Below are 115,343 nucleotides of genomic sequence, written 5' to 3' on the forward strand. Positions count from 1 at the left end.
GGCATGTTGTTTATGGTGAAAATGGTTTTGCTGGAGAAATAGGTCATGTGTCTGTGTCTTTAGATGGTCCTATTTGTAGGTGTGGAAGACGCGGATGTTTGGAAGCATTTGCTGGCAGGAGAGCATTGGTTGAAACTGCTCGCATTGCTAGTGGGTGTGATGCAACAAAAATTGAAGCTGTAAATGTTTTACTTGAACGTTGGAAATCTGGTGATGAGATAGTCGTTAGCGCTGTCGATAAAGCAGTAGAAGCTTTAGTATCTGTAATTGGGTCTGCTGTTAATCTACTGGATATTAATACGGTTATTTTAGGTGGCATTTGGCAGCGATTTGGTGTTGGTCTTACGCAAAGAATTAGTAAAGAACTTACTTCTGAAGTATTATGCAGCGAAGCTGTGAATGTTAGAGTATTAATGTCAGAAGTTGGTGGAAGGTCTGCATTGCTTGGAGCAGCACAAGTCGCGCTTCGAAGGTTTATTGATAAACCATTGGACTACATTGAGCAATCAAACATTGATGAATAAAGTGAGAATTCATAATTTTATACCTTTTATCGTAGTCATCTTGCTTTTATCATAATTTTCTCGTTTTTATTATAAGCGTTGTGTTATTTGTAGTTGCGTAGTTGTGTAGTTGTGTAGTTGCGTCTGAATAGATATTGTTGTGTAACTTTAATAGCAATAACTATTGCTGTGTGGTATATGACACGCCGATTAAATGCAAACCTTAAAAAAACCTGAAAGAATCTTAAAAAAAGTCTATATACGGCGTGTCTTGGATATTTTTCTGTTTTCAAATATGATTAGTCGTAATTTTTACGTTTTATTGGGTATATTATTGTGATTTTTCAGAAAAACTTCAAAACAAACCTGAATGTAAGCTGAATGTTTTGGTTGATTTTTGTTAAAGCATGTTGTATCTTTTGAATCAGCAACCAGTGAATCCCTAGTTCAACTGGTGCTACGCGGGAAACCGCATAAGGCAAATTCTTTTTCGTGTTCCTAGCACGGAGGAGAAGAAGAAAGGAAATTAAAATGATGAATAAGAAGGCTATCGCCGCTTTCGCTGCTGGCGCTACTTTGCTTGCCGGCTTCGCAATGGCCACCCCAGCATTCGCTGCTGAGCCACAAGCTCCTAAGAAGGAAGAGTGCAAGCCAGCTGATGCTGCTAAGCTCGCTGAGCTTAAGAAGGCTGTTCATGATGCTGAGCGTAAGGCAACCAAGGCTGGCTATGATGCTGAAGATGCTCAGGATGCTTATGATAAGGCTGTTGCTCAGTCTAAAGCTGAAGAGACTGTAGTAAAGAATTATAATGAAACTCTTAAGCAGGTAAAGACTGCTCTTAAGAATAAGACTACTGCTGATGGTGGTACTGATCAGGAAGCTAAAGATAAAGCAGCTCTAGCTCTTACTCAGGCTAAGAAGGCTCATGATGCTAGCAAGAAAGCTATCGAAGATTACAATGCTACTGTAACTGATCCTAAGCTTGCAACTTACAAGGTGGCTGATGCTCTTGTTGCAGGTGATGCTGTAGCCGATGGCACTGCAGAGTTGACTTTCGCTACTGCAAAGCGTGGTGCTCTTCTTGAGGCTAAGGCTAAGAAGACTGATGCTGATAATGAGTTGAAGGAAGCTCAGGCTGCTCTTGCTAAGGCTCAGTGCACCCCAGCTCCAGCTCCACAGCCAGGCCCACAGAATCCACCTGTTACCCCAGCTCAGCCAGGTTCTAAGACTGAGGCTATTAAGAATGTTCTTGCTAAGAAGGTAGATGTTGATGCTGCTGAGCACAACTTCGCTGAGAAGAAGGAAGCTTACGCTAAGGCTGCTGCTACTTTGACTGCTGCTAAGGCTGAGCTTGATGCTGCTGAGCATGATAAGGCTGTTGCTGCTCAGAATTTGTCTGATTTTGAGGCTTCTGGCGTGAATGATTCTGCTAAGTTGAAGAGCTTGAAAGAGGCTGTTGCTCGTGCTGATGCTCATGTAGTTCGTACTACTACTGCTTTCAACAAGGCTTTAGCTGATTTCAATGATGCTAAGACTGCTGATTTGGCTGCTCAGGCTGCTTACAATGCTGCTAAGGATGCTTATGATGAGGCTTACAATGCTGCTATCAAGCTTGGTGTGAATCCTGCTTTGCTTCCTTCTGTGACTGCTATTGACCCATTGTCTCCTGCTTTCCCACAGCTTGCTCAGGCTCAGAAGATTTATGCTGATGCTTTGGCTGGTAAGTTCGGTGCTGCTGCTCAGAAGGCTGTTCAGAAGGCTGAGGCTAAGGCTCAGGCTGCTGCTCCAGCCGCTGCTGGTGCTGCTGCTGGTAAGGCTGGTGCTGCTAAGGGTGAGCTTGCTAAGGGCGGTAATGGTCATGGTAAGGCTGGCGAGAAGCTTGGTAATGCTGGTGTTGGTGTTGCTTTGACTGCTTTGGCTGCTTCTATGCTTGCTGGTATGGGTGCTGCTGTTCGCAAGATGCGTCACTAAGCACTACCTACTTGGCTTTATTAAACTAAGAGCGTATGCTTCTGTAGTAGAGCTGAGTAAGTTGCAACTTTCAGTGGTTTAGTTTTACTAAGCCACTCGGGGGCTGGGTTCTCTCAGCCCCCATTTTTATATCTAAAATAAATTACTTATTGAATCGAGGCGACGTTGCCTATGTGTAGTAAAACTGTAAACGATACTTCATATTCGTCTAATAAGAATGATTTGTATAAGAATATTATTAAGAAAATTACTGCTTATTTTAAAAATCATATAATAACAATAATATGTGTTCTAGGTATTATAGTTACTGTACTTTTATCTACTTTTATCATATTAATAATATTTACACATAATTTTGAACTTTCTAAGTGTGCGGCTTTTTCATTAATTTTATTGCTGGTATCTGCTTTTATTATAAATTTATTATTCAAGGATTGTTATATACGTGGCTTTACAATTAGTCTTAGTGCGTATATATGTTCTATTGCGTATATGAGTATGTTGAATGATACTATCCAACATACTCCTATCATTGGGGATTTTATTGCTATATTAGTTGCTGCCATTTATTTTGCAATAACATGTTCTCTTATATACAGATTTTTCCAAATTTTTTTGAAAGAAAATACAAAATTAATATTCCCCGTAATTGCTTTATTTGTATTTTTTGCAATATTAGATAATAGCAACTGGGAGATTGCGGTTCTAGCAGTAGCTGTTGTGACATTTGTACTTGAACCTAAGAATTTAAATATTCTATTTAAAAAAGTCTTTCATAAAAAAATAAAATGTGGTAAAAAAACGCTTGTTGTATTAAGGATTTGTGTTCTGTTGCTGCAAGTATTAGTTTATTTATCAATGGAGTTATCTAAACTTTTAGGAAAATTTGTAGAAAATTGTTCTTATACCTGTATATCTGATGGATGGCTTGCATTTTTTAGAATTCTTATCTTTGTAGTTCTTTCTACTGTAATGATGCATTTATTGAAAACTAAAAAAGATAAGATCTGCTATTTATTAGAAAAAATAATTGACCGTGTAGATAAATACTGCAAATAGATGCAGAAGAACAATTGGATCAAAGTGTATCAAATTGTTCGCAGAATGAAAATATATCAAAAGAGGTTCAGGTGAGTGATATGAATAATGATTTAAAAGTAATATAATGAAAATTAAAATTTTCATTATATTACTTTTATAGTAAAGGCTATTAGTAAAGTGTAATACAGTAGAATTATTGGAAATTTAGTGATTTTCTTTATCATATAGAAAAACTATTATATTCTACGTATTACACCTTTTAATTTATAGCTTAAATTTACGTTGTTGATTCTGATAGCCCGCGTTTGTTTATTTTTGCCCGCGTTTGTTCCCATTTTTGGTGGTTTGGTAAACAAACGCGGGGAAGTGTTCTTGGTTTTGTAGTTGGATTGTAGTTCTTTAATATGCAACAATTTTATATGTCCATTTTTCTTTAATTGAGTAATGTGTAAGCAAATTAATACGTTATATTTTGTTTATTATAAATTCAGATTATTCTGTAAATCTTAGGTATGATTTACACTTACTTCTAAAACCATTCAGAACTTTAATTTCATATTGTATAAAACGATTATTTAAGGAAATATATTATGTCTGCTGAATCACGCAGATCAACTTTACGCGATGTTGCTAAACTTGCTAATGTTTCGATGGCCACAGTTTCTAATTATCTTAATGACTATCCGTTTATGAAGTCTACAACGAAACAAAAGATTCAGAATGCAATTGAAGAATTGAACTATTCTGCTAATCAGCAAGCTCGTAATTTACGTCGTGGTCATACAGGATTGATTTCATTATCAATACCAGATCTTACGCAGATATATTTTGCTGAATTGGCTGAGGAAATAATTAAAGCTGCTCGAGAATATGGTTATCGAATAATAGTCGAATCTACTGGAAATGATCGTGAGCATGAAATTAATTCCATCAAGGCTATGTCGCGTAATATGACAGATGGATTAATACTGAGCCCAACATGTATGACATCGATTGATGTTGATGAGCTTAAAGGTAACTATCCTTTGGTGATATTGGGTGAGCGTATTTTTAATGCCCCAGCTCCGCATGTGGTAATAGCCAATGATGCTGGTGCTATGGAGGCTACTAATCATCTTATAAATTCAGGATGTCGTACTATAGCCGTAGTGGGTGGAACGCTAGATGAAGTTATACCATCTTCGCGTTCAATGCGCACTAAGGGATATATGATGGCCTTGGCTGATCATGGAATAGCATTTGATCCGTTAATGATTCGTGAATGTGGTGATTGGACTAGTGAAGAAGGTGCAAAAGCTGTGCGTGATATGTATTCACAAGGAATAAGGCCAGATGGTATTTTTGCTTTGAATGATTTATTAGCATTGGGTGTAGTGAGTCAGTTGCGTGAGATGAGAGTGAGTATTCCTGAAAGTGTTCGTGTGGTTGGTTTTGATGATATAGATGAGGCAAAGTACACAATCCCATCTTTGACAAGTGTAAACCCATGTCGTAAACAGATTGCTAAATTGTCAGTTAAATCCATTGTAGATCAAGTTGTATCAGGCGGACGTTTTTCTCGACAGCGTATTGATGTTGATTGTTGTCTTGTGTGTCGTAAATCTTCTCCAAGTATTTAACGCGCGTATCCGTAGTAGAGAGTTATATTATATATTTCAATAATTCATTTTTAATATTATTTATTATGTATTGACAAAATTTTGAATTATCCTATACTTAAGATAAGTAAATAAAAACTGAATCGTTTCAGAAACAAGATATGAAAACAGCGATATGGGTAAGATATTTGCAGCAGTAACTTTGTTACTGTAGATGTTTTGCGCTTATTGATTGCTTTTTCATTAATTATTGCAAGTTTTTGTTCAATAAATCTGAAACGATACAGAAATTTACTGAACACCAACGGAGGTTTCTCATGATGTCAGCAATGGAAAACTGCACGACTAAAGGCTCTATAGATGATACTGCTGTTCATCGTAACGACTTGTCTAAAATGATGATGAAAAATAGTGGGAATAATATTGGCTCTTGGAAAACTAAGATTCGTCCATACTTATTCATAGCTCCATTGGTTATCCTTTCAGGTTTCTTTATCTATTATTGCATAGGTTTTACAATTGCAACTTCATTCACTGACTGGGATGGTATTTCAAAGGAGATGGATTTTATTGGTTTAAAAAACTATATTAAGTTGCTTGTTCCAAATTCTATTTTCTGGATAGCGTTAAAAAACAATATAATATTTATGGTAGTTACTGTGTTCATCCAGGCTGCACTAGGTTTGCTTCTTGCTGTTATTCTCAAGGAACGTTTACGAGGATCTAGTTTATTTAAAGCAGTTTTCTTTATGCCAATTGCGATGGCTCCTGTTATTATTGCTGCTATTTTTCGAATAATTATGGATACTAATGTAGGTGCTATTAATGAAGCATTGCGTTTTCTACATCTTGGTTTCTTGTCGCAAAGTTGGTTGGGTAATCCACGTATAGCACTTTATTCTATATGCGCTATCAATATATTTGAGTGGATGGGCTTTTCAATGATTATTTATTACGCAGGTCTTATGTCAATTCCTGATGATATTTACGAGGCAGCTAAAATCGATGGATGTGGTTTTTGGAATACTCTTTTTAGAATAACTATTCCAAATCTTTCTGGAACTACTAACACTTTGATTCTTTTAGGCATTGTAGGTTCTCTTAAAACTTTTGATATTGTTATTCAAACCACTGGTGGAGGTCCTAGCCGTTCTACTGAATTCCTAAACACTTACCTATATAAGACAGGTGTTCAACAGTTTAATGGGGGTCTCTCTGCATCTATTGGAGTAATGATTTTGATTATTTCTGTTGTTCTATCAATAATTCAAGTTGTTGTTAATGATCGATCTAACAGATGATTAAGGAAAGGATATTACAATGAAACGTAAAGTAAGCACGACCGCTATTATGTATGTTGTACTTGTATTCTTTCTTTTGATTTGGCTTTTTCCAATTGCTACTGCAATATCTAAATCTCTTAACTTCAACGGTTTTAAAAGTTACGAGTCAGTAATAACTAATGAAAATGTACATTATTTCAAAGTAGTATTTAATTCATTCCTCATATCTATATCTACTGTCGTAATAGTTGTATTTATAACATCGCTTGCGGGTTTTGCTTTTTCAAAAATGAAATTCACTGGAAGAAAAGTTATTTATATATTAATGCTCGCTTGCATGGCTGTTCCAATTGCTTCGGTAACAATGCCATTATTCTTCACAATAAAAACTTTTGGACTGATCAATACGTATATTGGTATGATTATTCCACTTGTTGCATTTAATGCTTTGCAAATGCTTTTGCTATGGAAAAATTATTTTGATTGTATACCTAACGAAATCATTGAAGCCGCGAGAGTAGATGGTTGTTCTACTTGGAGTATTTATTCACGCATACTTATACCAATTTCCACGCCTATGGTCGCTACTACTGGAGTTCTAACATTTGTATATAGCTGGAATGAGTATTTAATTCCTCTGTTACTTATACGAGATGAAAGTAAGTACACTGTCACTCTGGCATCAACATATTTTATGGAAACAAGAAGTCAAACTCCAGAGATGATTTCACAAGAATATGCTGCATTGATTCTTATGACAATACCGTCAGTAATTGTTTACATGATTAGTCAAAAATGGCTTCAGTCTGGTATTACTGCTGGAGCAGTAAAGAACTAAGCAAAAATGTATAGGAGTAATACGATGAGTTCATTAAATGTAGGATACGTTGATATTAGCAATAATGTGAATTCAAGTGCATTACATAATGAGTGCAATTCCGATTTTTGCTTAAACATGTTGTTGACTGAAAAACACTATAGTAATCCAGTTCAGTATTCTGATGGTGAGAAACATACTGCTCCTGATCCATTTGTAATTCGATATCGTAATTTGTACTATTGCTATGCTACTGACAAAAATGGTGTTTTAGTTTCAACATCTACAAACATGGTTCGGTGGGTATCACATGGTTATTGTTACACAGAAAATAATAGAAAGAATTTTTGGGCACCTTCTGTAATTTTGATTAATGGTATTTTTTATATGTATTTTTCAAATATGCCACAGTGTGAAAATGATACTCATACAGAAATTATGCGGGTTGCTGTAAGTAAAAATCCTCTTGGTCCATTTGAAAAGAAAGCTGAACTATTTGATACATTCGCTATTGATTCACAGGTTGTTGTTGGAGATGATAATCAGTTATATATGCTGTATGCGGATAATCAGGCATGTGGTTTATCTAATTTACGACCTGGTACTTCTGTGATGATTGACAGAATGGTAAGTCCATACAAGCGAGAAGGATCTCCGAAGCCATTGATTTTACCTACAATGGATGAAGAAATTTTTGCTCGTAATCGTTTTGGAGATGGGAGAGATTGGCATACGGTAGAAGGTGCTACATACTTTACTTTCCGAGACAAAGGTTTTATCACCTATTCTGCCAATGCTTATGAACATGAAGATTATTTTGTTGGGTATTCAGTTGCTACATTACCTAAGGTTCCTTCTGATAGGCGCATAGACAAGCTTTCATGGGTAAAGCAATGTAATAATGGTCATTTTGATCCACTTATTATACGTTCTGATAAAGTTGAAGGTACTGGTCATAACTCTATAGTAAAAGCACCAAATGGGGTTGATGATTGGCTGGTTTATCATGGCCGTGATGCTTCAGATGAATTGCATGATGGTACTGAGAAACGTGTTATGCGTATAGATCCTCTATACTATTCAGAGGGATTGCTCGATACTACTGGACCTTCAAATTGCGTATGTGATGCTCCTTTATCTGCTGATGTATGCACTGATTTTACTAATGGAATTCCATCGGATTGGAATATCATATCTGGTTCTGCACATGTTTTGGAAATTGATGGACAACCTTCTATATCTTCTTGTGATCGTGATGGTTTTTTGGCGATTTCTCCTCTTATTTCTTCAACGTTAACTATTAGTTTGTGGGTGAAGGGTGGTAATGGTCCGTTAGGATCTAGATTTGGCTTAATCCCTCGTTATTTTGATAACAATAATTACACTTACGTTCTGGTTGATGTTGGATTGCATTGTTTGCAAGTGATAGATAGTGTATCTGGAATAGTCAGACAGATAAATACTATGTTGCCTTCTGACATAAATTTATCTTATTGGCATGAGCTAGTTATATCACGTGAATATGGAATTTTGGAAGCTCGCTTTGATGGTCGTTATGTAGCGAAGATAAGTGATATTAGCTCAGAACAAGGATTTTGTGGTGTAATTGTAAAAGATAATGATTCTACAATTTCGTCTTTCTCTGCTGTAAATCATGTTAATTTATGGGGAAAGTCTTTATGCAATATTGTGAATGAGATTAATGTTGTCGATCGTTTTCGTCTTACAAGCAACGAGGTGGAACCGTTTAATGTTACTTCATCGCGAATGAGATTACGCAATTTGCTTAATGGTAACCGTTGTGTAATAGACTTTGCGCTTACTAATGATCGCTCGGAGTCAATAATTAATATAGGCGAATACAGCTTAGTGGTATGTGTGAATTGTATTGATTTGTTGCGTGATGGAAAATCTATTATAGCCTGTGAAGAACCGTTGAGATTGCACCTGCAAGATGATGCAAGAAGAGATATTAGAGGACGAGTATTGAGGACTGTGCGCCTTGCTGCTTCTGATAGGATGCTTTTTGTTCATGTGCGTAATCATAGTTGGCGATTGCCATTTATTGGAAACAAAGTAGTAGATATTACCCTTAGCGAAGCTTCCATCACTGGATATACTCGTACCTCATTAGGTATTTCATTTGATAAATCCATAGAACGCGTAGAGAAAGGAGTGTGAAAAACTGAATAAATTGCACTATAATCTTGGCAATTTGTCAGGGTTGAGTAGAAATCACAAAGAAGTGAAAACTATTGCGTTGATGAAAGACGCTAATAAAACAAGGAGAATACTATGTTTAAAAAGAATAAGATTATTGCAGCTTTAGGAGCAGTTGCCATGTCAATTGGACTCTTTGCTGGATGCGGTTCAAGTTCTGCTAGTAAATCTGATGAGGGGTTAGGAACAATTGATAAGCCTATCACTTTGACATTTTGGACATGGCAGCCTACTGATGCTCAATGGAAGAGAATTTATTCTGTTTTTAATAAGAAATATCCGAATATTAAAATCAAGTGGTGGCGTACCTCTGAAATGTCTGATTATCAGAAAAAACTACAAACAGCTATGGCAGGAGGAGATGGTCCAGATATATTCGGAGTACAGGCTGGGTCTACTGTTGAACAATATGGTCGTTTTGCTGCGGATATGAAAAAGCTCGCTAACAAGTACATGCCAGAATGGGATTCTAAAGTTTCTAAAGGAGCTGTTGAACAAACAACCAATATGAGCGGAAAAATGGTTGCAATGCCTACAATCACGTCTGGATCTGAGTATATTTTATACAATAAAACTCTTCTTGACGAGAATGGTGTTAAGGTTCCTCATTCATACAATGAACTGTTGGAAGCAAATAAAATTCTTACATCCAAAGGATTAATGCCTCTTGCTCTTGGTGCTAAAGATGGGTGGCATCTTGATGACATTTTTGTATGGCTGTCAAATCAGTATGGAGAGGGTGACGTATATTCTGCAGCAGCTGGAAAGAAATCTTTCACTGACAAAACTTTTGTTAAAACCATGAAGGCTTGGAAAAAGATGATCGCTGATGGATTGTTCCAAGATGGTGCTGTAGGAACATCCACATATCCAGATGCTCGTGATAATTATTTCTATGCTCGTAAAACCGCATTTTTCCCTACGGGTTCTTGGCATGTTTCTGCTGTTTTACCAAATGAAGAGACTAAGGGAACTGCAATTGAGAAAGATGAATTAGGTATGATTGAATTTCCTGCAATAGGAAATAAAAATTCTGGTTCTACTACTGGTGTTGACTTCGGTTTGTGTGTTAACAAAGACTCCAAAAAGAAGGAAGCTGCAATGAAATTCATTGAGTTTATGACTATTGGTGATGGACAACAGGAGTGGATTAACACTTTGCAAGGCGCTCCAGTAGATAAAGACATGAAAGTCAAAATTCCAGATGATGCGACACAATCAGCTAAGATTTCCATTGATCTTGTTACCGAAGGTCAGGCTCGTTCAAAACTTGCTCGCAAGTTAGCTTATCAGGAGATTAATGACGAAATTGCAGTGCAAATGCAGAAAATCTATACAGGAGACGCTACTGTAGAATCTGCGTTGAAAGCAATTCAGACAGTAAGTGAGAGTGTTAGTCGGTAAATTCTGATTTCATTTTATATATTTTCAAATTGTAAGGCGCTTTCATCAATATGTAATGTGGCGCCTTACATGTTTTAAAATAAATGTGAAATAGTTGGTAATATACATATTGAAAGATATGTTGTTCATTGCATAATCTTTATTTTGTCATTTGTGCGTATAGCCGTACCTGAGATAAAATAGTTCAAGAAAGCATAATAGGTGTTATTTTCTATTTCCTACAAAATCGATGAATTTTCCTATAGCATATGAATAGTTAGGATATGCGTCGTACAGTTGTTCATTGTTTTTTGCATACACAAGAACCCTATTGATATCTCTGACTTTTGTATTTACTGTAATTCTGTTATTGATCGATGAATCTTTTTGATTCTTATCTTTTTTCTGTGAATCATCATTATTCACGCCATATTTTTTCTTATATCTAATATTATTTTCACTATTGTTGTAGTCTTCTATCGCTTCATCTGTTAGATCAATTGTGTATGAGTATACACTCAGTTCCTGTGTTTCGCGAGAAAATTCTAGCAAATATAGTCTTTTTTCACTTATGTCAAAGCTTCCATGGATTTTAATAGAAATACTTTCTTGTACTAATGTAAGATCTTCAATGATTTCCCTAAAATCAGGTTTTTCTAATTCTGCATTTATTGATTCAATAGTCTTATTTGACGTGCTGTTTTTATATTCTCTTGCAATAACTAATTCAGATATTAATTTGAAGAATTTTAAGCAGGATTTTATACGACGCGTATTGTCACATGCAGACAAAGTAGGATTCTTATATTCTACGCCATCAATTTCTCCCATTGCTTCTACAGCAGTAGACCAATAATGTTGTAGCCTAGTTCGTATTTGTAGTTCAATCCTATACGTTCTGCTTTCTTCTCCATAAGAGCAGAGTTGATTTATTATTACGTGCAAGGATCTATAGCCAGATGATTCAGGCTCTTTTATATAGTCCTTTATGGTTTTAATACCTATGTATCCTGATTGTTTAAGACCAATAATTTCATTGTAGATTTTATATACTTCGTCTACAGAATCAACTATCACTCTGCACCCTACTATATCGTCTATTTCTCCTAATTTAAAATGATTATTATTGCGATTCAATTTATTAAGTATTGACTCTTTACGTTTAAGACGATAGGTTGCAATTGAGTTTGGGTATTTATTTGTAATCTCAAGAAGTTTTTTGAAAAAGATTTTAGCAGGATTTTCATGCTGTTTACGCCATGCGTCAAGAATTGATATTGCATCATAATACTCATCTGAAATTTTGCCAGTTTTGAGTATTTTTCCTGCTCTATTTGCTTGGCTTCTGCTAATTGTCATTACAATAGTATACTATAAAATATTCGCTGTTTAAAGAGGAGGTGCGTATGACGACAATTTTTAATGTAGCTGCGTATATCCTTGAGCTTACTGGAACTGTTACTACTATGAAGTTGCAGAAGTTGGCTTATTATTCGCAGGCTTATTGTTTAGCCACTACTGGAAATCCGTTGTTTTGTGAGAATTTTCAGGCTTGGAGAAATGGTCCTGTGGCCCCGACTCTGTTTAGTCGCCATCGCGGTAAGTTTTTGATTCGTAAAGGCGAGATCAATCTTTCGGATATTGAGCAGTCTGATTCCAATATTTTAACTGACAATCAAAAGCGTATTATTGAGAAGGTATGCGATAAATTTGGTGCGTATACTGGCAGTCAGTTGAGTGAAAGAACGCACAAAGAAGCTCCATGGAGTGATTTGCGTGAAGGTGTTGATGACTCGGCTGTTTGCTCTAAAGTGATTACCAAAGATTCTTTGAAAGAGTACTACACTCGTAATCCTTTGTTTTAAAGTTGTGTTGTCGATTACGCTAGCCTGCGTTTGTTTATTTTTGCCCGCGTTTGTTTTCGGATGTGGCGATTTGGTAAACAAATGCGGGGAAGTGTTCTTGGTTTTGTGGTTGGATTTGGTGGTTTTGGGAACAAATGCGGGGAAGTGTTCTTGGTTTTGTGGTTGGATTTGGTGGTTTTGGGAACAAACGCGGGGAAGTGTTCTTGGTTTTGTAGTCGGATTTACGTTGATGGGGAACAAACGCGGGGAGGTGGTGCGTGTTTTGTAGTCTAATAAGCCGTTGTATATGAGGGTATTTCCCGTATTTTCGTGGGCGTCAATATGAATTACTGTCTTTACGAGAGCTTGTAACAAACGCATATTTCAGATGATCTAAATTTTTATTCTACAAGTAGAATTTCTAATAGTTAACGTTAATGGTAATTGAATATGTTTTGTTTCTCCATTAAAACTTATTAATTCTAAAGTAGATTTAGCAATAGCTTCAAATGGTTGCTGCAATGTTGTTAAGCTAGGATGCGCCCATTTGCCAATATGAATGCCATCGCAGCCTATTACAGATAAATCATCTGGTATCTTTAATCCATATCTTTCAGCTGCTCCAAGTAATCCTAGTGCTGAAATATCTGAGCTACAGAAGATAGCGGTTGGTGGATCTGGGTTACTTACTATGTATGGGAATATACTTTCTCCAAATTCCTCAGTATATGGACCAGAAAATATTAAAGAATCATCGTATAATATTTTGCTATTTGATAAAGCGGATAAATAGCCATGTTTTCTGTCTGAGGTTGTACTTAACCCTTCTGGTCCTGACACGTAGGCTATTCTCTTATGTCCTAGGGAAAGTAGATAACAGACGGCTTGGTACGCTCCAGAGTAATTGTCAACAGTAACTGTTGATATATTAGATAATTTTTCATCATTCATTTGCTCATCTATTAGAACGGCATTCATTCCAGAAGGTATTACTTTACGCAAAGCTATATTATTGTTATTTAATCCGGCGTATATAAGCCCAATATACTTTTGCTCTTTAATTATGGATTCAACAATATTTCTTTCTTTTATTGGATTTCCTTGCGATATTTTAATATTTAATGCATATCCTAAACCATCTGCTGCCATGGATAGTTGTTGACATAGTTCACTATAGAATGGGTTATTTAATCCAGGAATAACAAGCGCCAGTGCTTTGTAAGTTGTCTTTGAGTTTATTTTAGTTGTGTATTTATAGAAATGTGCAGCCTCGTCAATTCTTTGTGCTGTAGAGTCTTCTACGTTTAACGTACCATGCAAATATCTCGATACGGTAGATGTAGATACATTTGCTCTTCTAGCCACTTGAACAATTGACATATAGACTCCATAAGTTTTATTGAAAAAGCAATAGTTTAATAAGTAATTTAATACTGTTAATGCTACTATTGCGCAAAAACTTTTACAATAGAAAAATTTGCGCAAAAATATCATGATATTCTAGCAATGAAGCCCTTTTAACCCATATTTTTAGCGTTTTTTGTGTTTGTTTTATTTGCGCAAAAGATTTATTATTTTTTATAAGAACATTCTTAATATGTGAGATTTACAAAGTAGAGATGTTTTTATTTGTTCAAAGCAAAGGAGCTGTTTATATGACAAAAGTTTTATTAGCTGGAGAATCTTGGATTTCATCCACTACAGAATATAAAGGTTTTGATGAATTCACATCTACTAAATTAGAAATTGGTTGCGTGGAATTTCTTGATGCTCTTAGAAAGTTCGGTCACGATGTTACACATCTAAAAGCTCATGATGTTCCAGAAAACTTTCCATGGACAATGGATGAATTAAACAAATACGATGTTGTGATACTTTCAGATATAGGAAGTAATTCATTTTTACTACCTAATAGGGTATTTGGTGAAGGAAAAAGATGCGTAAATCGTTTAGATTTATTAGCTAAATGGGTTCGTGAAGGTCATGGACTGATGATGGCAGGTGGATATCTTTCCTTTGCTGGATTTGAAGGTAAAGCTCATTATCATGGTACATCTATTGAAGATGTGCTTCCTGTTGAAATAAGTCCATTTGATGATAGAGTTGAAAAACCTCAAGGTGTAATTCCTAAAATAGTATCCAATCATCCAATTGTGAGTGATTTGAGTCCTATTCCAATTCTTCTTGGATATCAAAAGCTTTTAGCTAAAGAAAGTTCCAATATTCTCATGAAAGTTGATGATGATCCATTGCTCATTGCTAATGAGGTAGATAAAGGCAGAAGTATTGCTTTTGCATCAGATATAGCTCCTCATTGGGCTCCAGAAGCGTTTATGCAATGGAGTGGATATGGTCAACTATTTTCTAATTGCGTTAAGTGGCTTTCTAAAGAAATTTAATAATTGCAAATTAAAATTATTATTCACTATAAGAGTGAAGAAATATATGAAAGGAGATAATCATCATGAATAGTAAACAACGTTATATGGTTCCTTTATTGTTCATTGGAACAGTATTGGCTGGTATGCTTTCTCCAATGCAATCTGCTGTGAATGGGCAATTGGGAAAAGAATTAGCTGATGGGAATGCCTGTGCAGTAGTATCATTCGGTTCGGGACTTGTCGTTATGTTTATCATAATTCTCTCTCGAGCGTCTACAAGACAACAATTTGCTTCAATTCCTTCGAAAATTCGCTCTAACAATATACCTTGGTGGAGTTGGTTAGCTGGATTATGTGGAGCTATGGTTGTTTTTTCCGAAGGAGCATCTGCATCCGTACTTGGTGTTGCAACATTCCAGACAACTTTAATCTGCGGAATGGTTTTGTCTGGATTATTATGCGATAGATTTGGAATAGGTGTAGATACAAAGCAACCGTTTAATTTACCTCGTATATCTGGTGCAATTCTTGCAATTGTTGCAACTATTATGGTTGTTTCACCAAGCTGGCATGCTCCGTCAGTTGTATTTCTAGCTGTTCTACCATTTGCTGCTGGTCTTTTAGCGGGATGGCAACCTGCTGGTAATTCGGCAGTGGCTAATGAAACTTGTTCAATGTTAGTTTCTATAACTTGGAACTTTATAGTAGGTTTTTCCGTACTAGCAATTGCTCTTATTGTTAGAATCGCTACAGGTCAGACTTCTTTCCATCTTCCATTGACTTGGTGGATGTACTTAGGTGGTCCGCTTGGATTGTTGTCTATAGCTTTAATGGCTTTATTGGTGAGAGGATTAGGTCTACTTCTTTTAGGACTAGCTTCGACTGCTGGACAATTACTTGGGTCTGTGTTGATCGACTGGCTTGTTCCAGCGTTAGGCGCAAAAGTGTACGTTATTACACTTATTGGAACAGTTGTAGCACTAGTAGGTGCTGTTATAGCTGCAATACCTTCTGCTCGTAATAATCAGGATGAATTAGTCTCACAAGTTAATTGATAAAAAGTTTTTATTTTCAGTTAGTTATTATAAAGGAGTAATAACAATGTGTACTGGAATTGGAATAAGAAGCAAGCAAGGAAATTCATATTGGGGAAGAACCCAAGATTTTGAACAAGAGTTTGAATATGCTGGTATGAAGATACCGTCTGGTACTTCTATAGAATCAACCTATACACCATTTATTACTAAATGTGCAGTAATGGGTGTTGCTTGGGCTAAAGATGTGCATAAGAACCCTGTTATTTTAGATGGAATAAATGAATACGGAATATGCGGTGGGTCTTTCTATTTCGATCACTTCTTCCGATATGTGAGTAAGAAAGAAATTGATGATTCTAATAAAATTGCGCTTCGTGGAGAAGAATTAGTTACATGGATATTAACTCAGTACAGTTCTCTCGATGAGATCATTAATTCACTCAATTCGGATTTAGGAATAGTTAATGAACCTGGTCCAATGATGGGTATGTCTGTTCCGCAACATGCTGTCTTTTCCGATGAAACAGGTAGATCTATAGTTGTAGAACCGTCTATTCCTAATGGTTTTAAAATATTTGAAAATACCGTTGGTGTATTTACAAATGCCCCGACCTTTGACTGGCATCTTAATAATTTGAAAGCTCATCTTGAACGTTCTACCAATCGCAAATATCTTTATGACAACAATGAAGCTGTGAATAATGTGGGATTGGATGAGAGCATAAGTGGATTACTTGATATACCTAGCGACTATAAACCAGAAAGTCGATTTTTGAGAGCAGCTTATGCAAAATTAATGTCTATGCCAGTTGATGACGAGAATGCGATTAATGAAGTATTTCAATTGTTGTCAATGGAGAACACCCCTAAGGGAGTTCTACGAATATCGGTAGATGATGAGATGTTGGTCCCATGGACTCAATATACGTCTGCATACGACATAAGTAATAAAGATTTATACGCATTTTCGTATGATAATCACAATTTGAAATTATTACATTTTGGTAATCCTGACGAATGGGATCATGTAAGATATTTTGATTTTGTTTTGAAACAAACATATGAACCATTTGAAGAAGAATTGTAATTAGAAATAAGTTGGGTGTGCGTGCTTTTGCGTAACAAATATGCGTAGCATGTGCACCCTTGTATTGTCGTATTAATTTAAGTTTTTAATATAATTGTGTTTTTTGTTGATTCTAATAGCCCGCGTTTGTTTATTTTTGCCCGCGTTTGTTTTCGGATGTGGTGGTTTGGTAAACAAACGCGGGGAAGTGTTCTTGGTTTTGTGGTCGGATTTACGTTGATGGGGAACAAATGTGGGGAGGTGGTCTTGGTTTTGTAGTCGGATGTGGCGATTTGGTAAACAAATGTGGGGAAGTGTTCTTGGTTTTGTTTTCGGATGTGGTGGTTTGGTAAACAAACGCGGGGAGGTGTTCTTGGTTTTGTTTTCGGATTTGGCGATTTGGTAAACAAACGCGGGAGGAGGGATTGCGCGATTAGTATTTAGAACGAAAAAGACCGCAGCGACGAGACTGCGGTCTTAGAATAGTTAGCGCATCACGCATCACGAATAGCACACTACGTATCGCGTATTACGTATTACGCGTTACGAATCACGAATCACGAATCACGCATCATGCGATTCGTCGCGAAGAATCACGCATTGCGATTGCGCTTAAACGCGCCATACAATCCTGCGCAAGCAGCGCTAGCGATTGCAGCTTTAATAATATCGCCCACAATAAAGCCAGTAGAAGCCACAGCGATTGTCCAAACAGGCAAATGCATCATAAGCGATTGGCCTACAAAACCAAAAGCGTAAATCACAAGAGAACCAACAACAGACGCTGCAAAATACGCGCCAAATCGTGCAAATTTCTTAGCAACAGAATCCTCTGGCATAGCAGCATTAACAACGCCTTCGAGAGCAGACTTTACAAGCGCAATCGCAGCCACACCAAATACGAATCCAACAAGGAATCCAACGCTAGGACCTGCAAAAGCCACAACGCCACTCTTTCCGCCTGCAAACACTGGCATTCCAGCAGCACCAATCGCAAGGTACATAAGCACAGAGCTAACAGCCTGACGCCAAGTCAAAGTAAGACCAGCCAAAGCCAAAACCAAAGTTTGCAAAGTCACAGGAACAGGAGTTCCAGGAATTGGCAATGCGCCAGCCATAGTTGCAGCGCTAATAAGAACAGTAAACAAAAACGCCTTAGCAAACGGAATAGCCAAACGATTAACGTCAAAAGCCTTAGATGCAACTGCACTAGAGCCAGCACCAGAGTTTGCACTAGAGTTTACGCCAGAGTTAGATTCAAAATTAGCCACGATATCCTTCTTTCGTATTGTTTTTCGTTGCTGAATCAAAGATTAGACAAGAATCGAGCGCTGCGCGTTGGAGAAGTTTACAAAAAATCACATAATGTTTTGTTCAAATTCACGGATACTATAAGCCAAATTTCCTATAACTTGTAACGTATGGTTACGAATATCAAAAAAATACTTGTGGCAAATCGCGGCGAAATCGCGCTTAGAGTGATTCGCACTGCTCAAGAAATGGGAATCCCAACTGTGGCTATTTATGCGGCATCCGACCGTCAAGCACAGTATGTTGAAATGGCAGACGAAGCGTATGCGCTTTCTGGAGACACGTACAGAGACACTTATTTAAACGAAGACGCGATTATAGACATTTTGCATAAAAGCGGCGCGGATGCTGTACACCCAGGCTACGGATTCTTATCGGAAGTAGCGAGTTTTGCGCAAAAGGTGATTGATGCTGGCGCTGTGTGGATTGGTCCGAAGCCAGAAGCGCTTATTGATTTAGGCGATAAAATAACCGCTCGACGCGTGGCAACTCGCGCTAAAGTGCCTCCCGTACCAGGCATCTCGGAGCCTGTAAAAGACATTAGAGAATTGTTGACTTTTGCGCAAACACACGGCTACCCAGTGATGATGAAGCGCACAGATGGCGGCGGCGGTCGTGGAATAACCGTTGTACACAACGATGACGAGCTTCGCGGATTCTACATGAACCACGACGCTTTGCAAGGCGGCGATCTTGACGAGTACTTTATTGAGCGTTTTATAGACAAGGCCAGGCATGTGGAAACGCAGGTTGGCCGCGATTCGCATGGAAACTTCACCATATATTCCACGCGCGATTGCTCGGTGCAACGCCGAAACCAAAAGTTGGTTGAGGAAGCACCAGCGCCATTCCTTACCGATGACGAGAACGCGCAGCTTCACCGATATTCTCGTAACCTATTTGAAGCTGTTGACTACGTTGGTTTGGGCACGTGCGAATATATGGTGACATCTCAACACAAAGTTTACTTCTTGGAAGTGAACCCACGATTGCAAGTTGAGCACACAGTTAGTGAGGAAGTTAGCGGACTAGATCTTGTGCGCGAACAGCTTACGATTGCCGACGGCGGTGAGCTTACGCAAAATCACCCTTCGCGCGGACACAGTTTTGAGCTTAGAATCACGTCGGAAGACCCAGCAACGAATCTTACGCCTAGCGCAGGCACGCTAACAAAAATAGAGTGGCCATCGGGTCCTGGAATTCGCGTGGATTCTGGCGTAGAAGTTGGAGATAGCGTGTCTCCAAAATTCGACTCCATGATGGGTAAGCTTATTGTTACGGCGCAAAATCGCGACGCGGCAATTGCTCGCGTAAGACGCGCGCTTAAGGAGCTTTGCATTGAGGGCGTGCCAACTCCTGCTAAGCTTTTTGAGCAAATTTTTAACGACCCTGATTTTACGGCTCAAGATCACGATTTTGATATTTCTACAAAATGGCTTGAACGCAAGTATTTGAACCGTACTGCTGCAGCGGCAAATGGTGGACAGCCTGCTTCTTTGGATTCCAATAAGTCTGGTGAAGACGCGCAAAATAAGCCAACTAAAATGGAGTCTTTTGTAATAGAAGTAGACAATAAGCGCGTAAAACTTACGATTCCGCAAGATATTGTAGACAATCTTACTGGCTCAGCACGAGTTAGAAACACAGTTCGTGCATCGCAGCCGCTTAGAGGTCGAGGCTTAAGAGGAGATACTCACAAGTCGGAAACGCCGAAGGACGCTCCTGGCGTGATTTCTGCTCCAATGCAAGCTGTGATTACGCGTGTAAACGTTGCGGAAGGTCAGAACGTAGCCAAAGGCGATTTACTTGCTGTTCTTGAATCCATGAAAATGGAAAACTACGTTTACGCACCTGCAGCTGGCGTAGTTACTGGCATTTTTGTGGGGCCTGGAGATGGTGTAGAAGCAGGCGAAAAGCTTGTAACAATTGACGTGACTAAAGGCGGTAGTGCAAAATGAGTGCGCTTACTAAAGATGCTACACAAGTTGTAAAAGACACTAATAAAAGCGCTACACAACTTAACAAAGACGCGCAAAATACGCAAAATACGCAAGACGCTCAGCCTACGCAGACTATGCAGCCTCAGCGTGGAAAAGCAGCCGTAGAACACGCGGCTCGCCTTGCTAGAGACGCCGAGCAAAAGGCTTTAGAACGCCAGCATGCAAAGGGAAAATCCACTGCAAGAGAGCGTTTGGATTTGCTTTTTGACACGGGCACGTTTGAAGAAATCGGACGCTTTAATGGCGGAGACATAAATAACGATGTTGCAGGATGCGCTGTAATCACTGGCTTTGGCGAAGTGTACGGCAAAAAAGTGGCAGTTTATGCTCAAGATTTTTCCGTTCGAGGCGGCACACTTGGACGCGCTGAAGGACAGAAAATATGCCATCTTCTAGACATGGCATTGCAGCTTGGAGTTCCAGTTGTTGCCCTAATCGACTCGGGTGGCGCTCGCATTCAAGAAGGCGTTAACGCGCTTACGCAATATGGTAGAATCTTCAAAAAAACTTGTGAAGCAAGCGGTTTAATTCCACAAATCTCACTAATTCTTGGTCCTTGCGCTGGTGGCGCAGTTTATTGCCCTGCTCTTACGGATTTTATAATCATGACTCGTGAACATTCCAACATGTTCGTAACTGGCCCAGATGTTGTTAAGGCAGCTACTGGCGAGTCGATTAGCATGGACGATTTAGGCGGTGGATATGTGCATAACTCCACTTCGGGCGTTGCTCACTATTTGGGTGAAGACGAGGCGGATGCCATTGACTATGCGCGCACAATCTTGGCTTATTTGCCGCAAAATTGCAATCAAAATCCGCCAACATTCGCATACGCTGCCACTCGCGCAGACAGAGAAACCGCTAAGCAGCTTGCGACTATTGTCCCGAGCAATGATCGCCAGCCGTACGACGTTTTAGATGTTATTCGCGCAATCGTAGATTATGGCGAATTTGTGCAAATTCAAGAGCTTTACGCGGCATCCGCAGTAGTTGGTTTTGCTTGCATAGACGGGCATCCTGTTGGAATAGTGGCAAATCAGCCTAAAGTCAATGCTGGAATTTTAGACGTTAATTCTTCCGAAAAAGTAGCGCGATTTGTGCGATTGTGCGACGCGTTTAATCTTCCTGTTGTAACTCTTGTAGACACTCCTGGATACAAGCCGGGATCAGATCAGGAGCACGCTGGAATTATTCGCAGAGGCGCAAAAGTGATTTACGCATACGCAAACGCGCAAGTTCCTCTCGTCACTGTGATTTTACGCAAGGCTTTTGGTGGAGCATACATTGTAATGGGATCAAAGTCGATGGGAGCAGACTTTAACTACGCTTGGCCTACAAGTCAGATAGCGGTTTTGGGCGCTCAAGGAGCTGTGAACATTATTCACCGCAAAGATTTGCAAAAAGCAAAAGAGCGCGGACAAGATGTTGACGCTTTAAGAAAAAAGCTTGTTGAAGATTACGAAAATACCACTGTAAACGCGAATCTTTCGTTGGAAACTGGTCAGATTGACGCAATGATAGACCCAGAGCAAACAAGAGACGTTATTGCTAATTCTTTAAAGATTTTAAGAAGTAAAAAACGCGTTTCTAAAACGGGGAAGCATCATGGAAACCAGCCAATGTGATTTGCAGATGATTTGAGACGCACTCAAAAGTCGCAAGCAACCGCGCATAAAGCGACCAGAGATAAATAAATCCAAAAACACAAATAATCCAAAAAACACAAATAAATTTTAAAAATAAAACGTAAACCTACGAACAAAGGAAAATAAAATGACAACATACTTATTTGACCAGCTCGCACAAACACCACACATTCTTACCTTCGCAGGACAATCCACACCATGGGTGCAAGCCTTAAAAGAAACACAAAACGATGCGGAATTAAATAAAGAATTGCGCGAATATAACAAATTAGCAAAAACTTTACTGTCAAACATATATCCACAATTATTAGCAAATGCTGGAAGTGACATAAACGTATTCGATGCTTTAGAAAATTCTAAAATCAACACAGCCAGCGCACAATTAAGCGTACCAGGAATCACCATTGCTCAGCTGGCAAGCGTAAGAGACCTAACAAACCTAGGCTACAACTTTGAAGTAAATAAGCCAATTGCAAGCCTTGGACACTCTCAAGGCATAATAGCCGCAAAAATAGTAGAAGCTCGTATAAAAGCAGGGTCATGGCAAAACGCACAAAACCAAATAGCTGAACTTATAGCAATCGCATACATAATCGGAGCAGCCGCAGACCGCGAAGCGCGAATGTTAGAAATCAGTGGGAACGGCGAAAAAACACCAATGCTATCGCTAAAAGGCGTGACGTTTGATCAGGCAAAAGCCTTGATCGAGCGAGTAGAAAGAACCAGAGGCGTTATATCAATCGCAGTTAAAAACTCGCGAAATCACATTGTGCTATCAGGATATCCAGAAGACATGGAAGCTGTGCAAAATCAGGCACAGAAAGAGTCGCAGCGCTCCAAAAAAATGCGCGAAATGAAGGAACGAGGTGGATCAGTTTTTGCGCCAATCGCAGAGTATTTAGACGTTACAGTGCCATTCCATTCTCCAATCATGAAACCTGCTGTAGAACAAGTCGAAACCTGGGCAAAAGACGCAGGATTAGATGCTGAACTTGCACTAAATCTTGCAAACGCTGTGCTAGTAGAGACAGTAGATTGGGCGAAGCAAATAGCAGAAGTTTTAAACAACGTAAATGCGCGAGAGCTATACGTGCTAGACATGGGTCCAGGAGAGGTGCTTGGCAAGCTAACAAACGTGCTACTACAAGGAAGCGGAGCTGGCGTAGTAGAAGTCGGAACAATGAACGCGCGCGCAAAAGCAAGCACAACTAGCGCTGCAGAAGCTGAATTATTGCGTACCGGATGCTGGGCGGATTTTGCGCCGCGAGTAATCGACACTCCAGCTGGAAAAAAAGTTGTAACAAAATTCAGCAAGCTAACAGGCAAAGCTCCAGTACTGCTTGCTGGAATGACTCCAACCACAGTAGACCCAGAAATTGTAGCCGCCGCAGCCAACGCAGGATATTGGGCGGAACTTGCAGGTGGTGGACAAGTAACAGAAGAAGTATTTGACAGGCACATGGATTCTTTGAGCAAGCAATTGCAAGAAGGAGCAACCGTAGAATTCAACGCCATGTTTATGGACCGCTATTTGTGGAATTTGCAATTTGGCAGCAAACGTATAGTTCCAAAAAAGCGCGCTTCGGGGGCGCCAATCGACGGCGTAGTGATATCCGCAGGAATCCCAGAGTTAGACGAGGCAAAAGAACTTGTTGAAACTCTTCAAGCTGACGGATTCCCATATGTGGCTTTTAAGCCGGGAACAGTAGATCAGATTCGCCAAGTAGTTCGTATAGCAAAAGCTGTTAAACCAGCAACAATTATTGCGCAAGTAGAAGGCGGATCTGCAGGCGGCCACCATTCATGGGAGTCGCTAGATGATTTGCTACTTAGCACTTATGCTCAAGTGCGCGAATGCGATAATTTGGTTCTTGTAGCAGGTGGCGGAATCGGCACCCCAGCGCGCGCAGCAGACTATATTAGTGGCGATTGGGCTTGCGAATACGGTTTGCCAAATATGCCTGTAGATGCTGTGATGATCGGTACGGCAGCAATGACAGCAAAAGAAGCGCACACAAGCGCACAAGTTAAGCGCATGCTGGTTGAAACTCCTGGAATAACAGAAGAAAATACTTCAAGCGCAGAAGGATCTGCCGCAAGCTGCGATCCATTTGCTCCTATTGGCGAGCGCTGGGTGCCGTCTGGGAAAGTTGTTGGCGGAGTAACAAGCGGTTTAAGCCATTTGCACGCGGATATTTACGAGATTGAAAACGCGTCTGCACGCTGTGGTCGTCTTCTTGTTCATATGATGAAGAATCCACAGGAGCTTTCTAGCCGCAGAGATGAAGTGATTCGCGCGCTTAACTCTACTGCAAAACCATATTTTGGCGATGTTGAAAATATGACATATACCCAGTTTGCGCAGCGATTCCTTGATTTAAGCTATCCTTGGGCAGATCCTACTTACGCGGATCGCTACCTGCATTTGTTGCAGAGAATTGAAGCGCGTTTAATAAGTCAAGATTCTGGCGAATTTACTTCGATTTTGCCAGATATTAAGCAGGTTGCTGAAGATCCTCAGTCTGCTCTCGATTCTCTTGTGCAAGTTTTTCCTAATGCGAGCGCGATGAATGTTGTTCCAATGGATGCTGCATGGTTCCCAACCTTGGTGCGTGAATACCCTAAGCCAATGCCGTTTGTGCCAGTAATTGACAATGATCTTCTTCGCTGGTGGGGTCAGGATCAGCTTTGGCAGTCGGAAGATCCGCGATATTCTGCGGATGCTGTGCGAGTGATTCCAGGACCTATTTCTGTTGCAGGTATAACCACAATGGATGAGCCAATCGCGGATATTTTAGGAAGATTTGAGGCTGCGGTTATAAATCGTTCGGTTGCTTGCGACTTGCCTTTGGGCTTTAATCAAAACGCATTTAGTCAAATAGATTGTGCGCAAAATATTGAAGAATATGTGCGCTCATGCCCGAATATTTCTTGGATTGGTCACGTAACCAATAATCCTGCTTATAAAACGCAAAATAATAGTGAAAACTATGTTATAACCGTAATAAGTGAAGAAAATAGCGTAATTAAGCTTGATTTAGACATTAAACTAGACACGTTCTGGGATGAGCATGAATCCGACAATGAAAATAGCGGCAAAAATAGCGTAAAGAACAGCGGCAAAAATCATGCTGTTAGAGATATTGTAATTCCGCTTATTGTAGATGCAAAGCGTGCTGGAAGCATACCAGTAGTAGACCGCGAGAGACTACCAAAACACGTTTATAACATGTTGGCAGCAACTGCAGGCATTGGAAATACTGCGATTGCTGGAGATGTTTTAAGCGAAATGCCAAAAGTAGACGCAAGCCAAGAAGCGTGCGAGCAAGTTAAAAAAGAAATAGCTTGTGAAACAACATGTGAAACAGCCTGCGAAGAAACCTGCGAAATGCCATTTGGCGTGGTTAAATCAGCATACACGCTTTCTAGAAACCTAGGAATCGACCACGAATCTGCTACAGCTGGACGCCTGCCAGAAGGTTTACAAGCATCAAGAATCGTACCAGACGCGCTAGTAGGTCCAGCATGGCCAACAATATACTCAGCACTAGGATCCGTAATGGTAGACGGATACCCAGTAATTGAAGGACTACTCAACGCAGTACATTTAGACCATCTAATAGAACTAGATGTATCTACAGACGACCTGCAAAAATATGTTGGAACACGCATAAACCTCACTGGTTGGGCAGAAGATTACGCCGAATCAGCTTCCGGGCGAGTAGTGACAATACACATAATTCACAATGCACAAGACGGAACAAAAATCGCGCACGAAACAGAGCGATTCGCAATCCGTGGGCGAAGCTACAGTGCAGCACTACCAAAGCCTGCTCCAGAATACGGAGATGCGGCAGAATTACACGGATTTAGCGTAGACAACACGCCTAGACGAGCGCTTAGACGCGTCGTAATTCGCGCGCCTAAAGACATGACGGCTTTTGCACGCACATCAGGTGACTTTAACCCAATACACACATCCAAAAGAGGAGCTGCAATCTCTGGGCTTTCCGCACCTCTAGTACACGGAATGTGGCTTTCGGCCGCGGCTCAGCACGTTGCTCAAGCATTGGACGAAAAAGGCGCGCACTATGATCTTGTTGGCTGGACGTACAACATGTACGGCATGGTGCAGCTTAACGACGAGGTAGAAATTACCGTAGAACGCGTAGGAAAAGTACGCCGCGGAGGACTAGCGCTAGAAGTCACATGCCGAGTAAACGGGCAAATCGTTTCTAAAGCGAGCGCACTTACACGCGCGCCGCGAGCAGCATTCGTATACCCAGGACAAGGTATTCAAAAACAAGGAATGTCGTTGGATGAGCGCGCAAAATCGCCAGCTGTGCGCGAAACTTGGGAGCGTGCAGACAAGCTTACTCGCGAAAAACTAGGATTCTCAATACTTGCTGTAGTGCGAGATAATCCTAAGGAACTAACAGCAAATGGCGTAACATATCGTCATCCAGAAGGATTGCTCAACTTAACGCAATTTACTCAAGTTGCGCTCGCTACTGTTGCTTTTGCACAAACCGCGCGTTTAAGAGAAGCAGGATGCGATATTTGGCCTGCGTATTTTGCTGGTCACTCGCTTGGCGAATACAATGCGCTAAGCTCCTTCGCTCAAATTATTCCGCTAGAAACCGTGTTGGAACTCGTGTTCCACCGCGGATCTACAATGCATCACTTGATTGAGCGAGATGAGCAAGGACGATCCAACTATCGAATGGGTGCTTTGCGTCCAAACCAGTTCGGTGTAGACGATGATGGTGTAAACGCGTATGTTGAAGGAATCTCTAAGCAAACTGGCGAATTCTTGCAGATTGTAAACTACAATTTGGCAGGTCAACAATATGCAATAGCAGGCACAATAAAAGGTTTGAAAGCTTTGGCTCAAGATTCTGCCAAGCGAGCTAAAGAGTATGGCGGTAAGCCTCCATTCATGCTTGTTCCAGGAATCGACGTGCCTTTCCATTCCAAGCTGCTTAGAAAAGGTGTGCCAGAGTTTCGCGATAAGCTGGATTCTCTGCTTCCAGCACATATTGACTACTCTGTGCTGGTTGATCGTTATATACCAAACTTGGTTGCATGCCCGTTTGAGTTTACGCGCGAATTTGCGCAAAAGATTCTAGACGTTGTGCCTTCAGAACGTATTAAAGCTGCGCTAGAAAATGACGAAATTTGGGATTCTTATGCAGCTGATGAGCAAAAACTCGGCAGGTTGCTGCTTACGGAGCTTCTTTCCTGGCAGTTTGCATCCCCTGTTCGTTGGATTGAAACGCAGGCGCTTATGTTTGAAAGCGCTGCATGCGGTGGATTAGGCGTAGAAGAATATGTTGAGGTTGGTTTAGGAAACGCACCAACTTTGGCAAATCTTGGAGCAAAAACGCTTTCTATGCCACAGTTTAGCGGACAGAAAGTTACCGTTTATAACGTTGGCAGAGACGAGGGTCGTGTTTATATGACAGACACGGATTCGCTTGTGCCAGAAGTTTTTGAAGACGAAGAACCTGTGGTTGCAGAAGCAACGGCTGCTGGCGACTTATCCCAAACTAACGCGGAAAAATCGCAAGCAGCCGCCACAGCAAGTGCAGCATCTACTCAAATAAATGCAGATAATTCTGTGCAAAATGTGCAACAAAATGTGCAAAATGTGCAATCTGGGTCTGTGGCAGATATTGAGTTTAAGGCGTCTGATGCTATAAAAACACTTATAGCTTACAGTGCAAAAATTCGCGCCGACCAAATCGGAGACGCAGACACCACAGACACGCTAACAAACGGCGTATCCTCTAGGCGAAACCAGCTTTTAATGGACATAAGCTCCGAGCTTGGCGTGGCAAGCGTAGATGGTGCTGCAGAAGCTCCGATGAGCGCGCTGAACAAGTTAGTGGATTCTGTTGCTCCGCGTTATAAAGCTTTTGGAGCGGTTCTTTCAGACGTTGTGAGAGAACGCTTGCGCACACTCTTCGGCGCAGCTGGGTTTAAGCCTGCGCAAATAGATAAGAGAATCGAACAAGTATGGCAGCTAGGTGAAGGCTGGCGAGCACACGTTTTGGCTGCTCTTATTTTGCAAACGCGAGAAGGAGCAAGCGTACGCGGAGGCGACTTGGCACAACTTTCTACAGAGTCAGCAAAGAATACTTCTGCAGCGCAAGATTTGATCGATTCTGCGATTAATCAGGTTGCTAAAGAGCACGGAATTACTCTAGCTCAACCAGGTTCCGCAGGCACATCAGGCGGAGCAGTAGTTGATTCTGCAGCCTTGGACGAGTTTGCGCAGAAGGTTGTTGGTGCTGACGGCGTTTTGGCTGCTACTGCTAAATTCGTGTTAGCAAAGCTTGGTGTTGAAGCTCCTAAAGCAGAAGCTGAGAGCGACGAAAATGCTGCTGTTGTTGCAGCTGTAGAAGCCGAGCTCGGATCGGATTGGCCAAAACAGGTGGAGCCTCGATTCGATGAGCGCAAGGCGATTCTCTTCGATGATCGCTGGGCTAGCGCTCGCGAAGATTTGGCTAGAATATACTACGCGAATAAGGCTAATCAGGGGTCTGATTCAAATCCTTCTTCAAATCCTGCTTTATCTGAAATCAACAATTTTGGTTGTTTTGTTGGCACGGGCAAAACTATTGCTGAAGAAGCATTATGGTTCGCTCAAAAGTCGCAAGCAACCGGACTTGATAATCTGAGTTGCGTATTCAAGCGCATATCTAAAGATGCATTAACGGATATTAATGATCTTCCTAAAGATATTAAAGAAGTTAAAGAAGTTAATAGCGAAAACCTTGATTCTCGTCCTATTTTCTCAAATCGCTTCGCATCAGATGTTGCGGTTGTAACAGGCGTTGCACCAAATTCAATTGCTGCAGCAGTCGTCTGCGGTTTACTAAGAGGTGGAGCAACAGTTATAGCAACATCTCACAGTTTTAAGCCAAGCGTTAAAGCATGGGCGAAAAAAGCGTATCGTGAAAACGCTGTTATGGGAGCTAAACTATGGCTTGTTCCAGCAAACTTATCTAGCTACCGAGATGTAGATGCTCTCGTAAAGTGGGTTGGCACAGTTTCAAAGAAAGTCAGCGGCGCAACAACCACCATTTTGAAGCCAGCTTATGAGCCAAGCATGTTCTTCCCGTTTGCAGCACCTCCAGTTCACGGCACTTTGGCTGATTCTGGTGCGCTTTTCGAATCGCAGTCTCGCCTAATGCTATGGGGTGTGGAGCGTGCAATCGCAGGATTCGCGCAAATCGGAGCAGATACAGATGTGCAACATCGTATGCACGTTGTGTTACCTGGCTCTCCAAACCGCGGTATGTTCGGTGGCGACGGCGCTTACGGCGAAGTCAAGAGCGCATTCGATGCGATTGTGAACCGTGCACATGCCGAAAGCGTGTGGTCAAATCGTGTGACTTTTGCACATCCAAAAATCGGTTGGGTGCGTGGCACAGGTTTGATGGGAGGCAATGATCCGCTTGTTAAAGTCGTAGAAAAACGCGGCATAACAACGTATTCAACTCAACAAATGGCAAACCGTTTGCTAGATTTGTGCACTCGTGAAGCGCGCGAAGAAGCAGCGAAGGCTCCTCTAAACGTTGATTTTACAGGAGGATTAGGTAAGGATGCTCTTGATTTGAACGCGCTTCGCGCAGAAGCACTTGCGGATCAAGAACGCGCGGAGGCTTACGACTCATCCCAAACTAACGCGGATAAGTCGCAAGCTTTAGACGAGTCATATCCAAACGCAAAGTCTTCTATAAAAATAACAAACAAAGCACTTCCAACACCATACGCTTTGCAACAGCCTCACGTAAATCTGGCGGATTGGAAAAACGTTACAGCGCGACCAGAAAACCAGATTGTAATAGTATCTGTTGGAGAACTTGGACCATGGGGATCTGGGCGAACACGATTCGAAGCAGAACTTGGAATACAAGAAGACGGTTCCGTTGATATTTCTGCAGGAGCAGTATTGGAATTAGCTTGGAATATGGGCTTGCTAACTTGGCAAGACTCGCCAAAACCAGGCTGGTATGATGCGGACGGCACGCTTGTGCCAGAAGAAGATATTGCAGAAAAGTATCGCGATGAGGTAGTAGCACGTTCTGGTATTCGACCATTCGAAACCGGTATGGGTGGCGATTACAAAGACGGAGCAAACGAAGAAGAAGCCGAAATCTTCCTCGATCACGACGTGAGCTTCAGCGTGCCAACAGAAACAATTGCGCGCGAATACGTGGCGCTTGATGAAGAACACACTGCGATTATGCAAGATGCTGAATCGGGAGAATGGACCGTTACGCGCAAAACTGGCTCAATGATACGCGTGCCAAGGCGCGCAGCCATGACCCGAACTGTTGGAGGACAATTCCCTAAAGGCTTCGACCCATTAAAGTGGGGAATTCCAGCTTCGATGGTAGGAAGCGTAGACCCGATTGCGTTGTGGAATATCGTAACAACCGTAGACGCCTACATTTCCGCTGGTTTTACGCCTTCGGAAATTTTGCAAGCCGTGCATCCGTCCCTTGTAGCATCGACTCAAGGCACAGGATTTGGCGGAATGACGTCTATGCGAAAACTGTATCTGGATCGCTTCCTAAACCACGAAATCCCTACAGACGTGTTGCAAGAAGCACTGCCAAATGTTGTAGCAGCGCACGTAATGCAGACATATATTGGCGGTTACGGAAACATGATTCAGCCAGTTTCAGCATGCGCGACTGCAGCGGTTTCTCTCGAAGAAGGCGTTGATAAAATTGCGCTCGGCAAAGCCGACTTTGTTGTAACGGGCGCAATTGACGATATTGGCGTTGAATCCGTAGTTGGTTTCGGCAACATGAACGCCACTGCAAATAGTGAAGAAATGTATGCAAAGGGCATAAATCCACGATTCTTCTCTCGTGCAAACGATCGCAGACGTGGAGGCTTCCTTGAAGCTCAAGGCGGCGGTACGATTCTCGTTACGCGAGGAGATATTGCGCTTAAGCTCGGCTTGCCTGTTGCTGGCGTAGTTGGATTCATTCACTCTTATGCGGATGGCGTGCACACTTCGATTCCAGCTCCAGGATTGGGTGCGCTAGCTGCAGGAATGGGCGGGCGCGAATCCAAGCTTGTGCACGATTTGGCGGCGCTTGGAGTTACGCCAGACGATATTGCTGTGGTTTCTAAGCACGATACGTCTACGAACGCAAACGATCCGAACGAATCCGAACTGCACAATACTTTGGCTCATGCTATTGGGCGTACAAGCGGAAATCCACTGTTTGTAATCAGCCAAAAGACGCTTACTGGGCATGCAAAGGGCGGTGCGTGCATATTCCAAATCAACGGTTTAACGCAGCTGTTTAGAAGTGGCGTGATTCCTGGGAATATGTCGCTTGATTGTGTGGATCCTAAGCTCGCGCATGATGATCATATGGTGTGGTTGCGAAACCCAATGCGAGTTGGCATGGTTAAAGCGGCTCTGGCTACATCGCTTGGATTCGGACATGTTAGCGGATTTGTGGCTCTTGTGCATCCTGGTGCGTTTGAGGCGGCAGTGGCTGCTACGGAAGGTGCGGATGCGCTTAGCGAATGGCGAGCCAAGGCGAATGCGCGTCTTGCTGCAGGTCAGCGACGTTTGCAAGAGGGCATGATGGGTCATGTGCAACTGTTTGAGCCTGCGGAAAATCGCCGTTTGCTTAAAGACGGTACGCGTATGCCAGACGGGTCGCGCTACGATGGGCATGAGGCAGAAAAAGCTATGCTGCTAAACCCAGACGCTCGCCTAGATGCCAGCGGCTACTATTGCTAGATTGCTAGCGGCTTTTGTTTCTTTTTGCCCGCGTTTGTTTTCCAAAATGCCCAATATGGGAACAAACGCGGGGGAGTGATCTTGTGTTTGTTTCCCAAAACACCAAGAATGGGAACAAACGCGGGGGCAAAAGCACCGCATAGCCTGCGCTAAGTAGCGCATTAGCGAGTAATTAGGAAGTGAGTTTGATGATTGCGGGCATTGGACACGACATAGTGCAGATTGCACAATTCGCTCAACAGATGCATGATGGCGATGGTTGGCGCGCGCTGTTTTCTACGCGAGAGCTTAGACAGTGTGCCATGCGAGCGCACTTAAAAAACGACGCTGAGGCGATCCATATTGCCGCTCGTTGGGCTGGAAAAGAGGCGGTTATAAAATCTTGGTGCGAGGCTTTATCTTCGTTTGGAGATGTAAAATATCCTTACACACTAGATAACACACCGTGGGCGAGTATTGAGATTTTAGATGATTCTAATGGTTGCCCAAGCGTTCATCTTGATGCTGCTGTTAACGAGAAGCTTATGCAATCTTTGAGCACGGTTCCTATGATTAAGACGCAGAATGGCCTTTCTATTAGATGGCATGTTTCTTTGAGCCACGATGGTTTGCTTGAAGACGCGTCCGCAATCGCCTCTGCGTTTGTGATTCTAGAAATAGTTTAGATATTTTGCAATTTGCACTGCCTGGTTTTGTTTCTTTTTGCCCGCGTTTGTTGTCGTTTTGGGTCAGGTGGTAAACAAAAGCAGGAATAGTTGCCCGTGTTTGTTTCCTTTTTGGGTTAGATGGTAAACAAAAGCAGGAATAGTTGCCCGTGTTTGTTTCCTTTTTGGGTCAGATGGTAAACAAAAGCGGGCATGTTATCGTGTGCTGTAACGCTCTTGAGTATCTAAGTGGAGTGTCGTTAGTTGTTTTATGTCAAAATCATCTGTATAATTGTTCGAGTCGCTGTTTTGGGGTCTTATAAAAATTCCATTACGTGCAATTGCGGATGTAGCTCAATGGTAGAGTATCAGTCTTCCAAACTGATGACGCGGGTCCGATTCCCGTCATCCGCTCCACTTGATTTCTGTGATTTCTTTGATTCCGATTGTGCTAAATATAGCGTGATTAGTTCTAGTTATTTTTGTGTTTTTCGTTATTCTATATGATTCGCAACTTGTTTCTTTACTGTTTGCGCATATTGCTATGGTTATATGAGGTAAAAACACGTAAAAACATATCTCTGGAGGAGTTGTGGGACAAATTATTGTACGTGTAATTGCAAGTTTAGTTTCTGTTGCTACTGCATTTGTTATGAACGTTTCTCCATCTATTAATGTTGAAGGACGTGATGTTTTTGAAGGCTCTGCTTCTAGTTCATCAAGAAGTTCGTTAAGAAGTTCCAAAAATAATGCAATAAAAAGTGCAGATAATGGAAATGGTAATTCTGCTGAAGATAATCGTTTGAATGGTTTCGCCGATGGTGATGCCAATAATCCTGATTTCAAGTTGCCTTCAAAAGTGGCGTCGTCATTTAAGAATAGTGACGAAGTAGTTTCTTCAAAATATGCTCTTACATCTACTGGTCATTTGAAATCTCTTAAGACTGGCGATATTGTTACTGATCCTAAAATTATTGGCACTAAAGACAAGCAGCCAGATCCTCTTGCTAAGAGCGATGGAAGACGTTTTACGCCTATTACTGTTGGAGATTTGCGAAAAGCAATTAAGCGCTACAATCCTGCCAATTCTACGAATTCTACAAATTCCGCCAATCCTTCCGCGGTTCGTCTAATAAGCTCAAATCAGCCTATTCCAGACGAATCTAAATCTTCTGCTAAAGCAAAAGATTCAACAATATTGTCTTCTAAAACAGCCACAACAACTGATGGTATTGTTCGCAAAGCCTATTTGCCTGTAACAAATTATGGCGTGGAATGGGAAGATTACAATGGTTCTCAATCATTCTTTGATGGCAACGGAAACATGTTTGCTTATAACGCTAGAGGTGTTATAGATGTTTCTGAACATCAGCATGAAATTGATTGGGCTGCTGCTAAAGCCGCTGGAGTAGAAGGTGCAATAATTCGCATCAGCTACGGCTGGGATAATGGCTACGATAAGTATGCTGTGCGAAATATCAACGAATGCAAGCGTTTAGGTATTCCTTTTGGAGTTTATGTTTATTCCTACGCTGAAACGCCTTCTGATGGCGCTTCCGAAGGTGCCGATGTGGCAAGGCTTTTGCAAGGTGCTGGAGTTAATCCAAGTGACCTTTCATACCCTGTTTACTATGATTTGGAAAGATGGGAGTGGGCAGGGCATCAACCACCTACTGATCCATACGTTTATCAGAATATTGTCGCATCGTGGTGGAACCAGCTGGCTTCTGCTGGATACACTAATCTAGGTGTTTATTCTTATGCGAATTATTTAAACGGTCCGCTTAATTCCCAATACATTCACGATCGCACAAGCTGGGTTGCTAGCTATGGTGCCACTACGCTTTTTAACATTACAACACCATTAGGTGGTTGGCAGTACACTTCTAGCGGTTCTGTCTCTGGAATTCAAGGTAATGTTGATTTAAACGCATTCGGTACTAGACCAACTACGGCTACAAGTCGTGCTCACATAGATTTTACGTGGATTGTTCGCAGTAACGATATAGCTGTAGGTGCTGCAGCAAGTAGCAGTATTTACAATCACATGGAATACCGTTGGCTTGCTTACGATTTGCTTAATAAGCAGTGGAAAACTATTTCTGACTGGTCCGTTAGCAATTGGGCTTCTTGGGTGACAAGCAACGGTGATTATTGGCTTCATTGTGATGTTCGTGATTCGTTCACTAAGAAGCCTTTGGGTAACAAAACCATTGCTTTCCACTATGAGATTCAGAATGCACCAGCCCCTGTTTTTACAGGTGACACAGTGGTTTCTGGCACTTATGCGGCTTGGCGTGGTAGCAATGTTTTACTAGGTGCTACTACAAATAACCCTAATGGTTACACTATTATCAAAATATATGACTATAACGCCAAACAATGGGTGAGCCAATTTAAGGGTCCGTGGGCTTTGTGGAGTCCTAAACCTGGAATTTATTGGACACACTTTGAAGCGTACACATCTAGTGGTATACTCAAAGATACTAAGACTTACGCTTTTGGAGTGTAGTTTTAGACTAAGAGTAAATATTTTCTCCAGTTTTCCGTTTAAGAGAAAAAAGGGACCAGATGCTAATAACATCTGGTCCTTGTTTTTTGTGCGCGAGATGGGACTTGAACCCACATGTCGTAAGACACAGGAACCTAAATCCTGCGCGTCTACCATTTCGCCACTCGCGCTTAAATCGCCTAAAACAAGCGAAAAAGAAACTTTAAGAGCCACTTGACAGAATCGAACTGTCGACCTTCTCATTACGAGTGAGACGCTCTACCGACTGAGCTAAAGTGGCAATTTGCCCGAGAAGCATTCGCGACTCGCGCACAAATCAAATACTATATATTAATATTTGCAATTTGTCTAGCATGACGCGCCGCAAATGTTCGCATGTGTTCTAGTCAAAGTGTATTTCTGTCCTCTTTTGTGAGTATCTTGGCAATTGGAAGATAGTGATGCACAAGTTTCACTTTGCGCGCATTTACACGTGTTTACTTTATAGTTCACTATGATTCTCGATGATTATTGTGATTAAAACGTGTTCAAGTGTGCCTAAAGATTGATAAAACAAGGCATCACGTCACTTCATTCAAGATGAAAGGACCAAGAAATGGCCATCAATCCACCAGTTGACGCCGTTAAAACACCTGAATGGGCTGCTTTGCAGAAGCACTATGATGAATTGCAGTCCGAAGGCGTGAGCCTGAAGAAGTGGTTTGCTCAGGATGCAAATCGCGTGGATAAGTTGAGCTTCGAAGCTGGAGACCTCCACTTCGATCTTTCTAAGAATTTGATTAAGCCAGAGACGCTTAAGCTTTTCGCCGACCTTGCAAAGGCTGTTAAGCTCGATGAGCGCACTAAGGCGATGTACACTGGCGTGCACATTAACAACACTGAAGACCGTGCAGTATTGCACACTGCTTTGCGTCGTCCAGCCGAAGACGCTGGCAAGTTCATGGTAGACGGTCAAGATACCGTTGCCGACGTTCGTGAAGTATTAGGTCGCATTTACGATTTTGCAAACAAGGTTCGCTCCGGCGCTTGGAAGGGCGTTACTGGCAAGAACATCAAGACCGTTGTAAACATTGGTATCGGCGGTTCCGACCTTGGTCCAGTCATGGTTTACGAAGCCTTGAAGCCATACGCTGACGCTGGTATTAGCGCTCGCTACGTTTCCAACATTGATCCAAACGATATGGCAGAAAAGACCAAGGATTTGGATCCAGAAACCACGCTTTTCATCATTGTTTCCAAGACCTTCACCACTTTGGAAACCTTGACCAACGCTCGTACAGCTCGTACCTGGTTGCTTAACAAGCTTCAGGAGAGCGGTGCTATTGACGGCAGCGACGCAAAGAAGGCTGAAGCTGTTGCTAAGCACTTCGTGGCTGTTTCCACCAACCTCGAAAAGGTTGAAGAGTTCGGCATCAACCCAACCAACGCTTTCGGATTCTGGAACTGGGTTGGCGGCCGCTACTCCGTAGATTCCGCCGTTGGTACTTCTTTGGCTGTAGTTCTCGGACCAGAGCGCTTCGAAGAGTTCTTGAAGGGCTTCCACGCAATCGATACTTACTTTGCTGAAACCCCATTCGAGAAGAATGTTGTTGTGCTTCTCGGCATGCTCAACGTTTGGTACCGCAACTTCTACAAGGTTGCTTCCCACGCTGTTCTTCCATACGATCAGTACTTGCACCGCTTCCCAGCTTATTTGCAGCAGCTCACCATGGAATCCAACGGTAAGTCTGTGCGCTGGGATGGCACTCCTGTAACAAGCGAAACCGGCGAAATCTTCTGGGGCGAGCCAGGCACCAACGGCCAGCACGCTTTCTACCAGTTGATTCACCAGGGCACTCAGCTCATTCCAGCTGATTTCATTGCTTTCGTGAACACGCCAAATCCTACTAAGGATGGCGATCAGGATGTGCACGAGCTCTTCTTGGGCAACTATCTTGCACAGACCAAGGCTCTTGCTTTCGGCAAGACTGCTGACGAAGTTCGCGCTGAAGGCACTCCAGAAGAGATCGTTCCAGCTCGCGTATTTAGCGGCAACCGTCCAACCACGTCCATCTTCGGCGAAGCTTTGACCCCATTTAGCTTGGGCGAGTTGATCGCTCTCTACGAGCACATCACCTTCGTTGAAGGTACTGTTTGGGGATTGGATTCCTATGACCAGTGGGGTGTGGAGCTTGGCAAGCAGCTTGCAAAGCAGATTACTCCTGCAATCTCTAAGGATGACGATGCTTTGGAAGCTCAGGATGCTTCTACCCAGAGCTTGATTAGCTTCTACCGCGCTCATCGCAAGTAGTAGTGAGTGTATAGCAATCTTATTTGATTGGTTGATTTAAAGCCTCTTGTTGATTAAATTCTTCAAGAGGCTTTTTTTGTTTTTTGCGTTTTTCTTGCTTGGCATTGCGCGCTTTTCCTATTTAGCGTTGCGCGAGGGCTGGGTGTTTCTTGTCTCACAACGCTCTGCCTCTTGCGTGTTGGTTATTGTTGCGGTTGTTCCGTTTTGGCTTTGATTTTGTTTTTTGGTTGAAGTTTGTTTGTAGTGGTTGATCATTGGATTATTTGGTATCGGCTGCCGCTCTTATATTGTTCGACCAAGAATCACCCAGCCCTCTTACATGCTTGAACAATTGCGTACCACTTAATCACTGAGATTCTCGATTTTTCTTGCTACTTCAGCGAATCACCATTTCATGCTGAGGTTCGCTTCATCCGCTGCGAAAAATCTTGAATCTCTACATAGCTTGCGCTCCGACCTGCCTTTTCACTTAAACCGTAGCGCGAAAAGTCAATCCAAAAATAGGTTGACACAAGAGCAGTGATAATTTATAATAAGCACGGTCGGTAGGTAAGGCTACCACGGGGATACGGGTTGCTGCCGCAACACAGTGGAGACACTGCACGTTGGTCAACAGTCGTTGTCGATTTCAAGGCTTCGACTAATGCAACGCCACCGCCCTGCGAAGCTGAAGCTTGAACGACAAGATTGAGGCTGATTTCTTTTGGTTTAAAAATCACCTTGTGTCTTCTTGCTTGCCGTCCGGTTCAATGATGATACGATAGTACGGTTTTGCGTTGGCGCGCACAAGCTAGAGGAGGTGATTGCCGTGAAACATGACAGTAGTAGTAATACCAGTTGTAATAAAAGTGCTAATACAGTTAATACTGTTAGTGACGATTCAGACAGTATTAGTAGTAGTACGGACGTTCCCCCTGAATATACAAAAGATGAATATAACAAACCGGCAGTCACCGCCAAAACGTTTGCGATTGAAGATTTTTTGCGATTGAAGATTTTATTTGATTTGTTGGGATAAGTCGCCAGCAACCGCGCGCTAAATAAGCGCTTCTAAAATAAAGTCTAAAATTTTAAGCAAAATTTAAAATAAACGCAAAAAATAGTGGTGATAAGCGGCAAACGCGTGTAAAAATACGCGTTCCCAGAGGACTTATCATGACAATATTTACAACATCTGGAAAAAACGGTGCTAGTACGCAAGTAGACGAAAACACTCGTTTTTGGTCCGACATTATTGTGTGCGTTGGTATAATCGCGCTTTTTGGAGTAAGCGCTTTCCTTTTGCAGCGCATTAACCAGCCGATTGGACCTAAAGGAATACCTTCTGCAGTTTCAACCGACCTTATTAATTTGCCCTACTACACGCTTAGATCCGTGTTTCGTATGATGCTTGCGCTTATAGCATCGCTGATTTTTACGATTGTTTACGGATCTCTTGCAGCGCGCAGCCGCCGACTAGGCAAGGTTCTTATTCCGTTGCTAGACATTTTGCAATCCGTTCCAATTCTTGGCTTCCTTTCGGCTACAGTAACGATTTGGCTGGTGATTTTCCCAGGATCGATGATGGGAGTTGAAGCCGCTTCGATTTTTGCGATTTTTACAAGCCAGGCTTGGAATATGACTTTCTCGTTCCACCGTTCGCTTTTAAGCGAGCCGAAAGAGCTAGACGAGGCAGTGCGCAGCTTGCAACTTACGCATTGGCAGCGATTCTGGGTGCTGGATATGCCAAACGCAATGATTCCGCTGCTTTGGAATTGCATGATGAGTGTTGGCGGCGGATGGTTCTTCCTTACTGCTTCCGAAATGATTTCCGTAAACAATCACACTTACGCGCTGCCTGGAGTAGGTAGTTTTGTGGCGCAATCTGCAGCAGAAAACAAGCTTGGAAACATTTGGTGGGCTATTTTATCCATGATTGTTGTTGTGCTAGCGATTGACTTCTTCCTTTGGAAGCCGCTTACCGCCTGGGCAGAGCGATTCCGCATAACTCAAAGCGCATCCGACGAAGAACGAAAGAGTGCTGTTTTGACACTTATTCGTCATTCGCATGCCGACGAAGTTATTAGCAAGCTGTTTTCTCCAATTCGCGAGTGGCTTGAAATCATTACACGACCATTCGGACGCACAGGTTCACAGTGGCCGCGTAAAGCATCACAGCGTAAACTTGGCGACTTGGTTTTCAACATTGTTATGGCTGTGCTGATTTTGGGGCTTGCTGCTCAAATGCTTTACTTTGTAGCAACTCGCACAGGTTTGCAAGAGTTCGCTACAGCTGGAGCGTTAGGAGCTTTGACTTTTGCTCGCGTAGCTGTGCTGATTTTTGTAAGCTCGCTGATTTGGGTTCCAGTAGGCGTATATATTGGCATGAATCCTAAGATTTCGCGAATTATGCAACCTGTTGTGCAAATTCTGGCTAGCTTCCCAGCAAACTTTATATTCCCATTTGCAATGATGTGGTTTATGGCTTGGCATATTGACCTTGGTTGGGGAAGTATTATTTTGATGGCTCTTGGCACACAATGGTACATTCTGTTTAACGTTATTGCTGGAGCGAGCGCGATTCCAGATGATTTAAGAGAAATGACAAGAAGCTTTAGATTAAATCGTGTACTCAAGTGGAAAACTCTTGTTTTGCCTGCGATTTTTGGATCCTGGTGCACTGGTGGAATTACTGCCGCTGGCGGTGCTTGGAACGCTTCGATTGTGGCGGAGATTGTGGAATATGGCAAGAATCACATGGCAACTCAGGGTTTGGGCGCGTATATTACGAACGCAACAACCGTTGGTGATTCTGTAAAAACGCTTGTGGGAGTAACGGTTATGAGCTTAATTGTTGTGTTAAGTAATCGACTGTTCTGGACGCCTTTGCAAAGGTATTCAGCAAAAAGATTTGTTTTGAATTAGGCGATTGGCTAGTCGCAAGCAACCAATGATTAGTTGCTTAAATTGCTGAATAAATAAATTCAAAAAAATTAAACTTATAAACTTATAAATTTATAAACTTTACGAAAAGATTGGCAAATATTATGAACACTTTGAATAAAACCGCGGAAAAGGCTGCGCAGAATTTTGCTGCGCAATCTTCAATTACAAGCGATATCATCGACGCGAAACACATAACTCAAAGTTTCACATCGGATAGCGGCACTACTCAGCACGTGCTTCACGATATATCGTTTACGCTGCGAGAGGGTGAAATCGTTGCAATTCTAGGGCGTTCTGGCGCTGGAAAATCAACCTTCTTGCGAACAATGGCAGGCTTAATTCAGCCAACAGAGGGAACTGTAACGTATCGCGGTCGCGAGCTTACGGGTCCAAATCCTGGGGTGGCAATCGTGTTCCAAACCTTCGCACTTATGCCATGGCTTACCGTTCAAGATAATGTGGAGCTTGGTTTGCGCGCTAGAGGCGTTAGCAAAGAAAAGCGCACGGAGCTTGCGCTCGCTGCAATAGATGCGATTGGCTTGGACGGCTTTGAAACAGCGTATCCAAAGGAGCTTTCTGGCGGTATGCGTCAGCGCGTAGGTATTGCGCGCGCACTGGTTTTGCGCCCAGATGCTCTGTTTATGGATGAGCCTTTCTCTGCGCTTGACGTTCTTACTGCAGAAAATCTTCGTCAGGAAGTTCTTAAGCTTTGGTCTAGTGAAGAGCGCGATATTAAGTCTGTTGTAATCGTTACGCACAATATTGAAGAAGCTGTGCAAATGGCAGATCGAGTGGTGGTTTTGGGATCTCATCCTGGACATTTGATTGCAGACGTGCAAGTTGATTTGCCTCGCCCGAGAGACAAGCATAGTGCCGAATTTGAGGCGATGGTTGATAATCTTTATGCGATTTTGACTGGTTCTATGCCAGAGGGTGAATCTGAGCCAGATAATACTGATACAACGGTTGCTGGCGACTTGTCTGGTGCAGATGGCGATTCTCAACCTGTGGAACAGACGGATGCAGAAGAAACAGAGGCTGCTGCAATCGCCGACATGCTTATTCAAAAGCATCACGATGCGGAGGCAGAAGCTAAGCAAAACGAAGAGCAGACGGATGCGGGGGAGCCAAAACCTGAGCCTGTTGCTGTGCACTTGCTGCCGAACGCAACGCCAGGAGGAATGGCAGGTTTGCTAGATGTTATTTCGGAAGAGCCAGATGGTATTGATTTGGCTGATTTGGCTGCGGATTTGTCGTTTGAAATCGATGACTTGTTCCCACTTGTTGATGCTGGAACAATGCTTAATTTGCTTACAGCAGAAAATGGTCATATTACTATTACTCCAGCAGGTCAAGAATGGCATAACGCCGACATTTTGCACAGCAAGCAGGTGTTTGCGCGTCTTGCAATTGAGCATGCTCCTCTTGTTCATGCAATTGATCAGGCTTTGAGTCGAAACCGCAACGGCAAGCTTCGTGGCGAGTTGATTTTGGATTTACTTCGCAGCAAGCACACGGATGCTTTGGCTCGTCAGCAGTTTGATATTGCGATTAGCTGGGGTCGTTATGGTGAGCTTTTTGACTACGATGCCGATGATGACGAATTAACTCGTACTGTTGAGACGGCACCGCTTAATGGAGTTGTGCGCTGAAATAGTGCGAAATAGTGCGAAATAATGCTCAATAATGTCCATTATTGAGCATAAATTTGTGTTCTGTATGCTTTCGATAAGGCGATGCCGCATAGTCGACTTATCAATAGTCTAGCCTGCTTTTTTAAAGTTTTGGCAGATGGAAGCCCTGAAAAGCAAACTTTTTGGGAAGGATTATTCAAAGTAAAGTTGAAAAAGTTAAAATTAGACTAACTTACTTTGATGTAGCTTACGTCGATATGCGGCGGCGAGGAGGAATTATCATGGTGAATGCTGTAGAAGCATTTGATGCTAAGCATCTTAAGTCTGCTGAGGAAATCCCAGCTTTCCGTCCTGGAGATACTGTTGACGTTAACGTTAAGATTCAGGAAGGCAACAACACTCGTATTCAGACCTTTACTGGCGTTGTTATCGCTCGTAAGGGTGCTGGCGTTCGCGAGACTTTCGTTGTACGTAAGGTGAGCTTCGGCACTGGTGTTGAGCGTCGCTTCCCACTTCATTCCCCAGCTATCGATTCTATCAAGCTGGTTCGTAGTGGTCGCGTTCGTCGCGCTAAGCTTTACTACTTGCGCGCTTTGCGTGGTAAGGCTGCTCGTATTGCCGAGCGTCGTGACAACAGCGCTGCTAAGTAAATTTATTTAAGGTTAAGGATTTAACGTTAAGGATTAATATGTCTGCCGAAGACTTGCAAAATAGCGATGGTCACATTGTTAATGTGGCAGGTCACGGCTTAAATCCTTCTCCAGTTCCACCGGAGCCAGAAGAAAGACCAAGTCTAACTTCTGGCTTCAGTGCTAAACGTGCTAGGCATGGAAAAATAAAAGGGAATCATATTTCTGGATATCAAGATAGTGATTATGATTCCTCTAAATCTCAGTCCAAGGTTCGTACTCGCAAGCTTTTTAAAACATCTTGGAAAGAGCTTGTTGCATGGTATCTTGTGCCTATTCTTGTTGTTATTTTTCTTCGTGTTTTTATCCTCGGCGTATATTTTATTCCGTCTGGCTCTATGCTAGACACAATTCATATTGGCGATTATGTTGTTACGTCTAAGCTCACTCCTCGACTGTTTCCGCTAAATCGTGGAGATATTGTTGTTTTTGAAGATCCTGCTAATTGGCTTCAAGGTGAAAATAGTCGCGGCGGAATTGTGTCTGGTAAAGATCTTATAAAGCGTCTAATTGGATTGCCTGGGGATACCGTTGAATGTAAGGGCGATGGTGACCCAATTCTTGTTAACGGTGTTCCTGTGCTTGAATCTGCTTATATTAAACCAGGTGTAAGTCCTAGTTCCTTCCCGTTTAAGGTGAAGGTTAAACCTGGTCATGTATTTGTTCTAGGAGATAATCGCGCTAACTCGGCGGATTCTAGGTATCATAAGAATGATGGTGACGATGGTTTGGTACCTATTTCTAAGGTTGAAGGCGTGGCATTTATGCGTTTTTGGCCTTTGAACCGTATGGGTATTTTTGAAAATCATAGCGATGCGTTTGATGATGTAAGAAATAAGTCAGATGCTAAATAGTTCTTTTAAACGTGCGTAGATATTAGATTTGGGGAGATTTTGGCTGCTGTTCCGTCTTTTAACTTTGAGCAAGACCTTTTAAAAAGTGGCTTCGATTGGGTTATTGGATTAGATGAGGTTGGACGTGGTAGTTTAGCTGGTCCTGTTATGGTTGGTGCTGCGCTTTTTGGTGCCGATAAAATTAATTCTGGTTATTTTCCTGATGGATTAGCTGATTCCAAGCTTATTAACGCTCACAAGCGTGAAGGATTATTGGAGCCTCTTGAAAATTGGTGCGATGCTTTTGCTGTTGGTTCTTGTACAAATCGCGAGATTGACGAGTGGGGAATAAGTTATGCTCTTGGTGTTGCCGCGATTCGTGCAATTTCAGATGTGCAAAACAGTATGAGATATAAGCTTGAAAATGCTCATATTGCAGCGATTTTAGATGGACCATTTAATTATATTGGTAAGGTTTCTGGAACTTTTGATGCGCCTAGTATGGATTTTCCTGTTAAAGTTCACACTTTAGTTAAGGCTGATCAGAAGTGTGCTAGTGTTTCTGCAGCTTCTGTGATCGCAAAGGTGACTCGAGATTCTCTTATGACAAGCTTGTCTGATGATCCTAAATATAAAATTTATGATTGGGCACATAACAAGGGTTATGGTTCTAAATCGCATAGAGCTGCGATTCTAGAGTATGGTCCTAGTGATTTGCATCGTATTAGTTGGCATTTAAGCTAAAGTTCTTCGGCGTGTTGATGCCTGATGCTCAGCGTAATCTTGAATGCTAAAGGGGTAGTGAGCTAGTGCGTGGGTATGTGTTTGTAGAGAGTGTTTAGATAGCGTTTTTAAGAGATTTAAAGCTGATTTTAACAGTGCGAGCTACTCGAATTTGTAGATTCAATCTGCAGGGTATCGTGTGTTTACTTTGCAGTGCGTGAAAGTATTTTTGGAATTTAAAAGAGTTTTCTATGGACTATGGAAAAGAAAAGGATAGTTAAATGATTGGTCGTTTCTTCGCTTTTGTTCCAGGTGTTAAGCACTTGGTTGTTTTAAGAGCGGCATGTCTTGCTATATCTTCTCTTGCGAATATTGGTTTTGTGTATGTTTGTGTTGGAATTCTTTCGCCAGTGCTTATTCCTGCAAAATATACTGGCAAATCCTTGTTAAGCTCTGTTGAATTGACGTCTTATCTTATTTCTCTTGTTGGAATACTTATCGTAAAATATATTGCGTTCCATCAGTCTTGTACTATTTCTACCGAAATTGGAACTCGCGTATCTATGAAGCTTAGACCAAAAATGTTGCGTTCTATGCTTTCTTTGAGCTCCTCTAAAAAGTGGTCTAAGGGATATTCTTCTATTTGCGTGAACGATGATGTTGAGTGGGTTCAACGTTGGTCTGGTTTACTTTTGCCGCAGATCATTGCTGCTTTTCCTATGCCTTTTGCGGTTAGTGTTGCAATGTTTTCAATAAACTCTTATGTTGCCACTATTTGCGTTTTTGCGTCAATTTTTTCTACTTTGGCACTTGTATCTGCTCTTGCAGATGTTCGCGTTTTGTGGCGCTGTTTATGCGTATTTTTAACGTATTTAATGACTGGTGTGGCAATTATTTCTACAGTTTGGCTTCTTTCTGTTAAATCTGTTGGTCTTCCTGCTGCAATGCTAACTTTGCCACTTCTTATGCTAAGCGTAGATCCAATACGTAGAGTTGCTAACTGTATGCATATTAAAAATCGGGCTGTTTTAGGTTTGAATAACATTAGTGACTTGTTTAAAAGTGTTGCTTCTAGTAAAGTTCATTCTTCTAATTTAGACTCTGTAGAATCTTCTGCTTCTGCAGATTCCATAGATTTCTCAGATAATAAAAAGTCGCTGAGCATCCCAGATGGAGCTAGTAATGTTTCTCTTCATGTGCGATGCAATTTCACTGAAAATAATAAACCTTTGCGCGCATCCTTTAATATTTCAAGTGGAAAATTGAATGTAATGCCAAAGGAATACTACGAATTATTTACTAATAATGTTTTGAATGGCGTAGTTTTTAGCGATAAATCAGATGTTGCGCTATCTTACAGCGATAGATATGGTTTTCCTGAAGTAGATGTTGAATCGCCTTTTGTAGTATCTGATTTTGGTGATATTTCTGGAAACTCAACTTATGTTTCACTAAATAATGCAAATCCTGGTGCTATTGCAGATCTTGTTACTATTGTTCGTTCAAATAGTCATCTGTTTTCAGCCACCTTGCGAGAGAATCTTCTCATGGCATCGTCTAATGCTACTACTACATCCATGTGGCAAGCATTGCGTACTGCTCATGTAGATGGTGTTGTTTATGCGGATTATAACGGATTAGATTTGCGCGTAGATAATATTCAGGTTGAAAATAAGCAAGACATTTTCCGACGAATTATTATGGCTCGTGCTCTTATTCGTAGAACTCCAGTGTATATTTTCGACTATTCTTCAAGCGATATTAGTTCTGATGAAGCTAAGAATTTATGTGATATTTTGCGTCATGTTGCTAAAAAAGCTACGATTCTTGTATTTTTGCCAGACGATAACTACGTTTCTAAAGCAGACAATTTGGTTCACGTTAGTGTATATCATAATTCGCATTACACTAGTTCTAGTGCTATTAGCTCTTATGCCGAAAATCTTGCAGATGGTAGCGTTGATAAAGCTAATAAAGTAGACGAATATGCTAAAAGTTTTGATAAAAACTCTAATAAGAATTTTAATAATGCAAAACACGAAGGCTTATTGAAAGATTTAGCTCATGAAAGTAAATCCACCATATCTTCGCTGAAAAAGGCATTTTTTGCGATTCTTTCAGCATTTTCTACAGCAATCAATATAGTTTGCGCAGTATTGATACCTGTTTGCACTTTTGCAGCAATGTTCGCTATCGCTAATCGCCCGCTTTTTGGACTTGCTATGCAAGAATACGTGCTTATCGTAAGCGTATGTGCATGTTTAAGATGCATAACATTAGTAACATCTTTTGCTGGTGTGGATCTTCATCATGCGCATTTGCACAAGGCAGGTTTAAGCATGAGTGTTGGAATGGTTTTGTCGATTATTCCAGCAATCGTCTTGTTATGTTACTTTGATATTCAAATTGCTATTTTTGCTGTTGTGATTTGTTCTCTAATAGTATTTATAATTCCAGGATTATTTAGACTTAGACTCCGCAGTTTTATTAAGAAAGTTCATTCAGAACAAAAGATGGTGGAGCTTGAAGTTGATGATGTAGAACTTGGTATTGATGAGGTTCTAGCTTTCCGACAGGGTGAGCATTGTGTTAAGCGTGTTGTTGATTCAATGCGTAAGCTTTCGCAACAGCGAGTGCGATTATCTCGTAAAGTGGGAAGAATGCAGGCAATTCTTATGTCTGTTGCTCTTATAGGTATTGCGAACACAATAATGCTTGTTTCTAACACTATTCACCCAATTGTCACTAAGAATCCACAATGGAATGTTGTTTACGCGGTTATGGCAATTATTGTGCTTATTAGCCTTATTCAACAAGTTTTAGACGTTGTTATTAGGCGTATCCCTTGGGTTGTAGACATAAATCATGCAGTACGATCGTAATACGCATTATTCAAGTAATCCTATATCCAAAAGAATAACCTCTTTTATATGGCTTATTTCTTTGGCTATTCTTATAGGCATTGTTATTGGGCTTGTTCTGCCAAAAATCAATCATGATGTTGGCGAAATTACTGGTGAATACGTTGCTGATGGAGATGCTGCTGCTCTTCTTAATAAGCTAAAAGTCGCTAAATCACACCCGTCTGGATACAACAGGAGTGTCTTTGGATACAGGACTACAGATGTTGATAAAAATGGCTGTGATGTTAGAGAAGATGTTCTTGCGCGCGATTTAAAACAGGTTCGTTTTAAGTATTCTGGTTCTTGCAAGGTGGCATCAGGGCTTTTGCACGATCCTTATACTGGCTTGAATATTAATTTTGTTCGAGGGAGAAAAACTAGTGCTCTTGTTCAAATCGACCATGTTGTAGCACTAGAAAACGCTTGGCAATCAGGAGCCTGGAAATGGAGTCATGCTAAGAGGCTTAAGTTTGGTAACGATATGCTTAATCTTCTTGCTGTTCAAGGAGCAGCGAACCAAGAAAAAGGATCTGCTTCTGCAGCTTATTGGCTGCCATCTAATAAATCCTTTAGATGCGATTATGTAGCTAGGCAGATTGCTGTTAAGTATAAGTACGATCTTAGCGTTACTAGTGCGGAAAAACGTAGCATGGCTTCAATTTTGCACGGTTGTTCTGCGCAGAAATTGCCTAATAGTTGAGTTCGACGCTCTAAGCTGCTTGTGTATGTTCATATATTTTGATGCATAGGCAAATATATAAAAAGGGTTCCTAGCGATTGGCTAAAAACCCTACTCGCGGAGAATACGAGATTCGAACTCGTGAGGCTGTTACACCAACACGCTTTCCAAGCGTGCGCCATAGACCACTAGGCGAATTCTCCACATCAATCATTGTGCTAAACAGCATAACGAAAGACAACTTAAATAGGATAACATAAACTGAGGATAATGCAAAGTCGCGCGTGGCGGATTAATTTGTGGTCGCTCCGACCTACCTTTTCGCTTAAAGCGTAGCGCGCGAGCGACATTTGTAACGTTTTTACAATTGCGTGTTGTTGATTATGTGATAGTGTAGATTTTTCATATGTAGTAAGCGACTTGCCATACTTGCGATTTGCGAGGTTTGCGACTTGCGATTTACTACATATGCGCAAAACTACAGGATTATTAGCGAATACAGGATTTAAGTTTAGAAGGTGTTTAGCATGGATGTTGGTTTTGTAAAGAATATCCAAAAAATAAAGCCTAAAAAGCCAAATCCTGCGGTGGATCATAGTCCGCGCACAATGATGATTGGCATAATCTTGACGATTCTTGGTGGCGCGCTTTGGGGCACAAACGCCACTGTTTCTAAGATTTTAATGTCGCAATATCGCGTGAGTCCGTTGCAGATCGCGTGCGTTCGTCAGCTGGCTGCAGGCGTGCTTTTTGTAATCGTTGCGTCAATAGTTAATCGCAAGCAACTCGTTGGCGCATTAAGCACAAAAAAATCATGGCCAATGCTAGTCGTAACAGGCATCGTGTGTGTGCTTTTAACGCAAGTTGCGTATCTTTTTACAATCGACTGGACTAACTCTGGCACGGCTACTGTTTTGCAAAGTTTGAATCTGCTTTTCGTGCTTGTTTACGTGTGTTTGCGCACTCGAAGGATGCCTACAATGCGCGAAAACATTGGTGTTTTGCTGGCATTTGCCGGAACTGCGCTTATGGCAACGGGAGGCAATTTTAGTTCGCTTTCGCTGCCGATAATGGGACTTTTGTGGGGATTGGCAGATGCTGCAAGTACGGCGGCGCTCGCGATTATGCCAGTTAAATTGATTGCAAAATGGGGAAATCTTACTGTAAACGGAATCACGTTTATCATTGCAGGTCTTATCATGATGCCATTTGTGAAGCCATGGCAAACAATGCCACCTTTGGATTTGCGCGCGTATTTGCTGTTTACTTTTACAATTGTTGGCGGAACTTTTGGCGCATATTGGATGTTTTTGGCTGGCGTTATGCGAGTTGGATCTGTGCGCGGAACGCTTTTGGGGGCGAGCGAACCTGTTATGGCTGCAATCACGGCTGTTGTGTTTACGGGAGCTGTGTTCTCGTGGGCTGATTTTGCAGGATTTGCGCTTATTTTTATTATGATGATTTTATTGAGGTGATCATGGTGATCATGAAGAATATGCAAGTCGCAAGTAAAGAAGATAAAAATAAAGAAGATGAAAATATGCAAGATGCACAGAACACAGATGCACAAAATCCAGTCAATCGCGTAGAGCAGATGTATGAGTACGGCTATCGAAAGTCAAATTACGGCCCAGATGAGCTTGTAACAGACGCGCACGGAAATCCAATTAGCGTTATGGACGCCATGTTAAGTGCGCAAGACGCCAGCACTGCACAAACTCAGACACCACACTTATGCTTCTATTCGCCTAGAATCCCAGGAAACACAGGCTCTGCGATTCGACTTTGCGCAGTAACTGGTACGATTTTGCATCTTGTGGAGCCGCTTGGATTTAACCTTCAAGACACAAAGCTTCGTCGCGCAGGCCTTGATTATCACGATATGGCACATGTTGTTATGCATCCGAATTTTGAAAACCTTGTTGAGTCAATGCCAAATTCTCGCATAATTGCGTTTACGGCAAATGCTACAAAACTTTACACAGATATTGAGTATAAGCCGAACGATATTCTGCTTTTTGGACCAGAGCCAGGAGATATTCCAGACCCAATGGATATTATGGCTGGCCCGCATGTGGCGGAACAGGTTCGCCTGCCAATGCGTCCTTCGCTTAGAAGCCTAAATCTTACAAATTGCGCATCAATCGCCATTTATGAAGCGTGGCGTCAGCTCGGATTTGAAGGCGGAAAATAGTCAAAAATAGCCAAAAATAGTCAAAAATAGTCTTAAAACTACTAATGCATTACAATGGTGACTATGCCTGTGTTAAAACGTAAACCAAAGCGAAAGATTAGTGCTGCGCGTTGCCGCATGTACATTCGTCGCAGAATCGTGGTTTGCGTAGGGCTGCTTGTTTTACTAGCGTTTTGTATCTTCTGCATAATTAGCATTTTTAAAGGCATATCTGCAATTGGAACTGCTATAAACAAACATTCAGACGTAACAATATCCAAACAACTAGTGCCAGACCCAAGACCTGTTGGAATTATAAAAAAATGTAGTGCAAAAGACGTCCGTATTGAATTAACCTCAGCATCGCAATCTGTACCGATGGGAGGAAGCGTAGAATTTACTGCTCGCGTAGTTCATGAAGGAGACGATTCCTGCAGAATAGATGCGTCGGATGGCAGAATGGTGTTGACAATTGGAGACAGCGTAAGTGCTGATAAGTCTGATAAGTCTGATAAGTCAGATCAATCTAGAGAAAAGCAGGAAAAGCAAGAAAAGCAGCAGAAAATAGAACCGCAGTGGAGATCGGATGTGTGTGAAATTCCACTCAAGCCTCTGTTAATGGCAAAAGGCGATTCGTACGAGAAAAAAATCGTATGGAGCACGGATGCTACAGTCGGAACGCCTACTGGTAAGGATTGCTTAGATGACGCCGACTTGCCTAAGGTTTCGCGTGGAACTTACATTGCGCAAATCGAGCATAAAGATGTGGCAGGATTACAAAGCAATCCCGTGGTTATTGCCGTTCGCTAGCAGAGCAACAAAAAGAGGAAGATTTTTCCGAAAATGTTTCTCTAAATCACAAAATCGGAAACAAAAGGCGGAAAGTGTTCTTGCTTTTGTTTATCAAATTGGCCGAAATGTAAACAAACGCGGGCAAAAAGCACTAAAATCAGCGCAAAAAGTCGAAGCGAAGGGGTAAAATCGTTTCTTTGTACACGGTGTGTCATATAGCGGGCATACTCAAGGAACCGAAGAAGGCGCCCGCAAACCCAAAATCATTGATTTTAAGCGCGTTTGCTGCGATTTTCTAAAGCTCCCAAGGATTAAGAAAACTAGCTAGCGATAAAGGAACGTCCATTGGCTGCTGAACAAGCTACGACGAACACCACCAAAGTCATCGCGCGTGCCGACGAGCACAGCATTAAATTGCATAAAGCGTCGGATCGTGTGAATTTCGGCTCCATTTGTGAGCCAATCGATGTGCCATACCTCCTCGGTGTGCAAACCGACAGCTTTGACTGGCTGATCGGCTCCGAGCGTTGGAAGAAGCGCGTCGAAGAAGATGAGGCAAATGGCACGCACACTGTGCCACACGTCTCTGGTCTGGAAGAAGTGTTCCAAGAGATTTCTCCAATCGAGAATTTTGCTGAGACTATGAGCCTCACATTCTCGGATCCATATTTTGAAGAGCCACGTCACACTGTGTTGGAATGCAAAGAGAAGGATTACACATATTCCGCTCCTTTGTACGTAAACGCAGAGTTTGAAAACGGCGAAACTGGCGAGATTAAGAGCCAGACTGTTTTTATGGGTGATTTCCCATTGCAAACCCCACACGGCACATTCATTATTGGCGGAACTGAGCGCGTAATCGTGTCTCAGCTTGTGCGTTCCCCAGGCGTGTATTTTGACCGCACGCAAGATCGCACTTCCGACAAAGACGTTTTTGGCGCAAAAATCATTCCAAGTCGCGGAGCGTGGCTTGAGTTTGAGATTGATAAGCGCGATGTTCTTGGCGTGCGCGTAGATCGCAAGCGTAAGCAGTCTGCAATCGTGTTCTTGATGGCAATTGGCATGACTAAGCCAGAAATTGCAGAGGCATTCCAAGGGTATCCTCTTGTTCTCGACGCTCTAGAAAAAGAGCCAATCGACACTCAAAATGATGCTCTTACAGACTTGTATCGCAAGATTCGCCCAGCAGATACCGCAACTCCAGACGCGGGTCGCAATTTGCTCGAATCCTTCTACTTCAACACAAAGCGCTACGATTTGGCGCGCGTTGGTCGCTATAAGATTAATCGCAAGCTTGGTTTGGAAGCGGATTACAACGATCGCAGCTTGAATCGCGAAGATATTATCGCCACAATCAAGTATTTGGTTACTTTGCACTCTGGCGAAAAGACCTTCCCAGGCAAGCGTGATGGCGAAGATGTGCAGTTGCGTGTAGACGTGGACGATATTGATCACTTTGGAAACCGTCGAATCCGTCAGGTTGGCGAGCTTGTACAGAATCAGATTCGTACTGGCTTAAGCCGTATGGAGCGCGTTGTGCGCGAGCGCATGACCACGCAAGATGCTGAGGCGATTACACCACAGTCGTTGATTAACATTCGACCAGTTAACGCTACTATTAAGGAGTTCTTCGGAACTTCTCAGCTTAGCCAGTTTATGGATCAGAACAATCCTTTGGCAGGCGTTACAAACAAGCGTCGTCTTTCGGCTCTTGGTCCTGGTGGTCTTTCTAGAGACCGCGCATCTATGGAAGTTCGAGACGTGCACCCATCCCACTTTGGTCGTATGTGCCCAATCGAATCCCCAGAAGGTCCAAACATCGGTCTTATCGGTTCGCTTGCTACCTTTGGTCGTATCAACCCATTCGGCTTTATTGAAACACCTTATCGTAAGGTTGTTAATGGTCATGTGACTAACGAAGTCGAATATATGACTGCAGATCGCGAAGCCGAGCACGTTATTGCTCAGGCAAATCAGGAACTCGATGAAAATGGCAACTTTGTTGGCACTCAGGCACTTGCTCGTGTTGACGAAGAAGAAGCAGTCGATGTGCCTGTAAGCACTGTTGACTACATGGATGTTTCCCCACGACAGATGGTTTCCCTTGGCGCAAGCTTGATTCCATTCTTGGAGCACGATGAAGGCCACCGTGCTTTGATGGGTACTAACATGCAGCGTCAGGCTGTGCCGCTTATTAAGTCGGAGCGTCCACTTGTTGGTACGGGTTCCGAATGGCGTGCTGCAGTTGATTCTGGAGACGTGATTCTTTCCGAAAAGCCAGGCGTTGTAACCTACGTTTCTGCGGATATTATTCGCGTTATGAACGATGACGGAACTCAGTCTAGCTACAAGCTTTCTAAGTTCCAGCGTTCCAACCAGACTACCTGCTACAACCAGGTGCCGCTTATTAAAGATGGCGAGCGCGTGGAAGCAGGAACTGTTTTGGCTGATGGTCCTGCAACAGACAAGGGTGAGCTTGCACTCGGCAAGAATCTTCTCGTTGCGTTTATGCCTTGGAACGGCTACAACTATGAGGATGCTGTGATTATTTCTCAGCGACTCGTGCAAGACGATACGCTTTCTTCGATTCACATTGAAGAGTACGAGATTGACGCGCGCGAAACCAAGCTTGGTGCCGAAGAGATTACTCGCGACCTTCCAAACGTTGGTGAAGACGCTATTGCAAACCTCGATGAGCGCGGTATTATTCGCATTGGTGCCGAGGTTGAAGCTGGCGACATTTTGGTTGGTAAGGTAACGCCTAAGGGCGAGACTGAGCTTACTCCAGAAGAGCGCTTGCTTCGTGCAATCTTCGGCGAAAAGAGCCGTGAAGTTCGAGACACTTCTTTGCGCGTGCCACACGGCGAAACTGGTACTGTGATTGCTGTTAAGGAAATCACTCGTGAAGACGCTGAAGACGATGGCGATGAGCTTCCAAATGGCGTAAACCAGATGATTCGCGTGTACATTGCTCAGCATCGTAAGATTACGCAGGGCGATAAGCTTTCTGGTCGCCACGGCAACAAGGGTGTTATTTCCCGCATTTTGCCAGAAGAGGATATGCCATTCTTGGCTGATGGTACTCCAGTAGACATTATGCTTAACCCGTTGGGTGTGCCTTCTCGAATGAACTTGGGTCAGGTGCTCGAGCTTCACTTGGGTTGGATTGCTCACGCTGGTTGGGATATTAATTTGGATCCAGACCTTGAGGCTGCTTGGAAGAAGTATGTGCCAGAAGGCGCTGAGCACGGCGATCCATGCACTCCTGTTGCAACTCCAGTGTTCGACGGCGTGCGCCCAGAAACCTTGAAGGGTCTTTTGAGCACTACGCTTGCAGACCGCGATGGCAATAAGCTTGTTGGTTCCGACGGTAAGGCAACATTGTTCGATGGTCGCACTGGTGAGCCATTCCCTAAGCCAATTTCTGTTGGTTACATGTACATCTTGAAGCTGCATCACCTGGTTGATGATAAGATTCACGCTCGTTCCACTGGTCCTTACTCTATGATTACCCAGCAGCCGTTGGGTGGTAAGGCGCAGTTCGGCGGCCAGCGCTTCGGCGAAATGGAAGTGTGGGCGCTTGAGGCTTATGGTGCTGCTTACACATTGCACGAAATGATGACCACGAAGTCTGATGACGTTGACGGTCGCGTGCGCGTGTATGGCGCTATTGTCAAGGGCGATAACCTTCCACCAGCTGGTATTCCTGAGTCCTTCAAGGTGTTGCTCAAGGAAATGCAGTCGCTCTCCTTGAATGTTGAGGTGCTTAACTCCGAAGGAGTGGCAATTGACATGAAGGATGAGGATGATGATCCGGTGTCGTCTTCTGAAGATTTGGGCTTCAACATTGGTGCGCGACCAGATTCGTCCGCCAAGGAAGATCAAGTTATTCAAGAACCTGAATACCAGTGATACCAGTGATACCAGTGATATCAGTGATTAGAAATCACTTAATCACTAATCACTAATCACTTTAAGAAACTTAGAAAAACAATTTCATGAGACAGGACGATAATAGTGCTGGACGTCAACGCATTTGACAAACTGAGGATTGGACTGGCAACCGCCGACGACATCCGTAGCTGGAGCCACGGCGAAGTTAAGAAGCCAGAAACCATTAATTACCGTACCCTTAAGCCAGAGAAGGATGGTCTGTTCGGTGAGCAGATTTTTGGTCCTACTCGCGACTGGGAGTGCGCGTGCGGCAAGTATAAGCGCGTGCGCTTTAAGGGAATCGTGTGCGAGCGATGCGGCGTGGAAGTTACACGCAGCCGCGTTCGCCGTGAACGCATGGGTCATATTGAGCTTGCGGCTCCTGTAACACACATTTGGTTCTTCAAGGGTGTGCCAAGCCGCTTAGGTTACCTGCTTGATATTGCTCCAAAAGACCTAGAGAAGGTCATCTACTTCGCTGCCTATATGGTTACTAAGGTAGATGAAGAGCAGCGTCATCAAGATCTTCCAGACTTGCAAGACGAGTTCGATACTGAAATCGGCAATCTTCGTAAGCGCCGCGACAATGAGATTGAAGCTCGCGCAAAGAAGGTGGAAGAAGACCTGCACGAGCTGGAAGAATCAGGCGAAGCAAAGGGCAACGCAAAGTCTAAGTTGCGCGCTGGAGCAGAGCGAGAAATGGCTGCTATTCGTACTCGCTACGATGAGCAGATTCAGCGTTTGAACGCAGTTTTCGATCGCTTCAAGGGCTTGCGCGCAGGAGATATGGAAGGCGATGTTGACCTTTGGCGAGAAATGGAAGACCGCTACGGTGACTATTTTGAAGGCTGCATGGGTGCTGAAGCAATCAAGAAGCGCTTGCAGGACTTCGATCTTAAATCTGCTGCCGTAGAACTTCGCGAAGAAATCGACAATGGTACTGGTCAGCGCAAGGCGCGCGCTTTGAAGCGACTTAAAGTTGTAAACGCGTTCCTTACCACTGGGAACAAGCCAGAAGCAATGGTTTTGGATGTTATTCCAGTTATTCCACCAGATTTGCGACCAATGGTTCAGCTCGATGGTGGACGCTTTGCAACATCTGATTTGAACGACTTGTACCGTCGAGTTATCAACCGTAACAACCGTTTGAAGAGGTTGATTGAACTTGGTGCCCCTGAAATCATGCTTAACAACGAAAAGCGCATGCTTCAGGAAGCAGTTGATTCACTCTTCGACAACGGTCGTCGTGGTCGCCCAGTAACTGGCGCATCGAACCGTCCACTAAAGTCGCTTTCCGATATGCTTAAAGGTAAGCAGGGTCGATTCCGTCAGAACTTGCTCGGTAAGCGAGTTGATTACTCTGGTCGTTCCGTAATCGTTGTTGGCCCAAGCCTTCGCATGCATCAGTGTGGTTTGCCTAAGCCAATGGCGTTGGAGCTGTTTAAGCCATTCGTTATTAAGCGTTTGGTGGATCAGGGCTTTGCTCAGAATATGAAGAGCGCAAAGCGTCTTGTAGATCGCGGAGATTCCGAGGTTTGGGGCGTGCTTGAGGAAGTTATTTCTGAGCATCCTGTGCTTCTTAACCGTGCTCCTACGCTTCACCGTTTGGGTATTCAGGCATTCGAGCCAATTCTGGTTGAAGGTAAAGCAATTCACCTTCCACCACTTGCTTGCGCCGCATTCAACGCCGACTTCGATGGTGACCAGATGGCAGTGCACCTGCCACTTTCCGCCGAAGCTCAGGCAGAAGCTCGTAGCTTGATGATGGCATCCGACAATATCTTGAAGCCAGCAGATGGTCACACTGTTACCATGCCATCTCAGGATATGATTTTGGGCTTGTACTACTTGTCTACCGTAATCGACGGAGCAAAGGGTCAAGGACGAATCTTCTCCTCGCTTGCCGAAGCGCAAATGGCACTCGACAAGCATGAGATTGACATGCAGGCAAAGGTATTAATCCGCGTGCCAGAAGATTTTGTGCTACCAAAGGATTGGGAGCCAGGAGAACTTAAGGTCGTAGACCCAGAGCCAGGCAGCCCAGATGTTGTTCACGAAGAGCGCTTTAAGGATGGAACTGTATTGTTCGCCACATCCTACGGTCGCGTGTTGTTTAACGGCACTCTTCCAGAGGACTATCCGTTTGTAAACCAGCAGGTTCCAAAGGGTGTGCTCTCCAAGATTGTTGACGATATCGCTACACGTTATTCCACCGCTCAGGTCGCCGCATCCCTTGATGCTTTGAAGGATCTTGGCTTTACTCGAGCACCTTGGTCTGGCGTTACAATGGCATTCTCTGATATTGTGCTTCCTCCAAATCGTGAGGCTATTGCACAAGACTACGAGAATCAGGCTGCAAAGATTAACTCCCAGTACGATATGGGTCTTCTTACAGATGAAGAGCGTCGTCAAGAGTTGATTAACTTGTGGACTGAATGCACCGATAAAGTTGCAGATGCTATGCGTGAGAACTTCCATGATGATAACAACGTGAACATCATGGTTCAGTCTGGTGCACGCGGTAACTGGATGCAGATTCGTCAGATTGCTGGTATGCGAGGCTTAGTGGCAAACCCTAAGGGTGAGATTATTCCTCGTCCTGTCAAGTCAAACTACCGTGATGGTCTTTCTGTGTTGGAGTACTTCATCTCCCAGCACGGTGCGCGTAAGGGCTTGGCTGATACCGCACTTCGTACTGCAGAATCTGGTTACTTGACTCGTCGTCTTGTTGACGTTTCTCAGGAAGTTATTGTTCGTGAGGAAGATTGCGGCACAAAGCGTGGTCTTATGATGAAGATTGCGGACCGCGACGAAAATGGCAATTTGACGCTTGTTAAGGCTGCTGATGGTGGTCCATACTCGCGATTGCTTGCTGCAGATGTGCTTGATCCAGCAGACGGTACAACCGTTTTGGCTAAGTGTGGTGACGCGCTTTCGATGGATGTTTTGCGTGACTTGGTTGCGCATGGTGTTGAAGAAGTTAAGGCTCGTTCTGTGCTTACTTGCGAGTCTAAGCGTGGCGTTTGCGCAAAGTGCTACGGTTGGTCTTTGGCTACAAGCTCTCTTGTTGATGTTGGCGAGGCTGTTGGTATTGTTGCAGCACAGTCTATTGGTGAGCCTGGTACGCAGCTTACGCTTCGTTCCTTCCACTCTGGTGGTGTTGCTTCGGCTTCTGATATTACGCAGGGTCTTCCTCGTGTTACCGAGCTTTTCGAGGCTCGTACACCTAAGGGCGAGGCTCCAATTGCTGAGTTCCCAGGTGTTGTGAAGGTTGAGGATACTGACCATGGTCGTCAGGTGACTTTGACTCCAGACGATACTACGGTTGAGCCAATCGTTTACCCAGTAACTCGTCGTGCTCCAATGCTTGTTAAGGATGGAGACCACGTTGAGGTTGGTACACAGCTGATTGAAGGTTCTGTGGATCCTAAGAAGATTCTGCGAATTCTTGGTCCTCGTGCTGCTCAGGTGAACATTGTGGAAGAAGTGCACAACGTGTACCGTTCTCAGGGCGTTGATATTCACGATAAGCATATTGAGGTTATTGTGCACCAGATGCTTCGCCGTATTACGGTGATTGATTCTGGAGACACGAACCTTCTTCCAGGCGAACTTGTGGATCAGGCTAAGTTCCGCGAGGCAAATCTTGAGGCTGTTAAGAATGGTGGTAAGCCTGCTGCTGGTCGTCCAGAGCTTATGGGTATTACAAAGGCTTCTTTGGCTACAGATTCTTGGCTTTCTGCCGCATCCTTCCAGGAGACTACACGCGTGCTTACTGAAGCTGCTTTGAGCCAGAAGGAAGATGATCTTAAGGGCTTGAAGGAGAACGTTATTATTGGTAAGCTCATCCCAGCTGGTACTGGTTTGGCGCGTTATCGTAATGCGGATGTCTTTGCAGATCCAGAGGTGCGTGATGCTGTTTATCCAAACCTTGGTTTGGGTGGAGCAAATGGCACTCCGTCAAACTTTGGCGAGAGCAACATGGGAGATGTTGATTTCTCGAACATTGATTTTGGCGACATGCAGCTTGGGGATGAGTTTAATCCAGATGACTTCCTTGATGATCAGGGTGGTCAGGGTGATTATGACGATGACCTTAACTAATCAGACTATGTATAACTGGTGATTTTAGGCTATCCATACTGTTTATGGGTGATTTGCTTAAATCTCTAGGTTTGGTTTTGCTAGTCTGAATCGAATTAGCCGTTGCAAGTTGTTTTACACATCTTGCAGCGGCTTTTTGTTTTATGCATTTTTGTTTTACACATCTTGCAACGGCTTTTTGTTTTTTGTGCGTTTACTTTCTCCTGCTTTTGTTTCTTTTTGCCCGTGTTTGTTTACGTATTGGGTCAAATGGTAAACAAAAGCAGGAATGCTTGCCCGAGTTTGTTCCCTTTTTGGGTTGAGTGGGAAACAAATGCGGGGATTATTGCCTGTGTTTGTTTGCGTTTTGGGTCGAGTGGTAAACAAAAGCAGGAGTGCTTGCCCGAGTTTGTTTATGTATTTGGCGATTTTGGGAACAAACGCGGGGAATTGATTTGCGGTGGCACTTAAAACGGTTACCACGCAAGTACACTCTTATTTATATTGAGTACACTCTTATTTATCTTATCTATCTTATTTACCTTAATTACCTTATTTATAAGCCTTGGGAATCCCTGCCAAAGTTAGCTTCTGCTCGAGTTTTTGTGGATCAATGACTTCCGCAAAGTTGAAGCGAACGATTTTGCTCACTCCGCAGTCATATAGGTACCTCTCCCGATCGCGTTCTTTTCGTACGGCATCGCGGTCGTATCGAAGCAGCATATTTTCTTCATGAAGGTCAGTGATAATAGTATTTTTAGAAGATTCTTGACTAATATTGCAAACAGAGCTTTTCCCACATTCAATCAAATATTTATCGGTACCATCAAATTCTCCGACTATAAGATTTCCATTGACATTCCATGCAAAATCTGCGCGTAATGGATAATTTGGGTTTTTATTGTTCGGGAATTCATATTGGATTTGAGGCACAATGAACCCAAGTTCAATAATTGTTGCTCGAGCCAAAGATTCGCCTGCATTTTCGCTTTTAGCTGATGCAAAATTGCATAAAAGTTTCAATCGAGATAATGCGTCAGTGTAGTCAATGTTTGAAAAATAAGGGTTGTTGATTTTTCTAAGATACGGGTCGTCTTGCAATTGTGACGCATTATACTGATAGCGCGCAAATCTGTAAAACTCACTACATACGTTGTAAATTTTCTTTAGATTCTCGCCTTTTTGAGAAGCGGAATCAAAAGTTGGTAGGGCTATTCTAAATGGATTAGTCCATGCTTCAACGAATAGAGTGTTGTAAGTACTTGCGACATGGGACATTGCATCTTCCTCCATTGTTTTAATGTGACCGAACGTGGAGGTTTTCTTTTCATTTGTGTGCTTGCAGGTTTTTACATTTGAATCGCAAGTATTTGGTGAATTCGGTTTCTTGCATCTTTTGTAACATTCTTCAAGCCTAATGCCATTCTCGTCCTCAATAATATCTGGGAGATGTATGCGTTTGAGCTGCCGTCTAGCTATCTTTTTTGTAGACTTTTCACTAGTATCGGTCAAATTTTTGTCAGCATATGCGCAAGATACGTGTATGTTTATTGCCTTTGGCTGATTGCTATATAGCTTGATGACTTCAAACCCCTTTAGTGCGGCGGCGGTTTCTCCAGTGAACTTCCATTCCTTAATCTTTATTTTTTGAGTAAGTGGGATGGCTATGTGTAGAACCTTGTCCTTGTATGATAGTCGCTGCCAATAGTTGCTTATAGCATAAAGTCCGCGATATGGTTCAACCAAATTGTTGGACTTTAAGTGTGTCCTTAAACTTTTGCGACACTTGGTGTATGAAGCCATCAAGCAGGAGTTGTGACTTTCAGCTTTTAAAATGTCAGATAATAATTTACTGTTATTCATGCTGACGATGTTATTGTTATGAAATTATTATTGCAAGATATTTTTTGCAATGTGGTTAAAGCCTATGCTTTATGCACATTCTTTCATATGACTTGACAAAATTGATTTTGTGTGTATGTGATTTTGGCTTGATTTGGCTTGGTGTTTGTTCTCGATTTTCCCGAGTTTGTTCCCATTTTGTGTGTTTTGGTAAACAAACGCGGGGATGATTGCCCGAGTTTGTTCCCTTTTGGGGTTGAGTGGTAAACAAATGCGGGGATGATTGCCCGAGTTTGTTCCCTTTTGGGGTTGAGTGGTAAACAAATGCGGGGATGATTGCCCGAGTTTGTTTATGTATTGGGTTGAGTGGGAAACAAATGCGGGGATGATTGCCCGAGTTTGTTTATGTATTGGGTTGAGTGGGAAACAAATGCGGGGATGATTGCCTGTGTTTGTTCCCATTTTGGGTCGGATGGGAAACAAAAGTGGGGATGATTGCCCGAGTTTGTTTACGTATTGGGTTGAGTGGGAAACAAAAGCGGGAACACTTTCCCGAGTTTGTTTACGTTTTGGGCGATTTTGGGAACAAACGTGGGCGCTGCGAAGAAGTGAGTGCCGCAATACGCGCGAGGGATAACGACGCGGTTAATTCGACACGCCGAGGTGCGAATTTAGCAAAAATTCGTAAAGAATTTTTAACAATTTTAATCACTTGTTAAGCTGAGAAAACCCTGATATTTCAACGATACCAGGGGGGGGGGTATTAAAAGCTTATTTTAGTAGTCTTTTGTTAGTTGATTTTTAGGTGATTTTCATACCGTAAAATGCTAGTCTGATTTAGACAATGAAGGTTTGGCACACGGCTTTAGTGTGCCTAGAAGCCCGGTGAGAGGAATCTGTAATTCGCAGTATTTATGCGATTTTGCGGAAGAGTCTAATCACATGGGTGATTCTTTCTAAACACAAAATTCTCGTAACGAGATGTCACTCTAAAGAAGAGAGGGAACATGCGTTTAAATACGAATTCGCTGAAGCGCACCGTTGCTGTTTTGGCTGCGGTTTGCACGCTTGGAACATGCTGTATTGCTGGCTCTATTGCTTATGCGCAGGGTGAGACTCAGGGCGCTGACACTGGAAACATTAATCAAGGCAAAAAGACCGCTACATCCATTATTATTCACAAGTATCAAGGTCCTGCAACTGGTGACCGATCTGATGGTACTGTTAAGACTTTAAACGATAAGAAGCCAGTTAAGGGTGTTAAGTTTACTCTATGGCGAGTAAAGAAGAAGAATGGTACTTCTCCTGAGGAGATTGACCTTTCTACGCCTGAAGGCTGGAAGAAGATCAAAGACTTAGATAATTTAGTTGAAACAGCTACTGCTGACAAGAAAACCGCTAATGACTTTATGACTGGCGGTAGTGCAGAGTTTGTGAAGTATGATGCTAAAGGTGAAGGTGCTGAGAAAGCCGATGGAAAGACTTGCGAAACAGGTGCTGACGGCTCATGCTCGTTCACTGGTCTCAATATGGGTCTTTACTACATCGAAGAAACCGATACTTCTGGTGCACAATTACAAGATGAACACAATGCGTGGAAAAAAGTTTCCATTACAAAGCGTGTTTCTCCGTTCTTTGTGACCACTCCTCTTCCAAATCCTAAAGACAAGACTAATCCTTGGATTTACGATGTTAATGTGTATCCAAAGAACGATACAAGCAAGGAACGTCCAACTAAGACAGTTAGCGAGTTAAGCCGTAAGGATTTGACTAAGGATAATGGAACCACTATAACTTGGAAGATTGCGATTCCTCTCACAGCTCCTAAGGATGGCAATAAGTATGAGAAGATCGGTTTTAAGGATAAGCTAGAAGCTGGTTTAACTTACGATAAGATTAACAGTGCAAAACTTGTAACTTATAGTAAAGATGGTCAGAAACTCTCGACTCCTGCTGAAGTAACGCTTACAACAGATGATTATACTGCTACTAATGATTCTACTACTAAAGTAGTTTCGTTCTCTTTGAAGGATGATGCCAATACTGGTCTTAAGAAAGCATATGATGCTTATACTGCAGCCACTGATGGGAAAGTTGTTAAGCTTGAGGTAGAGCTTGTCACTAAAGTTGCTGATACTGTTAAGGACATTGCTAACGTAGCCAATACATACGTTGATGATAATAAGACTGGTAAAGGTGACGATAATAATCCATGTACACCAAATGATAAGACTGGTGACTGCGGTGATACTCCTAATGATACTGCCCACTTTGGTACGTTGACTGTTAATAAATTTACCAAACAAGGTGAAGAAAATGACCAAAAAGACGTGCCTTTGAATGACGCACACTTCGATGTGTATGAAGTTACTGGCGAAGGTGCAACTGTGAACGACACGTTTACAGTTGATAACGGTAAACTTAAGAAAAACAATACTGAAGTTGGAACTAAGCTTGCTAACAATGTTTCTTTAGTGACCAAGGAAAAGACTGAAGGAACCACGAAGACTGAAGGAACTGATTCTATAAGGTTATTTGTATACAATTCAAAGGAAACAAATCCTGCTGTAACAACTAAGCTTTACTGCGTGGTTGAGACTGAGGCTCCTGCTGGTTATTTGCTTGATTCTAAGCCTCATTGCGTTAATCTGAAAGCTGACTCTGTAACTGATGCGTCTACTAATAACACTTTGAAGATTGAAAACAAGAAAGCCACTGGCTTAGACAAGATCCTTGCAGCGCTGCCAATGACTGGTGCGCGCGGCTTGGTATTGCTCACTGCATTCGGCATTGTTGGCTTGGGCGGCACGTTGTTCTACATCATCACCCGTCGTCGCAAGGAACAAGAAGAAGCGTAAGGCTTACTTGGTTTTGTGATTATTTTGTGATTGTTTTGTGATTGTTTTGTGATTAAAGCTGTATGCGAGTGTTTGCGTATTCAAGTGAGTGAATTGCGCGGATTCGCGAATACTCGCATCGGCTCACAAAATCGAAAATCAAATCGAAAATAAAATCGCAGATTAAATCACAAATCGCAGATCAAATCACAAATAAAGTCGCAAATAAAATCACAAGTCCAGTTTCAAGTCCAATCGCAAAGCAACAAATGCTTAGGTTTTTATTCTTAAATCGACACGTTGCGGTTAAGCATAAGAAGCGCGATAAACGAAAGTGGAGATTTTCTAAATCTTCTATCGTTCCAGCGCTTCTATTAACCGCATCGTTTGCCTCACTGTTATACCCACATGCAGCAATGTGGTTAAGCCAGTATCACATGTCGGAAGTAGCTGCGGAATACGCTAAGCTAATCACGCATGCTGTTCCGGCTCCGCATGAGCAGCTTGCTCGCGCGCGCGAATACAATCGCAAGCTATCCGTAGGTGCAATATATGAGGCGAATACGAATATTCCAACATCCCATGGCGAAACGTCTGACGTTAGTCAAAACTATTGGGATCAGTTGAAAGCGAATGACGATGGTCTTATGGCTCGCCTTCGCATTAAGAAAATTGACCTAGATTTGCCTGTGTATCACGGTACGCAGGACGCTACTCTGCTTAAGGGACTTGGGCATTTGCGCGGTACTTCTCTACCAGTTGGAGGATTAGGAACTCGTTCCGTGATTACTGGTCATCGTGGTTTGGCTAGTGCGGAAATGTTTACGAGGTTGGATGAGATTGGCAAGGGCGATTCTTTTACGATCGAGGTTTTTGACGAGATTCTCACTTACAAGGTGATAGAAAAAATTGTTGTAAACCCAGATGAAACAAAGAAAATTGCTGCAGTGCCTGGTAAGGATCTTGTGACTCTGATTACTTGCACGCCGCTTGGAATCAACACGCAGAGAATCTTGGTGACGGGGGAGCGAGTAGTTCCGACTCCTGCCGCGGACAAGTCTTTGCTTGGTAAAAAGCCGGATGTTCCGAGATTCCCGTGGTGGATTGTTGGGAGCGTTGCAAGCCTGAGTGTGGTTGGAGGCTACATTTGGTGGGCTGGTCTGCCGATTGTTAAGAAGAAAAAGAAGAAGAACGATAAGCAGAACGGCGATGATAGAAATAATGGTGATCGCAATGGTGATCATGATAGTGATCGAAATGGTGATGACCATACGAATGATGCTCTTTGGCTTGGCATTTATGGCGACCAAAACAAGCAGATGTATAGGAATTCTGAAGAAGCGAGAAGGATTAGTCAGGAATCCTTTGAGTCGATTATTGATGGTTTTGCGCAGGGCAAGCGTCCGAAGGCTTCAAAGCTTAAAAAATTGAAAAGTTGATGCGTTGAATAAGTTGATGCGTTGAATAATCTTATACGTTCAGTAAGTTGATGCGTTCAGTAATTTTATGCGTTAAAAAGTTGATGCGTTAAAGAAGTCAAAATTTAAGATTTTAGAAATAATACGTTAATTGGCATGTGGAAATTGGCATACGAGAGTTTAGGTGGACAAATGAGAAGTATTTGGACGGTTTTGCTAAGTGTTATCGTCTGGATAGGACGTTTAGCTCAGCAGGCGACTAAGGCTGCTCTTATTTTCCTGATTTCGGTGGCGATGTGGCTGCCGATGTGCCTAACTGCAAACACTGCTGTAGCTGCTGAAAGTAACACTGCTGAGACTGTAGCTAGCTCTGGTAATTCTGGCAATTCTGGCAAAAAGGCTGATGCTGGTAAGTCTGGCGATAAAGCTAAGTCTGCTAATAAATCTAATGCTGCTGGTAATCCTAATGCCAATGCTGGTGCCGATAATGCTGGTGCCGATAATGCCAATATTTCTGCGCCATCGCAACCTCCAGTTTTTGTCGATGGACAAAGCAATGCGTTTGCAAAGATGCAAATGCAAAATGGTGTAAATAATAATCTTGCTAACAGCGTCGCTAAGGGTGATGGGTCTGTCAAAGGACTTATTGATAGTGCTATGATGAGCGCTGCCAAAGGTATGGCTTTGCAAAGCGGAGCTGATGGAGATTTTGCCAATACTGATCGCGCTAGCAACACTGATCGTGCAAGCAACAATAATCGTGATAGTAATCGCAATAGCAAAATGGAGTTCCGCCCAGGTTGTTATAGACAATACTCACGTTCCGAATGCATTACTGATGACGGCGATGAAATGGGGCATCGCGCATCTAATGGTGCTGATATGGAACGCGGACAAAATCCTTGGAGTACTGTATATAGCAATTTTGCTAGTCCTCAAGGTCGTTACACTGAAAATGATCCAAACTTTACTCCGTATCCGCGCGGAACGTATTTACAAAAACGTCTTCGTAATTTGCCGTATGATGCAGGCAGAAACGGTGTTGATCCTTTGGCTTTTAATCAGCTTGATGATGTTCACGATTACATTTTTATGAAGCGTACTCCTAAACGCGATGGCAAAGGATACATCTGGGATGTGCTCGTCAACATGGGTGCGCGTATTCATGGTGCTGCTAATGCTTTAACATATTTCGTTGTTCCTAAAGATCAGAGACTCGATGAAAGTAACGGTCAGTATGACCAGTATGTAGAGCGCTTGCATTTTGATGCAACTAATCGCACTTGCTCAAAAGATTGGGTTAATCCTAACGGTTTTTGCCTTGATAAAGGTGTTCTAAGAGCTCCGCTTAGTAATGGTGAAACTCTTGATAAAGCTTGGTATCGCCTTAAAAATAATACTGTTATTAGTGATGCAGCTGTTTATAATGGCGGAACTCAAAGCAATAATGAAAATAAAAATAGGGGTCTTGGCTTATGCCATACTGGTTATGGCTTTGATTGCTATCACAGTACTAACTATGGTTTCCCAAGCGATGGAGAACATCTTACTGGTACTCGTCTTCCTCCTGATGGTAGACAGCGATTCAACCAAACGTATATTGATTTGATTGATCATTTGTATCTTGAAATGCGCGGACCAGATAGTCCAGAAAGATCAAAAATATTTACGTTGACTAATAACATTGAAAATAATCAAACATCACCTTATAGTTACCATATTCATTATACGACTTCAGATAATGGAAAATATGGAGCTTTGAGTACATCGTATTATGGTGCAGGAACTTATTATGGTGATAAGTGGGGTGGTCCAGCAACTAGATATGGTCGTTCTGATCCATATGGTCGTTCTAAACCATATTCACTCTGGCAATGGCGCGGTGGTAAAGGCCATACTGATTACGAGTACACGACTTTGTACCAACAGTGGTACGGTATACCAAATCTAGTTGATATGCGAGTGCCGCATTTCCAGTTCCTTCGCGGTACTCATTTAGGACCTTTAACAAGCAATAATGGTCAATTATTAGCTCATACTAATAATATTGGCGTTACAAGCTTACTTTTCTACCCTTCACAGCAAAGAGTGTGCGATAAAGCTGATGAATCTCAGTGCAACGGTCAAGTGTGGGCAAAGGGTCAGATTTCACTTTCTCCAAAATACAATTCCGCAGATAACAAGTATGCGCGAGGAAACCGTTGGTGGAGAATCCCATTAGATCCAAACACTAATATCAATACTCAAGATTCTTCTTTCGGCTCTCACCAGATGACAGTAAAATATTGGAACGATAAACTTCAAATGGGCTCGAGTATGCCTTTTAAGTACGACATTATTGGTCAAGCGGACGTGTTTAGACCTTTGCAGACTGAAGAATGGAATGATAAATCTAAGTATCGTTCTCCTAAAACCAGTTTAGGTAAAGCAGAAGATTATGTGAAATACCTTGATAGCAAACTTGGAATTTATGATTTTGCCATTGCGTTAAATCCGCGCATATACATGCCTGATGCTCATACTCAGAAGAATATTGACAACTATGATAATTATTCAGATGCAGAGGACTCTGTTTATTACGGTTCTATTAAAGATGGCAAAATTCCTGGGGATACTCATGGCTTAGAATATCCGCTCAATGATAGTTATTCCGATGGCGGATCCGGAGCAAGCAAAGCTATTAAAGATCGCGCAATTTATAGCGTTGAGTGGACTGATAACACAGGTAATGATAAAAAGTCAGACACTTTGCAAGATGCAGAAACAAAGGTTGCTGTAAAAGTTCCTGTAGTAAACGTAGTAAATCCTTGTAATGGCGATGATGATAAAGCTGCAGATAAATCTGCTGAAAAGTCTGCGCAAGATGATGCTGCTGCAAAAAATAAAGACGGTCAAGAGTGTCAATTTAGGCCATTGAACGATACGAAGCGTTATATTTGGAAACTTTATGATGCGCCTAAAGGTAAATCTGTTGATCAAGCATTGACTAGTGATGAGAAAGCAAGATATGCACAGCTTGCGAAAAACGACTTCTCAAAGCCAGTAAAAGAAGAGTACGCAACTCCAACTAATACTAATAACGAAAATCGCATTATGCTTCAATCTGGCGCGAATCCAGAAGTAAAGCCAGTATACGTATTAGCTAAGTATGCGAAGATTACGTACTGGGATGAGTCTAAGGATGTTTTGCCACTCGTGTTCACACATGTTGATGCTGAGAAGCCGACTATAGACGTGAAAGTGAGCGTTGACGGTGGCGAGCCTCAGTCTGTTCCAGAAAGCGGATTGAACGTATCTGTTGGTAGCCGTGTTAGATTCTTGGTAACAGGTCATGACGATATGCATGTGCATATGGGTACTAAGGAGAATGTGCCTCATACTAGTAGCACAGATGTTTTGGAAGCTAGTAAAAAATGGTCTGGCAGTTTTAATAAATATGATCAAAATTCAAAATGTGGTAGCACAGCGTGTGCTAATACTCTTAAAGATCAATCCGGTTATGTTACTATAAATGATCCTAATGGTTCTCCGGCTGGACGTGATGATGCTCCGTTTAAAGAGTTTACATTCCACGCTTGGGATGATGCTGGAAATAATGTTCAGAAAACTGTGAAGTTGAATATTATCGATGGTAATTTTATTGTTCCTAACGTACGTTGGCAAAAGCAGAATGATGGTAAGTATGTTGGTAAAGTGACGCTTTCTAAAAACGCTACGTCAGTGAAAATGTTGGTAGTGCGAATTTGGGGACGTGGAAAAACTAAGCCTTTTGAAGAAAAAGATGGAACTCAAACAGATATTTACAGTACATGTATCGGTCGCTCTGATGTTTGTCAAGGAATAATGCTGAATCGTCAAGACGAAAAACACGATTGGGCACAGATAAATTCTCAAAATGATACGACTTTCACAAAAATTATGCCATATGAAAAAGAGATTACATTTAATCCAAAAACTGGTGAAATTACTATCCCAGAACATTTGGCAGAAATCGGTTCAAGAATTTATGTTGGCATAGGAAGTGGTCCAGGTCAGATTAATACTAGTGACCACGCTGTTTCGCAGCCGCTTCCGCTTGATATGAAATGGCCAGACGATGGCATGGTTCAAGTGAGCCCGTATGAGCTGAATCCTTCTGAAAAACAGGGTTTGATAGATAGAATTAAGCAAAAGAATGATCGTTTGTTTAAATACCGACAAGACGAAATTGGTTGGTCGAAAGATGAAACTAAAACTCTTGGTGGCAAAAACGATAAATATTCTTGTAAAGACGATAAAAAGCAGTATAAAATCTGCCTTTCTGTAACTCCTGACGGTAAAAATACTGGTCAAAATAAGTCTGGTTCAGAAAAGACTTTTAATGTAGTAAAAGCAACTGGCACTGGCCCTGACACTCAAGATGATCAAAAGCAGGAAACTGTGCTTGATCCAAAGCAGAAGAAAATCACGCGATTTGTTAATATTCGTGCAGATTACGATTGGTCAATTCGTAACGGAGATAAGTTACCGGGTCGAGATAGTGACGATGGTTTTTATTGGTATGGCAGCGATGAATATAGTACGCAATATTTAGTGTACAAATTCAACATTAACCAAGGTTCTGGTAAAAATTTCAATACGAATGATGCTTTAAGCTTATTTAAAGGCACAAAGAAAAAATGGCTTAATAGCCAAATACAGCCTTCATTGTACCAATTGAACACTAATGATGCTAATTCTACTAATAAAGCAACCATAGAAAATCTATGGGGTGGATACAACAGTATGCCTCCGCGTGGTGATGGCGGCATCGGTTACGCTCGTAAAGTAAACAATACGCGCGGAGACTGGGTGAACGTTGTTGACTTAGTACAATACAACAGTCTTGGCGGTGGACTCAATATAGATACTAATGGTATTACTGATAAAAACAGTTTCTTGCAGCCGCAAGGTTATATTATGCCTGGTGGTAAAGAATATAATCAGCAAGCGTCTGGTATAAACTTAAGGTCTGTAATTCTTAGTAAAAACTCTGCTGTTCCAGAAAGACGCACTCAGCTCTATATTTTCAACGGTAAACCATGGAAAGATTTGGAAGCTCGTGACGAAGGCGATAAAAATCAAACTCCAAATGTAATTAACGTGTGGTTTGTGCCTGTAGACAAGAACAAGCCGTGGATTTCAGTAAAAGATCCTAAAGATGCTAATAAGAAGCTTCTTGGCGAGTGCAATCCTACTAAAGATAAGGCTGATTCTTGCGGAACTCCTACTACTATTGATATGAACAAGACTGATATTACAAAGCAGTCGGGCTTATTCAACGTAGTAGATTTGCTTGGAATGGATGATGATTTTAATGTGGCAAATCCTGATACGCATGTAAGCAACGCTTTGAAGAATACGCTGAGCATAGATATTGAAGCAGACGGTGTAACAGATCCAAAGACTAAAAAAGCTCCTCATATAAGATTTGTTACAGATGGCAATATCAACAAGGAACTGTTGCGCGGATTTATAGAAAAATGGCGTGGGAATGATGCTACAAAGTCTCCAACCTTCAAGATGATTGCTCAAGTAACTGACGATTCTGGAAATAAGAGTAATGAGGCAGTAGTAGGCAAATTTAAGTTCACTTGGACTGTAGCTAAAGCTCCAGTTGTGCGAGCATATGATGGTCATCATTATGGTGATTCATCTTCCTCTAAAGTCTGGCTTCACGATTGGGAAGGTGCTGTTGCGGATAAGTACTACAATGCTGTGTCTGTTGTTGCAGGGGAAAATGCGACTCGACTAGTAGTGTATTTCACTCGCGCAGAAAAAGCAAAACTCGCTAGTTTACAATCTAGCAATAATCTGATGTCTAGCTTGGGTGCACAGGATAACTTGAGTAGTAATAATGCTACTTCTGCAAGTGATGCCGATACGAGCGAAGCATTAGCATTATGCAGAACTAAATCAACGGATAACTGGCAAGTCTGCGAAGGCTATAAGCTACCTCAAGGCGTTGTGTTGAATTCTAAAGACGAAGGAAAGAATAATTCTGCAATAATATTTAATGCTGGATTCCTGGCTCCTGGAAGCGTAGTGCGCGCAAGGGATCGAGCTGGTTCTTATGGGCCTTGGTCAGATATGCCTGGCGTTAAGTCAGGAAATTTGGATGAGTTATCGAATAACACAAACTCATCTCAATCAGGCGGTAGTGAGAATCCAACTCATGCAAGTAGCGCTGTAGATAGCGCTCAAACAGGTGGCACCGAGTCAAATGCGTTAAAAGAAGAAGACATGCGCAACGTGCTATCTGCTGACTCAATGGTTGCGCAACGTAGTAGCGTGTGTAGGCCTGAAACAAAAGCACCAAAAGAGTGGAGTTCGCCTTCAGATTGCGTATTCTTCCCAGTCGTAGTCAATAAGAAAGTAGTACAAGTGCATCCATTGCTGCTGAATGACTCTGAAAAGCATGCTGTAAATTACGTGCTACGCAATGGCAATTCCGGCGGCAAATGGCTTGGTTTTGGAGATGCTGACCGTCTTATAAGCGTGGATGATGATGATACGCTTTCTGCAAACCAGTCAGAAGTTGCTTGGAAGCGTGGGGAATATACTGCTCCGAGTGAGCAGAAAGATAAACGCAATAATTACTCTAACGCAGTAGGTAGCGAGCAGGATTCGTTTATTCTTTTGCGCGGATGGCGTAGGCGAAATGTAACGCCAGAGCCAAGATATAATATTGTAACTCGATTCGCTAGGTTGCGAAGTGTTGGTAAAGATGCTGCTGACTCTGCCGACTACAAGATTACTTGGGATAAGAAGAAGCCATATATTGGCGAACGCTCTAATGACCCAGGATTTGAGCTGGTTGGCGAGCCTGGTCATCAATCGCTTGTGTATCGTTATAACGCGAGTACGAAGGGCAGTCAAATCAACTTAAACCAATTGCAGAATGCTCTCACTCTTAAGCCGAATATTCCAAACAGCATGAGTGAAGATGAGTTTAAGAAGATTCAACCATCTTTGCGTGTTGTAAGCGGCGCGGATAAGGAAAATGGCGAAGGTAGTAAGTCTATTACAGTGCCGCTCGCTGACAACAAAACTAGGGTAGATCAATTCGGTCATGATGATGGTTCCTACTTCTTCACGCTTAACGATGAGTATATCAATATACCTGATTTAGTATTAGGTAATGGAAACTATGGTGGCGGTTCTGGTGTAAAAGTTTCTGGAACAGAAGGCATGGATCACACCACATTGGGTAATAATTATTCGAATATGAGTCCTCAAGATATTACTGTGAACAAATGGTGTGAGGGTAGCGATACTGCAAATCCAAATTGCAAGACTGTCAATTCCGATTCCTTTAAGCTTACGAAAGTTTTAGGTGGAAATAAGAATATAGAAACTGCAGATGATGTAGCTGGAACATCTGAGAAAGCTATTGCTCCAGTCTATGCTTTGTCGCTTTCTAATGGTTGGGCAATGAGAAGCTTAAAGAATACTTATGGCTATGATGCGCAAACTCATTTTAAGAATGTTGCTTCTGCAACTTCGCTCATACCAGTATACGTAGTGCCGGTTGATGTAATAAAGCCTAAAGCTGAATCTATAGGTTCGCTTCAGAAATCGACTATGAGTAAGCCTTACGAGGTTACTGCTAACGATATTAAGTTTACATTTACTGGTAATCCAGACGCTAACGGTAAAGTGGGCGGCAAAGAGCTGTTAGTAGACGCTAGTGATGATTTTGATTCTCGAGACGTAGTTGAGAAGAATCTTCAAGTATGCGTGCGAAAATTGAACAATCGCGTGCCTGTTGAAGATAATTGCACGCCTATTTTGAAGCGCGATACCAACGGCAACGCAAGTGTAGACACTGACAAATTGCAGCAGATGCTTGTCACTCATGGCAATACGGCTGTTTACGCAGTATACGCGCAGACAAAAGATCAGTCAGAAAATGAGAGTGAGCACTATGATGCTGGTAAAGATGATAAGAAAGCAATCATCGGCTATATTAAGATTACTGGCATCAACGTGTCGCCAATTCCGCTGCCGTTTACTGGTGGAAACGCTGCTATTACGTACACCTTCTTATTCGGCATATTGATGGCGCTCTTCATAGCGTCGGGCGCATTCGGTAGGCGCGGATGGTTGGCATCTGTGCTTAGCGGAAACGGCATCAGTGGCGAGCTAACATACAGCAAGCATTGCAACGCTTCGGCAGAATCGTTGCGCAATAGCAGACTATTCGACTGGTTTAGTCGCTGAATTAGATCAGGCTTGCTTTTGTGAGTGAGTTCTTGCTTCTGATCTTGCTTTTGTGCGCTAATGTTTGCTTTTTGTTACTTTTATCCCGCGTTTGTTTACGTATCGGGCGATTTTGGGAACAAACGCGGGGTGTAGTAAGTCACAAATAAACGATATAGTCAAATAATGGTTCGGGGTGCGTGTAAACGCTGAGATTACACCCGTTGAACCTGATCTAGATAATGCTAGCGAAGGGAATATCATGACAGAATTGTCACTAGATTCGCATACTAATACATTTAATACAAATCTATCTAATCCATCTAATCAATCTGCAGAAAGCTCATTTTCTACACAGCGCAAAAACTCATTACCATCGTGTGAAAAACCAGTGATTCCACGAGTGCTTTCCATAGCCGGCACAGACCCAACTGGTGGTGCTGGAATTCAAGCCGACTTAAAATCAATCATGGCTTCCAATGGTTTCGGCATGTGCGTTACAACAAACTTAGTCGCGCAAAACACATGCGGTGTGCGAGAAGTATATACTCCGCCAACATCATTCCTAGTATCTCAACTAGAGGCAGTATTCGACGATGTAAAAGTAGATGCTGTAAAACTAGGAATGTTAGGTGATAAACCCTATATTGATATAGTCGGAGAATGGCTTGAAAATCATCCAGTTCCTGTAGTCGTGTTAGATCCTGTTATGGTTGCTACATCAGGCGATCGTCTTCTTAAAGAATCTGCAGAAGAATCCTTACGACTTCTTATAAAAAAAGCAGATATTATTACACCAAACATTCCAGAACTTGCTGTTTTATGCAATAGCGAACCTGCAACGAGTTTTAATCAAGCTTTAGAACAAGCCAAAATTTTAGCTAGTGAAAATAATGTTATTGTAATCGTTAAAGGTGGACACTTAACAGGAAAAGACGCTGGAAACACCGCCGTATTCCCAGATGGCACTAATGTGCATGTTCCTTCACGCAGAGTAGACACAAAAACTACACACGGTACAGGATGTTCGCTTTCATCATCATTAGCAACGCGTGTATCCTTAGCTCTTAAAAACGGCAAAGTGCTTGAAAATCCTGCAACCGTATCAGAAGCATTAACTTGGACAACGCATTGGCTTAACGAATCAATACGCAACGGCGAAGATTTGCATGTTGGAAAAGGGCATGGTCCAGTAAATCACGCCGCACGACAATATAGGCTTGAACTTGATTCTTCTACAACGCCTTGGGAACATCTAAAAGACGATAATTTAATTAATCTTGACGGATCAAATCCTGAAACCTGTTATGTTGTGCCAAAAACATTGCCTAGAAAACCTAAAATATGCGCTGCAGGACGCTGGACTCAAGCTCTTTGGAATGCCACTGCAGACGTTGACTTTAACATTATGAATCTTGATTTTATTAAGTCTTTGGGAGATGGGTCTTTAGACGAGGATTTGTTTGACTTTTACCTGAATCAGGATGCTGAATATTTGAAACGTTACTCTCGGGCGCTCGCGGCTACTGCTGCTAAAACTCAAGATGATGATGCGCGCGTGCACTGGTCTTCTAGCGCTGCCGCATGTATTGAAGCAGAAAGCGAATTGCATCGTAGCTGGTTTAAGAAAACAGGTACTGCTATGAAGTCAGCATGTTCTCCTGCAACTCTTGCCTACGTTAATCATCTTTTAGCTACAACCTTTAGTGAAGATTATGTTGTTGCTGTAGCTGCTATTTTGCCATGCTACTGGCTTTATGAGGAAGTTGGGCATGTTCTTGTTGAAAAAACTACTCCAGATAATCCTTATAACGATTGGATTTCAATGTATTCGTCGAAAGAGTTTGATGCGAGTGTTAGAAAAGCGATTGAATGTGTTGAAAAAGCTTTCGAACAAGCTTCACCAAGCCAGCGTATTCTTGCCGTGCAAGCATATATGACGTCTTGTGTGTACGAGTACGATTTCTTCAATCAAGCACACCGTTCACTCAGATAGTTACTCAGTTAGATAGTCACATATCTAATTAATTAGACAGTTATTAGGAATCATTTTCTACTATTCGTCTGCGATTGGCGTTATCTACAAAAATCGCAGGCGAATTTTTCATATTTTGCTATTCCTAAATCCGAATCAAGTATAGTAAATCTTATTTATGTAAAAACGAAATATATGTAAAAACAATAGTCAAAAAACAAAATGCGAATTAAAAATTATTTGAAAGCGAGATAAGAATGAGCGGAACCCTAACGCGCAAAAACTACGTTACAAGAACCATTATTCGAGTTATTGCAATAGTGTCATCAATTTACGGAATGATAATGTCTTGGGATTCAATGGCACTCACATATTTTACAAATCTTTCCAATCTGATGATTTGCGTTGCGCTTATAGGATCTTTGATCTTAGACACTTTCAATGTTTTTAAGCCAAAAAATATTGCAGAAAGCGTTAAATCCGAAGGATGGGTAGATTCAAAACCAAACGCATGGTACGTTTTCAAATTCATGATGACGATTTCAATCGCCGTAACATTCACGCTGTATCTTTGCTTCCTAGCGCCTACAAACAAACTCGGGTTTATCGGCGCATACATGAACAATGGGTGCTCAAGCTTATGCGTGCATTTTATAACGCCGTTGCTCGCAATTTTTGACTTTATTCTTTTCGACTACAAATACAAGTCCAGCCGTGCGCACGTTTATTTTGCTACGATTCCACCGCTTACTTATGTGGCTTATGCTGTATGTTTAAGCGAGTTTGCTGGCGTGCGATGGGGAGAGCATGCTATGGCAGCGCCGTACAACTTTTTGAACTACAAAGCTCCTGCAGGATGGTTTGGATTTGCGCCAAACACGTTTAATTCAACAACACTCGGGGTGGGTGTGGTTTATTTGCTTGCCATTTTTACGTTGATTTTTATTGGAATTGGAATAGCATTTCTTGCGATTAAAAACGCTCGCGCTACGCGACTTTTTAGTCAACAATAGTGAGCGCACTAACCGCCGTCGCGCTTAAAGCGTAGTACGCTAGCGATGTTCCTGCTTTTGTTTCCCATTTGACCGAATATGTAAACAAATGCGGGGAAGCGCGCTTGTGTTTGTTTACCGTTTGACCCAGAAGGGGAACAAATGCGGGGAAGTGTTCCTGCTTTTGTTTACCATTTGACCCAGAAGGGGAACAAACGTGGGGAAGATGTAAACAAACGTGGGAAGGTGTTCCTGCTTTTGTTTACCATTTGACCCAGAAGGGGAACAAACGCGGGGAAGAAGAAACAAACGCACTACAAGGTTACATACAAACGCAAGCCAGTTGATAGAATTGTGTTTATGTGTACGGAAGATTCTGCGCTAGACGCTGTTCGATCGTTGCTTGATGGCAGTCTTAAAAACGCCAGCGGACGCCATACCAATGTTTTGTTGGTGTTTGGTGCTCCAAATTCTGGAAAGTCAAGTTTCGCTCTAAACGCTCTTCTATGCGGTTTGCGAGCTAATTGGAAGAATACGCAGGACTCTAAATACGACGAAGCCGTACAGCTTTTACTCAAACATGCGATTCGCACTGATTTTGCTATCGCCGCAGCTCAGAATCGTGCAACTGCCGCACGCATGTCTAACTACGTAATAAGCAATCTCGGTGTTTCATACCAGTCTCGTCCAGTTGGCACTCTTTCCGCCTTTGCATTCAGCCTGATTTCCGCACGAAATAAGCTTTTTGGAATGTCATCTCCTAAATTGCTTAACGGCGCTGAACAAGATGCGATTCTTCGCGAAATAGTGCGAATGCATGTTAATCATGTTTTGCAAGGTGATAGCGGTGATTGCAAAATCTGCTCGCTTTTTAACGATTATTTTTCTGGAGAGTATTCTAAATCTTTGCAAGATGGTGATTATAAATCACATGATTCTTGGATTTATGTGATATCGCAGTTGCAAAACAGTGATAATCTTATGGATTCGTTCGACTCTCTAGATTATCAAAATGCTCAAAATACTCAGGATTTGCCAATAAATAGTGCTTTCATTCATCAACTTCGCGATATGCTCGCTAGGTTAGACGAAATGGGTATTGTGAGCGAATCTTCAGAGTTGCAAATATTAAATAGCCTTAATTTTCAGTCGCATTTGCAATCTGGCTCTAGTTTCGATTTGCTTGCAACTTTGCAGGCGGATTTGCAATCTTCTAGCATTGCTAATCGTTTGCGTGTGCAATGGAATTTGGCTTTTGCACTTCGCAATCAGTATGCGAATTGTGTGCGAAAAAAGTATCCAAATGCTTTTAGATTAGATTCTTCTAAACTTTTGGCTAGCGGTGTTCAAATTTTGAATGAGATTTTTAAGAGTTTATATGATGATAATACAGAAGAATCGTCGGTTGCTGGCGACTATTCAGCTGGCTCTTCAAAAGATTTTTCTAAAGAATTATTTGCGCTTAAATGTTCACTTCCACGTCTTTTGGTAGTAGATGATTTTCATGATGTAACACTTGCTGGACTTGCATTTCTTGAGTCTTTATCTAGTTTGGGCGTTCGTATTGTTTTAACGGCGAACCCAGACGAATCTGTGCAATCCTTCCGTGGATCATACCCAGATTATGTGGTTGAAGCTGCTCAGCACGGTGTTATGCAAGCAGCGGTATTTAAAATTTGTGACTATAGGATTGACGGTGTAGCTGAGCCTTCCAATGATTCCAATGATTCCAATGATTCCGCCGATTCTGTATATTCTTCAAATACTTCAGATTTGCTAAAACAAAATAGTCGCTCAATTCCACTGAGTCTTTTTTCGTCTAGAGTTTCGCTTTCAATCCCTTCGCTTATGCCAACGCCAACGCCTATCGCCCGAAGGTCTTGGAAGATGGCAAATGTTAAAGGCGCTTTTCCTATAGAAAAAATCGAATCAAATTCGCAAGAAACAGAAAATTCTTCGGTTTCTGGCGACTTATATCGTACTGTGCGCGAAGAAATGGATTGTGTTATTTGGCAAATAAAACGCGCTCACTTAGATCACAAAATCCCGTGGAAAAATATGGCTGTGATTGCTCACGATAATGCTACTGTTCGTGCTTTCGGCGAGCGACTTCGCAAAGATGGTGTTCCTGTGCGATACTCGTCCGTTACTCGCGCTCTCAGGGAAGAGCCGTTTATAAAAGCACTGTTTGCGCTTATTGAATTGGCGCAATTTAGCCAAAATAGCGTGGATAATTTAGCTAAAGACGTATCTTTAGGAACTCGCACTATTTCTTCGATTGCGCGTTTTGTGAAGAGTCGCATAAAAACCATAATGGATAGTCCTCTGATTGATTCAGATAATTACAATTGTGCTGATTTAAGTGCTGTAGAAGCGCTTATGCGTTCCATTGTCTCTCTTAGTGACATGGTTAAATCTAAGGAAAATTCCCCTCTTAGCGTTCTTATAAGACAGTGGGATTTACTGCAAAATCAGCTTTTAAACAAGACTGATTCTAAGAATGATGGTTTGGATGCTAATTTTAACTTCGACAATCGTATTTTTGATTCAAATCCAAACCCTAATTCCACGCGATTTAGTGTTGATTCCTGCTATCTGCTGATACTTAAAGCGCTTATTGATAGTTGTGCTATCGATAAATCAATGTATTGTGATGATTTTTGTGTTGATTCCTACGATTCTGATTTATTGGATGAGTCGCCAGCTGATAAGTCGCCAGCTGACCAAACTCAATCTGATCAAACTCCAGAAATTTTTTCTGTTTTGCAAAAAATGCGCCCAAACAGTGTTCATCTTCGTACTTTAATGCGCGTTTTTAAAATCACGTCTAAACTATCTAAGATTTTAAAACAAGATTTAGTAAAAATTCAAAATAGTGTAACAAACGAGGCTAGTTATATACTTGGGCAGGCATGGAATCTTTGTAATTGCGCTAAAAAGTGGCAGATTCAAGCGCTTAAAAACAACAATGAAGGTCGTCTTGCAAACGATAGACTAGATGCGGCTATGCGATTATTTGAGTATGCTAATTCGTTTAATTACATAGATTCGCGTGCGGATTATTACGAGTCGTCGGTTGCTGGCGACTATTCTGCAGTGGCACCAACAATCACACAGTTTATTGATCAAGTTCGTCAAATGGAAATTGAAGCTGATTCTCTTGCAAGTGTTGCTCCTGTTCCTGACTCTGTAACACTCACAACTCCGTCTGGCTCTGTTGGTTCTCGCTGGGATTATGTGTGGATTCCAGCCGTACAGCAGCGAGTCTGGCCAAATACTGCGGCTCGAAGCACAATGTTTGGGTCAGAAACTCTAGTAAACATGGTGTTAAATAATAGGATTTTCGGTTCAGTAAACCTGAAATCTAATAATTCTCAAAATTCATTATTAGATAAATTCACTAATCCTACTGGAATTTGTGTAAACGATAGACAAGCGATTTTTACTGGAGAGCAGCGAAGCTTTTTAATGGCGATTACGCGCGCCAACCGTCATCTTTTTATAAGCGCGGTTAATAGTGATGATTGTGTTCCTTCTGATTTTCTCTACTACTATTTGCCAGAAATCTATTGGCGTAATGCGGATGGAAGTAGTGAATACACTGATTTCTGTGAAGATTTTGCTGTAATGGATGCGGATCCTAGAGGGCTTGTTGCTTCGGCTCGAACACAAGTAGCGCGTGCAATATATGAATCAGAAAATAGTCACAACTTAGACGAAAATCCTACTGTTAAAGACGCTTTAACAGCGTTGAATCTTTTGAAAAATAATGGAGTGGATTCGGCAAATCCAGAAAATTGGGATTTTATTCGTAAAAATTACGGTTCTAAGATTGAAGAGAAATCTATTGAAAACGAATCAAAATCAAACTTGGTCACACTATCTCCATCAATGGTGGATAGCCTTTGGTCATGTCCAGTATGTTGTCTTTTAGAGCGAAAATTTGCAGGTCCTACGCATGGAGGAACGGCAGCGCAATTCGGCACGCTTATTCACGAAACTGCTAGATGGGCAAGTCAAGATGAGCATTTAGACAACGAGTATTTACACGAAAAATATCCAGAATTACAGGCGTTTGCTGCGATTAAAAATAACAAAGTTAGCGAATTGCCCGACTTTGACTTTTCGTTTGAATCTATAAGCGCTTTACAAAAAAAGGCGATTGAAGATATTGCAAACACTATGATTGAGCATTATTATTCGATTTGCCCAAGTGATTCCAATATTTCAGACGTAAAAGACCGATATCGTTTTATAAAAAATGATTTAAATGTTCGACGAGCGCTTTATACGATTGCTCAATATTTTGTAGGTTCTTTAACTGGATCAAACTACCCGATCATGGCAAAAAAAGATGAAGACGGTGTGGTTACTGATATTTTACCAGCGTTAGAAAAATCGAAGTCTGCAAAACCTACAATTGCAGACGTCGATTTGGGGAATCTTGAACATGCCTATTGTGAGTGCAATATAAATGCCACTTTTGGGTTCGACGATATTTTAAACGCCTATAATCGTGCGTCTAAAACAAAAACAAGCATTACGGATCTTTATTCAATAATGGGATTCTTGGTAGGCGGATGGCAAAATGGCGCGTCTAGCGATTTGCGAGTGAGGATTCAAGGTCGAATTGACCGCATGGAAATTAGAAAATTAAATGACAATACGGAACAAATTCGCTTAATCGACTATAAGACAGGAAAAGTTCCTAAAACGCAGCAGGTGTTTAACGATTTACAACTTATCTGCTATCAGCTTGGGATTGTGTTTTGTAACGAAAACGTTGAAGACGTTAAACAATTGCTTAAGTTTAAGCATACAAAAATCGCGCGAAGTGCGCTGTTTCATGTTGTATACAAAGATTCTCCTGCGCAAGATAATGGTGTTGCGGAAAACATTTGTCAGCCGTCTTTGTTTGACGAAGATGGCGCGTTGAGCACTAAAGGACTGATAAGTCGATACAGGTATGCGGATGATAATCGTCTTTACGAGCTTCCAGATATTGATGCGCAAAATCCTGCGGACGGTGTGAGCCAGAATGCGTGGTCGGATTTTGTAAACCTGCCTATGAGAACAAAATGGTCTCTTATGATGATATCTCGAGTATTCTTTGCTGCTTCTGCTGTTAAGTCAACCAGTTTTGTTGTTGAGCCAAAAGCAGACCATAAAAATCATTGCAGATGTTTAGACGTTTGCCCTGCGTGTGCGGAAAAAGTGGACACGGTTTACGAAATGATTGAAGGTAAAAATGAGCAATAACAACGTTAACGCCGTAAAATCCACGCCTAATAGTGCTCCAAGTTTAGAGCAAAAAAACGTTATAGAAGCGCCGATTAATCAAGACGTTCTAATAGTTGCTGGAGCTGGCAGCGGCAAAACATACACTATGACTCGCCGCGTAATACATTTAATTAAAAGCAAAGTTCCGCCAGAGTCCATATTGGGATTAACCTTTACAAACAAGGCGGCTGCGGAATTGCTAAGTCGCGTTTCTGCAGAGGTGAGTGCAAGCGGTGCAAATGGCGCAAAGTCATTCTTAAAGCCAGAAGTGATGACGTACGACGCGTTCTTTCAATCAATCGTAAGAAGATACGGGCTTTTGGTTGGCTTTAATCAAAACACCATGCCATTAAGCGATGCTGGCGCGATGGAAATCATAAAAAGTATAATCGGAAAATATTTAGATAATCCACAAAATCACAATAAAAATTTAAACAAATTATATGATTTTGACACGTTATGTTCAGATGTTATGAAACTTTGTGCTGAAATATCATGCTCAATGATAGGTGTAGACGCGCAAGGAAACACTTGTTCCAGTGTGTCTCAAGCAGTACAAAAAATACGAGAGTGGAATAACGAGTTTGCAGAACACTTAAAAAATGTCATAGGAAACAAGAAAGTCGAATCGCCATTACCTGCTAAATCACCAGCAATACCAAAATACAAAAAAGTCAAAAAAACTGCTGGAATGAGTGCGGAAGACGTTACAAAAACATCTTCAGAAAAATTTAAACAAGCGTGTAAAAAATACGAAAAATATTGGGATGATTCATGCTTGCAACTCTGCGTGAACCTATACAACTCATGTGTAAAAAGAGACATACTGTTAGATCTTGTTTTGCAATTTGACGCTGAAAAAAAGCGCGTAAACATGGCACAATTTAGCGATTTTACAATAGCAGCCTACTATTTAGTAACACATTTTCCTTCGATTTGTGCGCAATACAGGAATCAATATTCGCAAGTTCTTTTAGACGAATACCAAGATACTTCTACAACGCAAGCAATGCTTATAAATACGCTGTTTCATGCGGATAATGATGCGGATAATGATGCGGATAATGGTGGCGATTTTGCGGCGTCAAAGCGTACACACGTTATGGCAGTAGGAGACCCATTCCAAGCAATCTACTCGTTTAGAGGAGCGTCTACAGGAGCTTTTTGCAAGTTTGAACAAGACTTTAATATAAACAAACAAAACAAATATTCGCTAACTGTTACACGCAGAAACTCACTGTTTATATTAAAAGTGGCTAATGCTCTAACAGAAGTTATGCGCGGAGAATCCAACACAGATAAGTCACAAAATAATCATTCTCGCTTTAGCAGCATCGACGATAGAGAAGTAGAAGTTGAAACGCTGAAGCCTACAAAAGATGCAAAAAATGGCACGATTGCAGCGCTATTTATGCCATCTCAGGCAGAAGAAATCGACGCAGTAGTGCGATTCGCACAAAAAATTATAGAAAAGCAGGAAAAGCAGGAAAAACAGGAAAGTCAAGTATCTCAAGTATCTCAAGTATCTCAAGTATCGCAAGTATCGCAAGTATCACGCGAACCACAATTGGCAATACTGTTTAGAAGTAAAGCAAATATGCCAAAATATGCTGAAAAATTAGAGTCAGCAGGTATAAGAACAAGCATAGTAGGATACTCATCGTTAATCGAAAAGCCAGCAGTTAAAGATGTGTTAAGCCTACTAAAAGTAGTGCAAGATCACAGCGACTCAAACTCACTTATGCGACTCTTAGCCACACCGCGTTTTGCGCTATCTACCAGCGATTTGGGTGCATTAGCTGCAATCGCAAATAGCGCAAACACGGAATATCTTTACAACATTTACTCGTCGGCAGGATTATTAGAAGCAGATCTTCCTAAAAGTCAGTGGGATTCTGCAGTGCGAGAACTCAGAGACAAAGCAAACCGCGGCGAAAACTCAAGTCAAATCACAAACATTTATGGAGGAGTTTATTTAGCAGACCTAATAATGCGTGATTTTTCCACAAAAAACGACCAGTGGGTTAATCAAATGCAGCAAAAACTCAGCATTGAAGGATTTGATGCAGTAAAAAGACTTAGTAAAATCCTACATAATGTAGAAGGCGTACAAAGAAACTCGCTAACAAATGTAATGCAAGCCGCTGTTCAAGCGCTTAACGTAGACATAGATACAGCAGTGGGGTCTGCCTTAAAATACAAGGATTTTAGCAACCAAATCATGCTGGACGACATGCGTAGTGTGTTAGATTCGCTAAATGCAATTGTAGAAACATATATTCAAGAGATGGGCGAGTGGCAGGACGTCAGTTTGCGCGGACTAATAAGCTGGATTGACTCAGCAAAAAATCTTGATTCTCAGTCAGGATCCTCTGTTTCATCTTCAGCTCAGACAGAACCAGCGCAAGTCGTGCTAATGACAGTTCACCAATCCAAAGGATTGCAATGGCCTGCTGTTGCTGTAGTCGGACTAAATGAGGGCGCTTTTCCAAGCAATCAAGGCGATTCATTGAAAGTTGATGATAATGGGCAAGCTAGCGCGCGTATACCATTAGAGTTTGCAGCAAGTGTGCCAACTGCATTACGAGTGGACGCTAATATTTTGCCGCATTTTCCACATAATGCGACGCGTGTAGAGGCAATGCATCCTGAAAAAGCCATGCAAAGTTTAGATAGTGTTCAAAAAATCTTTGACGAGATTAAGCCAGATAGAACTAAAGCTTTACGTGAATTTGCAGAATCTGTTCAAGAGGCGGATTGTGGCTCTGCGGTTGCTGGCGATTTTTTGAGCGAAGAAACAAAGCGCGTTTACAATTCGTATAAATCCCAGCAAAGTGTTGATTCTATGCCATTTACGCAAAGTGAGGAGCGCGGAATACAGCTTCACATGGATGAGCGTCATCTTATGTATGTGGCATTAACTAGAGCAAAGTTCGCTGCTCTTTTAACAGGATCAGCTACCTCTGGAGATAGCGCTCAAAGTGGCAGAAAGCGCAGTGCGTCAGTGTTCCTTAACGAATCAATAAATGCTATTAAAAATCTCAATGGAGCTATCGAAGTCCAACGCTGTGATTCAGATGAGGAAAATAAAACAGAATCTGAAGAATCTGAAGAACAGGATGTTTCAAATCAGGATGTTTTCGGTTTTATAGCTGGAGATGATGCTCAGGAATTTGCTGCAGAATTCAGCAAAATTGCGCCTCAGTCTGACTCATCAAGTTTAGAGCCAACACTTAAATGGCCTTGCACATTGAGCAATACTATAGAAAAATCCTTAATAGAATCCGCAAAACTCGTGGAAAACTGCGATTCTGATTTGGAATCCGTATACGATTCATCCATCAACACAAACCCTAAATCGTTGCTCTACAAGGCAAAAATCTTCATACAAGACGCGGACTTAACATCACAAAATGACTGCGACTATTCGCTAGAAGAATTAGCCGAAAAAGTGAATAAAATATCTAGCGGATCAAGACTAAACGTAACATCGTTGCAAAAAATAAGCAAAATCGCACAAAATGCAAAAACAAGCGTTTACAACAATCTATTGGCTTGCATTCGACCAATCCCATCTATTCCTTCAATAGATGCAAACCTAGGCACAAAATTCCACGCTTGGGCACAGCAGTTTGTAGACTCAGCAACACCGAGCGAATCTTGCGCATGCTACGAGTGGAAAAACATTGTAAAACACGGAATATCGTTAGAAAAAACGCCTGAAGACAGACAGAAAGTTATAGACGATTTTAATCAAAATAGTAAAGCATCAGATTCGCAAAGTTCTGCCATAAATAAGTGGAAGCAACGACTTATAGAATCACGCTGGGCAAAACGAGTGCCGCTAGCTGCGGAAATGCCGATTCTAATGCAAATCGACGATTCTGCGTTTGCAGATAGAATCATCAACGGTACTTTGGACGCTGTTTTTGCAGGAGGATTAGACGCTAGCGATACTACAAAACTCTACACAATCGTTGACTGGAAGACAGGAAAGCGGCCAAAAAGCGCGGAGCAGATTCGACTAAAACTTGAGCAGCTCGACTGGTATAGACTACTGCTAGCGCGCGCTGCAAACGTTGATTTAAATTGCATTGATGCCACATTGTACTACGTTAGCGAGGAGGATGAGGCAAATCGCGAGATTCACGCGCTAAACAAAACTCGTGACGAAATTTTATGTGATATGTCTTTTTAAAATCAACGTTTTTGATAATCTAAAAGTAGTAAAAATAGTAAAAGTAGTAGAATGAGCTGCGCGCTTGGAAAGCAAAAGAGGGAAAAATGACGGTTGAGTTTCGACCAGTTAAAATTAACGATATTGACGCAATCGTAGAAGAGTACGAGCGTACATGGGGAATCGCGCATGCTGTTGGAGCAGACGCTTCTCGTAATCTTTCGCGCAGATTTGTGTTGCATTATCTTGAACCGTCAACGCACGGTACTGTTGCAACAATCGATGGAAAGTTCATGGGGCTGCTGCTTGCGCGCGTTTACGGTGACAATGTAATGTTTCCGCAAGTAAAAAACATGCTTAAAAAGCAGGAAGAAAGCATGATGGCGAATAACGACTCTCAGCATGCTAAGGCTTTAGATGCGGCGATTGGCATGGGGCAAATTGAGCGCAAGTTGGAAGCGGCGAGCCATATTAACGATTTAACTCAAGCAGAGTTGGAGCTTTTTGTTGTTTCTCCCGATGCTCGCGGACACGGTGTTGGGGGCGGATTGTGGAAGCGCACTATGCAACATTTGCGACATCGCGGAGTGAACCGCTATTTTCTGCACACAGATACAGCTTGCGATGTGAGTTTCTACGATTATCACGGGCTTAGACGAGATGCTACGTGGGCTAAAAAGGATCATGAGAAGTATGCGAACCGCGTAAAAGACCTCGTTGAGGACTTGTACATATACTCGGGCGAGCCGTTTGTAAACCGTACAAGACGCACGCATCAATCGCGCTGATTAATTTCTACTGATTTGACTGATTTATATTAGCAACTTTCCCGCTTTTGTTTCCCCAATCGACCAAAAAGGGAACAAACGCGGGTAAGTGTTCTTGCTTTTGTTTCTCATTTGACCAAATACGTAAACAAACGCGGGTAAGTGTTCTTGCTTTTGTTTCTCATTTGACCAAATACGTAAACAAACGCGGGAAAAAAGAAACAAAGTGCGGAAGGTTGATTGCGCAAATTAACTGCGCTTGCGTGTTACAATAATCCACCCAATTGATGCGATTGGAATAGCAATAAGCGTAGAAATCCACGGAACCATCATTCCGCCATGCGAGTTCCACGCGTCAATCGCAAAGCCTGCAACCATTGATCCAAGAGAAGCTCCGATTGCAGATGCTGTTGGCAGCCAAGACAATCCTTCGGTAAGAGAATGCTCAGGAATCGTGTCTTTAACAATAAGATTTCCAGTTGCAAAAATCGGAGAAACGCATAGTCCACTTAAAAGCTCAAAAATACTTAGAAGCACAAGTCTATCTAAGTTAATGTTCATAAGAATAAAGCCAATAGTAAGAAGGCTTAAAAACACAATTAGATGAGACCAATTAGATCCGCGGAATTTATGAGAACCAAAAATAACAGCTCCAACTAAAGATCCACACGCGAATAGTGCAAGTTGCAAACCAATTAAAGTGTCTAATCCTTGAGCGCGCATTGCTGCAGTAACAGATACGTCAAAAGCGCTAAAACTCATATTAAAAACAAGGAACATAACAACAAGCGGTATGATTCCACGGTAAAGAAGAACGTTTTTAGGCTTATTTTTACGATTTTTGTTTTTAAGTTGTTTAAGCGAAAGCCTGTCGATAAGCTTTGTAGTGTTGTCGCTATTTTGTGCGTTTTGTGTATCTTGCACATTTTGTACGTTGTCGCTTTGCTCGCTTATTGCATTTTGTACGTCTTCGTCGTATTTAGGTGCGCTTTCTACTTGCACAACTTTAATCACAGCTGGTTGCGTGTTTTTAAGTGACAAGAACCACGCTCCGCCTAGTCCACTTGCCAAAACTGGCACAAAAAGCTGAGATACAGGGTGAACGCTAGTGGCAAGCCATGCTGCAAGAATTGGCCCGAAAATGAACACAATCTCGTCAATTCCAGATTCAAGCGCATATGCAACGTTTAGCAGTGTGTCGTCGCTTTGACTTTTAAGAGTGTACGCCCAGCGAGTTCTAACAAGCGCGCCGAATGCAAATTGCGTAACGCCCATTAAGATTGCAAGCACGAAAAGTATTGGCAAAGGTACATGTATTAGCGTTGCAATAGCAAAAGATAGCATAGCTACAACTTGCGCGCTTAGAGCAAGTGTTCCAACTTTTCTTTGACCAAATCTATCAAAAAGCTTTGCATATAATGGCGTTACGGCTGCTTGCGATAGCACGTATGCGGCACTCATAGTGCCCGCAATAGTCCAATTGTTGTAAATGTGGTTTAGCGCAAGAACGATTCCTAAACCCATCATCGAAATAGGCAGCCTTGCTATTGCTCCAGATATGCAAAATGCTCGTGTTCCTTCAAAAGAGAACAATTTTGCATAATTTGACATAGGCGAAGACTTTTGCTGCGCCGATTTCGATGACATATTCACTTCCCTTAAAATTTGTACGCGCTTAACGTGTTTAACATGGTTGATTTTTGAGTGTCTTTCTAGTCTACATTATGGCGTCAAAGTTTGCCCGTGTTTGTTTCTTTGTGCCCGCATTTGTTTACGTTTTGACTGTTTGGGTAAACAAACGTGGGAAAATCGTTCGCGAGTTATGCAGTTCGAAGTCGTCGATGCGCCCGTGTTTGTTTCTTTGTGCCCGCATTTGTTTACGTTTTGACTGTTTGGGTAAACAAACGCGGGGAAGTGTTCTTGGTTTTGTAGTTGGATTTGGTGATTTTGGGAACAAACGCGGGCGCGACGACCTACCTTTTCGCTTAAAGCGTAGCGCGAGAGGCGCTTTGACTGAGCTTGAAATTGCATAACGAATTTCAAGCTCCTTCAAAGCGTGATTTGGCTCAAGCATAAAGTCCAGTGGACTTTACGTGCGGCGAAGACGTGAGTGCGCTGTAACGCGCGAACGATTCCCCCGTATCGCTCGCGATTATTGTGATTATTTTTTGCGATTATCTTTTGCAAAAAAGTATTGTAGAATTAGGAACAATAGGTTTTTTAACAAAACAGGAAACAAGAAACAAGAATTTTAGAAGGTGTGTAATGTTTGGTTCAGATTTATTCGCAGCAGCAGGCTTTGCTGACATTCAATCAGGCTCCGCAATTTTAGGTTCAATGATTTTCGCAATCGTTGTAGTACTAATCGGCATCGGAATCAAGATTTGGAAAAAATACGGTAAGCATTAGAGTTTACGCTTTAACACACGTTTCAACACCGCTTTAACATTTTGACTTTAGCTTTAGCTTTATAGGTTATTTACGACAAACTCAAAGCGATTTGCTTCATATTTTTAAGTGTTAATCCGTTGAGGCGTAACGCTACAATGGATTAGATGAGTAAGACAACGACGCAATTGACGGATGAGATTCTTGCAGAAATTGTAGACTCTGTAAAAACCTCCCAACCTTCAAAAATAACGAATAAAAAGTCAAATAAAACTGTGAAAAAAGAAAAAACAACTAATACAAGTAAAAAAAGCAATAAAACAAGCGATAACAAGATTAACGATAACAATATCGAATCTTTGAAAGCAAGCAAAAAAATCAAAAATACGCAAAGTTCTAAAAGTTCTAAAATAGTTAAAAACGCGCTTCCACCAGTGGTAAACGATCAGCGCGAAGGTGCGTTAATCGCTCCGCCAAAATATCGCAAGGGGTCAATGAGAATTGTTCCGCTTGGCGGATTGGGCGAGATCGGAAGAAATATGAACGTTATAGAATACAACGGTCATATTCTACTTATAGACTGCGGAGTGCTTTTCCCAGAAGAAGAGCAGCCAGGCGTAGACCTGATTTTGCCAGATTTTCACTACATTCAAAACAGGTTAGATAAAGTAGATGCTCTGGTACTTACGCACGGACATGAAGACCATATTGGTGGCGTGCCATATTTGCTTAAAATGCGTCCAGACATTCCTCTAATCGGATCTAAATTAACACTCGCTTTTGTTGAAGCAAAATGTGCAGAACACAGAATCAACCCAAAAATGATTCATGTAGAAGGCAGAGACAAGCTAAAAATAGGTCCTTTTAATTTGGAGTTTATTAGCGTAACACACTCCATTCCAGACGCTCTTGCAGTGTGTGTAAAAACGCCAGCAGGAACGCTTATTGATACGGGAGATATAAAGCTAGATCAGCTTCCACTAGACCATAGGCTTACTGATTTAGTTGAATTCGGAAAGCTTGGCGAACAGGGAATTGACTTATTAATGGCGGATTCCACAAATGCCGAGGTTCCAGGATTCGTTAAGCCAGAAACAACTATTGGACCAGCTTTGGATCGTGCATTTGCGGAAGCCACTCGCAAAATAATCGTCGCAAGCTTCTCTAGCCATGTTCACCGCGTTCAGCAAGTCGTAGACGCTGCACACAAGTATGGCAGAAAAGTTGTGTTCGTTGGGCGCTCAATGGTTAGAAATATGTCCATTGCGGCAGATCTCGGCTACTTGCATATTCCAGAAAATACTGTTGTAGATTTAAAGCAAGCAAAAGATATTCAAGACGACAAGCTTGTGTATATGTGCACAGGATCTCAAGGCGAACCAATGGCAGCTCTTGGGCGAATCGCAGACGGAATACACAAAGATATTACAGTTAATGAACTTGATACCGTAATTCTTGCAAGCTCACTAATCCCAGGAAACGAGCATGAAGTTTACAAAGTAATCAATAAGCTTGTGCAAATGGGCGCTCGCGTAATCAACAAAGACAATGCTGCGATTCATGTTTCTGGTCATTGCAATGAGGGTGAGTTGCTCTACTTGTACAACATTGTTAAGCCAAAATGCGCTATGCCAATTCACGGCGAACACAGGCATCTTGTGGCAAACGGTTCGATTGCTGTTAAAACAGGCGTGGATCCTAAAAATGTTGTTTTGGCAGAAGATGGAGATGTTGTGGACTTGTACCACGGAAACGCCGCCGTTGTTGGCTCCGTGCCATGCGGATACGTGTATGTTGATGGCGATTCCGTTGGCGAGCTTACAGACGAGGAGCTGGAAAAGCGCAGAATCCTTGGCACAGAAGGATTTGTGTCTAGCTTTGTAGTAGTAAACACAGATAGCGCAGATGTTGTAGCTGGTCCAAAAATCTACTTGAATGCTGTTGCAGAAGACGAGTCTGATTTTGAAAAGATTCGTAGTCAGATTGTTTTCCAGCTTCAAGACGCTATGATGCATGGTGAGAAAGACACATATAAGCTTCAGCAGATTATGCGAAGAACGCTTGGAAGTTGGATTGCGCGTGCGTTGCGTAGGAAGCCAATGATTGTGCCAGTAGTAGCAAATATTTCAGAAAATAATCAAGAATAAGGAAAATATAAAGGAAATATAAAAAGGAAGGTAAATATGCCAGGAGCAAATCTGACTCGCGTAGAAGCAGCGGAACGTTTTAGCGCAATTCAAATGCCAATTCACTACGATGTTGCGCTTGATTTAGGCAAGGGCGGCCGCGATTTTAAGTCGCACACAAAGATTGAGTTTGATGCTAAAGCTGGTGGAACAAGCTTCCTCGATTTGATTGCAAACAGCGTTGAATCCGTTGTGCTCAATGGCGCATCTCTTGATGTTTCTAAAGTTTTTGCAGATAGTCGAATTGAGCTCGTAAATCTGCTTGAGCATAATACTGTAGAAGTTGTAGCAAACTGCCAGTATTCCAACACGGGCGAGGGATTGCACAGAAGCGTGGATCCTTCCGACGGCAACGTTTACCTTTACACTCAGTTCGAGGTTCCAGACGCTCGCCGCGTTTACGCAGTGTTTGACCAGCCAGATTTGAAGGCGGTTTTTGATTTTAGCGTGGATGCTCCAGAAAGCTGGATCGTTACTTCCAACATGCCAGTTAAGAGCGAAACAGCGCTGGAAGGCTGCGAAACTGAAGCAGGCACTTTGGAAAATGGCGCTGTAGAAGGAATGAAGCGCTGGGTGTTTGAGTCAACTCCAAAAATGAGCTCCTACTTAACTGCGATTTGCGCAGGACCTTACGCCGAATGGCACACGTCTTACAACAATGAGGATGGCCGCGTAGTTCCAATGGCAATGTATTGCCGTCAGGCACTTAAAGACGCTTTTGCAAAAGACGTTGACTACTTGTTTGATATTACGAAGAAAGGTTTTGCTTTCTACGCTAAGACTTGGGGAGTGCCATACCCGTACGCAAAGTACGATCAGATTTACGTGCCAGAATATAACGCTGGAGCTATGGAAAACATTGGTATGGTTACAATTCGCGACCAGTACGTGTTTGAATCCAAAGTTACAGACGCATATGCTGAGCGTCGTGTTGTAACAGTTTTGCACGAGCTTGCACACATGTGGTTTGGTGATTACGTAACCATGAAGTGGTGGAATGATTTGTGGCTTAACGAATCCTTCGCAGAATTCACTTCTACTCTTGCAACTGCTGAAGCAACAGAATGGCATGACGCTTGGAGCACTTTCAATTCTGGTGAAAAAAGCTGGGCGCTTAATCAAGATCAGCTTCCAACAACCCACCCAATCGTGGCTCCAATCAACGATTTGAACGACACTTCCGTTAACTTCGACGGCATCACTTACGCAAAGGGAGCTTCCGTATTAAAGCAACTCGTAGCGTACGTTGGTCGCGAAAAGTTCTTTGAAGGAATTCACAATTACTTGAGCAAGCATGCATACAGCAACGCAACTTTGGCTGATTTGTTGCATGAGTTAGAGCTTACAAGCGGACGCGATCTTAAGGCTTGGAGCGCTCAATGGCTTGAAAAGGCTGGAATTAACACGATTTCTACCGAAGTCGAAGAAGCAGCTGACGGTACTATTGCTTCTTTGCGTTTGCGCCAGAGCGCGCCAGTTGAGCATCCTGTTTTGCGCGCACACCGTTTGGCTGTTGGATTCTACAATGTAGATGAAGTAACTGGCGAAATTAAGCGCACAAAGCGAATCGAACTAGATGTTGACGGCGAAGTGACGGAAGTGGCGGAAGCATGCGGCGAAAAAATGCCTGCGCTTATTCTTGTAAACGACGACGATTTAACGTACACAAAATTGCGTTTTGACGCAAAGTCGCTTGAGTTTGCTGCCGAAAACTTGTATCGTTTCAAGGATTCTTTGACTCGCTCGCTTATTTGGCTTGCATTGTGGGATATGACTCGCGACGCAGAATTCCCAGCAGAACGCTTTGTGGAACTTAGCCTTAAAGCTTTGGCAACTGAGCGCGAATCAACTACTTTCCGCTATGCTCTTGGTCAAGTAAAGGTAACTGCAAGCCACTACGTGGTGCCTGAGCGTCAAGCAGAAGTCGCAAAGCATGTAGCTCACGAACTTTGGCAGTTGGCTTTGGCAGCTTCTGCAGGTTCTGACGAGCAATTCCAGTTGCTCAAGGCTTATCTTGGCTACGGCGAAGTTGGAGATGCTGAGTTTGTGCGCGTAGCTAACGGATTACTTGACGGTTCCGTGAGTTTGGAAGGCTTGGAAATCGACAACGACTTGCGCTGGAGCATTCTTATTGCGCTCGCAGGCGTGAACGCTTTGGACGAAGCTGGAATTGACGCGGAACTTAAAAAGCGCGATACTACCGAGAATCGCGAATACGCTTACCAAGCTCGTGCGGCTCGATCAACTGCAGAAGCTAAGGATTGGGCTTTTGAACAGGCTTTGCGTAATCTCAATTTGACTAATATGCAAATGGGTGCTGTGGTTGCTGGCTTTGCAAGCACAGCTAAAGGCGATTTGGTTAAGCCTTATGTTGAGCGCTACTTTGCTGAAGTTGAGTGGATTTGGAAGAATCGCACATTCCACATGGCTGAAGCTTTGATTGAAGGCTTGTATCCAAATTATGCGGATGTAGACGAATTAGTTGAGCGCGGACAGCGCTGGCTTGATGAGCATAAGGATGCGGATCAAGCTTTGCGTCGTATGGTGCTCGGCAAGCTTGATTCTTCTCGCCGTACGCTTAAGGTGCAGCATTACAACGCTTCGCTTTAGTTTTGCGTAATCAAATAGCAGTTTTCAATGTACATTCCTAATAAGAAAATAGGGAAATGTAGATTGAATCTAAGTTGATTAAAGATTAGGTTGATTAAAGATTAATTCAAGGAGTCGCAAGATGGCAGAAGATATGCATCAATCAACGCCAACAATACATGGTGAGCAACTAAACGCGGATGGTACGCAGAAAGCGCAAGACCGCGTAAACAATCGATCTTTGCGCCCAAACAGCGATTCCTTTAAAGAGTTTATGACTAGTGGCTGGGATAACCAGGAGCCACAAATCGAACCGCTTGAGTCCTCAAAGTACACGCCAGCACGCTTAGAAGCGCTTGGCAAGAGATTCCCAGGCGAGCGCCTTGTTATCCCAGCAGGTCAGCCAAAAGTACGCAATAACGATTGCGACTACGCTTTTAGACCAGACACAACTTTCGCATACTACACTGGCTTGGGTCAGGATTACGAAGCTGGCGCTGTGCTTGTGCTTGAGCCGGTGCAAGCAGGCAGTAACGAGGAAGCGGCTGGCAAAACTCACGTTCCGCAGCTTTTTGTGGCTCCTCGCGCAGACAATAGCACTGATGCGTTCTACAAAGACCCGCACTACGGTGAATACTGGGTTGGTCCTCGCGCAGGACTTAAAGAGCTTAAGGCTATGACTGGTATCGATACGCGCGATATTGCCGAGCTTGACGACGCGCTTGCAAAAAACGTTAGCGACGATAATAGCTCTGCCGAAAGCGTGCGTGTGCGAATTGTGCGCGAGTCAGATGCTGATTTAACAGCGCGTGTAGATGCTTTAAGAGAAGCGAGCGGATTTAGCGACGAAGATGCAAATATTGCTGCAGACGATAAGTTGCATGAAGTAGCAGCCGAAGCTCGTATGCTCAAAGACGCTTACGAGATTGGCGAAATGCGCAAAGCTGTTGCTGCTACAAAGTTAGGCTTTGATCGCATGCTTACGCGTTTACCTCAAGCTTTAGGCAAAGAACATTCTGAACGCATGATTGAAGGCGCTTTTAACTCCGTTGCTCGAGAAGTCGGAAACGAGGTTGGCTACGATACGATTGTTGCTTCTGGAAAGCACGCTCCAATTTTGCATTGGATGCGCAACACGGGCGTGGTTTCTAGCGGCGAGCTTTTGCTTATTGATGCAGGCGTAGAAGTCAACAGCCTTTACACGGCAGACATTACGCGAACTTTCCCAACAAACGGCAAGTTTACAGATTTGCAAAAGAAGCTTTACCAGTGCGTTCTCGACGCTCAGCAAGCTGGTTTTGAGGCGGCTAAGCCAGGCGCCACTTACAGCGATATTCACCACGCTTGCATGCGCGTGCTTGCAGAGCATTTGCATGAGTGGGGTATTCTAAAGGTTAGCGTTGAAGAATCGCTTTCTCCGCAAGGTCAGCAGCATCGTCGTTGGCATGCGTGTGGTGTTGCTCACCACTTGGGTCTAGATGTTCACGATTGCGCTCAAGCTCGCTACGAGGCGTATCAGGGTGCGAAAATTACTCCAGGAATGATTTTCACAATCGAGCCTGGCTTGTACTTTGCTGCCAATGATCTTATGCTTCCGCCAGAAATGCGCGGAATTGGAATCCGCATTGAAGACGATGTTTTGATGACGGAGAATGGCCCTGAATGGCTTTCTATCGATATTCCTAAGCAGATTGATGATGTAGAGGCTTGGATGGCTCAGCGCGCGGCAAAGTAACGTGCAATAGGGCGACTTTTTTCTATGCGATTAGTGCCACTTTTCTTATAATTTCGGCGGAAAAGTGGCAACTAACCGTTGAGTTTTAAAGTTCAAAATCCTAAAGACCCAATTTATCTAATCTTAACGCAATAATGTTGTTATATCGCTTTGTTATAACAACATTATTTTATTATCGGCGTGCTGCGGGTAAAAATGTTGAATCAACAAGTTGTAGCCAAAATCATTGATGCTCTTGAAAGGAATATAATGACTAAGCCAATCGTTCTTTCGCTTGGAGAACTACTGTGGGATTTGCTTCCACAAGGAAAACGAGTTGGAGGTGCTCCAGCCAACTTTGCGTATCACGCGCAATGCAATGGAGCAGAAAGCTATGTTATTAGTGCGGTTGGAGAAGATTCTCTCGGTGATGAACTTGTTGAAGAAGTTAAAAAAGCAGGGATTAAGCATGTTATTCAGCGCAATGCTTGGCCAACTAGCACAGTAGATGTGGAACTTAAAAATGGCATTCCAGAATACACGATTGTGCGAAACATTGCGTGGGACCATATTGTTTATACGCGCGAACTTGTAGATCTTGTTAGCAAAGCAGACGCGATTTGCTTTGGTACTCTTAGCTTAAGATCGCAAGAAACGCACGACACTGTTTTGGAGCTTTTAAAGCACGCTAAGCCAAACGCAATGAAGTTCTTTGACATTAACATTCGTAGCGATCATTATTCAAAAGATTTAATTGATGCTCTGCTCAAAGAGGCTACTGTTTTTAAGCTTAACGATTCTGAGCTGCTTCTTCTTAGAGACATGTTCAATATTCGCGAAACTTCAGACAATGAGGCTTGCAAATGGTTCCAAGCTCGCTATGGCTTGGATTATGTGATTTTGACTGGCGGATCTACTTTTAGCACAATCTTTACTAAGACGGGAGAAAGCTCCACATATCCGACCCCTCATGTGGAAGTTAATGACACGGTTGGTGCTGGCGATTCGTTCTCTGGTACTTTTACTGCAAGGATTTTGGCTGGCGATTCGCTTAAAGACGCGCATCGTGCTGCAATCAACACTGCTGCGTACGTTTGCACTCAAGCAGGAGCATGGCCAGAATATCCGAGCGAAATCCCAGACTATCTTTCTAAAGCAGGACTGTAGTCTGTAAGAATATAAACAAAAAGCTTCAACTTGTAAGATGAATTAGGTAATTCCTAGAATCAAACGAGTTGAAGCTTTTTTATACGCCATTAAGGCGATTATCTAGTGGGGCCTCAGGGGCTTGAACCCTGGACCGGCGGATTATGAGTCCGCTGCTCTAACCGACTGAGCTAAAGCCCCACGCTAACAAAGTCAGCAACGACTAGATTAGCACACACCCATAAACGTTTAACACGCTATGCAAACACTATTCATATACAATTCGTATTGCAATGCATACTTATGTGCTCTGCTAGTCTAGTCGCTAGTTTAGTCGCCAGCTGTTTTAGCTCGAATAATTATGCTACTGTAGCTTGTCCTCTTCCAGAAGCGAAATTACTCAAAGCTCCAGTCTTACGAACTGCAACGAACAAAATCCAAGGAATAATTCCAGCAATCACAATACCGCTTATAAACTCACAAATCATGTGAATTGTTAGATAATTTACAGACTTACCTTGGTAGATTACGAACATCAAATAAATACCATATTCAATAGCTGTAAGACCACCAGCAATAACGCTTAAGGTAAGGTTATACTTCTTATATTTGGCAATCGCAAAAGGAATTTCGCTAAACACAGCTTGTAAAGCGGCAGAAGCAAGAACCATAAATGCGGAGAATTGTTGACCAAGAATATTTTCGAATACAGCACCAAGAACATTAACATAAATCGCAGCACCAGGCTTACGAATTAAAAGAAGAGCAAGAGGACCAGACATATACCAAACGCCGTGCAAAATGCTTCCAAAACCAGGTAAAATCGTTCGCAAAATAGGTGAAATCTGGGAGAAGAACACAATAGTAAAGCCCCAGTAGATTACACCAAACAAAGCAGCTAAAGCAGCTCCAAGTGATATATCTGCCACTCGCCAGCGAAGACTGCTAATTATTGTAGGCGTAACTTCTTCTTGATTCTGAGCCTTGTCTGTTATAGGCGTGCTGGATTGCGTGTAATTTGATTCATTATTGAAAATATCACTCATAATAGTCCCTTAACTACTAGACGCTGCGTATTGTAATTTCTTTAAAATCGTCTCTTGACCTACGCAGCCTGGGCGGAAACGACATCGAGTACTCTACCATTTAGTTTCCACTAACACGCCTTTTTGAATAATTTTTTGTATGATTTGTAACATTTTTTACTATTGCAGAAATTTATAACGCGTTATAAAGTCGCTTACGCAACGCCAAGCAAGGAATATCGCTCGCGTTGCAAATGTCTCGTGAGCGAGACAAATCTAACGAATTTGAGCCAAAAAACGTTACAAATGTCTCATCAATGATGCAAATATAACAAAAAACAGCCAAAAACTGTTACATATGTCTCACGAGTGAGACAAATCTAACGAATCTGTAGTGCACTTCTACTTCGACACGCCGTAAAGCAGGAACAAAAACACTACAGTTACTAATCTAGATAGTTGGAAAAATGAGCATAAGAATGTCGCATATAACGAACACAGCGTATGGCGAGAGTTAAATCAGGGGGAGTGCAAACAAAATGTCTATGGAACATCCAAATAGTAACGGCGAGCGCATTATTGACGTTGAGCGTGATATTATGCGACGCGCTCCAGAGCATAATAAGACGAATCTTGATTTAGACAGAATGCGCCTAATCCTTGATATTTTGGGACATCCAGAGCAATCGATGCACGTAATTCACATTACTGGCACCAATGGCAAGGGATCCACGGCTCGCATGGCGGAGGCGATTTGCCGCGCGTACGGTTTGCGCACAGGTCTTTACACTTCTCCGCATTTGCAACGTGTAAATGAGCGAATCATGATTGATGGCGAGGAAATTAGCGACGACCATTTCGTTGACGTGTATGATCAAATGAAAGACATTATAGACATGGTTGACGCTCGCATGGACGCTGATGGCAAGCCGCGCATGAGCTTTTTTGAAGTTCTTACAGCTATGGCGATTTGGGCTTTTGCTGACGCTCCTGTGGATGTTGCCGTGATGGAAGTTGGCATGGGTGGCGAATGGGACGCCACTAATGTTATGAATGCTGATGCTGCGATTATTGGTCCTGTAGACATGGATCACATGCAATGGCTTGGAAATACGGTTGAAGAAATTGCGCGCACAAAAGCGGGCATTATTAAGCCAAATTGCACTGTGATTTTGGGGCCGCAGCCACACGAATCGCAAGTTTTGCCGATTATTCAAGAGGTGGCAAATCGCAATAATGCCAAGCTTTTACGCGACTTTAGTGACGGCAGTGGCGAGCTAGAGGTTATTTCGCGCACTCCAGCTGTTGGCGGTCAAGTTGCCACTTTGCGCACGCCTAATGGCACTTATGAAGATGTGCCGATTGACAAGTTTGGTGTGCATCAGTCGCATAATGCTTTGGCGGCGCTTGCTGCTGCGGAGGTTGTTCTGCCTGTAAATGGCGCTTTGGATGGCGATTTGGTTGCCGAGGCTTTGAGCCAAGTTAAGGTTCCTGGGCGCATTGAGCAAGTGCGCACTTCTCCGACAATTATTATTGACGGCGGCCACAATGTTAATGCTGCTGAGTCGCTTCGTAAAACAATCGAGGAGAATTATAATTTTGAGCAGCTTATTGGTGTTGTGGCAATGATGGCAGATAAGCAAGTTGAAGAATACTTGGGTGTTCTTGAGCCGATTTTAACGAAGATTATTGTTACTCGTAACTCTTGGCGTGATCGCGTTATGGATCCAGAAGATTTGGAGAAGATTGCGGTTAACGTATTTGGCAGAGATCGAGTGATTCGCGTTGACGATCTTCCAGACGCTATTCAAGAAGCTGTGAATCTTGTTGACGAAGACGATGAGCTTGGAGTTGGATACGGACATGGAGTGTTGATTTGCGGCAGTTTTGTTACAGCTGGCGACGCTCGAAATATGCTTATTGAGCGCGTTAATCCAGACTTGAAGAAGCCTAAGGATCAGCGCGCTAATATTCATCCAAACATTGCGAATTGACTTTAGCTAAAGAGGTGCTTAGCTAAATAAGCGTTTAATAATAAACGAATCTCCTTCGTAAGGAACATGCTTGTTGTGCACCTTTATCCAGCGTTCGTCGCCCTTTCCGATAGCAAGTATTATGTTGAGTCTGTTGTTCTCTCTAGCATCTTTTCTTGCTTCTTCAACACTGTACTCAATAGCTTCAGCTCTGTTTATAATAATTCGCGATTCAACGTTTGGATTGGTTACGCAAGATTGCATGTATTTGCAAATGTCCATTTCGTCTTCAACATTTGTGTCTTCTTGAGTGAACACAAATTGGTTGATTCGATCTTGTGCAGCTTGAACTATTTCTTTTCTCCTGTCAACGGCTTTGTCTCCCGTGGATCCTGTTACAAGCGTGATTCTAAGATCATTGTTACCGTATTTGTCGTATACGAAGTCGACAACAGATTTTGTGGAAATGTAGTTGTGTGCGTAATCCACTATGGCAACTGTATTGGATTTTGTGTCTTTAAAGACTTCCATTCGCCCCGATATTTGAACGTTTTCTATAGCATGTAGGGCTTTTTGATCTGTGTTTTCATTTATGCCTAATGCGTTTGCGATTGCGATTGCTGCAGTGGCGTTTTCGTAGTTAAAGTCGCCTGCGATTTTTAGATTGAATTTGTCTATAGTTGTGTAATTAGGTACGAATTGTTTTTTGTTTTTCTTGCTTTCGTTGTCTAAAACAGCAACATAATGTTCTTGCGCGTCTGATGAAACTGGCATTGCTACATATTTTGTCCAAATAAGTTCTGGGTATTTTTCGCTCTTTTCGTAAGGGTGAATGTCTGAATGATCGCTGCATGCTGGGCAGTTGCAGATGTTTTCGCCCATTTCTTCTTTTCGTACTCTTGAAAATGTTGTGACGTCCACGTATTCGTTTTGTGCGTCTTGGAGTATTAAGTCTGCGTGAGCGCAGTCTGCATTGAGTATAAGCGCGTCAGTGTTTTTTACGATTTGGCGTTTGCAATACAGGTAGTCTTCAAAAGTTGGGTGTTCTATTGGGCTTATGTGGTCTGGGCTTATGTTTAGGAATGCTGCCACATTAAAGTGTAGTCCGTATACTCGCTCTACTTTGTATGCTTGTGATGAAACTTCCATGACTAGGTATTTCATACCGTTTTTTACGGCTTGGCTCATCATGCGGAATGCGTCTAGGCTTTCTGGTGTAGTCAAATTAGATTCAACATATGTTTTTCCATCTAAGCAATTGTCAACGGAGGAGAATAAGGCTGCTTTGCCTTCAGAATGTTCGTTTAAAATTGCATGAGTGAAGTAAGCTGTTGTTGTTTTTCCCTTTGTTCCCGTAATTCCAATAACTCTAAGTCTTTCTTGTGGGTTTCCAAAGAATTCTGATGAAAGCAAGCTCATTGCTTTACGAACGTCTGTTACTATAAGTCCTACTGCATTGGTGTAATCCGCGTAACTTTGCTCGGCAACGTATGTAGTTAAGCCATTTTTATCAGCGTCTTTAAGATATTCTGGCTTAAAATTGCCTTTAATGAACAGAAGAGTGTTTTTCTTAATATCTCGTGAATCGTATGTTATGTGGTTGTATGTTTTTTTGTAGTTTTTAAAATCGTCCGCGTTCATAGACCAGATTTCGTTGCGAATATGCACGAAATCGTTGTTTTCTATGTTGTTTTCTGTGCAGTTGTTTTGTTCGTCTGAGTGTTCAGTATTGGTCTGTGGGAGTTTTTGGATAATTTCTCGTAGAAGTCTGTAATTTTTTAAAATTGTGCTTGCGTCTAGCATGTTTAGATGAAGATTTGTTTTTTCGCTCATTTTGTTCCTCTTGATTTTGAATTATAGCCAGTTTCCGCTGCTAGCTGGTTTTCCTTTGGATTTTAGCCATTCGTCGAAGCTGTTTTTCCACTTTGCATACGCTTTGCGTTGCCATGTCATTAAATCGCATAATTCAAGATTCGCAACATTTTCATGCAATTCGCTTATAGGCTTAATCAAGTCCACTGCTGCTACAGTGTCTGCTGTTGCGTCGTGAAAGTCTCCGATTGGCTCTACTCCGTAGAATTGTGTTGTATGCGTAAGTGTTCGCTTGCCTGTGCGCTTAGAAACAGCGCGGTCTATAACTAATGGGTCTACTACAAGAATTTCTCCATCGTTGATTGTGCTATTCGGGCGATTGTTCAGGCTTGTTAAATCCCATTTTTTTAAATCATGCCTTAGCATTTCAACGTCGAAAGGAGCGTTGTATGCAAGCAGTGGAATATTTTTGCTCTGCGCGAGGCTTACCGCCGCAGCCAATGCTTCGATTTCCGCCGTTGGTTCCCCACCGTTTTCTTGTAGGAACTCGTCCGTAAATCCGTTGACTTGGCTTGCTTTTGGATTAATTGGCTTGTGCGGGTTTATTAACCAGGTTGCTATCACGTCATTGTGAGTCTTATTTTGTGGGTTTCTGAGCACAAGAGTTGCTGAACAAATGGAGTCTTCGCCGAGAATTGCGCCCGTTGTTTCTGTGTCGAAACCGAGCAGGAAGGATTGGCTGAGCGGCGTTTTTTCGCTTTGCTGCTGTGTCTCGTTTAGCGCTTCCATAAGCTCGTTAATGTTGTTTGGCATAGTCTTAATCGTAGAATGCGCTGCAGACCCTGAGTTTGTGTTAGTAAATGGTGGATTGTTATTTTTTGTAATGTTGCGTCTATGAGTTATTTAGTGCGAATTTTTGCAAAATATGTAATAAAATGCCCTCAAAGTACACAATTATATGATAGAATAGCATCAAGAACGCTCGTTATGTTACAAAAAGTAACATTTTCTGAGAGTTGAGATGTGCTTTTTGTTTAGGAGTCGTTGTGGATTTACCTTTGCAAAAGCAAAGAAACAAAATAATAAATACAAAATAACAAAATAGCAAAAGATTTAAAATCAAAAGGACAAAGGTGTATATGAACATGGACATCAATGACGGACTTAATGACGCACTTGGCGACGGACTTAACGACGTTCAAAATCATCAGAATGCTGCTGATAATAATAATGGCGAATATTCTTATAATTCTTATAAGTCATATAAGCCAGGAGAGTATGCTCGCAATCATATTCGCATTACTGCAACGAAATTGTCTGACGGTCGTGACTTTTTCTATCTTGATGATAGCCCAGATTATGTTAGCGGTCTTAAAACGCGCGAATTGAAAGATCCTCGAAAATTAGCGTATAGGTTTGCCTCGCATATTGATGCGGATGGTAATGAAGTGCAGTATGCAGCTCCGCAAATGCGTCAAGATCCTCTTACTGGAGACTGGATTCCTATGTCTACAGCGCGCATGAATAGACCAATCACTGCTGGCCCTGGAGCGCTTACTAAGGGCAATCCGCTTGCCGCTCGCAAACCTGGTTCTGCATATCAAGATGGGGAAGTTCCAGACACTGATTACGATGTTGTGGTTTTTGAAAATCGTTTTCCATCCATGGTTCAAGTTCCTGGTGTAAGCCGTGAACCTCATTATCTTAATGGCAATCCACTATGGAAACAGGCTCCTGCAGCTGGGCGTTGTGAAGTGATTTGCTTCGGACCAGACGAAAATATGTTACCGGCTCAATTGCCAGTATCTCGTTTGCGAACTGTAGTAGAGGCGTGGGCTTTTAGAACGGCTGAAATTAGCCAGATTGATGGCATTGAACAAATATTCCCATTTGAAAATCATGGTGCAGAAATTGGCGTTACTTTAGCTCATCCTCATGGTCAGGTTTATTCTTATCCGTTTATTGCGCCTAGACTTGAGCAAGAATTGCGACATACTCAAGCTTATTTTGAACGCACTGGCAGTAATTTGTTGAAAGATTTAATGCTTTCGGAGATTGATAATGCTTCGCGCATTGTAATGAGAAATCACAGTTGGGTGGCATATGTTCCAGCCGCAGCGCGCTGGCCACTAGAGGTGCATGTTGCTCCAGTTAGAGATGTTCTTTCTTTGGATCAGCTTGATGACCAAGAGCGTTGGGATTTGGCACAAATGTATTCAACATTATTGCGTCGCGGAAACGCATTCTTCGATAAGGGAGATGGATTGGGAATGGATCTTCCATATATTGCAGCATGGCATCAAGCCCCATTGCATGACCCTCGTCGTGAAAATTATCGTCTTAATTTGCAATTCTTCTCATTCCGCAGAGATGTTAACAAAATCAAGTATTTGGCTGGATCTGAGTCTGGTATGGCTGCGTGGGTTTCAGATACTACGCCAGAACTTATTGCACAACGATTCCATGAACTCGGTGCGGTTGATTTAGACTAGTTAGACTAGTTAGGCTAATGTTATTAACTATATTAGTAATATTAAATGTTATTATGATTTGTGAGTACAAAGGAGTGCTATTATGCCAGTATCATTTATTGAAGCAGTGAAGAATGATGATGGTGCCAGACAAGCAACATCACTATTCAGCGAGACTTTTGGCGAATATTGCAGAATGCGTTTGCAAGATAATGGTGGAGTATGGGCAAGCCCTGGACGAGTAAACATTATTGGTGAACACACGGATTATAACGAAGGATTATGCTTGCCTATCGCTCTTCCGCATCGCACTTTTGTTGCGTTGCATCCTAGAAGAGACACAAAAGTTAGAGTAGTTTCAAGCGTTAACCCTATGTCAATCGAACAAGCGGATCTTGATCATCTACATGCTGGAGATGTAAAAGGTTGGGCGGCATACGCTATTGGGGTAGCGTGGGCATTGCGTAAAGCAGGCTACTTAAAGGTACGTGGTTTTGATGCTGCGTTTGTTTCATGCGTTCCGCTTGGATCAGGCTTAAGTTCTTCTGCAGCAATGACATGTTCTATTGCGCTCGCTTTAAGTGATGCATTTGACTTAGGATTATCGGATTCGGATGTTGGGCGTGTGCAGCTTATTCATGCGGCGATTATGGCAGAGAATGAAATGGCTGGAGCTTCAACTGGAGGCTTGGATCAAAATGCTTCTTTGCGATGTGTTGAGGGCAATGCGCTTCTGTTGGACTGCAAGAAAGATTTGACGCCATTACAAAGCGTGAGCCAGCAGCCGTTTGATTTGGCGGCGAATAATCTAGAACTACTGGTTGTAGATACTTGCGCTCCTCATCAGCTTAATGATGGTCAATATGCTGCTCGTCGAATGATGTGTCAAGAGGCTGCTCAAGCGCTTAATGTGTCATCTTTGCGTGCTGTTGCTGATTCTATTTCTAATAGTGGGGATTTACAGCAGACTTTACAAGATACTCTTAATCGAGTGCAGAAGCTTGGTGGCGAAACAATGATGAGAAGAGTGCGTCATGTTGTTACGGAAATAAATCGCGTTCGAGAGTTTGTTGAGGCTTTCCATAAAACAGACATTACTCTTGCGGGAGAATTGATGAACCAGTCACATAATTCATTAAGAGATGATTATGAGGTTACTGTTCCAGAACTCGATACTGCTGTTGATGTGGCTCGCAATGAGGGAGCTTATGGCGCTCGCATGACTGGCGGCGGATTTGGTGGCTCCATTATTGCTTTAGTTGATACTAATAGGGCTAAGCCGATTGCTCAGGCTATTGCTGATGAGTTTGCAAAACGTGGTTTTGCTGCTCCGCGCGCTCTTTCGGCTGTACCGTCGTCAAGTGGTGAGCGAATTTTGTAGTATCTGCCTTAAATGGCGTATGCCTTAAGTAGTATCGCCTTAAGTATTGTGTATAAATATTGTGCATAAATAGCATATAACGTATAAACAAATAATATATAAACAAAATGTGCCTTTGAAAGTCTCTACTTGTTTTTCAACCTGTAGAAACAATCAAAGGCACTTCTTAATGGTAATTTATTGATCTTTTGGATTATTTTTGATTAAAGCTTGAATCCAGCGTAGTTTTTAGCTACTTCGATTACTCTGTAAACATCAAGATTCGGTTGAATATTGTTTTCTTCCCTTCTAATAAAATCAAGGAATTCGTACCAATATTGTTGGGCTTGTTCGTTGTGTCCGCAAGAAATTTCTCGCAATGCTTGGGAAAGTTTCTTAACGTATTCACGATGCCAAGAGAGAAGCAACCATTCGTCAGCAATGTGTCCAGTTTCATTACTTATCTGTTTAGAAATAGTCGTTACCATTGAGTCCGCTAGGCAAGCAATGGCATTGAACTGTTCACTTTGCTTTAGATTAATTCTTTCACCAATGGCGTTGAAATAATCGCATGAAGAAAGGTAAGAAACGGTTTGCAGCCAATCTACAGCAGTTTTCCAACTATTGCCATACAGTGATGCAAAGTATTCTTGCTTTATATCATCGTAAGTGCGCGTATTGTTCCACAGCATGGATCCCATAACATAATTAGGGAAATTATGTGGGAATCCTGCTCGAAGCTCTTGGCAAGAAATGTAGCCATCTAATCCTAACTTACTAAGATGTGCAATATCGCGGTAAATAGTTGAACTTATAGCCATGTATCCTAAATCGCCATAATGTGCTCGTCCGAGTGGATAATCGTACACAAATCCATCTCCTTGGAATGCTTTTTTCCAAGAAAACAGGTAGCTTAGATTTTCTTCTAGCGAGTTCGGCATAACTGTATTGTTGCGATTATAGGCTTCAGTTTGTGGAATACCATTCTTGTAGTCAACGTCTGCGTAACTTTTTTCAAACGTTCTACTAATTGGCGCAAACATCATGGTAAAACGTTCTGGATTAGCAATTTTCGCATGCTCTGGCGCAAACAGTAATTCGTGGTAAAGCAAGAAGCAAATATGAGTATCCAAACCTTTTTCCGTAAGTTTTTTGTCAAGTGCGTTAAGAAAATCAACGTACTGATCGGAAGGGAATGTCTTTTTGCATTCTTCACATTCACAAATATTGTTGCAAGCGTCAGAAAGCCATACGTGCAGATAATCTACGTCTGAATGTTCTTGAGCATACGATACAACAATATCAACAAGTTGCTTAGTTACTTCTGGATTTGCAAAATCCAGACTCGTTAATATTGGAGCGCCGTTAAACAGTTCTCGTTTCCCTGCAATTTCGGCTACTAGTGGTTTCTTGTCTTCTGGAAGACTAACGCCTGACTCCCAGCCGTATTTTGAGGAGTATCCTAGAACTTCACCAGTCCAACCGTGTCCAACTCTATGCTGAACAATACCGCGCTTTTGCATTGCTTCATCAACAGAATCACTCATTTTTTGCGCAATATCAATGCTGAATGGCTCTTTCTCTTGATACGGATTAAACTCGTGCTCATACCAACGTTTGAGGAATGGGTAAGGGTTTTCAAATTGTATAAAGAAGCTATTCATGCCAATTTTAGGAAGCCAATCAATGAAATCGACTATGTTCTCAATCTTGTCGGCTCCTTCGATGCATACACCTCTATGAGCAAAACTTGCCGTTTCATCAAGTTGAATATTCGCCTTTTCAAAGTCTTCTTCGCTAAGAGAAGGTAGTATTTCGTTGCTTCTGCCTGGTCTTAGGAATCTTGCTCCGAACTCGTAAGCAAACCTGTAAACGGCAATTAATAGTGCTACATCTGTATTAGTGTGAATTGAGATTTTTGCGCTAGTTACTTTCAAGCTAAAAGCATCTTTTAGATTCGCACGTTGCTTCTGCTCGTCGGATAAAAGCTTGAAATCTGCCTCTTCTAGTGTGCTTGCAGGCGTTATTTTCATGCCAAACATTCTTTTGCAGAGGCGTTCCATCTCATTGTAAATAAATTCACCAGTATTAGGATTAGCTTGAACATATAGTGTCTTAGACAACATGTTAATTAATCCTCCTTAGAAGTAGCGCTGTTCTTGCTATCCATTAAATCCTTTTCAGCCTTAGAATGAGCTGCGTCTGCTGCCTTGAAGAATGGGAAGTAGATTATAAAGGATAGTACTACAAGCAGTGCTTGTAATACAGCACCTTGCCAGCTTCCTGTAGCAAGGAATCCGCCGATGATTGGTGGAGTCGTCCATGGTAGTGCGACACCAGTGGTGTAAGGAACTAATCCTGTTGCCATAGCGCCGTATGTTACTACAGCATTGATGATAGGCGTAAAGATGAATGGGAAGATCATAATAGGATTGAGAACAGTTGGGAAGCTGAAGAGGATAGCAGTGTTGATGTTGAACAATGCTGGTATGCCTGAAATGCGACCCAATGTTTTGTATTCGCGGCTCCTTGAGAAGAAGAGAAGGCAGAGCGCAAGACCGATTGTTGCTCCGCCGCCACCCATGTACACGAACAAATCCATGAACGGTGCAGTGATGATGTTAGGAAGCGCGTGACCAGCTTGCAAAGCAATACGATTGGCGTCGGCTTGCTGAAGCCAGATTGGGTTCATAACAGAACCAACAACTTGACCGCCGTTTACGCCGCAGAACCAGAATACGGAGTTGAGGAGTACAGCAACGAATGTTCCTGGAAGTGTTGCACCAATAAGAGCTAATGGAGTTCCAACTATAATAGCGAGAAGATTATTGAGGCTGCCAATTCCTGTGACTTGCAAAACTTTTGTCACTATTGCAAATAGAACAATTATTACTGTTCCTGGCACGAGTGCTGCAAACGAATGTCCAACAGCTTCTGGAACGCTTTTTGGCATTTTAATTGTGAATTTACGTTGAATAAACTGGCGATATATTTCTGCGGTTATGAAGGCTATAACAATTGCTGTAAATAAACCTTTTCCGCCAATAAGTCCGTAAGGAATGCCGTTTGCTCCTTCTTTACTTGCGATTGGTGGAGTTACGAGAAGGAATGCGCCGATTGCAAGAACTCCTGCAGAAGGTCCGTCTGTTTTGTATGATTCTGCAAGTCTGTATGAAATTCCAAATGCGGTTGCTAGACCGATTAATCCAAAGGAATTGTTTGCCATAGTGCTAAGTAAAGCATCTAATTCGCCGTGTGTGTGAAGCCATTTGGTCCACGCTTCAATAGGGAAGCTTCCAATTAATGTGAAAATGGAACCAATAAGTACAAGAGGCATTGCCATCAGCACGCCTTCACGCAATGCTTTCAAATGCCGTTGTGCTGCGACTTTTTCGCCAAACGGCGCAAGTTTATTGGACAAAAAATCCATCATTGTATTTCTAGCCATTTTTATCCTTTGTTTGTTGTTCATCAATGAACTTTTTGTTTGGCTTATGTTATGTATAGGGTTCTTCACTGAACATATTTAGTTCGCTTTACTTTCTAATTATTGGTTAAAAAATAAAGTATATCTATCATCGCATTTAAATTATCAAAAATCAAACTTTGTCGTCGAATCGTTTTAATTCCAACAGTTATGAGCGTGTCGCTCTTTGTCTTATAAACTATTTGATTCATTTTTTGCATGTATTTTACAAAATTTAATAAGTGCGGAAATCGTACTTATGAAGGTGTAGAATAGTAATACGGCTTAAGCAATGGTGCGAAGCCAAATATGTTTTCAAGGAGCGCGCATGAGACGAATATACGGAAAGTGTACTGCTTATGCGGTTATTACGCTAGCAATGGCAATAATGCTTAGTGGATGCTCTATAGGAGCGCCAACAAGCAGCGTATCTTCCCAATCCTCATCCAAAAATGGCATAACAGTGTGGGTTATGCAAGACGATTTTACAAAAGAAACACTTAACGCAATCAACAAACAGTTTGAAGCACAAACAGGCGTGCGAGTACATGTACAAGTTCAGCCCTGGGACGGTATTTCTACAAAACTTACAACTGCATTATCTACATCTCGTCCGCCAGATGTTGTTGATATTGGTAATACAAAAATAGCGGATTTTGCAGCAAGTGGAGGATTACTAGATATAACAGAACACGAAAAAATGCTTTCACAAGGTAAACGTTGGCTTAAAGGATTACGAGAGCCAGCTATTTATAAAGATAAGCTGTATGCTGTCCCAGCATTTGCAGCATCTAGAGTTGTTATTTACAACAAACGCATATGGTCTTCAGCTGGAATAACAAATCAGCCAACAACTTTTACTCAGCTGATTTCTGCACTTAACACAATAAAACAAGCTCACAAAAATGAAGCGGATTTTAGTGCAATGTATCTTCCAGGACAGAATTGGTTTGCTGGAATGCAATTTGTTTGGGATTGTGGTGGAAGCTTAGCTTCATCCAATGGAATGCAATGGCATTCGTCTGCAATAAGTAAGAAAACCTTACAAGGACTTAAAAAATGGGCAGATTTTCAAAACGCGTTCTCAACAGAAGCATCAAGATCTGCTGAAATAAATAATCCTGATCAAGCGCAAATACTAGCTCAACAAAAAGCTTCAGCAGTATTGACAAATAGTGCAGCTGTTACAAAGGCAATCTCAATTAATCCATCTCTTTCTAGAAAAGATTTTGCCACATTTCCAATGCCAAGCGTAAAGGGTAAGGGTATACAACCTTCCGTTCTTGCTGGTTCAGACTGGGCAATACCGTCTAGAAGTAGCAACGTTGCGTTGGCATTAAAATGGATACGCATTGCCGCAAGCCCTTTAATTCAGCGTAAGTGGATCGTGGAACACGATGGTTGGCTTCCTAATAGTATTGACTTGTTGGATGAATATTTACATTCTCGCGATTTAGACGAGGTGCAAAAAGGATTCTTCGAAACAGCTAGAGTATCTCAATCAACTCCTGCAGCTCCTGGATGGTCAACTATCGAAGCAGATGGTTCTCTCAAAGAATTATTCGCTTCATCTGCTATGTCTGCAAAATCTGTTTTGCAAGCAGCACGCGTATTCCATGACCATGCACAAGAGATTTTCTCTCATAATCAGGTTGGTGGTGACTTATGAGGCTCCTAAAAGTCAGCAAAAATTATAGTAGTAAATCTGCTAGTAAATCTGCCAGTAAAAGTGCTAATAAAATAGTTCCAGCTCTAATGCTACTTCCAGCTTGCATATTACTTATGGTGTTGGTTATTTTGCCTCTACTTATGCTTGTTGTAGCATCTCTTAGCAATTTTAATGCTAGATCGTTGTTCACTGGAGAATTTGAGTTCGTTGGTATTCAGCAATATTTAACTCTTTTTGCAGACAAAGGATTCTACTATTCTCTAGGAATCACAATTGCTTTTGCTGCATTTCTCGTTATTACTAGCGTGCTTATAGGGATGTGGGTTGCGCAAACCATGTTTAAACAATCTGCAGTAGTAAGGGTGATTATGTCTATTGTTCTTGTAGCTGCATGGGCAATGCCTAATGTTGCTGCTGCATTAGTGTTTAAATGGATGTTTCAACCTGGTTATGGAGTAGTAGGTTGGCTGTTGACTCAGTTAAAAATTTTTGGCAATATTCGCAATCTTTCGTGGACTAGTAACACGAATTTAGCTTTTTGCTGTATTGGATTAATAATCGTATGGCAGGCTGTTCCATATATTGCTATTACCTTATATGCTGCACAAAAGCAGATTGCTACTGAATATGCTGAGGCTGCGGCAGTTGACGGAGCTTCAAAAACGCGTATATATTGGCAAATTACAGTACCTATGTTGGCTCCACAATTAACGGCTATAACCATACTTTCTTGCATATGGGATTTCAACGTATTTAATCAAATATGGTTACTTACTCAGGGTGGTCCTCGTGAATCTACTGCAACCGTTGGAGTTTTTACATATAAGAAAGCATTTATTAATTTTTCTATTGGACAAGGCTCTGCAATAAGCGTGGTAACTACTCTGATACTCTTTTTTGCCACGGTTTACTATATTCGACGACTTCTAAAGAATGGTGATGAGTTATGAAGATAGTTACCTTATTGGATTTGCTTCGTAGGCGTGTTACATTGAATAAAATTATTAACACTTTGCTTGCTTTTGTGTTTATTATTGTATGGATTTTCCCCGTGTATTGGATGTGTGTTACGGCATTTTCACCTCGAAACGAAGTTCTACAATCCAAGCCAACTTTGTTACCGAGTCACTGGTCGTTTGAACATATGCATGATGCTTTTTCTTCTGATTCAATGCTTTCATATGCTTGCAATAGTCTGTTGGTAACAGTGTTGAGTGTAGTTATTGCGGTTATTGTAGCGTTTTTGGCTTGTGCTGCTTTAACTATGCACGCGTTTGCTGGCAGAAAGCTTATTATGGCTGCTGTGATTGTTGTGCAAATGATTCCAGCAACAGCAATTCTTATACCACAATTCATTGTTTTCAATCGTTTTGGAATGCTTGATACTTACGTTGGTTTAGTTTTGGCTTATGTTACTGCTGTGCTTCCAGTGGCAATTTGGAATTTGCGAGGATTTTTCTTAGCTATGCCAATGTCTATTTTTGAATCAGCTCGTGTTGAAGGTGCTAGTGAATGGCAAATTTTGTGGAGGATTACATTTCCCCTTGCAGCTCCAGGGATTATCGCAACATCAGTATTTGCTTGTATTCACGCATGGAATGATTATTTAATCGCGTATACTTTTATGAAAACTCAAGAAAAATACACTCTTCCTGTATGGTTGGCGTCATTTGCTACACCTTCAGGAGTTGATGTTGGTGCTCAGATGGCTGCATCTCTGATTTTCTCTGTACCAGTGATTGTTTTCTTCTTGATTATTCAACATGGTCTTACGTTTGGTTCTATGCAAGGCGCAATAAAATGATGAAAATAAATAATTACCTAGTGTGGGAATCTTAGGAGAAACAAAGAATGAAAGACTCTGATGATTCGCGTAATAGATTGATCTCATTTACGCCAGAAGATATTCGTAAGAAGAATCGTTGTAATGTTTTAAATCTTCTTTACTCAAATTATATTCTTTCGAGATCTGATGTGGCAAAATTAACTGGTATATCTAAATCGTCTGCATCCGCAGTGGTAGAATCCTTGATTTCCGACGGTCTTGTAAAAGAAGGCAAAACAAAGTCTGCAACGTGCCCTGGTAAGCCTGCAGTTTTATTGCATTTATGCGAGAATTCTAGGCAAATAATAGTTGTTGATATTGCTGGAGAGAATACGATTGTTGGAGCTATAACAAATCTTGTTGGAAATGTTATAGAGCGTATTCAAACTCCGATCCGTTTAGATGACAAGCTTTCTGTAGATGATATTGTGTCTTTAATCGTTGATTTGCGTAAAAAGACTACGGCACCACTATTGGGAATTGGTATCTCATCTCCTGGAGTTATTGACGATGAAGGGAAAATTCTGTCAGCACCTCATCTAGGTTGGAAAAATGTTACACTGGCGGATGATTTGCGAAAAATATTTAATGTTCCAGTTCGTGTTGATAATAATGCTAATGCTGCAGCCTTGGGAGAAAAACAACTTGCTAATGGATCGAGTAATTTAATATACATACAAATCGCTCGTGGTGTTGGTGCGGGAACGCTGATTTCCAATAAGATTGTTGACGGCGGAAAATTTACTGCAGGCGAAATTGGACATGTTGTTGTTGATGAAGATGGTCTCTTATGTCGTTGTGGTAAACGAGGATGTTTGGAAACGCTTATATCGATTCCGCGTTTGCAACAGCGTATTGCGGATGCTCCATCGGAAAAAGATAGGATTATTACTCAGGCTGGAACTTCTTTGGGTAAGATATTAGCCATTCCTATAGCTATGAATGGTATTGAAGATGTGGTAGTAAATGGTGATAGCAGTATTATTAACGATACTTTTATTGCTAATATGCAGTTTGCGATTAACAGCAGGATTGATAGCAAGCTATTTGGGGCTGTAAGAGTGCGATTCCCAGCTTTAAAACAAGATGCGTCATTGCTTGGAGAAAGTGTAGCTGTTATGCGAAGCGAACTTTGTTAATTACTGGCTGGTTGGCAATAATGCAAATTTAAATAATTATAAATAATAATGTAAATAGCTCCTTCGTTTATAAACATATGTTGTGATTTAGATTCATATGTTGCGTTTTACGAAGGAGCTATTTTGTTTATGTGTCTTTGTTTATGCGTCTTTATTTTTATGTATCTTGTTTTAGTCTTGCTGCTTCCAAGTATCAACGTCAATATGATGTTCTGGATTTGCTTGCCAAGCTTTCCATGCAGATTCAACTATGTCTTGCACGTTGTATTTTGCATGCCATCCCATTTCTTCGTTGATTCGCTTCGGGCTGCCAATTAGCTGAGGTGGGTCGCCAGCTCTACGATCTAGAATTGCCTCTTTAAATGGCAATTTCGTAACTTTGCGAATCTCTTCAACAATCTGGCGCACTGATGTGCCTTTTCCAGTACCAACGTTAAACGCATCGTACTTGCGCTCGTCGCGATCCAAGTATGATAATGCAGCAATGTGTGCATCTGCAAGATCGGAAACATGAATGTAGTCGCGAATGCAAGTGCCGTCTGGAGTAGGGTAGTCGCTGCCAAAAATTGCAGGCGCTTTGCCTTTCTGTAAACGTTCAAGAAGCATAGGAATAAGGTTCAGTATAGCTGGATCTTCTAGCTCAACAGGTCCGCAGCCTGCAACGTTAAAGTAGCGTAGGGCGCAGAAGCGAATGCCGTATGGTTTTTCACATGCTCGTGCCATCCATTCGCCGAAGAGCTTTGTTTGACCATATGGGTTAATTGGAAGCATTGGCACAACGTCTTCTGGAACAACCTCTACAGGAGGCTCGCCGTATGTTGCAGCACTAGACGAGAACACGAGTTTTTTTGCTCCACTTTGTCGCATAGCTTCTAAAACATTAAGCATGCCGTTTATATTCTGCTGATAGTACCAAAGAGGCTTTTCTACAGATTCCCCAACCTGCTTGCGCGCTGCAAAGTGAATAACGGAGTCAACATTTTCATCCTTCATGATTTGTGCAAGTCGCGCACCAGCGTCTGGAGAAGATATATCCATTCCATAAAGTCGCGCGCCTTCGATACGAGTTGGTTTGCCATAGCTAAGGTCATCCACTACGACGACGTTTTGCTTGGCTTGATGTAGTGCGTGAACAACGTGTGCGCCAATGTACCCGCATCCACCTGTTACAAGGACTGTCATTTTGAAGCCTTTCTTGCATGTTTTACGCAAAAGTATTGCATAAGATTTGTTATACGAACTTGGTTGTATAAGGTCGCTATATATAAGGCAAAAAATCATCATATAAAGCAAAAGCTGAAATAGAAAGATTGAAAAACATACAGATTGTGATACGCACATTTTCCATCAGTTCTGTGTTCATTTTTGCTCATATATGTTATCTTTTGTGATTTTAGTATACAACACTTGCTCGAGAATTTGTACTTTTACAGCAAATTTTTAAAAGCGTGTGTGAATCTAGTTGTGCGCGATTGTATTGTAGCGTGGTGTTGGTGGGGTGTTGGTTTGACGTCGGTTTGGCGTGGTATCGGCGTGTTGCGTGTGTGATGTGTGTGGAATGTTGATTTTTCAATGGTTTTATAGTGTTAGTGTTCTTGCTTGAGTAGTTTCCTGAGAAAAGTCTGGGAAAATTCTTTAAAAACCTTGAAACAATGTGTTTTTACGGTTTTATTAGTGTTAATCCACAAATATTATGGTGAAAATAGTTTTTATTGTGGATTAGTTTGTGTGTAACATTATTTTTTTCTGTTTGTTTTGTGTGGTTGCCTCTTGACTTTTTTAAACGGGGGGGGGGTATGTTAATAACAGCTGCTAGCTAGATGCTCTAGATGGTGGTTATCCACAATGTTTCGGAAATGTTGTTGGATTTTTAATGTTTTCTCTTCGCGTGTTTTACGTGGAGGAGAAGAAGAAAGGAAATTAAAATGATGAATAAGAAGGCTATCGCCGCTTTCGCTGCTGGCGCAACTTTGCTTGCCGGCTTCGCAATGGCAACCCCAGCAATGGCTGAAGAGACTCCAGTAGTTTACGTGAGTGTTGCTAAGGCTAAGACTGCTGCAGCTTACGAAGCTTACACTAAGGCTAAGGCTGTTTATGACGGTATGACTGTAACCCCTAAGCCAGCAGAGCCTCTGTCTGTCGTTAAAGTTTACATCAATACGACTCCAGATCCTAAGACTGGTTTAATTGCTCTTGCACATGGTGCTACAACAGATAGTGTTGTATACAAGTTGTATGTAGCGGCTCAGGATTATGTTAAGGCTTTCAATGCTAATGTTACAGAAACTAAGGCTAAGAATGCTAAGGCTGCTGAGGTTCAGGATCTTTTGAATAAGTATCTTGCTGCTAAGGCTGCTGAAGCTAATGCTGTTGCAGA

General features: G+C 42.1%; 63 protein-coding genes, 5 tRNA genes and 2 riboswitches (2 of these 70 only partly in view). Of the genes, 53 read left to right on the forward strand and 15 right to left on the reverse strand.

Going from position 1 to position 115,343, the window contains the following annotated elements:
* The 8 genes from ABVC65_RS03165 to ABVC65_RS03200 form a co-directional block, all read left to right on the forward strand.
* On the forward strand, window positions 1-524 hold the end of the coding sequence (locus ABVC65_RS03165) for an ROK family transcriptional regulator (protein ID WP_353582572.1). It extends 712 nt beyond the left edge of the window; only the last 524 of its 1,236 coding nucleotides appear in the window; its start codon lies beyond the left edge, outside the window; the stop codon is at window positions 522-524.
* A 510-nt stretch (window positions 525-1,034) separates the two neighbouring features.
* Window positions 1,035-2,474 (forward strand): hypothetical protein, encoded by a 1,440-nt coding sequence (locus ABVC65_RS03170; protein WP_353582573.1) that lies wholly within the window; start codon window positions 1,035-1,037, stop codon window positions 2,472-2,474.
* Window positions 2,475-2,645: 171 nt separating this feature from the next.
* Window positions 2,646-3,533 carry a hypothetical protein gene (locus ABVC65_RS03175; RefSeq protein WP_353582574.1) on the forward strand — a complete coding sequence of 296 codons (888 nt, stop codon included), beginning with the start codon at window positions 2,646-2,648 and terminating at the stop codon, window positions 3,531-3,533.
* Between the two features lie 572 nt (window positions 3,534-4,105).
* Complete coding sequence (locus ABVC65_RS03180; protein WP_004123800.1) at window positions 4,106-5,134, forward strand: LacI family DNA-binding transcriptional regulator; 1,029 nt, start codon at window positions 4,106-4,108, stop codon at window positions 5,132-5,134.
* A gap of 296 nt (window positions 5,135-5,430) precedes the next feature.
* A complete protein-coding gene (locus ABVC65_RS03185; protein ID WP_353582575.1) occupies window positions 5,431-6,414 on the forward strand; it encodes a carbohydrate ABC transporter permease in 984 nt (327 codons plus the stop codon).
* Between the two features lie 19 nt (window positions 6,415-6,433).
* Window positions 6,434-7,234 carry a carbohydrate ABC transporter permease gene (locus ABVC65_RS03190; protein WP_004116594.1) on the forward strand — a complete coding sequence of 267 codons (801 nt, stop codon included), beginning with the start codon at window positions 6,434-6,436 and terminating at the stop codon, window positions 7,232-7,234.
* Between the two features lie 24 nt (window positions 7,235-7,258).
* Complete coding sequence (locus ABVC65_RS03195) at window positions 7,259-9,394, forward strand: glycoside hydrolase family 43 protein (protein ID WP_353582576.1); 2,136 nt, start codon at window positions 7,259-7,261, stop codon at window positions 9,392-9,394.
* A gap of 114 nt (window positions 9,395-9,508) precedes the next feature.
* Complete coding sequence (locus ABVC65_RS03200; RefSeq protein WP_353582577.1) at window positions 9,509-10,837, forward strand: ABC transporter substrate-binding protein; 1,329 nt, start codon at window positions 9,509-9,511, stop codon at window positions 10,835-10,837.
* Between the two features lie 204 nt (window positions 10,838-11,041).
* On the opposite strand, the gene ABVC65_RS03205 is transcribed toward ABVC65_RS03200, so the two are convergent.
* Window positions 11,042-12,175: a RelA/SpoT domain-containing protein gene (locus ABVC65_RS03205; protein WP_353582578.1), complete on the reverse strand. Its 1,134-nt coding sequence runs from the start codon at window positions 12,173-12,175 to the stop codon at window positions 11,042-11,044.
* 47 nt (window positions 12,176-12,222) lie between these two features.
* Here ABVC65_RS03205 and ABVC65_RS03210 point away from each other — a divergent pair, with 47 nt between their 5' ends.
* Window positions 12,223-12,681, forward strand: coding sequence for a Panacea domain-containing protein (locus ABVC65_RS03210; protein ID WP_353582579.1), 459 nt, complete (start codon window positions 12,223-12,225; stop codon window positions 12,679-12,681).
* A 372-nt stretch (window positions 12,682-13,053) separates the two neighbouring features.
* On the opposite strand, the gene ABVC65_RS03215 is transcribed toward ABVC65_RS03210, so the two are convergent.
* On the reverse strand, window positions 13,054-14,040 hold the full coding sequence (locus tag ABVC65_RS03215; protein WP_004120961.1) for a LacI family DNA-binding transcriptional regulator: 987 nt from the start codon (window positions 14,038-14,040) through the stop codon (window positions 13,054-13,056).
* 275 nt (window positions 14,041-14,315) lie between these two features.
* Between ABVC65_RS03215 and ABVC65_RS03220 the strand changes: the two genes are divergently transcribed.
* The 3 genes from ABVC65_RS03220 to ABVC65_RS03230 all read left to right on the forward strand — a co-directional run bounded on the left by ABVC65_RS03220 (window position 14,316) and on the right by ABVC65_RS03230 (window position 17,165).
* The gene (locus ABVC65_RS03220; protein ID WP_004123781.1) at window positions 14,316-15,059 is read left to right on the forward strand and encodes a glutamine amidotransferase; all 744 of its coding nucleotides are present in this window, start codon (window positions 14,316-14,318) and stop codon (window positions 15,057-15,059) included.
* A gap of 65 nt (window positions 15,060-15,124) precedes the next feature.
* Window positions 15,125-16,096 carry a DMT family transporter gene (locus ABVC65_RS03225; RefSeq protein ID WP_353582580.1) on the forward strand — a complete coding sequence of 324 codons (972 nt, stop codon included), beginning with the start codon at window positions 15,125-15,127 and terminating at the stop codon, window positions 16,094-16,096.
* A gap of 46 nt (window positions 16,097-16,142) precedes the next feature.
* A complete protein-coding gene (locus ABVC65_RS03230; RefSeq protein ID WP_004123762.1) occupies window positions 16,143-17,165 on the forward strand; it encodes a linear amide C-N hydrolase in 1,023 nt (340 codons plus the stop codon).
* Window positions 17,166-17,737: 572 nt separating this feature from the next.
* On the opposite strand, the gene ABVC65_RS03235 is transcribed toward ABVC65_RS03230, so the two are convergent.
* Window positions 17,738-18,415: a biotin transporter BioY gene (locus tag ABVC65_RS03235; RefSeq protein WP_353582581.1), complete on the reverse strand. Its 678-nt coding sequence runs from the start codon at window positions 18,413-18,415 to the stop codon at window positions 17,738-17,740.
* Between the two features lie 150 nt (window positions 18,416-18,565).
* Between ABVC65_RS03235 and ABVC65_RS03240 the strand changes: the two genes are divergently transcribed.
* From ABVC65_RS03240 to ABVC65_RS03265, 6 genes are all read left to right on the forward strand, one after another.
* Entirely contained in the window at window positions 18,566-20,413 is a 1,848-nt protein-coding gene (locus ABVC65_RS03240; protein ID WP_004123757.1) for a biotin carboxylase N-terminal domain-containing protein, read from the forward strand.
* Window positions 20,410-22,080 carry an acyl-CoA carboxylase subunit beta gene (locus tag ABVC65_RS03245; protein WP_101890025.1) on the forward strand — a complete coding sequence of 557 codons (1,671 nt, stop codon included), beginning with the start codon at window positions 20,410-20,412 and terminating at the stop codon, window positions 22,078-22,080. The genes ABVC65_RS03240 and ABVC65_RS03245 overlap by 4 nt, the downstream gene beginning before the upstream one ends.
* A gap of 148 nt (window positions 22,081-22,228) precedes the next feature.
* The gene (locus ABVC65_RS03250) at window positions 22,229-31,882 is read left to right on the forward strand and encodes a fatty acid synthase subunit beta domain-containing protein (RefSeq protein ID WP_353582582.1); all 9,654 of its coding nucleotides are present in this window, start codon (window positions 22,229-22,231) and stop codon (window positions 31,880-31,882) included.
* Window positions 31,883-32,070: 188 nt separating this feature from the next.
* Window positions 32,071-32,547, forward strand: a complete 477-nt coding sequence (locus ABVC65_RS03255) for a holo-ACP synthase (protein WP_353582583.1) — start codon at window positions 32,071-32,073, stop codon at window positions 32,545-32,547.
* A 322-nt stretch (window positions 32,548-32,869) separates the two neighbouring features.
* Window positions 32,870-32,943: transfer RNA gene (locus tag ABVC65_RS03260), tRNA-Gly, on the forward strand.
* Window positions 32,944-33,118: 175 nt separating this feature from the next.
* Window positions 33,119-35,038, forward strand: coding sequence for a glycoside hydrolase family 25 protein (locus tag ABVC65_RS03265; RefSeq protein WP_353582584.1), 1,920 nt, complete (start codon window positions 33,119-33,121; stop codon window positions 35,036-35,038).
* Window positions 35,039-35,127: 89 nt separating this feature from the next.
* On the opposite strand, the gene ABVC65_RS03270 is transcribed toward ABVC65_RS03265, so the two are convergent.
* Together ABVC65_RS03270 and ABVC65_RS03275 are read right to left on the reverse strand one after the other, a co-directional pair.
* Window positions 35,128-35,208: transfer RNA gene (locus ABVC65_RS03270), tRNA-Leu, on the reverse strand.
* Window positions 35,209-35,245: 37 nt separating this feature from the next.
* Window positions 35,246-35,318: transfer RNA gene (locus ABVC65_RS03275), tRNA-Thr, on the reverse strand.
* A 315-nt stretch (window positions 35,319-35,633) separates the two neighbouring features.
* On the opposite strand from ABVC65_RS03275, the gene pgi reads away from it, so the two are divergent.
* From pgi to ABVC65_RS03320, 9 genes are all read left to right on the forward strand, one after another.
* Window positions 35,634-37,328 carry a glucose-6-phosphate isomerase gene (gene pgi / locus ABVC65_RS03280; RefSeq protein ID WP_353582585.1) on the forward strand — a complete coding sequence of 565 codons (1,695 nt, stop codon included), beginning with the start codon at window positions 35,634-35,636 and terminating at the stop codon, window positions 37,326-37,328.
* Window positions 37,329-37,862: 534 nt separating this feature from the next.
* Window positions 37,863-38,023, forward strand: a riboswitch (M-box (ykoK) riboswitch).
* A 65-nt stretch (window positions 38,024-38,088) separates the two neighbouring features.
* On the forward strand, window positions 38,089-38,346 hold the full coding sequence (locus ABVC65_RS03285; RefSeq protein ID WP_101890217.1) for a hypothetical protein: 258 nt from the start codon (window positions 38,089-38,091) through the stop codon (window positions 38,344-38,346).
* A 137-nt stretch (window positions 38,347-38,483) separates the two neighbouring features.
* The gene (locus ABVC65_RS03290) at window positions 38,484-40,232 is read left to right on the forward strand and encodes an ABC transporter permease (protein WP_101890030.1); all 1,749 of its coding nucleotides are present in this window, start codon (window positions 38,484-38,486) and stop codon (window positions 40,230-40,232) included.
* Between the two features lie 122 nt (window positions 40,233-40,354).
* The gene (locus ABVC65_RS03295; RefSeq protein ID WP_353582586.1) at window positions 40,355-41,905 is read left to right on the forward strand and encodes an ABC transporter ATP-binding protein; all 1,551 of its coding nucleotides are present in this window, start codon (window positions 40,355-40,357) and stop codon (window positions 41,903-41,905) included.
* 263 nt (window positions 41,906-42,168) lie between these two features.
* On the forward strand, window positions 42,169-42,537 hold the full coding sequence (gene rplS / locus ABVC65_RS03300) for a 50S ribosomal protein L19 (RefSeq protein ID WP_004114457.1): 369 nt from the start codon (window positions 42,169-42,171) through the stop codon (window positions 42,535-42,537).
* A 38-nt stretch (window positions 42,538-42,575) separates the two neighbouring features.
* On the forward strand, window positions 42,576-43,430 hold the full coding sequence (lepB, locus tag ABVC65_RS03305; RefSeq protein ID WP_004114465.1) for a signal peptidase I: 855 nt from the start codon (window positions 42,576-42,578) through the stop codon (window positions 43,428-43,430).
* A gap of 39 nt (window positions 43,431-43,469) precedes the next feature.
* On the forward strand, window positions 43,470-44,153 hold the full coding sequence (locus tag ABVC65_RS03310; protein ID WP_020761877.1) for a ribonuclease HII: 684 nt from the start codon (window positions 43,470-43,472) through the stop codon (window positions 44,151-44,153).
* A gap of 260 nt (window positions 44,154-44,413) precedes the next feature.
* Window positions 44,414-47,014 carry an ABC transporter ATP-binding protein gene (locus tag ABVC65_RS03315; protein ID WP_353582587.1) on the forward strand — a complete coding sequence of 867 codons (2,601 nt, stop codon included), beginning with the start codon at window positions 44,414-44,416 and terminating at the stop codon, window positions 47,012-47,014.
* Window positions 46,998-47,735 (forward strand): HNH endonuclease family protein, encoded by a 738-nt coding sequence (locus ABVC65_RS03320; RefSeq protein ID WP_004573794.1) that lies wholly within the window; start codon window positions 46,998-47,000, stop codon window positions 47,733-47,735. The genes ABVC65_RS03315 and ABVC65_RS03320 overlap by 17 nt, the downstream gene beginning before the upstream one ends.
* A 97-nt stretch (window positions 47,736-47,832) precedes the next feature.
* Here ABVC65_RS03320 and ABVC65_RS03325 read toward each other — a convergent pair.
* Window positions 47,833-47,917 (reverse strand) — tRNA-Ser (locus ABVC65_RS03325).
* A gap of 324 nt (window positions 47,918-48,241) precedes the next feature.
* Between ABVC65_RS03325 and ABVC65_RS03330 the strand changes: the two genes are divergently transcribed.
* The 5 genes from ABVC65_RS03330 to ABVC65_RS03350 all read left to right on the forward strand — a co-directional run bounded on the left by ABVC65_RS03330 (window position 48,242) and on the right by ABVC65_RS03350 (window position 58,716).
* Window positions 48,242-49,189, forward strand: a complete 948-nt coding sequence (locus tag ABVC65_RS03330) for a DMT family transporter (protein ID WP_004122664.1) — start codon at window positions 48,242-48,244, stop codon at window positions 49,187-49,189.
* A gap of 65 nt (window positions 49,190-49,254) precedes the next feature.
* A complete protein-coding gene (locus tag ABVC65_RS03335; protein ID WP_230454733.1) occupies window positions 49,255-49,908 on the forward strand; it encodes a tRNA (cytidine(34)-2'-O)-methyltransferase in 654 nt (217 codons plus the stop codon).
* A 54-nt stretch (window positions 49,909-49,962) separates the two neighbouring features.
* A complete protein-coding gene (locus ABVC65_RS03340; RefSeq protein WP_435528274.1) occupies window positions 49,963-50,697 on the forward strand; it encodes a peptide ABC transporter permease in 735 nt (244 codons plus the stop codon).
* A gap of 327 nt (window positions 50,698-51,024) precedes the next feature.
* A complete protein-coding gene (gene rpoB, locus ABVC65_RS03345) occupies window positions 51,025-54,591 on the forward strand; it encodes a DNA-directed RNA polymerase subunit beta (RefSeq protein ID WP_116692289.1) in 3,567 nt (1,188 codons plus the stop codon).
* A gap of 105 nt (window positions 54,592-54,696) precedes the next feature.
* On the forward strand, window positions 54,697-58,716 hold the full coding sequence (locus ABVC65_RS03350; RefSeq protein WP_004122660.1) for a DNA-directed RNA polymerase subunit beta': 4,020 nt from the start codon (window positions 54,697-54,699) through the stop codon (window positions 58,714-58,716).
* A 531-nt stretch (window positions 58,717-59,247) separates the two neighbouring features.
* On the opposite strand, the gene ABVC65_RS03355 is transcribed toward ABVC65_RS03350, so the two are convergent.
* Window positions 59,248-60,558 (reverse strand): hypothetical protein, encoded by a 1,311-nt coding sequence (locus ABVC65_RS03355; protein ID WP_353582589.1) that lies wholly within the window; start codon window positions 60,556-60,558, stop codon window positions 59,248-59,250.
* A 986-nt stretch (window positions 60,559-61,544) separates the two neighbouring features.
* On the opposite strand from ABVC65_RS03355, the gene ABVC65_RS03360 reads away from it, so the two are divergent.
* The 8 genes from ABVC65_RS03360 (at window position 61,545) to ABVC65_RS03395 (ending at window position 86,224) form a co-directional block, all read left to right on the forward strand.
* Window positions 61,545-63,395 (forward strand): SpaH/EbpB family LPXTG-anchored major pilin, encoded by a 1,851-nt coding sequence (locus tag ABVC65_RS03360; RefSeq protein ID WP_004122655.1) that lies wholly within the window; start codon window positions 61,545-61,547, stop codon window positions 63,393-63,395.
* 248 nt (window positions 63,396-63,643) lie between these two features.
* On the forward strand, window positions 63,644-64,813 hold the full coding sequence (locus ABVC65_RS03365) for a class C sortase (RefSeq protein WP_004122653.1): 1,170 nt from the start codon (window positions 63,644-63,646) through the stop codon (window positions 64,811-64,813).
* 171 nt (window positions 64,814-64,984) lie between these two features.
* The gene (locus ABVC65_RS03370) at window positions 64,985-73,033 is read left to right on the forward strand and encodes a cell wall-binding protein (protein WP_353582590.1); all 8,049 of its coding nucleotides are present in this window, start codon (window positions 64,985-64,987) and stop codon (window positions 73,031-73,033) included.
* Between the two features lie 161 nt (window positions 73,034-73,194).
* Window positions 73,195-73,287: riboswitch (TPP riboswitch) on the forward strand.
* On the forward strand, window positions 73,275-75,008 hold the full coding sequence (locus tag ABVC65_RS03375) for a bifunctional hydroxymethylpyrimidine kinase/phosphomethylpyrimidine kinase (protein ID WP_353582591.1): 1,734 nt from the start codon (window positions 73,275-73,277) through the stop codon (window positions 75,006-75,008). Its footprint overlaps the riboswitch before it by 13 nt.
* Window positions 75,009-75,244: 236 nt before the next feature.
* Entirely contained in the window at window positions 75,245-76,000 is a 756-nt protein-coding gene (locus ABVC65_RS03380; protein WP_353582592.1) for a hypothetical protein, read from the forward strand.
* Window positions 76,001-76,339: 339 nt separating this feature from the next.
* Entirely contained in the window at window positions 76,340-81,238 is a 4,899-nt protein-coding gene (locus ABVC65_RS03385) for a PD-(D/E)XK nuclease family protein (protein ID WP_353582593.1), read from the forward strand.
* Complete coding sequence (locus ABVC65_RS03390; RefSeq protein WP_353582594.1) at window positions 81,228-85,457, forward strand: ATP-dependent helicase; 4,230 nt, start codon at window positions 81,228-81,230, stop codon at window positions 85,455-85,457. Before ABVC65_RS03385 ends, ABVC65_RS03390 begins: the two co-directional genes overlap by 11 nt.
* Window positions 85,458-85,543: 86 nt before the next feature.
* Window positions 85,544-86,224: a GNAT family N-acetyltransferase gene (locus tag ABVC65_RS03395; protein WP_353582595.1), complete on the forward strand. Its 681-nt coding sequence runs from the start codon at window positions 85,544-85,546 to the stop codon at window positions 86,222-86,224.
* Window positions 86,225-86,452: 228 nt separating this feature from the next.
* On the opposite strand, the gene ABVC65_RS03400 is transcribed toward ABVC65_RS03395, so the two are convergent.
* Complete coding sequence (locus ABVC65_RS03400) at window positions 86,453-87,850, reverse strand: MFS transporter (protein WP_353582596.1); 1,398 nt, start codon at window positions 87,848-87,850, stop codon at window positions 86,453-86,455.
* A gap of 618 nt (window positions 87,851-88,468) precedes the next feature.
* On the opposite strand from ABVC65_RS03400, the gene ABVC65_RS03405 reads away from it, so the two are divergent.
* The 5 genes from ABVC65_RS03405 to ABVC65_RS03425 all read left to right on the forward strand — a co-directional run bounded on the left by ABVC65_RS03405 (window position 88,469) and on the right by ABVC65_RS03425 (window position 96,247).
* Window positions 88,469-88,612 (forward strand): hypothetical protein, encoded by a 144-nt coding sequence (locus ABVC65_RS03405; protein ID WP_004113042.1) that lies wholly within the window; start codon window positions 88,469-88,471, stop codon window positions 88,610-88,612.
* A gap of 146 nt (window positions 88,613-88,758) precedes the next feature.
* Window positions 88,759-90,738: a ribonuclease J gene (locus ABVC65_RS03410; protein WP_020761868.1), complete on the forward strand. Its 1,980-nt coding sequence runs from the start codon at window positions 88,759-88,761 to the stop codon at window positions 90,736-90,738.
* 36 nt (window positions 90,739-90,774) lie between these two features.
* Window positions 90,775-93,387 carry an aminopeptidase N gene (gene pepN / locus ABVC65_RS03415; RefSeq protein WP_353582597.1) on the forward strand — a complete coding sequence of 871 codons (2,613 nt, stop codon included), beginning with the start codon at window positions 90,775-90,777 and terminating at the stop codon, window positions 93,385-93,387.
* 133 nt (window positions 93,388-93,520) lie between these two features.
* On the forward strand, window positions 93,521-95,101 hold the full coding sequence (locus tag ABVC65_RS03420; RefSeq protein WP_435528282.1) for an aminopeptidase P family protein: 1,581 nt from the start codon (window positions 93,521-93,523) through the stop codon (window positions 95,099-95,101).
* A gap of 249 nt (window positions 95,102-95,350) precedes the next feature.
* Window positions 95,351-96,247: a carbohydrate kinase family protein gene (locus ABVC65_RS03425; RefSeq protein WP_353582599.1), complete on the forward strand. Its 897-nt coding sequence runs from the start codon at window positions 95,351-95,353 to the stop codon at window positions 96,245-96,247.
* Between the two features lie 106 nt (window positions 96,248-96,353).
* On the opposite strand, the gene ABVC65_RS03430 is transcribed toward ABVC65_RS03425, so the two are convergent.
* Window positions 96,354-96,427, reverse strand: a tRNA-Ile gene (locus ABVC65_RS03430).
* A 158-nt stretch (window positions 96,428-96,585) separates the two neighbouring features.
* On the reverse strand, window positions 96,586-97,272 hold the full coding sequence (locus tag ABVC65_RS03435) for an ECF transporter S component (RefSeq protein ID WP_353582600.1): 687 nt from the start codon (window positions 97,270-97,272) through the stop codon (window positions 96,586-96,588).
* Window positions 97,273-97,790: 518 nt separating this feature from the next.
* Here ABVC65_RS03435 and ABVC65_RS03440 point away from each other — a divergent pair.
* On the forward strand, window positions 97,791-99,245 hold the full coding sequence (locus tag ABVC65_RS03440; RefSeq protein ID WP_353582601.1) for a bifunctional folylpolyglutamate synthase/dihydrofolate synthase: 1,455 nt from the start codon (window positions 97,791-97,793) through the stop codon (window positions 99,243-99,245).
* A gap of 18 nt (window positions 99,246-99,263) precedes the next feature.
* Here the strand turns inward: ABVC65_RS03440 and ABVC65_RS03445 are convergent, their stop codons facing one another.
* Both ABVC65_RS03445 and ABVC65_RS03450 read right to left on the reverse strand, forming a co-directional pair.
* The gene (locus tag ABVC65_RS03445; protein ID WP_353582602.1) at window positions 99,264-101,057 is read right to left on the reverse strand and encodes a UDP-N-acetylmuramoyl-L-alanyl-D-glutamate--2,6-diaminopimelate ligase; all 1,794 of its coding nucleotides are present in this window, start codon (window positions 101,055-101,057) and stop codon (window positions 99,264-99,266) included.
* Window positions 101,058-101,078: 21 nt separating this feature from the next.
* Window positions 101,079-101,849, reverse strand: a complete 771-nt coding sequence (locus tag ABVC65_RS03450; RefSeq protein ID WP_353582603.1) for an exonuclease domain-containing protein — start codon at window positions 101,847-101,849, stop codon at window positions 101,079-101,081.
* A gap of 332 nt (window positions 101,850-102,181) precedes the next feature.
* On the opposite strand from ABVC65_RS03450, the gene galT reads away from it, so the two are divergent.
* Together galT and galK are read left to right on the forward strand one after the other, a co-directional pair.
* Window positions 102,182-103,528, forward strand: a complete 1,347-nt coding sequence (galT, locus tag ABVC65_RS03455) for a galactose-1-phosphate uridylyltransferase (protein ID WP_353582917.1) — start codon at window positions 102,182-102,184, stop codon at window positions 103,526-103,528.
* Between the two features lie 82 nt (window positions 103,529-103,610).
* Window positions 103,611-104,888 carry a galactokinase gene (gene galK / locus ABVC65_RS03460; RefSeq protein ID WP_353582604.1) on the forward strand — a complete coding sequence of 426 codons (1,278 nt, stop codon included), beginning with the start codon at window positions 103,611-103,613 and terminating at the stop codon, window positions 104,886-104,888.
* A gap of 203 nt (window positions 104,889-105,091) precedes the next feature.
* Here galK and ABVC65_RS03465 read toward each other — a convergent pair whose 3' ends face one another.
* Both ABVC65_RS03465 and ABVC65_RS03470 read right to left on the reverse strand, forming a co-directional pair.
* Window positions 105,092-106,993, reverse strand: a complete 1,902-nt coding sequence (locus ABVC65_RS03465; protein WP_020761755.1) for a DUF4838 domain-containing protein — start codon at window positions 106,991-106,993, stop codon at window positions 105,092-105,094.
* Window positions 106,994-106,998: 5 nt separating this feature from the next.
* A complete protein-coding gene (locus tag ABVC65_RS03470; RefSeq protein ID WP_004113017.1) occupies window positions 106,999-108,315 on the reverse strand; it encodes a PTS sugar transporter subunit IIC in 1,317 nt (438 codons plus the stop codon).
* Between the two features lie 346 nt (window positions 108,316-108,661).
* Here ABVC65_RS03470 and ABVC65_RS03475 point away from each other — a divergent pair, with 346 nt between their 5' ends.
* From ABVC65_RS03475 to ABVC65_RS03490, 4 genes are read left to right on the forward strand one after another with little or no spacing between them, the layout of a single operon-like run.
* Window positions 108,662-110,002 (forward strand): extracellular solute-binding protein, encoded by a 1,341-nt coding sequence (locus ABVC65_RS03475; RefSeq protein WP_353582605.1) that lies wholly within the window; start codon window positions 108,662-108,664, stop codon window positions 110,000-110,002.
* Window positions 109,999-110,952: a carbohydrate ABC transporter permease gene (locus tag ABVC65_RS03480; protein ID WP_353582606.1), complete on the forward strand. Its 954-nt coding sequence runs from the start codon at window positions 109,999-110,001 to the stop codon at window positions 110,950-110,952. Before ABVC65_RS03475 ends, ABVC65_RS03480 begins: the two co-directional genes overlap by 4 nt.
* The gene (locus ABVC65_RS03485; protein ID WP_004113011.1) at window positions 110,949-111,806 is read left to right on the forward strand and encodes a carbohydrate ABC transporter permease; all 858 of its coding nucleotides are present in this window, start codon (window positions 110,949-110,951) and stop codon (window positions 111,804-111,806) included. The genes ABVC65_RS03480 and ABVC65_RS03485 overlap by 4 nt, the downstream gene beginning before the upstream one ends.
* 47 nt (window positions 111,807-111,853) lie before the next feature.
* Complete coding sequence (locus ABVC65_RS03490) at window positions 111,854-112,966, forward strand: ROK family transcriptional regulator (protein WP_016828784.1); 1,113 nt, start codon at window positions 111,854-111,856, stop codon at window positions 112,964-112,966.
* Window positions 112,967-113,137: 171 nt separating this feature from the next.
* Here ABVC65_RS03490 and galE read toward each other — a convergent pair whose 3' ends face one another.
* Window positions 113,138-114,148, reverse strand: a complete 1,011-nt coding sequence (gene galE, locus ABVC65_RS03495; protein ID WP_004113007.1) for a UDP-glucose 4-epimerase GalE — start codon at window positions 114,146-114,148, stop codon at window positions 113,138-113,140.
* Window positions 114,149-114,891: 743 nt separating this feature from the next.
* Here galE and ABVC65_RS03500 point away from each other — a divergent pair.
* Window positions 114,892-115,343, forward strand: partial view of a hypothetical protein gene (locus tag ABVC65_RS03500; RefSeq protein WP_353582607.1) — the start only. The gene runs 805 nt beyond the window's last position; 452 of the gene's 1,257 nt are visible here — the first part of the coding sequence; it begins with the start codon at window positions 114,892-114,894; the stop codon falls past the right edge of the window.

This window comes from Gardnerella vaginalis, from assembly GCF_040427915.1.
GTDB classification, from domain to species: Bacteria; Actinomycetota; Actinomycetes; order Actinomycetales; family Bifidobacteriaceae; genus Bifidobacterium; species Bifidobacterium vaginale_C.

Coding starts and splice junctions, on each gene's coding strand:
- ABVC65_RS03390 (WP_353582594.1), top strand. CDS start 81,228: ATGAGCAATAACAACGTTAACGCCGTAAAATCCACGCCTAATAGTGCT.
- ABVC65_RS03185 (WP_353582575.1), top strand. CDS start 5,431: ATGATGTCAGCAATGGAAAACTGCACGACTAAAGGCTCTATAGATGAT.
- ABVC65_RS03290 (WP_101890030.1), top strand. CDS start 38,484: ATGACAATATTTACAACATCTGGAAAAAACGGTGCTAGTACGCAAGTA.
- ABVC65_RS03380 (WP_353582592.1), top strand. CDS start 75,245: ATGAGCGGAACCCTAACGCGCAAAAACTACGTTACAAGAACCATTATT.
- ABVC65_RS03240 (WP_004123757.1), top strand. CDS start 18,566: ATGGTTACGAATATCAAAAAAATACTTGTGGCAAATCGCGGCGAAATC.
- ABVC65_RS03465 (WP_020761755.1), bottom strand. CDS start 106,993: ATGTTGTCTAAGACACTATATGTTCAAGCTAATCCTAATACTGGTGAA.
- ABVC65_RS03170 (WP_353582573.1), top strand. CDS start 1,035: ATGATGAATAAGAAGGCTATCGCCGCTTTCGCTGCTGGCGCTACTTTG.
- ABVC65_RS03475 (WP_353582605.1), top strand. CDS start 108,662: ATGAGACGAATATACGGAAAGTGTACTGCTTATGCGGTTATTACGCTA.
- ABVC65_RS03205 (WP_353582578.1), bottom strand. CDS start 12,175: ATGACAATTAGCAGAAGCCAAGCAAATAGAGCAGGAAAAATACTCAAA.
- galK (WP_353582604.1), top strand. CDS start 103,611: ATGCCAGTATCATTTATTGAAGCAGTGAAGAATGATGATGGTGCCAGA.
- ABVC65_RS03360 (WP_004122655.1), top strand. CDS start 61,545: ATGCGTTTAAATACGAATTCGCTGAAGCGCACCGTTGCTGTTTTGGCT.
- ABVC65_RS03200 (WP_353582577.1), top strand. CDS start 9,509: ATGTTTAAAAAGAATAAGATTATTGCAGCTTTAGGAGCAGTTGCCATG.
- galE (WP_004113007.1), bottom strand. CDS start 114,148: ATGACAGTCCTTGTAACAGGTGGATGCGGGTACATTGGCGCACACGTT.
- ABVC65_RS03330 (WP_004122664.1), top strand. CDS start 48,242: ATGGATGTTGGTTTTGTAAAGAATATCCAAAAAATAAAGCCTAAAAAG.
- ABVC65_RS03335 (WP_230454733.1), top strand. CDS start 49,255: ATGCAAGATGCACAGAACACAGATGCACAAAATCCAGTCAATCGCGTA.
- ABVC65_RS03255 (WP_353582583.1), top strand. CDS start 32,071: ATGATTGCGGGCATTGGACACGACATAGTGCAGATTGCACAATTCGCT.
- ABVC65_RS03355 (WP_353582589.1), bottom strand. CDS start 60,558: ATGAATAACAGTAAATTATTATCTGACATTTTAAAAGCTGAAAGTCAC.
- ABVC65_RS03400 (WP_353582596.1), bottom strand. CDS start 87,850: ATGTCATCGAAATCGGCGCAGCAAAAGTCTTCGCCTATGTCAAATTAT.
- ABVC65_RS03485 (WP_004113011.1), top strand. CDS start 110,949: ATGAAGATAGTTACCTTATTGGATTTGCTTCGTAGGCGTGTTACATTG.
- ABVC65_RS03250 (WP_353582582.1), top strand. CDS start 22,229: ATGACAACATACTTATTTGACCAGCTCGCACAAACACCACACATTCTT.
- ABVC65_RS03385 (WP_353582593.1), top strand. CDS start 76,340: ATGTGTACGGAAGATTCTGCGCTAGACGCTGTTCGATCGTTGCTTGAT.
- ABVC65_RS03190 (WP_004116594.1), top strand. CDS start 6,434: ATGAAACGTAAAGTAAGCACGACCGCTATTATGTATGTTGTACTTGTA.
- ABVC65_RS03340 (WP_435528274.1), top strand. CDS start 49,963: ATGGTGACTATGCCTGTGTTAAAACGTAAACCAAAGCGAAAGATTAGT.
- pgi (WP_353582585.1), top strand. CDS start 35,634: ATGGCCATCAATCCACCAGTTGACGCCGTTAAAACACCTGAATGGGCT.
- galT (WP_353582917.1), top strand. CDS start 102,182: ATGGACATCAATGACGGACTTAATGACGCACTTGGCGACGGACTTAAC.
- ABVC65_RS03370 (WP_353582590.1), top strand. CDS start 64,985: ATGAGAAGTATTTGGACGGTTTTGCTAAGTGTTATCGTCTGGATAGGA.
- pepN (WP_353582597.1), top strand. CDS start 90,775: ATGCCAGGAGCAAATCTGACTCGCGTAGAAGCAGCGGAACGTTTTAGC.
- ABVC65_RS03175 (WP_353582574.1), top strand. CDS start 2,646: ATGTGTAGTAAAACTGTAAACGATACTTCATATTCGTCTAATAAGAAT.
- ABVC65_RS03410 (WP_020761868.1), top strand. CDS start 88,759: ATGAGTAAGACAACGACGCAATTGACGGATGAGATTCTTGCAGAAATT.
- ABVC65_RS03450 (WP_353582603.1), bottom strand. CDS start 101,849: ATGCCAAACAACATTAACGAGCTTATGGAAGCGCTAAACGAGACACAG.
- ABVC65_RS03440 (WP_353582601.1), top strand. CDS start 97,791: ATGTCTATGGAACATCCAAATAGTAACGGCGAGCGCATTATTGACGTT.
- lepB (WP_004114465.1), top strand. CDS start 42,576: ATGTCTGCCGAAGACTTGCAAAATAGCGATGGTCACATTGTTAATGTG.
- ABVC65_RS03320 (WP_004573794.1), top strand. CDS start 46,998: ATGCAGTACGATCGTAATACGCATTATTCAAGTAATCCTATATCCAAA.
- ABVC65_RS03180 (WP_004123800.1), top strand. CDS start 4,106: ATGTCTGCTGAATCACGCAGATCAACTTTACGCGATGTTGCTAAACTT.
- ABVC65_RS03425 (WP_353582599.1), top strand. CDS start 95,351: ATGACTAAGCCAATCGTTCTTTCGCTTGGAGAACTACTGTGGGATTTG.
- ABVC65_RS03405 (WP_004113042.1), top strand. CDS start 88,469: ATGTTTGGTTCAGATTTATTCGCAGCAGCAGGCTTTGCTGACATTCAA.
- ABVC65_RS03215 (WP_004120961.1), bottom strand. CDS start 14,040: ATGTCAATTGTTCAAGTGGCTAGAAGAGCAAATGTATCTACATCTACC.
- ABVC65_RS03210 (WP_353582579.1), top strand. CDS start 12,223: ATGACGACAATTTTTAATGTAGCTGCGTATATCCTTGAGCTTACTGGA.
- ABVC65_RS03195 (WP_353582576.1), top strand. CDS start 7,259: ATGAGTTCATTAAATGTAGGATACGTTGATATTAGCAATAATGTGAAT.
- ABVC65_RS03490 (WP_016828784.1), top strand. CDS start 111,854: ATGAAAGACTCTGATGATTCGCGTAATAGATTGATCTCATTTACGCCA.
- ABVC65_RS03230 (WP_004123762.1), top strand. CDS start 16,143: ATGTGTACTGGAATTGGAATAAGAAGCAAGCAAGGAAATTCATATTGG.
- ABVC65_RS03315 (WP_353582587.1), top strand. CDS start 44,414: ATGATTGGTCGTTTCTTCGCTTTTGTTCCAGGTGTTAAGCACTTGGTT.
- ABVC65_RS03445 (WP_353582602.1), bottom strand. CDS start 101,057: ATGAGCGAAAAAACAAATCTTCATCTAAACATGCTAGACGCAAGCACA.
- ABVC65_RS03480 (WP_353582606.1), top strand. CDS start 109,999: ATGAGGCTCCTAAAAGTCAGCAAAAATTATAGTAGTAAATCTGCTAGT.
- ABVC65_RS03220 (WP_004123781.1), top strand. CDS start 14,316: ATGACAAAAGTTTTATTAGCTGGAGAATCTTGGATTTCATCCACTACA.
- ABVC65_RS03470 (WP_004113017.1), bottom strand. CDS start 108,315: ATGGCTAGAAATACAATGATGGATTTTTTGTCCAATAAACTTGCGCCG.
- rplS (WP_004114457.1), top strand. CDS start 42,169: ATGGTGAATGCTGTAGAAGCATTTGATGCTAAGCATCTTAAGTCTGCT.
- ABVC65_RS03365 (WP_004122653.1), top strand. CDS start 63,644: ATGCTTAGGTTTTTATTCTTAAATCGACACGTTGCGGTTAAGCATAAG.
- ABVC65_RS03395 (WP_353582595.1), top strand. CDS start 85,544: ATGACGGTTGAGTTTCGACCAGTTAAAATTAACGATATTGACGCAATC.
- ABVC65_RS03225 (WP_353582580.1), top strand. CDS start 15,125: ATGAATAGTAAACAACGTTATATGGTTCCTTTATTGTTCATTGGAACA.
- ABVC65_RS03375 (WP_353582591.1), top strand. CDS start 73,275: ATGACAGAATTGTCACTAGATTCGCATACTAATACATTTAATACAAAT.
- ABVC65_RS03420 (WP_435528282.1), top strand. CDS start 93,521: ATGCATCAATCAACGCCAACAATACATGGTGAGCAACTAAACGCGGAT.
- ABVC65_RS03295 (WP_353582586.1), top strand. CDS start 40,355: ATGAACACTTTGAATAAAACCGCGGAAAAGGCTGCGCAGAATTTTGCT.
- ABVC65_RS03245 (WP_101890025.1), top strand. CDS start 20,410: ATGAGTGCGCTTACTAAAGATGCTACACAAGTTGTAAAAGACACTAAT.
- ABVC65_RS03435 (WP_353582600.1), bottom strand. CDS start 97,272: ATGAGTGATATTTTCAATAATGAATCAAATTACACGCAATCCAGCACG.